This window comes from Embleya sp. NPDC055664 (assembly GCF_053618075.1).
In genome coordinates, this window is sequence record NZ_JBSHGZ010000009.1 from 119,760 (window position 1) to 228,065 (window position 108,306).

The 108,306-nt window shown below is 72.9% G+C and carries 88 protein-coding genes; 26 read left to right on the forward strand and 62 right to left on the reverse strand.

Going from position 1 to position 108,306, the window contains the following annotated elements:
• Positions 1-177: 177 nt before the first annotated feature.
• The 3 genes from ACWGR4_RS18120 (at position 178) to ACWGR4_RS18130 (ending at position 5,861) form a co-directional block, all read left to right on the forward strand.
• Complete coding sequence (locus ACWGR4_RS18120; RefSeq protein WP_452129203.1) at positions 178-2,214, forward strand: alkaline phosphatase family protein; 2,037 nt, start codon at positions 178-180, stop codon at positions 2,212-2,214.
• A 79-nt stretch (positions 2,215-2,293) separates the two neighbouring features.
• Entirely contained in the window at positions 2,294-3,388 is a 1,095-nt protein-coding gene (locus ACWGR4_RS18125) for a WxL protein peptidoglycan domain-containing protein (protein ID WP_452129202.1), read from the forward strand.
• Between the two features lie 40 nt (positions 3,389-3,428).
• The gene (locus tag ACWGR4_RS18130; RefSeq protein ID WP_452129201.1) at positions 3,429-5,861 is read left to right on the forward strand and encodes a hypothetical protein; all 2,433 of its coding nucleotides are present in this window, start codon (positions 3,429-3,431) and stop codon (positions 5,859-5,861) included.
• Here the strand turns inward: ACWGR4_RS18130 and ACWGR4_RS18135 are convergent.
• The 7 genes from ACWGR4_RS18135 to ACWGR4_RS18165 form a co-directional block, all read right to left on the reverse strand.
• Positions 5,845-6,288, reverse strand: coding sequence for a GNAT family N-acetyltransferase (locus ACWGR4_RS18135; RefSeq protein ID WP_452129200.1), 444 nt, complete (start codon positions 6,286-6,288; stop codon positions 5,845-5,847). The genes ACWGR4_RS18130 and ACWGR4_RS18135 overlap by 17 nt on opposite strands.
• A 133-nt stretch (positions 6,289-6,421) precedes the next feature.
• Positions 6,422-8,029, reverse strand: a complete 1,608-nt coding sequence (locus ACWGR4_RS18140; RefSeq protein WP_380002587.1) for a glycoside hydrolase family 13 protein — start codon at positions 8,027-8,029, stop codon at positions 6,422-6,424.
• 56 nt (positions 8,030-8,085) lie between these two features.
• Positions 8,086-8,937 (reverse strand): sugar ABC transporter permease, encoded by an 852-nt coding sequence (locus tag ACWGR4_RS18145; RefSeq protein ID WP_452129199.1) that lies wholly within the window; start codon positions 8,935-8,937, stop codon positions 8,086-8,088.
• A complete protein-coding gene (locus ACWGR4_RS18150) occupies positions 8,937-10,547 on the reverse strand; it encodes an ABC transporter permease subunit (RefSeq protein ID WP_380002589.1) in 1,611 nt (536 codons plus the stop codon). Before ACWGR4_RS18150 ends, ACWGR4_RS18145 begins: the two co-directional genes overlap by 1 nt.
• A gap of 28 nt (positions 10,548-10,575) precedes the next feature.
• Complete coding sequence (locus ACWGR4_RS18155) at positions 10,576-11,841, reverse strand: sugar ABC transporter substrate-binding protein (RefSeq protein WP_380002590.1); 1,266 nt, start codon at positions 11,839-11,841, stop codon at positions 10,576-10,578.
• Entirely contained in the window at positions 11,838-13,247 is a 1,410-nt protein-coding gene (locus tag ACWGR4_RS18160; RefSeq protein WP_452129198.1) for an alpha/beta hydrolase, read from the reverse strand. The genes ACWGR4_RS18155 and ACWGR4_RS18160 overlap by 4 nt, the downstream gene beginning before the upstream one ends.
• Positions 13,248-13,297: 50 nt before the next feature.
• On the reverse strand, positions 13,298-15,070 hold the full coding sequence (locus tag ACWGR4_RS18165; protein WP_452129197.1) for a glycoside hydrolase family 13 protein: 1,773 nt from the start codon (positions 15,068-15,070) through the stop codon (positions 13,298-13,300).
• 214 nt (positions 15,071-15,284) lie between these two features.
• On the opposite strand from ACWGR4_RS18165, the gene ACWGR4_RS18170 reads away from it, so the two are divergent.
• A complete protein-coding gene (locus tag ACWGR4_RS18170; RefSeq protein ID WP_452129196.1) occupies positions 15,285-16,304 on the forward strand; it encodes a LacI family DNA-binding transcriptional regulator in 1,020 nt (339 codons plus the stop codon).
• A gap of 535 nt (positions 16,305-16,839) precedes the next feature.
• Here ACWGR4_RS18170 and ACWGR4_RS18175 read toward each other — a convergent pair.
• Both ACWGR4_RS18175 and ACWGR4_RS18180 read right to left on the reverse strand, forming a co-directional pair.
• The gene (locus tag ACWGR4_RS18175) at positions 16,840-18,831 is read right to left on the reverse strand and encodes a GTP-binding protein (RefSeq protein WP_452129195.1); all 1,992 of its coding nucleotides are present in this window, start codon (positions 18,829-18,831) and stop codon (positions 16,840-16,842) included.
• Positions 18,832-19,015: 184 nt separating this feature from the next.
• The gene (locus ACWGR4_RS18180; RefSeq protein ID WP_452129194.1) at positions 19,016-20,080 is read right to left on the reverse strand and encodes a LuxR C-terminal-related transcriptional regulator; all 1,065 of its coding nucleotides are present in this window, start codon (positions 20,078-20,080) and stop codon (positions 19,016-19,018) included.
• Positions 20,081-20,226: 146 nt separating this feature from the next.
• Here ACWGR4_RS18180 and ACWGR4_RS18185 point away from each other — a divergent pair, with 146 nt between their 5' ends.
• Entirely contained in the window at positions 20,227-20,793 is a 567-nt protein-coding gene (locus tag ACWGR4_RS18185; RefSeq protein ID WP_380002596.1) for a GNAT family N-acetyltransferase, read from the forward strand.
• Positions 20,794-20,830: 37 nt separating this feature from the next.
• Positions 20,831-21,148 carry an NIPSNAP family protein gene (locus tag ACWGR4_RS18190; RefSeq protein WP_380002597.1) on the forward strand — a complete coding sequence of 106 codons (318 nt, stop codon included), beginning with the start codon at positions 20,831-20,833 and terminating at the stop codon, positions 21,146-21,148.
• Positions 21,149-21,534: 386 nt separating this feature from the next.
• Here the strand turns inward: ACWGR4_RS18190 and ACWGR4_RS18195 are convergent, their stop codons facing one another.
• From ACWGR4_RS18195 to dnaK, 29 genes are all read right to left on the reverse strand, one after another.
• Entirely contained in the window at positions 21,535-21,723 is a 189-nt protein-coding gene (locus ACWGR4_RS18195) for a hypothetical protein (RefSeq protein ID WP_452129193.1), read from the reverse strand.
• 83 nt (positions 21,724-21,806) lie between these two features.
• A complete protein-coding gene (locus ACWGR4_RS18200) occupies positions 21,807-22,676 on the reverse strand; it encodes a YwqG family protein (RefSeq protein ID WP_452129192.1) in 870 nt (289 codons plus the stop codon).
• Positions 22,677-23,183: 507 nt separating this feature from the next.
• Positions 23,184-23,594: a peptidase inhibitor family I36 protein gene (locus ACWGR4_RS18205; protein WP_380002599.1), complete on the reverse strand. Its 411-nt coding sequence runs from the start codon at positions 23,592-23,594 to the stop codon at positions 23,184-23,186.
• Between the two features lie 441 nt (positions 23,595-24,035).
• A complete protein-coding gene (gene ppdK, locus ACWGR4_RS18210; protein ID WP_452129191.1) occupies positions 24,036-26,726 on the reverse strand; it encodes a pyruvate, phosphate dikinase in 2,691 nt (896 codons plus the stop codon).
• 410 nt (positions 26,727-27,136) lie between these two features.
• Positions 27,137-28,315, reverse strand: a complete 1,179-nt coding sequence (locus ACWGR4_RS18215) for a hypothetical protein (RefSeq protein ID WP_452129190.1) — start codon at positions 28,313-28,315, stop codon at positions 27,137-27,139.
• A 130-nt stretch (positions 28,316-28,445) separates the two neighbouring features.
• On the reverse strand, positions 28,446-30,383 hold the full coding sequence (locus ACWGR4_RS18220) for a hypothetical protein (RefSeq protein ID WP_452129189.1): 1,938 nt from the start codon (positions 30,381-30,383) through the stop codon (positions 28,446-28,448).
• Entirely contained in the window at positions 30,380-32,329 is a 1,950-nt protein-coding gene (locus tag ACWGR4_RS18225) for a phage tail protein (protein ID WP_452129188.1), read from the reverse strand. Before ACWGR4_RS18225 ends, ACWGR4_RS18220 begins: the two co-directional genes overlap by 4 nt.
• The gene (locus tag ACWGR4_RS18230) at positions 32,326-33,225 is read right to left on the reverse strand and encodes a hypothetical protein (protein WP_452134214.1); all 900 of its coding nucleotides are present in this window, start codon (positions 33,223-33,225) and stop codon (positions 32,326-32,328) included. Before ACWGR4_RS18230 ends, ACWGR4_RS18225 begins: the two co-directional genes overlap by 4 nt.
• Positions 33,226-33,520: 295 nt before the next feature.
• Positions 33,521-34,450: a hypothetical protein gene (locus tag ACWGR4_RS18235; protein ID WP_452129186.1), complete on the reverse strand. Its 930-nt coding sequence runs from the start codon at positions 34,448-34,450 to the stop codon at positions 33,521-33,523.
• The gene (locus ACWGR4_RS18240; RefSeq protein ID WP_452129185.1) at positions 34,447-36,660 is read right to left on the reverse strand and encodes a hypothetical protein; all 2,214 of its coding nucleotides are present in this window, start codon (positions 36,658-36,660) and stop codon (positions 34,447-34,449) included. Before ACWGR4_RS18240 ends, ACWGR4_RS18235 begins: the two co-directional genes overlap by 4 nt.
• 3 nt (positions 36,661-36,663) lie before the next feature.
• A complete protein-coding gene (locus tag ACWGR4_RS18245) occupies positions 36,664-40,911 on the reverse strand; it encodes a hypothetical protein (RefSeq protein WP_452129184.1) in 4,248 nt (1,415 codons plus the stop codon).
• A gap of 406 nt (positions 40,912-41,317) precedes the next feature.
• Positions 41,318-41,770 carry a GPW/gp25 family protein gene (locus tag ACWGR4_RS18250; protein ID WP_380002608.1) on the reverse strand — a complete coding sequence of 151 codons (453 nt, stop codon included), beginning with the start codon at positions 41,768-41,770 and terminating at the stop codon, positions 41,318-41,320.
• A gap of 2 nt (positions 41,771-41,772) precedes the next feature.
• A complete protein-coding gene (locus ACWGR4_RS18255; RefSeq protein WP_126638728.1) occupies positions 41,773-42,051 on the reverse strand; it encodes a PAAR domain-containing protein in 279 nt (92 codons plus the stop codon).
• Positions 42,052-42,140: 89 nt separating this feature from the next.
• Positions 42,141-42,794, reverse strand: coding sequence for a phage baseplate assembly protein V (locus ACWGR4_RS18260; protein ID WP_380002609.1), 654 nt, complete (start codon positions 42,792-42,794; stop codon positions 42,141-42,143).
• Positions 42,795-42,955: 161 nt separating this feature from the next.
• Positions 42,956-44,191: a phage late control D family protein gene (locus ACWGR4_RS18265; protein WP_452129183.1), complete on the reverse strand. Its 1,236-nt coding sequence runs from the start codon at positions 44,189-44,191 to the stop codon at positions 42,956-42,958.
• A complete protein-coding gene (locus ACWGR4_RS18270; RefSeq protein ID WP_380002611.1) occupies positions 44,188-44,886 on the reverse strand; it encodes a CIS tube protein in 699 nt (232 codons plus the stop codon). Before ACWGR4_RS18270 ends, ACWGR4_RS18265 begins: the two co-directional genes overlap by 4 nt.
• Positions 44,883-45,647, reverse strand: a complete 765-nt coding sequence (locus ACWGR4_RS18275; RefSeq protein ID WP_452129182.1) for a hypothetical protein — start codon at positions 45,645-45,647, stop codon at positions 44,883-44,885. The genes ACWGR4_RS18270 and ACWGR4_RS18275 overlap by 4 nt, the downstream gene beginning before the upstream one ends.
• 129 nt (positions 45,648-45,776) lie before the next feature.
• The gene (locus tag ACWGR4_RS18280) at positions 45,777-46,001 is read right to left on the reverse strand and encodes a DUF6760 family protein (protein ID WP_452134217.1); all 225 of its coding nucleotides are present in this window, start codon (positions 45,999-46,001) and stop codon (positions 45,777-45,779) included.
• Complete coding sequence (locus ACWGR4_RS18285; protein ID WP_380002670.1) at positions 45,920-46,312, reverse strand: hypothetical protein; 393 nt, start codon at positions 46,310-46,312, stop codon at positions 45,920-45,922. Before ACWGR4_RS18285 ends, ACWGR4_RS18280 begins: the two co-directional genes overlap by 82 nt.
• A gap of 2 nt (positions 46,313-46,314) precedes the next feature.
• On the reverse strand, positions 46,315-46,752 hold the full coding sequence (locus tag ACWGR4_RS18290) for a phage tail protein (RefSeq protein WP_078981626.1): 438 nt from the start codon (positions 46,750-46,752) through the stop codon (positions 46,315-46,317).
• An 86-nt stretch (positions 46,753-46,838) separates the two neighbouring features.
• On the reverse strand, positions 46,839-48,806 hold the full coding sequence (locus ACWGR4_RS18295) for a phage tail sheath family protein (RefSeq protein WP_380002613.1): 1,968 nt from the start codon (positions 48,804-48,806) through the stop codon (positions 46,839-46,841).
• Between the two features lie 29 nt (positions 48,807-48,835).
• The gene (locus ACWGR4_RS18300) at positions 48,836-49,747 is read right to left on the reverse strand and encodes a Pvc16 family protein (protein ID WP_452129181.1); all 912 of its coding nucleotides are present in this window, start codon (positions 49,745-49,747) and stop codon (positions 48,836-48,838) included.
• Positions 49,744-52,272 (reverse strand): eCIS core domain-containing protein, encoded by a 2,529-nt coding sequence (locus ACWGR4_RS18305; protein ID WP_452129180.1) that lies wholly within the window; start codon positions 52,270-52,272, stop codon positions 49,744-49,746. The genes ACWGR4_RS18300 and ACWGR4_RS18305 overlap by 4 nt, the downstream gene beginning before the upstream one ends.
• Complete coding sequence (locus ACWGR4_RS18310; protein ID WP_452129179.1) at positions 52,272-54,308, reverse strand: AAA family ATPase; 2,037 nt, start codon at positions 54,306-54,308, stop codon at positions 52,272-52,274. The genes ACWGR4_RS18305 and ACWGR4_RS18310 overlap by 1 nt, the downstream gene beginning before the upstream one ends.
• Before the next feature lie 169 nt (positions 54,309-54,477).
• Complete coding sequence (locus ACWGR4_RS18315; RefSeq protein ID WP_452129178.1) at positions 54,478-55,287, reverse strand: LuxR C-terminal-related transcriptional regulator; 810 nt, start codon at positions 55,285-55,287, stop codon at positions 54,478-54,480.
• A gap of 428 nt (positions 55,288-55,715) precedes the next feature.
• A complete protein-coding gene (locus ACWGR4_RS18320) occupies positions 55,716-55,982 on the reverse strand; it encodes a DUF1876 domain-containing protein (RefSeq protein ID WP_380002618.1) in 267 nt (88 codons plus the stop codon).
• Between the two features lie 154 nt (positions 55,983-56,136).
• Complete coding sequence (locus ACWGR4_RS18325) at positions 56,137-56,433, reverse strand: acylphosphatase (RefSeq protein ID WP_452129177.1); 297 nt, start codon at positions 56,431-56,433, stop codon at positions 56,137-56,139.
• The gene (grpE, locus tag ACWGR4_RS18330; protein ID WP_452129176.1) at positions 56,430-56,957 is read right to left on the reverse strand and encodes a nucleotide exchange factor GrpE; all 528 of its coding nucleotides are present in this window, start codon (positions 56,955-56,957) and stop codon (positions 56,430-56,432) included. The genes ACWGR4_RS18325 and grpE overlap by 4 nt, the downstream gene beginning before the upstream one ends.
• Entirely contained in the window at positions 56,954-58,828 is a 1,875-nt protein-coding gene (gene dnaK, locus ACWGR4_RS18335; protein WP_380002621.1) for a molecular chaperone DnaK, read from the reverse strand. The genes grpE and dnaK overlap by 4 nt, the downstream gene beginning before the upstream one ends.
• Positions 58,829-59,153: 325 nt before the next feature.
• Here dnaK and ACWGR4_RS18340 point away from each other — a divergent pair, with 325 nt between their 5' ends.
• The gene (locus ACWGR4_RS18340; RefSeq protein ID WP_452129175.1) at positions 59,154-59,927 is read left to right on the forward strand and encodes an HNH endonuclease; all 774 of its coding nucleotides are present in this window, start codon (positions 59,154-59,156) and stop codon (positions 59,925-59,927) included.
• A 240-nt stretch (positions 59,928-60,167) separates the two neighbouring features.
• On the forward strand, positions 60,168-60,995 hold the full coding sequence (locus ACWGR4_RS18345) for an inositol monophosphatase family protein (protein ID WP_380002622.1): 828 nt from the start codon (positions 60,168-60,170) through the stop codon (positions 60,993-60,995).
• 80 nt (positions 60,996-61,075) lie between these two features.
• Here ACWGR4_RS18345 and iolD read toward each other — a convergent pair whose 3' ends face one another.
• From iolD to ACWGR4_RS18390, 9 genes are all read right to left on the reverse strand, one after another.
• Positions 61,076-62,962, reverse strand: coding sequence for a 3D-(3,5/4)-trihydroxycyclohexane-1,2-dione acylhydrolase (decyclizing) (iolD, locus tag ACWGR4_RS18350; protein ID WP_452129174.1), 1,887 nt, complete (start codon positions 62,960-62,962; stop codon positions 61,076-61,078).
• 14 nt (positions 62,963-62,976) lie between these two features.
• Positions 62,977-63,879: a 5-deoxy-glucuronate isomerase gene (gene iolB, locus ACWGR4_RS18355; RefSeq protein WP_380002624.1), complete on the reverse strand. Its 903-nt coding sequence runs from the start codon at positions 63,877-63,879 to the stop codon at positions 62,977-62,979.
• Positions 63,876-64,793 carry a Cgl0159 family (beta/alpha)8-fold protein gene (locus ACWGR4_RS18360; protein WP_452129173.1) on the reverse strand — a complete coding sequence of 306 codons (918 nt, stop codon included), beginning with the start codon at positions 64,791-64,793 and terminating at the stop codon, positions 63,876-63,878. Before ACWGR4_RS18360 ends, iolB begins: the two co-directional genes overlap by 4 nt.
• The gene (gene iolC / locus ACWGR4_RS18365) at positions 64,790-65,827 is read right to left on the reverse strand and encodes a 5-dehydro-2-deoxygluconokinase (protein WP_380002626.1); all 1,038 of its coding nucleotides are present in this window, start codon (positions 65,825-65,827) and stop codon (positions 64,790-64,792) included. The genes ACWGR4_RS18360 and iolC overlap by 4 nt, the downstream gene beginning before the upstream one ends.
• Before the next feature lie 55 nt (positions 65,828-65,882).
• Positions 65,883-66,758: an ATP-binding cassette domain-containing protein gene (locus ACWGR4_RS18370; RefSeq protein WP_452129172.1), complete on the reverse strand. Its 876-nt coding sequence runs from the start codon at positions 66,756-66,758 to the stop codon at positions 65,883-65,885.
• Positions 66,755-67,873, reverse strand: a complete 1,119-nt coding sequence (locus ACWGR4_RS18375) for an ABC transporter permease (protein ID WP_452129171.1) — start codon at positions 67,871-67,873, stop codon at positions 66,755-66,757. The genes ACWGR4_RS18370 and ACWGR4_RS18375 overlap by 4 nt, the downstream gene beginning before the upstream one ends.
• Entirely contained in the window at positions 67,870-68,865 is a 996-nt protein-coding gene (locus tag ACWGR4_RS18380; RefSeq protein ID WP_452129170.1) for a sugar ABC transporter substrate-binding protein, read from the reverse strand. The genes ACWGR4_RS18375 and ACWGR4_RS18380 overlap by 4 nt, the downstream gene beginning before the upstream one ends.
• 192 nt (positions 68,866-69,057) lie before the next feature.
• Positions 69,058-69,945, reverse strand: coding sequence for a TIM barrel protein (locus tag ACWGR4_RS18385; RefSeq protein ID WP_452129169.1), 888 nt, complete (start codon positions 69,943-69,945; stop codon positions 69,058-69,060).
• Positions 69,942-71,120: a Gfo/Idh/MocA family protein gene (locus ACWGR4_RS18390; protein ID WP_452134218.1), complete on the reverse strand. Its 1,179-nt coding sequence runs from the start codon at positions 71,118-71,120 to the stop codon at positions 69,942-69,944. Before ACWGR4_RS18390 ends, ACWGR4_RS18385 begins: the two co-directional genes overlap by 4 nt.
• A 396-nt stretch (positions 71,121-71,516) precedes the next feature.
• On the opposite strand from ACWGR4_RS18390, the gene ACWGR4_RS18395 reads away from it, so the two are divergent.
• The 4 genes from ACWGR4_RS18395 to ACWGR4_RS18410 all read left to right on the forward strand — a co-directional run bounded on the left by ACWGR4_RS18395 (position 71,517) and on the right by ACWGR4_RS18410 (position 75,205).
• A complete protein-coding gene (locus ACWGR4_RS18395) occupies positions 71,517-72,518 on the forward strand; it encodes a LacI family DNA-binding transcriptional regulator (RefSeq protein ID WP_380002631.1) in 1,002 nt (333 codons plus the stop codon).
• Between the two features lie 117 nt (positions 72,519-72,635).
• Positions 72,636-73,550, forward strand: a complete 915-nt coding sequence (locus ACWGR4_RS18400) for a TolB family protein (protein ID WP_452129168.1) — start codon at positions 72,636-72,638, stop codon at positions 73,548-73,550.
• 197 nt (positions 73,551-73,747) lie between these two features.
• Positions 73,748-74,287, forward strand: coding sequence for an anthrone oxygenase family protein (locus ACWGR4_RS18405; RefSeq protein WP_452129167.1), 540 nt, complete (start codon positions 73,748-73,750; stop codon positions 74,285-74,287).
• Between the two features lie 129 nt (positions 74,288-74,416).
• Positions 74,417-75,205, forward strand: coding sequence for an IclR family transcriptional regulator (locus tag ACWGR4_RS18410; protein ID WP_452129166.1), 789 nt, complete (start codon positions 74,417-74,419; stop codon positions 75,203-75,205).
• 137 nt (positions 75,206-75,342) lie between these two features.
• Here ACWGR4_RS18410 and ACWGR4_RS18415 read toward each other — a convergent pair whose 3' ends face one another.
• The 3 genes from ACWGR4_RS18415 to ACWGR4_RS18425 form a co-directional block, all read right to left on the reverse strand.
• Positions 75,343-76,128, reverse strand: coding sequence for a 3-oxoacyl-ACP reductase (locus tag ACWGR4_RS18415; protein ID WP_078981401.1), 786 nt, complete (start codon positions 76,126-76,128; stop codon positions 75,343-75,345).
• A complete protein-coding gene (locus tag ACWGR4_RS18420; protein WP_452129204.1) occupies positions 76,129-77,481 on the reverse strand; it encodes an aldehyde dehydrogenase family protein in 1,353 nt (450 codons plus the stop codon). It abuts the gene before it with no gap.
• A 71-nt stretch (positions 77,482-77,552) separates the two neighbouring features.
• Positions 77,553-78,920: a glutamine synthetase family protein gene (locus ACWGR4_RS18425; RefSeq protein ID WP_452129165.1), complete on the reverse strand. Its 1,368-nt coding sequence runs from the start codon at positions 78,918-78,920 to the stop codon at positions 77,553-77,555.
• Positions 78,921-79,003: 83 nt separating this feature from the next.
• Here ACWGR4_RS18425 and ACWGR4_RS18430 point away from each other — a divergent pair, with 83 nt between their 5' ends.
• From ACWGR4_RS18430 to ACWGR4_RS18440, 3 genes are all read left to right on the forward strand, one after another.
• Complete coding sequence (locus ACWGR4_RS18430) at positions 79,004-79,747, forward strand: FadR/GntR family transcriptional regulator (RefSeq protein ID WP_452129164.1); 744 nt, start codon at positions 79,004-79,006, stop codon at positions 79,745-79,747.
• Between the two features lie 319 nt (positions 79,748-80,066).
• Positions 80,067-81,530 (forward strand): ethanolamine permease, encoded by a 1,464-nt coding sequence (gene eat / locus ACWGR4_RS18435; RefSeq protein WP_380002673.1) that lies wholly within the window; start codon positions 80,067-80,069, stop codon positions 81,528-81,530.
• A 116-nt stretch (positions 81,531-81,646) separates the two neighbouring features.
• On the forward strand, positions 81,647-82,426 hold the full coding sequence (locus ACWGR4_RS18440; RefSeq protein WP_380002637.1) for a gamma-glutamyl-gamma-aminobutyrate hydrolase family protein: 780 nt from the start codon (positions 81,647-81,649) through the stop codon (positions 82,424-82,426).
• A 3-nt stretch (positions 82,427-82,429) separates the two neighbouring features.
• On the opposite strand, the gene ACWGR4_RS18445 is transcribed toward ACWGR4_RS18440, so the two are convergent.
• The 5 genes from ACWGR4_RS18445 to ACWGR4_RS18465 all read right to left on the reverse strand — a co-directional run bounded on the left by ACWGR4_RS18445 (position 82,430) and on the right by ACWGR4_RS18465 (position 88,235).
• Positions 82,430-83,245, reverse strand: coding sequence for a hypothetical protein (locus ACWGR4_RS18445; RefSeq protein ID WP_452134215.1), 816 nt, complete (start codon positions 83,243-83,245; stop codon positions 82,430-82,432).
• A gap of 84 nt (positions 83,246-83,329) precedes the next feature.
• A complete protein-coding gene (locus ACWGR4_RS18450; protein WP_452129162.1) occupies positions 83,330-84,301 on the reverse strand; it encodes a hypothetical protein in 972 nt (323 codons plus the stop codon).
• Positions 84,294-84,485 (reverse strand): hypothetical protein, encoded by a 192-nt coding sequence (locus ACWGR4_RS18455; protein WP_078981407.1) that lies wholly within the window; start codon positions 84,483-84,485, stop codon positions 84,294-84,296. The genes ACWGR4_RS18450 and ACWGR4_RS18455 overlap by 8 nt, the downstream gene beginning before the upstream one ends.
• Positions 84,486-84,752: 267 nt before the next feature.
• Positions 84,753-86,759, reverse strand: a complete 2,007-nt coding sequence (locus tag ACWGR4_RS18460) for a phosphocholine-specific phospholipase C (protein ID WP_452129161.1) — start codon at positions 86,757-86,759, stop codon at positions 84,753-84,755.
• 39 nt (positions 86,760-86,798) lie between these two features.
• Entirely contained in the window at positions 86,799-88,235 is a 1,437-nt protein-coding gene (locus ACWGR4_RS18465; RefSeq protein WP_452129160.1) for an endonuclease/exonuclease/phosphatase family protein, read from the reverse strand.
• Positions 88,236-89,003: 768 nt separating this feature from the next.
• On the opposite strand from ACWGR4_RS18465, the gene ACWGR4_RS18470 reads away from it, so the two are divergent.
• Both ACWGR4_RS18470 and ACWGR4_RS18475 read left to right on the forward strand, forming a co-directional pair.
• Positions 89,004-89,411, forward strand: a complete 408-nt coding sequence (locus ACWGR4_RS18470; protein WP_380002674.1) for a DUF2267 domain-containing protein — start codon at positions 89,004-89,006, stop codon at positions 89,409-89,411.
• 96 nt (positions 89,412-89,507) lie between these two features.
• A complete protein-coding gene (locus ACWGR4_RS18475) occupies positions 89,508-90,029 on the forward strand; it encodes a cupin domain-containing protein (RefSeq protein ID WP_452129159.1) in 522 nt (173 codons plus the stop codon).
• Positions 90,030-90,059: 30 nt separating this feature from the next.
• On the opposite strand, the gene ACWGR4_RS18480 is transcribed toward ACWGR4_RS18475, so the two are convergent.
• Positions 90,060-90,506 carry a MarR family winged helix-turn-helix transcriptional regulator gene (locus ACWGR4_RS18480; RefSeq protein WP_452129158.1) on the reverse strand — a complete coding sequence of 149 codons (447 nt, stop codon included), beginning with the start codon at positions 90,504-90,506 and terminating at the stop codon, positions 90,060-90,062.
• 194 nt (positions 90,507-90,700) lie between these two features.
• Here ACWGR4_RS18480 and ACWGR4_RS18485 point away from each other — a divergent pair, with 194 nt between their 5' ends.
• Positions 90,701-91,111: a RidA family protein gene (locus ACWGR4_RS18485; protein ID WP_380002644.1), complete on the forward strand. Its 411-nt coding sequence runs from the start codon at positions 90,701-90,703 to the stop codon at positions 91,109-91,111.
• 248 nt (positions 91,112-91,359) lie between these two features.
• Here ACWGR4_RS18485 and ACWGR4_RS18490 read toward each other — a convergent pair whose 3' ends face one another.
• On the reverse strand, positions 91,360-92,799 hold the full coding sequence (locus tag ACWGR4_RS18490) for an amidase (RefSeq protein ID WP_452129157.1): 1,440 nt from the start codon (positions 92,797-92,799) through the stop codon (positions 91,360-91,362).
• Positions 92,800-93,121: 322 nt separating this feature from the next.
• On the opposite strand from ACWGR4_RS18490, the gene ACWGR4_RS18495 reads away from it, so the two are divergent.
• The 4 genes from ACWGR4_RS18495 to ACWGR4_RS18510 all read left to right on the forward strand — a co-directional run bounded on the left by ACWGR4_RS18495 (position 93,122) and on the right by ACWGR4_RS18510 (position 96,701).
• The gene (locus ACWGR4_RS18495) at positions 93,122-94,255 is read left to right on the forward strand and encodes an MBL fold metallo-hydrolase (protein WP_452129156.1); all 1,134 of its coding nucleotides are present in this window, start codon (positions 93,122-93,124) and stop codon (positions 94,253-94,255) included.
• A 37-nt stretch (positions 94,256-94,292) separates the two neighbouring features.
• On the forward strand, positions 94,293-94,973 hold the full coding sequence (locus ACWGR4_RS18500; RefSeq protein WP_452129155.1) for a response regulator transcription factor: 681 nt from the start codon (positions 94,293-94,295) through the stop codon (positions 94,971-94,973).
• On the forward strand, positions 94,970-96,337 hold the full coding sequence (locus ACWGR4_RS18505; RefSeq protein ID WP_452129154.1) for a sensor histidine kinase: 1,368 nt from the start codon (positions 94,970-94,972) through the stop codon (positions 96,335-96,337). The genes ACWGR4_RS18500 and ACWGR4_RS18505 overlap by 4 nt, the downstream gene beginning before the upstream one ends.
• Before the next feature lie 94 nt (positions 96,338-96,431).
• Complete coding sequence (locus ACWGR4_RS18510; RefSeq protein WP_380011486.1) at positions 96,432-96,701, forward strand: hypothetical protein; 270 nt, start codon at positions 96,432-96,434, stop codon at positions 96,699-96,701.
• Positions 96,702-96,822: 121 nt separating this feature from the next.
• Here the strand turns inward: ACWGR4_RS18510 and ACWGR4_RS18515 are convergent, their stop codons facing one another.
• The 5 genes from ACWGR4_RS18515 to ACWGR4_RS18535 form a co-directional block, all read right to left on the reverse strand.
• Positions 96,823-97,842, reverse strand: coding sequence for an ABC transporter ATP-binding protein (locus tag ACWGR4_RS18515; protein WP_380011489.1), 1,020 nt, complete (start codon positions 97,840-97,842; stop codon positions 96,823-96,825).
• Positions 97,839-98,939, reverse strand: coding sequence for an ABC transporter ATP-binding protein (locus ACWGR4_RS18520; protein WP_452133677.1), 1,101 nt, complete (start codon positions 98,937-98,939; stop codon positions 97,839-97,841). The genes ACWGR4_RS18515 and ACWGR4_RS18520 overlap by 4 nt, the downstream gene beginning before the upstream one ends.
• A complete protein-coding gene (locus tag ACWGR4_RS18525) occupies positions 98,939-99,913 on the reverse strand; it encodes an ABC transporter permease (RefSeq protein WP_380011495.1) in 975 nt (324 codons plus the stop codon). Before ACWGR4_RS18525 ends, ACWGR4_RS18520 begins: the two co-directional genes overlap by 1 nt.
• 309 nt (positions 99,914-100,222) lie before the next feature.
• Positions 100,223-101,983 (reverse strand): ABC transporter substrate-binding protein, encoded by a 1,761-nt coding sequence (locus ACWGR4_RS18530; protein WP_380011498.1) that lies wholly within the window; start codon positions 101,981-101,983, stop codon positions 100,223-100,225.
• A gap of 53 nt (positions 101,984-102,036) precedes the next feature.
• The gene (locus ACWGR4_RS18535) at positions 102,037-103,041 is read right to left on the reverse strand and encodes an ABC transporter permease (protein ID WP_380011501.1); all 1,005 of its coding nucleotides are present in this window, start codon (positions 103,039-103,041) and stop codon (positions 102,037-102,039) included.
• A 467-nt stretch (positions 103,042-103,508) separates the two neighbouring features.
• On the opposite strand from ACWGR4_RS18535, the gene ACWGR4_RS18540 reads away from it, so the two are divergent.
• The 4 genes from ACWGR4_RS18540 to ACWGR4_RS18555 all read left to right on the forward strand — a co-directional run bounded on the left by ACWGR4_RS18540 (position 103,509) and on the right by ACWGR4_RS18555 (position 108,181).
• On the forward strand, positions 103,509-104,420 hold the full coding sequence (locus ACWGR4_RS18540) for a dihydrodipicolinate synthase family protein (protein ID WP_452133676.1): 912 nt from the start codon (positions 103,509-103,511) through the stop codon (positions 104,418-104,420).
• A 164-nt stretch (positions 104,421-104,584) separates the two neighbouring features.
• Positions 104,585-105,988 carry an aldehyde dehydrogenase family protein gene (locus ACWGR4_RS18545; RefSeq protein ID WP_452133675.1) on the forward strand — a complete coding sequence of 468 codons (1,404 nt, stop codon included), beginning with the start codon at positions 104,585-104,587 and terminating at the stop codon, positions 105,986-105,988.
• A 167-nt stretch (positions 105,989-106,155) separates the two neighbouring features.
• Complete coding sequence (locus ACWGR4_RS18550; protein WP_380011510.1) at positions 106,156-106,899, forward strand: GntR family transcriptional regulator; 744 nt, start codon at positions 106,156-106,158, stop codon at positions 106,897-106,899.
• A gap of 13 nt (positions 106,900-106,912) precedes the next feature.
• On the forward strand, positions 106,913-108,181 hold the full coding sequence (locus tag ACWGR4_RS18555) for an alpha/beta fold hydrolase (RefSeq protein WP_452133674.1): 1,269 nt from the start codon (positions 106,913-106,915) through the stop codon (positions 108,179-108,181).
• Positions 108,182-108,306 lie beyond the last annotated feature (125 nt).

Below are 108,306 nucleotides of genomic sequence, written 5' to 3' on the forward strand. Positions count from 1 at the left end.
CTTTTTTTTTTTGTTTTTTGTTTGTGTTTTTTTTTCTTTTATTCGGTGCCGGCGCCCCAGACCCACCCACGGGGGGGCCCCCCCCCCCCCCCCGCCCCCGCCCCGGCGGGTCCGCGGCGGATTGCGCCCGCCTCGGACCGACCCCACTCCGGTTCATCCACCGAGGGAGTTATCGCAGTGTACGGATCCATCCGCGCCCGGCGCGGCCTCGCGGCGACCGCGGTCGCCGCGTTCGCCGTCCCGCTCGCCCTGGCCGGCGCCGCACTCGCCGCGTCCCCCGCCGCCGGCGACTCGACGCCGCCGTTGCCCAACGGCACCAAGAAGGCGAAGACGCTGGTCATCGGCATCGACGGACTGCGCTTCGACAAGCTGCAGAGCGGTGACGCGCCCAACCTGAAGGCGCTCATGGCCGGCGGTGTCAGCGCGCCGAGCAACCTGTACGCGCAGCCGTTCGCGCCCACCGTCTCCGGCCCCGGCTGGTCGACCATCGCCACCGGCGTCTGGCCCGACAAGCACGGCGTGCACGACAACACGTTCGCGGGTTCCCGGTACGACAAGTACCCCGACTTCGCGACCCGTCTGGAGACCGCCGACCCGACCGCTTCGACCCTCGTGGTCGGCGCGTGGGGGCCGATCGCGTCCACGATCTTCTCGCCGAAGGTCGACGTGCGCGTGCCCACCGACGAGAACGACGACGTCGCCGCCGACACCACCGCGCGGTACCTGTCCACGGGCAATCCGGACACCACGTTCATGCACCTGGACGCGGTCGACGGCGCCGGCCACAACAACGGCGGCACCAGCCCCGAATACGCCAAGGCCGTCAAGGACGCCGACACGCGCGTGGGCAAGGTGCTGGACGCGCTGCGCGCCCGTCCGACGTACGCCCAGGAGGACTGGCTGGTCCTGGTCACCGCCGACCACGGCCACACCGACTCCGGCGGCCACGGCGGCGCGACGCCGCAGGAGCGGCAGACCTTCGTCATCGCCAACGGCGCCGGGCTGCCCGCCGGCACCGTGCGTTACGACGTGCGCCTGGTCGACATCGCGCCGACCGTGCTCAAGCACGAGGGCGTCCGCATCGACCCCGCGTGGGGCCTGGACGGGCAGCCGATCGACGAGATCGAGCCGGACGCCTTCGACACGTTGCGGCCGACCCTGTCCGAGCGGGTCGACGAGGCCGGCATCCCCACCGGCATCAAGGGCTTCACGCACACCGCGCCCGAGGGCTGGTCCATCGACAACTCCGCGATGCCCACCGGCGGGGTGACCGAGTGGCGCGGCTGGTCGTTCGCCACCGACGAGTTCTTCACCCGCACCGAGGGCGGCCAAGCCCGCGAGGGCAACGTGCGCAGCCGCAACGTGTTCGCCGTCGCCGACTCCGACGAGTGGGACGACAAGGCGCACGCGGCGGGCCGGTTCGACTCGACGCTCGTTTCCCCGGCCTACCCGGTCCAGGGCAAGGCGAAGGTCGACCTGAGCTACGTCACCGACTACCAGGTGGACGGCCCGCAGACGGGCGACGTGTACGTGTCCTGGGACGGCGGCGAGGCCAAGCTCGTCAAGTCCTACCGCACGGACACCAACCAGGTCGAACGCCTCACCCTCGACGTGCCGGACGGCGCCAAGACCGCACAGGTCCGCTTCCGCTACACCGGCACCAACAGCCGCTTCTGGGCCGTCGACCAGGTCGCGCTCACCGCGAGCGGCGGCACCACTCCCGGCGGCGACCCGCTGTCCGGCAGCCAGATCATCACCACCACGGTCGCGAGCACCGGCGCCCTGACCATGACCTCGGCCGGCGGTACGGTAACCCTGCCCGCGCCCGAACTCACCGCCTCCGGCGACCGGCTGGCCACCTCCGGCGCGCTGAACACCGTGCAGGTCACCGACCTGCGCGCGGCGGACCCGGGCTGGAACGTCAGCGGCCAGATCACCGACTTCACCACCGCCCAGGGCGGCCCCGGCTTCGACGGCTCGGCCCTCGGCTGGACTCCGAAGGTGGTCAAGGCCGGCGACGGCCAGCAGGTCACGGCCGGTACCCCGATCGCCCCGGCGACCGACGGCGGCATCAAGACCACCCGCACCCTCGGCAGCGCCGAAGCGGGCCACGGCCGAGGCACCGCGGTCCTGGGCGCCGACCTGAGCCTGAACCTGCCCACCACCACGGCCCCCGGCACCTACAGCGCCACCCTGACGGTCACCGCGATCTGACGGCGAGCCCCGACCACACCACGGGCGGCGCGGGGACACACCGACCCCCGCGCCGCCTGTGGGCCCCGAACGGAACCCCATGCCCCACCCCCCGACCCGCCGCTTCCGCCGAGCCGGCACCACCCTTGCCGGCATCGCCGCGACCCTCGCCTGCCTGTTCAGCGCCTGCCTGTTCACCACCGCCGCCGCCACGACGGCGCCCGCGCCCGCCGACGCCGTACCCCCGCCCGCCACCTGGTCCGTCCAGCCCTCCACCGAGCACGGGCCCGACGACCGGCCGGCGTTCCGGTACGCCCTGGCCCCCGGCGCCCGCCAGGTCGACTACGTCGCCGTCACCAACGTCGGCGACGAACCCCTCACCGTCGACCTCTACGCGCAGGACGCCTTCACCACCGCCTCCGGCGGCTTCGACCTCCTCGCCGCCGGCCGCCCCGCCGCCGACGTCGGCGCGTGGATCCGCCTCAAGGAGAGCCGGATCACCGTGCCGCCGCACGCCCGCAGCGACGTGCCGTTCGAACTCGCCGTCCCCGCCGACGCCTCCCCCGGCGACCACGCGGGCGGCATCGTCGCCTCCCTCGCCGGTCCCGGCCGGGACCGCGCCGGCAACCGGGTCGTGGTCGACCGCCGCGTCGGCACCCGTATGTACCTGCGCGTCGACGGCCCGCTGCGTCCCGCGCTCACCTCCGGCGGCCTCAGCGCGAGCCTGCGCACCTCGCTCGACCCACGCGACGGCGCCCTGAACGTCACCTACACCGTCCGGAACAGCGGCAACATCCGCCTGGGCGCCCGCCCGGACCTAACCGTCCGCGGCCCCTGGGGCCTGACCGGCACCCACCGAAAACTGGACCCGCTCCCGGAGTTGCTGCCCGGCGCCTCGCTCACCCGAACCGTGCGCGTATCCGGCGTCACCCAGGCCTTCCGCCTGGACGTCGACCTCGCCCTGCACCCGACACCCGTCCCGGGCGGCTCCCCCGACACGGGCCCGACCACCCACGCCCACACCACCGTTCGCGCCATCCCCTGGAGCGCGGTGGCCACCGCGGCGGCCCTGCTCGCGCTGATCACCGCCCGGCTCCTGCATCGCCGCCGGCGCCGCGGGTCCACCCGTCCGACCGAAAAGGCCTCCCCACCAGCAACACCCCACCCCCATCCGGAACATCAACCCATCGCGTAATGTCCCCAGGGCCGCACCAGCGCCCCCAGGAGGCCCCCGCATGCACGAGACCGGCACATCCGGAACCGCCGCCGTGGTGGCGCTCCGAAACGTCGGTCGAGGCCAATCCGGCGCACTGCTCCGGCGACTGGGCGGTTCCGGCCTCCTGGCCCTGCGCCGTGCCCGGGCGCTGCCGCGCGCCCTGATCGAGGCCGTGTTCGAGACCGACGACACGGACCTGCTCCGGGCGTTGGCCGCGAACCCCGGCCTGGGCCACGACACCCTGCTGCGCCTGGCCCGACTCGGCCGCCCCGCCCTGGCCCGCACCCTGTACCGGCCCACGAACCCCGAGCGGCACACGGTCGTGCTCCGGCGCGCCGTCCTCGCCGCCGCCGATCCCGCGGATCCCGACTGGCGCGCGCCGCACGGCTTCGTGCCCTGGCTGCTGACGCAGCATCACGAACGGCTGCTCGAACCGGCGTTGTGGGCCCCCTTCGGCGAACTGGTCGCACACGCCCTGCTCGAACTCGGCCCCGACCTACCCCCGGCCGTGGTCGCCGAACGCCACCGTGCGCTGCGCGCCCTCCTCGACGAATCCGCGTTCGCTCGCTTCCGTCGCGCGGCCGGCGACCTCGACCACGGCGACCTGCTCGACCGCCTCGACGACCCGGCCACCGCCGAGGGCCGCCGACTCTCCTTCGCCACGCACCTGTTACTCCTGCGCATCCGCCGCGCCAAGGGTCCCGTCCCGGTCCCGCCCGACTGGTCCGCCGCGCGCGAGGAACACCTGCGCAAACCCTTCCCCTCGTCGGTGACCGCGGTCCTCGCCCGATGGGCCGACTGCCCCGACGAGATCGTCCGGGACGGCGGCCGATCCGCCCGCCCCACCCTGCGCGCCCGCGCCTTCCGCCTCCCCGCGCCCACTCCGGGGCGAGACTGCGATCACGATCTCGACCACGACGAATGGGAATGGACCCCGCTCCTGCGCCGGGGCCTGCGTCGCGGCCGATTCACCGCGTCCGCGCTGCTCACCGAAGCCGGACCGGCCGTGGCGGTGCTCTTGGCCCTGCCCGACGAGGACCCCGCCGTTCACGCCTGCGTACGCGAACTCCTCGCCCCCTTGGGCACCGACGCCGACGCGTGGTCCACCGTCCTCGCCGAACTCCCGCGCTTCCCCGGCACCCCGGCCGCCCTCGTCGCGACGGCCCTCGCCGGCTCCGCCCCGAACCGGGCGCACAGCCGCCCCTCCGGCGGCGACCCGGCCCGCATCCTGCTGTTCCGCTGCGCGAGCAGCGCACAACAACACGCGCTGGTATCCCTGCTCGACCCGCCCGCACTGCGCCCCCTGCTGGCCGCCGCCCCGCCCGACCGCGCGCTGCGCGAACGCCTCCGGGCCGTGCACGGGCCCGCCGCGAACCTGATCCTGGCCGGCGTGGCCGAGCAATCCCCGGAGACGGTCGCCGAGTTACTGGATCTCGACGATCCCGCGGTGAACGCCCTGCTGTTTCGCCGCGCCCACCTGGACGAGGCGGCGGTGACCCGCCTGCTGTCCGGTGTGGACCGCACGGGCCGCCCGGGCACGGTCCCGCTCGCCTCCGCCCTGCTCGGCTGCCTCGAACGCGACGAAGGGCCCAACCGCCGGCCGGCGGTCGACGTCGCCCCCGCCTCGGACGACCCCCGCGTCGCGCGGATCGTGCTGCACCGGCGCGCCCTCTACACCGACGCCGGTCGGCTGCGCGCGCTGCTCGACCGGTGGCGGGACGCCGGCCCCGACGGCGTGCGCGCCCTGATCGACGAGGCCACCCGCCACGGCCTGGAGGACTCGCGCAACCCCTTTCCGGCCGAGACCGTGAAGCTCGCCCGCGCCGCCCTGGACGACGTCGACGGCCCGGCGCTGCTGCACGCCCGACTGGCCGAGGTAACCACGCCGGCGGCGATCGTCATGGCCCTGCGCGGCCCGGCCCATGCCGCCGACCTCGTCCTCGCCGAGTGCGGGCCACCGCCGTGGGACACGCTGATCGAGACCCTGACTCGCGACACCTGGCCGGATCAGGTCCGGGACGCGGTGGTCGCGCACCCCGACTGCCCGCGCGAACTCCTGCTCGCGCGGCTGGCGTTCGTACCCGACCATCCGCAACATGCGCGCACGTGGGTGTGGGCCGCGCTGGATCGCGGCGCGTTGACCGTCGAGGACATCCTCCGTACGTGCCGCCCGGCCCACGTCGCATTCGACCTCCTGGCCGGCTCGGCGATCATCGAGGATCCGACCGCCCGCCGACCCGCGCTCGCCCCCTGGCGGCTGCCCGACGAATTACGACCGCATCGCCTCCGGGCCCGCCTCGGCACGGCCCCGGAAGCCTGGACGGTGGCCGTACGACTCCTGCCCGACTTCTCCGGCACGCTGATCGAACTCCTGGACACCGCGGTGGCCATGGCGGCACCCATCAGCCGAGCGACACCCGCCTGCCGAACGCCGCTCAGCCGAGGCGTTTGACGAAGATGTACTCGACACTGCCCGGCGGGTAGTCCGGCACGGTTCCCGCGAGTTCGTAGCCGTGCCCGCGGTAGAAGTCCGGAGCCTGGAAGTCCCACGTCTCCAGTCGCACGTGCCGACACTCGCGCTCGGTCGATGCGATCTTCTCGGCTCGCTCCAGGAGTTCCGAACCCAACCCGGCGCCGCGCAGGCGCGCGTCGACCCACAGCAGGTGCACGTGCAGCCAGTAGGCCCAGGTATAGCCGGTCAAGCCGCCGACGAGATCACCGTCGTCGTCGCGCACATAGAGCTGGAGGGGTTCCTCGTTCTCGGCGGAAGTCCCGCGCAGGGCTGCCAGATTCGGTGAGACCGCCGTATTGGATTCGGTGAGCATCCGCCCGAGCCAGGCTTCGCGTTCCGGGTCCACGATTACTTCGAACTGCGCCACCCTCCCACTGTAGCCGGACCCCCGGGCCCCACGACAGCGGCCGATCGGCAGCGACTCCCACCCATGGGAAGCCGCCGCCGAACACCCGGGCTCCGCCGAACAGCCGGACTCCGCCGAACTCGAACCGGCCCGCTCAGTCCCCGTCCACCGCATACCACGCCGCCGTGTCGCCCGGCAGCACGCCATCCCCGGGCAGCTCACCGCTCGCGAGCAACACCGGCCCGTACTCGGGCAGCCGCACCGGCTCCGCGCCCAGGTTCACCGCGCACACCGGCCCGTTCCCGCGCCGGAAGACCAACGTGTCCTCCGGTGACGGCAACCACCGCAGTTCCGCGCCGTCTCCGAGGTCCGGGTGCGCCCGACGGATCGCCAACGCCGACCGGTACAGCGACAGCGTGGACGCGGGGTCGTCCCACTGCGCCTCGACGCTCAACCCGGCCCAGTCACCCGGCTGCGGCAGCCAGGTCGGCGCACTGCCCGGCGCGCCGAATCCGTACGGCGCCCGCCCGCCCGACCACGGCAGTGGCACCCGGCAGCCGTCCCGGCCCCGCTCGGTGTGCCCGGACCGCTCCCACCTCGGGTCCTGCAACACCTCGTCCGGCAGGTCCAACACCTCCGGCAGGCCCAGTTCCTCGCCCTGGTACACATAGACCGAGCCGGGCAGCGCCAGCGTCAACAGCGCGGCGGCCCGGGCCCGGCGCAGCCCCGTCTCCCCGTCGCCGTAGCGCGTGACGTGGCGGTGCACGTCGTGGTTGGACAACACCCAGGTCGCCGGGGCGCCGACACCGGCGGCGCCGGCCAACGACGCGTCGATCACCTCGCGCAGCGCGGGCGCGGCCCAATCGGTGCCCAGGTAGTGGAAGTTGAACGCCTGGTGCAGCTCGTCGGGGCGCACATAGCGCGCGGTGCGCTCCGGGCTCGGTGTCCAGGCCTCGGCGACGGCCATCCGGGCGCCGGGGTATCCGTCGAGGATGCGCCGCCAGCCGCGGTATATCTCGTGCACCCCGTCCTGGTCGAAGAACGGCAGTTCGGCGCTGCCGAGCAGTTCGATTCCGGCGCCGCCGCCGATGTCGGGCAGGCCCTCGGCCTTGACCAGGCCGTGTGCGACGTCGATCCGGAAACCGTCCACGCCCAGGTCCAGCCAAAAGCGCAGCACGTCCTCGAACTCGGTGTGCACCTCGGGGTGTTCCCAGTTCAGGTCGGGCTGCTCGGGGGCGAACAGGTGCAGGTACCACTCGCCGTCCGGCACCCGGGTCCAGGCCCGGCCGCCGAACACCGACTCCCAGTCGTTGGGCGGCAGTTCCCCGTCGGCACCGCGACCGGGACGGAAGTGGTACCGCTCGCGGGCGGCCGATCCGGGGCCGCCGGCCAGCGCCTCGACGAACCAGGCGTGCGCCTCGGAGGTGTGGTTGGGCACCAGGTCGACGATCACCCGCAGGCCGTGCGCGTGCGCGTCGCGCAGCAGCGCGTCGGCGTCCTGAAGGGTGCCGAACAGCGGGTCGACGGCCCGGTAGTCGGCCACGTCGTAGCCGTGGTCGGCCTGTGGGGAGGCGTAGAACGGGGTGAGCCAGACGGCGTCCACGCCCAGTTCGCTCAGATAGCGCAGTCGGCTGCGCACACCGGGCAGATCGCCGATCCCGTCGCCGTTGCCGTCCGCGAAGCTGCGCACGTACACCTGATAGATCACCGAGTCGCGCCACCAGCCGGTGGTCGTACGGGTGTTCGTGGTCGTGACGGTCATCCGAGAGCTTCCTTCGAGGGAGAAGTCGAAACACAACATCGAGCGCCCGCGCCGGGTCAGTTCTTCACCGCTCCGGCCGTCAGGCCGCCGACGATGAAACGTTGCAGGAACTGGAACAGCACCAGCACCGGCAGCGCCGCGATCAGCACGCCCGCCGCGAACACGCCCCAGTTGCGGCCCACTCCGTACGAGATGAAGTGGTAGAGCCCGACCGCGAGGGTCTGCTTGTCCGGGTCGTTCAGGACCAGGCTCGCGATCACGAAGTCGTTGAGCGTGGCCACGAAGGACAGCAGCGCGACCACGGCCAACACCGGTGCCACCAGCGGCAGCACGATCCGGAAGAACACCTGGGCGTGCGAGGCCCCGTCGATTCGCGCCGCCTCGTCGAGGTCGCGCGGCACGGTGTCGAAGAAGCCCTTCATCAGGTAGGTGTTCACCCCGAGCGCGCCGCCGAGGTAGATCATCACCAGCCCCAGCCGGCTGCTCAGGCCGATCGCGGGGAAGACGTCGTCGAAGCCGGACAGGAGCAGGAACAGCGCGACGTAGGCAAGCAGTTGCGGGAACATCTGGACCAGGAGCAGTGTGGTCAGCCCGGCCTTGCGCCCCCGGAACCGAAAGCGCGAGAAGGCGTAGCCGGCGCACGCGCCCAGGAACACCGACCCGATCGCGGTGGCCAGCCCGACCGCCATCGAGTTCAGGAACCACTTGCCGAACGGGTGCAGCGGGTCGTCGAACAGTTCCCGGTAGTGCGCGTCGGTGGTGTCCGAGAACAGTTCGTTGGATCCGGTCAGGGTGCCGCTGGGGTTCAGCGACGCGGAGAGCACGAACACCAGGGGGAAGACGGCCACCACGACCGCGAGCACCCCGATCAGGTGCCGCCATCCGGTGCGCGCGAACCAACGGATCATCAGGACTCCTCGAACGCGCGGCTGCGGCGCAGGCCGACGACGGAGATCGCGGCGACCACCACGAAGATCAGGATCGACACGGCGCAGGCCATGCCGTATTGGCGATTGCTGCCGCCGAAGGCGAGTTTGTACACCAGCGAGATCAGCAGGTCGGTGGAGCCGACCTCGATCGGCGCGTCGGGGTCCTTGGGACCGCCGCCGGTGAGCATGTAGATGACGTTGAAGTTGTTGAAGTTGAACGCGAAGGTCGCGATCAGCATCGGGGTGACGGCGGTGAGCAGGAGCGGCAGTTTGATGTGCCGCAGGATCTGTCCGCGTCCCGCGCCGTCGATCCGCGCCGCCTCGGTGACCTCGGCGGGGATCGCCTGGAGCGCGCCGGTACAGATCAGGAACATGTACGGGAAGCTGATCCAGACGTTGACCGCGAGCACGCTGAGCCGGGCCAACCACGGATCGGTGAGCCACGGGATGTGCGCGCCGTCCAGGAGCGAGACGTTGACGTAGCCGTAGTCGGTGTTGAGCAGGCCCTGCCAGACCAGTGCGGCCAGGAACGCCGGGAAGGCGTAGGGCAGCATGATCAGCGAACGGTAGATCCGGTGCCCGCGCAGCCGTTTGCCGTCGAGCACCGCGGCCAGGACCAGTCCGATGGCGAACGGCACCGCGACCGAGATGCCGGCGAAGACGAAGGTCCATACCAGCACGCCGAGGAAGGGTCCGCGGATGTCGCGGTCGGTGAGGATCCTCTCGAAGTTGTCCAGGCCGACGAAGACCTTCCACCCCGGACTGAGCCTGGTGCCGTCGGCGGCGGCGAAGACGCCGTCGGAGGTGGGTCGATAGACCTTGCCGGTGGCCCGGTCGGTGATGGTGTCGGCGTCGCGGTCGTAGTCGAGCGTGGACCGGTAGGCGGCGGCGCTGATCCCGTCGGCGGTGCGCAGGCTGCCGCTGTTCGGATCCTCGCTCGCGGGCACCCGCAGTTCGCTGATCTCCTTCTGCCGGCTCGCGATCTGCGCATAGCTCAGCGGGTGCCAGCCGGGCGCGGCGACCGCGCGGCCGACGGAGTCGTACACCGGGTCCGCGACGGGCTCCAACGGGTGCCCTGACCACCCGAGGCGTACACCCCGGTCGGGCAGGGTCACCAGCAGGCCGACCCGGTCGCCGCGGGCGACGACCGTGGCCGGGCGTACCGGCGAGTCGGGTACGCGGGTCTCGCTGTGCGCGAGGATCGCCGCGACGGCGTCGGGCTTGTCGCTGTTGTGGCCGTCGCCGTAGTTCGTGAAGGCGGCGAACCCGGTGTAGAACACCACGTACACCTGGTACACGAGCAGCAACGCGACGCCGGGGGCGAGGTACTTGGCCGGCACGTGGCGTTTGCCGGCGTAGATCACGTTGACCGCGACCGTGCCCACGAGCAGGGCGCCGAACATCCCCCACTTGTGCTGCGCGGCCAGTGCGAGGAGCCCGTAGACCGCGAGGGCGTCGACGACGGCGAGCAGGACGATCCGCACGGCGAGGCCGACGAGGCCGCGGCGGGCCGGGGGGTGGCCGGGGTGGGCCGTGGGTCGCCGGCCCGGTGGGGTGTGCGGCGGTTGGGTGGACAGGGTCTGGGTCACGATCTCGGTCTCTCCTCGTCGCTCCGGCTCAGCCGGCGGCGATCTTGGCGCGGATGCGTGCGGCCATCGCGCCGGTCAGCTCCCCCGGATCGCCGTGTCCCTGGATGATGGCCAGTTGGGTCAGGCCCCAGTCGGCCCACACGCTGTCCATCGCGGGCAGGTTCGGCGTCGGCATGCCCGCCTGGGCGGCGCGGGCGAAACCGGCCACCACCGGGTCGTTCTCGACCTGGGCGAGCACGGCGGTGGTCGCCGGGACCCGGCCGCCGGTGTCGTACAGGGCTCGCTGCGCCTGCGGGGTGGAGAGGTAGTTGAGCACGAAATCCTGGGCCAGGATCGGGTTTGCCGACTTGGCGCCGACGAAGAAGCCCTGGACGCCGACGAACGGCCGGGCCGGGGAGCCGTCGGCGCTGGGCACCGGGTCGACCGCGAACGGCACGTGCGCGGCGCGGAAGGTCGCCGCGTCCCAGGGGCCGGCGAGCAGGAACGGGGTCTTGCCCTTGAGGAAGGCGTCGGTGGCGATGTCGGCGGTGAGCGAGGTGGAGAGCACGCCGTCCTTGCCCAGGCCGCGCAGCCAGGGGCCGAAGCGCCGGCAACCGGGGCTGTCCAGTTCGAGTTTGGTCTGGTCGTAGGCGCCGTCGGGCTTGGTGCCGAAGACCTGGCAGCCGAACGAGGTCTGCAGCGGGTACAGGTGGTACGGCGATCCGCTCTTGGCGTCGACCGGTACCGCCACCGGCAGTTCGGCCCGGCCCTGTTCGACCAACCGGCGGCCGGTGGCGAGCAGTTCGTCGAAGGAGGCCGGGGCCTGCGGGGCCAGTTCGGTGTTGCGCAGGAGGGCGATGCTGTCGACGGCGTACGGCAGTCCGTACGTGCGGCCCTCGTAGCGCATCGCCTCCAGCGCGACCGGGGAGAACGCGGCGGCGCGGTCGCCGAGTTCGAGCGGTGCGAGCACCCCGTTGTGGACGAGTTTGCCGAGCCAGTCGTGCGGACCGACGACCACGTCGGGGCCCTGGCCGGTGGGGGCCTGGGAGACGAAGTCGTCGCGGATCTCGCCCAGGCCCTTCTGCACGACCTTGACCTTGACGCCCTTGTCCCGGGTGAACGCGGCGGCGATGTCCTGGAGCGGCTTGGCCCGGGCGTCGTCGGCCCAGACGGTCAGCGAGCCGTTGCCGGCCGCCGGGGCCGAGACAGGCGGGGCGGTCTTGTCGTCGCCCTTGTCGCCGCCCCCGCCGGCGCACGCGCTGACGAGCAGCGTGGCGGCGGCGAGCACGGCCGGGAGCAGCAGTCGTGGTCTCACGGGGTCTCCTCGATGGGTGCAATCGCGTCGGTCTCGGGCGCGGGGTCGGCGGCGGGCGCCGCGGGGGTCTGCGCGTTCGGGTCGGTCCACGCGGGAACGTGCACGGTGATCCGGCGGTCGCCGTCGTGGTGGAAGGGGTCGCGGATCGGCGTGCCGTCCTCGGTGAGGCCGTCGCAGCGCCAGCCGCGGCCGACCGCGCCGTTCAGGCCCACCCCGCGCGGCAGCCGCCAGGTGCCGTGGTGGATGCCGGCGGCAACGCGGGTGGTGACCAGGCCGGAGTAGTACACGGTCTCGTCGGCGGGCAGGTCGGCGGCGGTGGTCACGGTGACCTCCAACAGCGCGTCGGCGCCGCCCTCGACCACCTCCAACGTGCCCTCGGCGGTATGGCCGCCGGCCGTCGCGGTCAGCGTGACGGGCCCGGGTCGACCGGGGGTGACCCGGGCCAGGCCGAGCGGGCGCAGCGCGTCGGCGGGGGTCCAGGCGAGCCCGGCGTCCAGCACCGAGTAGGTGCAGCCGTCGGCACGCACGCCCACCGGCGCCACGCTCACGTCGGCCTGTCCGGTGGCCACCGCGGGCCGCTCGGGCATGGTCAGCTCGACCAGCGGCAGGTCGGCGTCGCCGAACAGGTACAGCAGCGCGCTGCCCACCCGCCGGGCCCAGGCGCTCTCGTGGTGCGGCGCCTGCGGATCCTCGTGGAAGCGCACCTCGCGGTCCGGCGCGTAGCCGAGGTCGGTGACGAGGTGGTCGACCAGGTCGCGGGTGTGTTGCACGGTGATCAGGCCCTCCATGCCGCCGATGTCGATCCAGATCCGCTCCGGGCCGCGCGCGCTCTGCCGGTGGTGCACGGGCGTCTCGGCGAGGGTGATCGGGTCGACGAAGACCAGGAACGGCGAGAGCACTCCGGCCAGGCCGAACACGTCGGGGCGGCGAAACGCCAGGTGGTAGCTGACCAGGCCGCCCATCGAGGAGCCGAGTACGGCGGTGTGCGCCGGGTCGTCGGTGATCGGGTACCGGGCCGCGATCAGCGGGCGCAACTCCTCGATCAGGAAACGCTCGTACAGCTCGCCCCGGGACAACGCGCGCGGGTCGCGCGGGTACGGCACGTAGTGGCTGTACTCGGCGCCGCGGTCGTCGCGTCCGTTGTCCACGGCCACCGCGATCAGCGGCGGCAGCAGGCCGGCGGCGATCAGCCGGTCCAGGGTCTCCTCGACCCGCCAGCTGGGTTCGAGGCCGGTGCGGGCGAACACGTGTTGCCCGTCGTGCAGCCACACCACGGGGTACGGTCCGGCCTGCCGGTCGTAGCCGGGCGGCAGGTACACGTGGACGTCGCGCACGTTGTCCAGGTGCGTCGAGCGTACGTTCGACAACGTCTCGATCACGCCGCCGGTGTTCGCGGGCAGGGACATGCGGGGTGACTCTCCCGGGGTGGGTGCGGGGGCGGTGGGCTCGGTGCGGGTCACGCGCGTTCCACCCGCCAGACGTGGAAGGCCGGTCCGTCGGCGGGCATCGGCTCGCCGGGGCGCAGGTCGGGTCCGCCGGTCAGGCTGTGCGCGGCGACCGGCGCGGCGACCGGGGCGTGCGAGGCGCGGTCGACCTGGACGAGCAGCGTCTCCTCGGGCAACCATCGCTCGAACAGCACGGTGTCGGCCTCGCAGCGCAGCCAACGCAGGCCGCCCTCGCGCAGCGCCCGGTGTCCGCGCCGCAGCGCGATCAGGTCGCGGTAGACGCGGTGGGTGTCGTGGTCCCAGCGCGCGGGGTCCCACGGGAACGGCCGGCGGCCGTCCTCCAGGTGCACCCCTTCCACGCCGACCTCGTCGCCGGCGAACACCATCGGCAGGCCCGGCAGGGTGAACAGCAGGGCGGCGCCCAAGTGTTGGCGTTCGCGCCCGGCCATCGAGCGGAACCGCTGGGTGTCGTGCGAGTCGAGCAGGGTCAGGTTGTGGGTGTACGAGCGCCAGGGCAGCAGGGCGGCGAAGTCCCGCATGACGGCCGCCAGTTCGGCGCCGCCGTAGTCCGGGATCGGCCCGGGCACCCCCCAGAACTCGGTGAGCGGCGCGTCGGCGAGCCACCCCCAGACCGGTCGGGTGAAGCCGGCGTAGGCCATCGTGCCCTGCCAGCCGTCGCCGCGCAGGGACACGGACGCGTCGTGCTGGTGCTCGGCCAGGAGCAGCGTGTCCGGCGCGGCGGCGTTCAGCGTGGCGCGGGTGGCGCGGGCCACCTCGGCGTTGCGGTCCTGGGTGCCGTAGCGGCCGGCCGACTGGGCGACGTCGATCCGCCAGCCGTCGAGCCCGAAGTCGCGCGGATACCGCGCCACCACCGAGCCCGCGCCTTCGTACAACCGCGCCCGCAACTCGGCGGAGGCGTGGTCGAACTTCGGCAGCGTGTCCACACCGCAGAACGAGGCGTAGCGGCCTCGATCCGCGCCGTCGAAGTAGTAGAAACCCGCCTCGGCGGAGTCCGGTTCGGCCTGTCCGCGCCGGAACCACTCGTGCCCGTCCCCGGAGTGATTGAGCGTCAGGTCGCCGATCACCCGCATGCCGCGCCGGTGCGCCTCGGCGGTCAGCGCCCGCAGCGCCTCGTCGCCGCCGAGCAGCGGGTCGACCCGGTCGAAGGTGGTCGCGTCGTAGCGGTGGTTGGAGCGGGCCGGGAAGAACGGGGTGAGGTAGAGGACGTTCGCGCCCAGTCCCCGGATGTGGTCGAGCCGGTCGAGCACGCCCCACAGGTCGCCGCCGTAGATCTGCTGCAGCGCGCCCGGGGTGCCCCACGGGACGGGGTCGTCCCAGCCGGCCGGAGTGGCCCAGTCCGGGAGCGTGTCGCTCTGCCGGGCGGAGCGGGCGAAGCGGTCCGGGAAGATCTGGTACACGATCGCGTCGGCGGCCCAGGCGGGCGGCGCCGGGTGGGTGGTGAGGGTGAAGTCGCCGGTGTCGGGCACATCGCGCGAGGCGATGCCGACGCCGGTCAGCCAGCGGTTGCCGGTGGGGGTGTCGAGCAGGAAGCGGTAGCCGAACTCGGTGCTGCCGACCTCGACCTCGACCCGCCACCAGGTCTCGTCGCCGGCCACCCGATCCACCCGCGCCTCGGTGAACACCGGTTCGCCGTCGAGCTTGGTGCGCACGTGTACCCGCTTGGCGCCGGCGTCGGTGCGGGCACGCACGAACAGCTCGACGCGCTCGCCCGGTTGCGGCGACGGGTTGCTCACGTAGCCCGGCGAACCGTCGTGATGTGCCACTGTGTTACAGAGTGTTTCCGGTGGGTGCATGGTGTTTGCGACTCCGAAACATGCCGTTCATCAGGTCGAATGCCGAGGAGCGTAAAAGCTCGGCGTTGACCACTGCAACACCCTGCAACATGTTTCAAAGATTTTGTTGCAACGGAGAAACACGTTTCGCTAGCGTGTGCGTGTCCTCCGTGCGCCGTATCCGCCCAAGAGAGGTGACCATCGCGTGACACCAGACCGCCCATCGGTCCGCAGGATCGCCGACCGGATCGGGGTGAGCGCGGCGACCGTCAGCCGGGTCCTCAACGACAAGCCCGGGGTCGCCGAACACACCAGGACCCGAGTCCTGGCGGCGATCCGCGAGCAGGGCATGGTCGCGCCGGCCCCGGTCGGCCAACCCTTCGTCGGCATCATCGTGCCGGAGCTGGAGAACCCCGCCTTCGCCCTGCTGGCCGGCGCGGTGGAGGCGCGGCTGAGCCAGTACGGGGTGACCGCGCTGATCGGCAGCTCCACGAAGCACGGACCGACCGAGCTGGACTACATCGAAACTCTGTTGAGGCGTGGCATCGAGGGGCTGGTCCTGGTCTCCGGACGACACGCCAACCCCGAGGCCGACCACGGCTTCTACTGGCACCTGCGCGGGAAGCACGTGGCGATGGTGCTGGTCAACGGCGGCGTACCGGGCCTGCCGGTGTCCACGGTCACCACCGACGAGGCGGCCGGCGCCGCGATGGCGGTGGCGCACCTGCACAGCCTCGGGCACACCCGGATCGCGCTGGCCGGCGGCGAGGAGTTCTACCGCCCCTCCCGCCACCGCCTGGCCGGCTACCGCGCGGCGATGACCGCGACGTTCGGCGGCTGCGACGACGCGCTCTACGTGGAGTCCACGTACTCGATCACCGGCGGCCAAGCCGCGGCCCGCCGCCTCCTGGACGCCGGCGCCACGGCGATCATCACCGGCAGCGACCTGATGGCCCTCGGCGCAATCTCCGCCGCCCGCGAATCCGGCCGCCACGTCCCGACCGACATCTCGGTGGTCGGCTACGACGACTCATACCTGGCCGCCCACAGCGACCCCCCACTGAGCACGATCCAACAACCCATAGAACAAATGTCCACAGCAATCGCCACGGCAATGTGGCAACAACTCCAGGGCTACCACGCCCCCCACGTAGACCACCGCTTCACCCCCCGCCTGGTAGCCAGAGCCTCCACAGGAGCACCCCCCACAGACCCCACCCCCTAAAAACCCCACCCCTGGCATCCAACACATGAGCACCCCGAACCGAAGGCCACCAGCAACCCGCAGCCCCCGGCACTGGGAACACCCAAACCAAACCAGCCCGTCCGGCGCCTGAGGACACCCGGCCGGAGGCCAAACCACAGCCCCCGACACCCGGGGCACGCAAACAATCAGCCCGTCCGGCGCTCGAGGACACCCGGCCGGAGGCCAAACCGCAACCCCCGGCACTCGGGGCACCCGAACAATCAGCCCGTCCGGCGCTCGAGGACACCCGGCCGGAGGCCAAACCGCAACCCTCGGCGCTCGGGGCACCCGAACAGTCAGCCCGTCCGGCGCTTGAGGACACCCGGCCGGAGGCCAAACCGCGGCCCCCGGCACTGGGGACACCCAAACCAAACCAGCCCGTCCGGCGCCTGAGGACACCCGGCCGGAGGCCAAACCGCGGCCCCCGGCGCCGGGGCCACCAGACTCCCAGCCCGTCCGGCGCTTGAGGACAACCGAAGCCGGGCCCACCCGCGACCACCGGGTGCGCGCGACCTCAGCCGCCCCGAACCCGGCCCAGCGACTGCAACATGTAGCGCTCCCGGTCATACGGATCCACCCCCACACGCTCCCGCGTCGGAACCGCCTGCCCCCCGAACGGCCGATACCCCTCGAACTCGCTGACCAGGACCCCCTCCCCCCGCGTCAGCCCCGGCAACCGCCCCGTAACCCCATGCACCATCGCCGCCGGAAGGCTCCCCCGCACCAGGAACCGATCCCCCCGCGCGACCTGCTCCTCCGGCACCCCCCGCACCGCGGAGAGCGCCGACAACACCACACCCAGGCAGTCCGCCGGAGTCTCCACCTCGAACCGATGCGTCGGCTCGAACACCCGCGTCCCGGCCCGCCGCAACGCATCGGCCACCACCAGCGGCGTCACACTCCGGAAGTCCCCCGCCGCACTCACCGGACTGAAATACCCCGTACGGGTCAACGTCACCGTGCAGTCCAGCACTTCCCACCCGTACAACCCCTGCCGCAACGTCCGACGCGCACTCTCCTCGATCGCCCGATGGAACGCGAGCGGCAGCGCCCCCAACTCGACCCCCAACCGCAGCGCGATCCCACTCCCCGGCGCCGCCGGCTCGACCCGCACACCGACCGTGGCCCAGAAGTACGCAGGCCCGTCCGCGTCCATCTCCTCCACGGCCTCACCCACCCCCACCGGGCGCTCGAAGTACAGCGGCCGCGACTCGGCGAACGCCACCCGCAGACCGAACTCCTCGGCCAGCGTCGCCCCGATCACCTCCTTCTGCACCTCGCCGTACAGGCGCACCGAGATCGCCCCCGACGACTCGTCGCCCCGCACGTCGATCATCGGGTCCTCCTCGGCCATCCGCTGCAACGCGGCGTACAGCGCGGGCCGTTCGCCCGGATGCCCGGGCGTGACCTCGGATTCCAACGTCGGCGGCGCGAACAGTCCGGTCCGAGGCAGCCCGTCCGCCGACCCGAGTTGATCGCCGACCCGCGCCTGCGCCAGCCCCCGCACCTTGGCGATGGTGCCCGCCGTCGCATCCGCGTCCCGCACCGCCGTACCACGATCGAAGACCTGCACCCCGGAGGCCCGCACGGTCGTCTCGACCACACCGCCCCCGTGTTCGCGCCGGAACAGCGCGACCGAGTCCCGCGCCCGAAGCACCCCGCTCCAGGTCCGCACGTACGCGATCTTCTCCCCCGCGCGCGCCCGCTCGATCTTCAACACGACTGCCCTCAAAGGCTCTTGCCCCGCCGCCGCCTCGACGCGCGGCAACCACGCGGCGATTCCCCGCACCAGGTGCTCGACCCCCTCCCCGTTCAGGGCCGAGCCGAAGAAGACCGGGTACACCCGCGCCTCCCGTACCTGGCGCCGCAGTTCGCGCGTGTAGTCCGCCGCCGTAACCACGACCCGGTCGTCCAGATACGCGTCCACGAACGACTCGCCGTGGTCGGCGAACGCCTCCGCGAGCCGTTCCGCGAACCCCGGGTCGCCCACGTCGAACGGCGCGAATCGCGCGTCCGCGGTACCGATCCCGGCCACCGATCCCATCGCGACGCACCCGGGCCCCAGTTCGGCAGCCAGCGCGTCCAGTACCTCCCGGTAGCACGCGCCCATCCGGTCGATCTTGTTCACGAACACCAGGACCGGGATCCGCAATCGGGCAAGCGAACGCATCAGCACCCGGGTTCGGGCCTGCACGCCCTCCACCGCGGACACCACCAACACGGCGCCGTCGAGTACGCGCAGCGCCCGCTCCACCTCCGCAACGAAGTCGGAGTGGCCGGGGGTGTCGATGACATTGACCTGGAGGTCGTCCACCCGAAACGCCACCACGGCGGAACGGATGGTGATCCCACGCCGACGCTCCAGGTCGAGCGAATCGGTCTGGGTACTGCCGGCATCGACACTGCCGACCCGGGAGATCACTCCCGCGTCGAACAGCAGACGCTCGGTCAGGCTGGTCTTCCCCGCGTCAACATGCGCGAGAATCCCGATGTTCAGATGGTTCATGACGGCCAGAGGCTCCTGCGGCTGCACTGATGGGAAGAATTCCGTAGAGACCGCTGAACCCTCGGCGCATGACGTTCCTCTCCGAACGAACTCATCCCATGTGACACAGTGCGTCTGGCACCCTAACACCGCCCCGACGCACGTCCGCGCTCTTTTCCCGGCGCCCGCCCACCGCCCGCGACCGCTACTCCGGCGGCAGCTCACCCTGCACGATGCGGGCGATCAGCGCCCGGCGACTGGACACCCCGGCCTTGGTGAAAACGGCCTTCAGGTGGTCCTGGACCGTGTACGGGGTCATCGCCAGGACCCGGGCGATCTCCCGCGTGTCACAACCGCGAATCGCCTGCAATGCCACCTCCTGCTCGCGCCCGGTCAACCCGAACGCCGCCAGGTACAGCGGCATCGTCTCGGCCGGTGACGCGGGCGAGGCCACCACCCCGACATGCCCATCGGCGAAACCGTCGACCAGCGAGGCATGCAACACGAACCACCGCCCGTCCCCGGTACGCACCCGAATCGGCACCTGCGCGGCGAGCACCCCGGACGCGGCCCGTCGCGCATGCTCGGACACCATCGCGAAGGCGGTGGGCACGGACAGTGAGGCCGACGAGTCGTCGGCGAGGTCGGCGAGCAGCCGCTGAGCCCGCTGATCCGCCGCGACCAGGCCGTTCGAGGGACCGAGGATCATCATCGCGGGCGCCTGGTCCGCCGGGAGCGCCCACGTCGGGGCGGCATGGCAGGCCCGCAGCGCGTTGCCGATGTGCCGCGCGGCGACATCCGCCAAGTCCCGCTGGCGGCCCAGAAAGGGGCCGTGTTCCCGGCCCCGCATGAACGCGGCACACCCCCACCGGCCGCCCTGCGTGTCGAAGACCATGCGCAATTCGTCACCGAACCCGGACGGGGCGAGCTGTTCGCGAAATCTCATCGCCCGTTCGGGCTGCCCCCGCGTCGCCCGACTCAACGTCTCGGCCCGGACCCCACTGCGCCGGATCGCGGCGAAGGAGGCGATGTCCTCGTGCCACACCTCCATCCGCACCGCCTCGCGAAACCCCGCCATGCTCAGGTCGTTGCTCACCACGGAGGTGACGAGTCCGGTGGTGGGGTCCGCGGTGTGCCAACAGACCGCGTCGTACCCGAGCACATTCCGCAGCAACTCGTCGGCCCGCGCGAACACTTCGGCGGCGGATCCACCCGGTGCGGCCAACTCCCTTAAACCATCGATGACTTGCTTCGCAGTACTCGATGCCATGGCGGGAACGTAACACGCTGGAACCGACCCTGTCCGCAGTGCGACGATCGGGATTGCGGTGGAACCAACCGCCGATCGACGCTTTCGCTCCTGTTCCACGAATCGTGTCGCGTGCGAGGATCGGGGTGATCGGAAAGGGGTCCCCGATGGCACGGGAACACGAGAACGGCACACGTGTGCCGGTACGGGTGCGGACGGTCGACGTGGACACCGGCGCCGTGCCGGTCTTCCTCACCATGCTCGACAGCGCGGTGGCCTGGCTGACCGCCGCCGGCCGCCCCGGCCAATGGGGCACCGAACCGTGGTCCACCCGCCCGGGGGGCGAGGCGCGCGTCGAGTCGGTGATCCGCCACGGGCACGCCCGCCTGGCCGAGATCGACGGTGTCCCGGCGGGTGGTTGTGTCTTCTCCGACACGCCCTCCGCGTACATCGACCCGGTCGACGAACCCGAGTTGTTCATCAACCTCCTCGTCACCGACCGCCGCTTCGTCGGCGCGGGCGTCGGCGCCGCCCTGATCGCGGACGCCCGCCGAGAGGCGGCGAGCCGCGGCGTCGACCTGATCCGCGTCGACTGCTACGGAGGCGACGACGGCGCTCTGGTCCGCCAATACCAAAGCCTGGGCTTCACCCCGGTCACCCCCTTCACCGTCGAGCGCCCCGACCAACCCGAGTGGCCCGGCCAGTTGCTGGCCATGCGACTGAAGTCCGGCTGATCCGCCGCGCCGGCCGGTCACCCGGCATCATGAACGCATGATCACCATTCACCTCAAGTACGAGATCGACGCCGACAAGCTCGCCGACTTCGAGGAGTACGGCCGTCGCTGGATCCACCTGGTCAACCGCTTCGGCGGCACCCACCACGGCTACTTCCTGCCGAGCGAGGGCGACAGCGACATCGCCTACGCCCTCTTCTCGTTCCCCGGGTTCGCCGCCTACGAGCAGTACCGCATCGACAGCGCGACCGACCCGGAATGCCAAGCCGCGATCGAACTCGCCCGCACCACGGGCTGCATCAAGCGCTACGAACGCCGCTTCCTACGCCCCCTGGACACCAACCCGCAGCCGTAGACCCCAGGCCCGCGACCGCCTCCACATGACGCCCCATCGCCCGCCTCGTAGGTCCGTCCCCTGCCGCCCCGGCCCAATCCGTCGTCACCGAGCGGGGTGGCGGGGAGTCCTCGTCGTCGAGCAACGGCAGGCGCCGGACAACGCGGCCGTCCCGGGCGCCCACCGCGGCGAGTTCGCGGGTGTCCTGGACGAACGCGGTGTCCCCGGAGCCGACCACGGCGGCCGTGAACGCCCCGTCCACCGCCCGTGCGGCGGCGATCTCGTGGGCGAATCGTTCCCGGTACCCGGGAAGTTCGGCGCGCGCGGGAACCGAGCATCATGGCCGCCCTGCAGTGCCCCGCAAGCTGCTTTTCGAAGTAGTCGATGAGCGCCGGGTCCACTCGACCTCACACCGTGCTGGGCACCGCGACGCTGGAGAGGGCGACCGCGGTACCGCTATCGACCAAGTCACCGAGCTGCGCGACCGCTTCGACCGGTGGCTGGACAGCGAGGGCATCCTTGCAGCGCTCGCCGACCGCGAGATCGCGCGGCACCTCGAGGCCGGGCGGTCGACCGGTGACCGAGGCGGCGGGCATCGACCGGGCCCGCTCCGGTACACCATGCCGCGATTGCGCCGGTGGCGGCGACCTGCAACCGGTTCACTCGCGGCTCCGGGTGCTCAGCACTGGGCTATCAGGCGGGTTTGGGTGAAGTTTCGGGTGGTGAGGTCTTCGGGGTGGATCAGCCAGTACAGGGTTCCCGCGTCGCCCCATTCCATTTCCGCGTCCTCGTCGCTGTCGAACTGGGCGAGGAGGACCCAGCGTGTGGCCTCCGCATCCAACTGCGCGTCGCCCCAGGGGCGGTCGATGCCGAGTTCCGCGTTGGCGGCCTCGTATTCCACCGGGCCCTGGATCGGCACGGCGTGACCGCCGATCCGGTGGCCGATGCGGCCGTTGAGCTTCGCGAAGGCGCGGCGGAACGGCCGCAGCGCGAGCGGGATTTCGCGAGGTTCGGGCCACGGGTCGCCGGTGCCGAGCAGGGCCTTCCGCGCCTGCGGCAGCCAGAGATCGGGGGCACTTTGCTCGACCTCCGCCGCCAATTCCACCCGCGGGTACGGTGCCGGCCCGCGGGGCACGTCCGCCGGGAGGAGCGGCGTGCCCTCCGGGACGTACAACACTCGGGATCCGGCCCACGTCGCGGGATCGTAAATGGAGACGAACGCCGGCTCGGCATCGCCGGCACTCTCGAATCGGCCGTCGAAGTGGAAGAACAGCAGCGTCCCGTCGGGCGGAAAGCCGGGAGCCCGCCCGGCCGCCGGCAGCGCCGCACACCGCACCGAGGCTATGAACGACAACGGCCCGACCCCCGGCCAGTCGGGCCAATCGACCCCGCTCGGCAACTCCGGCGCGCCGCCGAGGACCGCGACGACCTGCTCGTCGGCACCGGCTCGGCGCAGCCGAACACAGGGACGCAGCAACGCGATCCACCGTTCGGCAAGTTCGGGGGGCAGGTGCTCGGCGGCCGTCCGGGAGTGGCGCTCATCGGTCATGTCGACCATGATCTCGCCCGCCGCCGACATCTCGGCCGCAGGCCGGTTCCGGAGCCAACCGAGCGGCCGCGCCCGGTCCCCTGGATCACCCGTGTCCCAGGCGAGGCGCAGGGGTGACCTGCAGCAGGCCGGCGAGCCCGTGGGAGCCCGGTCGACCGGCCACTCCGGGGCCGGACGGGCCGGTACGCCGGTCGGCGTGTCTGGGGCGGCCCGCGCACCGTCGCATCATCGAGCGCCCGCCCGGCCGCCCACAACGCCCCCCGATCCCCGCCGCGCCGGCGCACCACGAGCCGTGCACGGGCCGGAGATCGGCGGTACCCACGGCTGCTTCGGCCCCCGGTAGTCGTCCCTGCGGTATTCGGCGAGCAGCGCGACGGTCCACGACACCATGGGCGCCCAGGATGGCGACACCGCGTCTGATATGCCATGGCCCGGGGCCGCCATCCCTCGCGGGACGGCGACCCCGGGCGGTCGTACCGAAGTGCCCGAGCCCTGTCGGCCGTGGTCCTACCGGCCGAAGTCCTTGCCGACCACCAGCGGCCGACCGGCCGTGTCGGCGGACGCGAGGTCGCGCCCGGCCTCGACGCGCCCGTCCACGGTGTACTGGTAACAGGGGAACCGAATGCACACCACGGAGCGACTCACGCCGTGGAGCACGTCGAAGCCGGTGCGGTTCGCGATCGACAGAACCGGCTCCTGGATCGTGTATCCGGCGTCACTGCGCTCCTCGATCGCCCGCGCCGAGATGACCGTGCGCGTTCCCGTAAGGCTCTCTCCGCTGTAGACGCAGAGGTTCCCCGTCGGGCAGGAGGTGTCGGGAGCAGCGGCGTCGGCCCGTGCGGTGGGCGCGAAGACGAGCGCGCCCATGAGGGTGCCGGCAACCACGCCGGACGCCACGGTGGCGAGTGAGCGGAACATCGAAGTGTCCTCATTCCTTGTTGTGCGTTCTACCTGGCTGAGTTCGTACCGATCTCGTCGAGCCGCAGCCTCCGCCGCCGCCCCGGGGAGCCGTGCGGTTGGTTGGCCCGGCTTCGACGCAGGCCACATTTCCGTATCGACAGCGGTGCGTGAAACCCCATTTACGGACAGTGGCGGCACGCTCTGTTTCGGCCTCGTTACCGAAAGTGGACAACGCTCTCGACGATCATGTGACCGGTCGACTACACCCGGTGAAACCCCGGAAAACAGCCGAGCGAGCCGAAAGTGAAGAACTCCCTCCTCGGCACACCCCCGGAGGCCCGCACATCCACATCACGCAGAACCCTCCGCCCACTCTCGGACATCACCTCATGGCCGATTCCGAAGGGTCACGCATTCCGATTCCGACGACGCGCGACCGGCGCGGCGTTCCGGCTCCGCTCAGCGCGTGTCCCCCGGGCCGCCGCCCACCACCGTCGCGCGGGCGGTTTCCAGGCGGGTGCTCGGTAGGCGGTAAGGGGAGCAGGAGACGTAGGTGATGGGGAGGCCGGCGAGGTAGTGGATCGACGTCGGGTCGCCCGCGTGTTCCCCGCAGACGCCGATGCGGAGGTCCGGCTCGGCGCGGCGGGCCTCGGTGACGGCGCTCTCGATCAGCCGGCCGACGCCGGCGCGGTCGAGGGTTTCGAACGGGGAGACGGACAGGATGCCGCGCTCCAGGTAGGCGGCCAGGAAGGAGGCTTCGGCGTCGTCGCGGGACAGGCCCCACGTGGTCTGGGTCAGGTCGTTGGTGCCGAACGAGAAGAAGTCCGCCTCACCCGCGAGTTCGGCCGCGGTGAGCGCGGCCCTGGGCAGTTCGATCATCGTGCCCACCGGACACCGCACCGCCATGCCCGCCTCCCGCCCGACCTCGGCGAGGACCCGTTCCACCTCCGCCCGGGCCGGGCGCAGTTCCTCGACGGTGGCCACCAGCGGGATCATGATCTCCGCTTTGGGGTCGCCGCCGGCCCGCAGCCGGGCCACCGTCGCCTCGGCGATCGCGCGCACCTGGGTGGCGATCAGGCCGGGGACGACCAGGGCCAGGCGCACCCCGCGCAGCCCCAGCATCGGGTTGCGCTCACGCAGGCGTTCACCCGCCTCGTACATCCGCGCCTCGCGCGCGTCCGGCTCCCGCCCCGCCGCGCGCTCACGGGCGAGGCGCACCGCCGATTCGGTGTGGTCGGGCAGGAACTCGTGCAGCGGCGGGTCGATCAGCCGGATGGTCACCGGCAGGCCGTCCATGGCCGCCAGGATGTCGGTGAAGTCGCGGCGCTGGAGCGGCAACAGGGCGTCCAGGGCCAGCCGGCGGTCGGCGTCGTCGCGGGCCAGGATCAGGTCCTCGACGAGCCGGCGCCGATCGCCCAGGAACATGTGTTCGGTACGGCACAGGCCGATCCCCCGGGCGCCGAAGCGCCGGGCCCGGGCCGCGTCATCGGCGGTGTCGGCGTTGGCGAGCACGTCCAGGCGGCGGGTCGCGTCGGCCGCGTCCAGGAAGCGGGCGACCGCCTCGACCACGCCGGGCGTACGCTCGCCGGTCTCCAGGTAGTGGGTCACGGGCGAGGCCACCAGCGGCAGTTCGCCGAGGTACACGGCACCGGCCGTGCCGTCGACCGAGATCGTGTCGCCTTCCGCGACCACGGTCCCGTCGGCCGCCGTGGCCCGCCGGCCCTCGATGTCGATGTCCAGGTCGGCCGCGCCGCACACGCAGACCTTGCCCATGCCGCGCGCGACCACCGCCGCGTGGCTGGTCTTGCCGCCCCGGCCGGTGACGACGGCCTCGGCGGCGATCATCCCGGGCAGGTCGTCCGGACTGGTCTCGGGCCGGACCAGCACCACCGGCTCCCCCGCCTCGGCCCGCCGAGTCGCCGCGGCCACGTCGAACACCGCCGCGCCGACCGCCGCCCCGGGCGAGGCCGGCACACCGTGCGCGAGCGGTTCGGTGTCGGCGTGCGCGTCGAAGCGCGGGAAGGTCAGCTGGTCGAGCTGCCCGCCGTCGACCCGCGCCAGCGCCTCCGGCCAGTCGATCACGCCCTCGTCCACCAGCGCGCAGGCGATCCGGAAGGCCGCCTCGGCGCTGCGTTTGCCCACCCGGGTCTGCAGGATCCACAACCTGCCCCGCTCGACGGTGAACTCCACGTCGCACAGGTCGCGATAGTGCGCCTCCAACAATCCCAGGCACCCGATCAGTCGTTCGTACGCGGCGGGATCGAGCCGTTCCAGGTCCTGGAGCGGATGCGCGTCCCGCACCCCGGAGACCACGTCCTCGCCCTGCGCGTCGGGCAGGTAGTCGCCGTACACGCCGGGGCGTCCGGTGCCGGGATCGCGGGTGAACGCGACGCCCGTGCCCGAGTCGGACCCCGAGTTGCCGAACACCATCGCCTGTACGGTCACCGCCGTCCCCAGGTCGTCGGGGATGTGCTCGCGCCGCCGGTAGACCCGGGCCCGCTCGCCGTTCCAGGACCGGAACACCGCGAGCACCGCCCGATCCAACTGCTCGCGCGGATCCTGCGGAAACTCCTCGCCGGTGTCCGCCGCGATCAGCGCCCGGAACTCCCGCACGATCGCCACCAGGTCGGACACACTCAACCCCAGGTCGTCGGCGACGCCCGACTCGGCCCGCCGCCGGCTCAGCACCCCCTCGAACCGCGCCGCGGCCACGCCGAGCACGGTGGTCCCGTACATCTGCACCAGTCGGCGATACGAGTCCCACGCGAAGCGCTCCCGGCCGCTCGTCTCGGCCAGACCGCGCACCGAGGCGTCGTTGAGGCCGACGTCGAGGATCGTGTCCATCATCCCGGGCATGGAGAACCGCGCCCCCGAGCGCACCGACACCAGCAGCGGATCGTCCGGCTGCCCCAGCCGCCGTCCGATCGACTTCTCCAGGTCGGCCAGGTGTTCGTCGATCTCCCGGTCCAGGCCGATCGGCGGCGCGCCGGTGCGCAGGAAGACCCGGCAGGCGTCGGTACTCACCGTGAACCCGGGCGGCACCGGCAGGCCGAGCCGGGTCATCTCGGCGAGGTTCGCGCCCTTGCCACCGAGCAGATCGGCCCGATCGCGGGAGCCTTCGGAGAAGTCGTACACGTATGCGCCGGCCATGGGCGTCCCCTTCCTGCGCGGCGGCCCGCGACGGGCGGGGCCGTACCGGGGCCGGAGGCGACGGCGCCGAGCGTGGTGGGACTCGGGACTCGGGACTCGAATCGGCGCGGCTCCACGCGCGGTCCGCCGCGAAGAGCCCGATCCGCCACGCCCGATCGGCGGCGCCGCCCGGGTCCGGGGGCTGCCCCGGACGCCGTCGTGGCGTCGACACCGGCCGTCTTTCACGATAGCGCCGGGTGGGCCCGGAGACCGGATGCGCGATCCGGTGCCGGCGGCTTCCGGGAGGCCCGGAGGGGATTCGGCGGACATACCTCGATCTCCAGTCGAGGTTCAGGGTCGGCTGCCTTCGGCTCGCCCGACTGCCTCGACTCCCCTCGACTCCGGCTTCAGGGTTCGGCGGCCGTCCGGGATCAGTCCTCGGTCAGCCGCAGCACCAGGTTGGCGCGGTCGATCGCGGTCAGCACCGGGCCGGGCGGGACGGCCGCCGCCTGGGCCCGCTCGATCAGCGTCGCCGCGTCGGTCCGGGCCAGTTCGGCCACCGTGCGCTCGCCCAGTACGTCGGCCAGGTGCGGGGTGTCCGCGACCGCGAGCAGGGCGCGCGCCGGCAGCGCCCGTACCGCCGCCGGGTCGTCGGCCGTCAGCACATCCTCGGCGCGGCTCTCGTCGAAGACCTGTGCCGCGGCCTGCCGGGTGACCTCGCCCCACCGCGTTCCCGCCAGGCTCTGGCCGGGTTGGCCGCAGTAGAAGCCGAACCCGCCGAACGAGGCGGCGAACCGGCGGTTGTACAGCGGGTCGACGGTGAGCCGACCGTCCGCCGCCGCGGTGAAGTCGGCCAGCACCACCCACGGGTCGGTGGGGCACGACGGGCACGGCCGGGTGCCGTTGTTGGTGATCCGGGACGAACAGCCGGTCGTCTCCTGGCGGGTGTCGTCGATCCCCGCGAGGTACGCCGGGGGCAGTGTGTCCAGCACACCGAGCACGAAGCCCTCCCGCACCCGGCTGTACTCGCAGGCGGTGTCCTCGCACCCGCACCCCGCCGCCGCCACGGGCGCGGTGAGGCATTCGTCGTACCGCACCGCCAGGTAGTACGTGCGCCCCGGTTCGCGGCGCCGGCGCACCGGCGCACACCACGGGTCGGTCGGCGGCGGGCAGCCCTCGGTGCCGCCGGGCAGCGCGTCGCGGACGTCCACCCGCACCGGATGCTCGATCACGATCTCGTCGCCGTACGGGCCCAGCACGTAGCCGGCCGAAACGTCGAGCAGCCACGGCAGCCGGCCGCCGTCGCCGAACGGCACCGTGCGTACGGTCGCCCCGCACACCACGCCCCATCCGTGCAGCAGCCGGTTGTGGCGGCGCATGCGCTCCAGCAGCCAGACCCCGGTCTGCGTCAGGTCCTCCGGGCCGACGAGTTGTCCGCCGAACCAGCGGGGGCGCAGCCGCCCGGTCGCGTGCCCCGCCAGGCAGTCCCCGCATCCGCAACCACCGGACCCGGACCCGCCGGTCCCGGCGCCGCCCCCGCCGCACCCACAACCGCACCCGCCCGGCCCGCCCGGCGCCACGGGCCGGATCGTTTGTTCGTACCCGGTCAACGTCCCTCAGCTCCTCGGAATGCGTATCGGTGTGCGTATGGGTGTGCGTATGGGTGTGCGAGTCGGTGCGCGTGCAGATTTACGTCGCGGCATACGCCTCGGTGGGCGTCTCGGTTCACCGCTGCCGCGCTCATCCCGGCGCCACCGTGAACGCGATGTGCAGGAACCCGCCGGGGTTCCCGTCGAACAACCGCTCGCCGACCGTCGACCGGGTGCCGAGCACGCCGACCGGCAGCGGCGGGAGCGGGTGCCGATCGCCGGACCAGATCGAGAAGAGCGTGTGGTTGTCCAGCGCGGTACCGAGGAAGTCCGCGTCCAGCGCCAGGGTCGGCGCGTCCGCGCCCAACGGCGGCACCGGGACGGTGTCCGAGGAGCGCACCTGAAGCAGGAACTCCCCGTCCGGCTCCGCCCCGGTCACCTCGAAGGCGTAGGTGATCGACTCGGCCGGCGCCGGCGACTCGCCCTCGGGCTGCGCGGCCACGCCGCCGCCCAATTCGAGCCGCCGGAAGCCGGCGATCCGGTCACCCTCGCGCACCGCCTGGAACAGCCGTACCCAGCCGCCGGGCTCGGCCAGGGCGGCATCGGTGAGCGCCCGGTCCACGGTGAGCTGGATCCGCGGCCTCCGCGTGAAGCGCGACGCTCCGGCCCGGTTCGGGCGTACGCCGCCCTCGGGCCACACCCGCAGCAGCCGGGGCGCGTGCTCCTCGTCCTGCAGGGTCGGCGGCGGGAACGGGGTGAACACGTGCATCTCGCCGCCCTGGGTGCCGTTGCCGGTGGGGAACGGCGGGACGGCGGTGAGCGGCGCCCGGTCGATCAGCGTGTTCAGGGTGGTGTCCCGGGGCGCGCCCGGGGTCAACGCCCACAGCGTGTTGCGATCGGCTGCGGTCAGCGCCGTGCCGACCAGGTCCGGGTCCAGGGCGAGTCCGTCCGGACCCTGCGCGCGCGGGGGCCCGCCGAGCGCCACCCGGCTGCCCACCACGAACACCGTCGAGGTGAGCAGCCCCTCGCTCTGCAGGCCGACGGTGTACGCCACGCCCTCGCCGCCGACGGGCACCGTGACGCGGGTGAACGCGCCGCCGGCCCGGGTCAGGGTCAGCCGCCGGGCGCCGAGGTGGTCCAGTTGCCACAGGCCCAGCCAGGTGTCGGGGGCGTCGAACGCGGCGTCCACGAGCGGCCGGTCGAAGGCGATCTCCAAGCGCTTCTCGGCGACGAACGCCCGCCAGGTGTCCGGGTTCGCCCCGGTGCCGACCTTGGGCCACAGCCCGGTGATCCGGGGCGGGGCGGTGGTGTCGGCGCAACACCTGTCCACCCGCGCGGCCAGGCACATCAGCAGATCGAACAGCACCCGGTTGGAGTACACGACCGGCCGTGCGGTGACCGCGTCCAGGTCCGGCGCGTGGGGCGGGTCGTAGGTCACCGTCGCCAGCGCCAGGCACTCCTCGACGCACCCGCAGTCGTGTTCGACGGTGTCGGCGATCTTCTCCCGACGGTCGAAGTGCTCGCCGGGCCGGGTCGGGAAGATCGCGGCGCACTGCGCGGCGGTCAGCCCGACCGGATCGGGTTCGCCGGCGGTGATCCGCAGGGAGAACCGTTCCAGGGTGAGCGAGGGCACACACTCCTCGCGCACCTCGCAGTCCACCACGGGCATGCGCGCGTACTCGGCCCCGCACTCGTGCCCGCACAACCGCAGTACCACCGTGCCGGTCTGGATCGAGTCGCCCTTCGGGTGTCCCGCGCAGTCCGTGGGCTGGTTCGGGTGCTCGATCCGTACCCGCTCGTCGACCACGATCAGCCGGCCGTGGCCGTCCACCGCGACGCCGGGGAAGACGGTCAGCGCGCCGTCGGTGCCCAGTTCGACGTCGAGCCCGCACAACACGCCCGGGCCGAGGCCGAGTCGGGCCAGGGTGGCCGCCGTCCGCCGGTGGTAGGACTGTTCGATGTACCAGTGGCGGACGTCCATCGACTTGCCGGGATAGAACCGGTTGCGCACCGGCGGCGCCGGGGCCGCGTCCTCGCCGCCGCAGCCGCATCCCGTGTCCGACGTGTGGTTTTGTCGGTCCTGGCTCACGTGTGCTCAACCCCTTGCAGACGGACGGGGGTCGCACCGCGACCGCCCGGTGTGGGAAGCGTTGTGTCGAGGCGGGTCTCGACCGGGCCGCCGACGTGTGCGGCGGGCGAGCCGGGCAGGCGTACGTCGGCGCCCGACCCGGGACCGGCGCCGGCGGTCCACGCGGGCGGCGGGCCCGCCACGACGGTGTCGATGCCGACCTGTCCCGGGATCACGCCCGGACGGGTGAGCCGCACCTGTGCGAACACGTGTGCCGGTCGCTCGCGCTCGACCACGCGCGCGATCTCGGGCAGTGCGTCGGCCCGCTCCGGCGGGACGTGCACGCACACCCGGTGTGCGTAGGTCGCATACAGCGGCAGGCCACGATCGTGTGCCGCGACGAGGTCGGCGCCGTCGAGGACGGCGGTGGTGTCCAGGGCGGGCGGGCCGGGATCGGCGACGCGGGTACCGGTGTCCCGGCCGAGGCCGCCGGTGCCCAGGCGCCAGACCTGTGCGCGCAGCAGCGGTTCGACGACCCGGACGGCGACCCCGGTCTCGCGTGCGACCGCCTCGATCAGACCGGTGGGGGTGCCGCGCCGGCCGTGCGCGGCGTACGCTCCGGCGACGTTCGCGCGGCGGGCCGCGTCGTCGGCGGCGGTGAGCGGTACCGCGTCGACCCAGCCGGCGAGCCGGTCCAGCCACGGGTCGTCGGGGCGGTCGGGGGCCACGCCGGGGTCGAGCGAGGCGGGCAGGTCGTCAAGGCCGCGCACCGACGCCGCGTGCGCGGAGCCGAACAGGCCGAGCAGTCGGCCGAGCGTGCCGGAGCCGTCGTCGTCGCCCGTGTAGGCGGCGGGCAGCGCGTCGAGGAGGCCGCGCCCCAGGCGTTCCACCCGGATGTCGTCCACGCGAGGGGTGCCGCGGCCGTCACCCAGCAGTTCGATCGTGATCCAGAGCCGGTCGCCGAGGTGGGCCGGGCCGGCGAGGACCCGTACATCCACACCGTCCAGCGGGCCGGCCCGCCAGCGTCCCCGGGCGGTCGGCACGGGTGCGTCGTCGGCGTCGGCGTGCATCGGGTCGGGCGGATCGGGGGTGCCGGCGGCGTCGGTCGCGAGCATCGTCCAGACCCGAACGTGGGTGCCCGCCGGCGCGGGTTCGGCGAGCACGACCCGCACCCGATCCCAGTGCTCGACCCCGACCGGCTCCCGCGGCGCGGGCACCACGGCGACGCCGCGCGCGCCGATCCGCCGGGGGCCGAGGCGGGCGATCCCACCGGGGCCGGCGACGAACACCCGCCCGCAACGATCCACCGCGATGCCGGCCAGGTCCGCTGCGGCCAACAGCACGATGTCGCCACCGCCGTCCGGAACGAACACCACCCCGGCGCCCGGCACCTGCCGCGCCCCGCCCACCACCAGCACCCCGTCGACCACCCGTACCGCCGCGAGCCCGCCGACCCGCTCGCGGGCGGCCCGCAGCGCAGGGTCCTCGGCCGGCGGCGGATCGGTCCACGGCGCGAGGTATTCACCGGTGTCGGCCCGGACGACCATGCCGGCGGGACGACATTCCGCTCGGTGCGAACCGTCGGGGGCGCGAAGGTCTTGCGCCGCGTCGTCCACCACCAACAGCCGTCCGCCGCCGAGCAGCCACAGACCGCGCGGTTCGCGGAGTGCGGCCGGGTCGCCCGTCGCGACGTCGAGGCAGCCGAGGACGCATACCGTGTGGTCGCAGCCGTCCACCTGCAGGACGCGGCCGTGGCCCGGGTCGGTGACCAGGACCGTGCCGTCGGCGAGTACGACCATGCCCAGCGGGCCGTTCGCCGGGTCCAGGTCGGCGACGGCCACCGGTTCGAGCGAGGCGGCGCCCGGGGCCAGCGTCAACCGCTCGCCGTCGGTGCGCACGCCGGCGAACCGCGCGCCGGGCCAGCGGCCGAGGGCGTTGACCCAGCGGTAGTCGCTCACGCCGCTCACGCCCCCTCCACCCCCATCCACGAGATGTGCCAGCCGAGTGCGCTTCGCACCAGGTCCGGCAGGGTGACATCGGCCAGCACCTGCGCCGGGTTCAGCGGCAGCGTCGTGGCGCCGCCGACGACCCCGCCGATCCGGCCGGCGGGCATCGGCACCATCACGGTCATCCGTCCCGGCTCCGGGGCGTCGACGTAGGGCGTACCGTCCAACACGCACGCCTGGCCGCCCGGCGCGCCGGCGGCGGTCAACTCCCGGTCGCCGTCGAGGCGGACCAGATACGCGGGGGTGTCGCCGAAGCCCGCCGCGCTCGTGTCCACCAGCGTGCGCAGCCCGATCACCACACCGGTGGCCGGATCCACGACCCGCGACCACACCGTGCCGAAGGCACCCGTGGAACCGGTGGCCACATACGGCGTCGGCAACACCGGCAGCACCCGCCGCCCGGCCGGATCGGGCGGCGCGGTCAGCGCGCACCCCCGCACCGACACCGTCGCGAGCAACACGTCCAGCCCGTCGCGCAGTTCGGCCGGCGTACACCAGGCCGCGGTCGGCCCGTCCGCCAACCGCACCGCGCCGACCGCCCCGCACTCGCCCGACCGGGTCCGTACCGCCGCCTCGTCGTCCTCGGTCCAGCGCAGCGTCAGGCAGAACACCACGGCACCACCGTCCGGCCCGGCGGCGACGGCCGGTACGTCGACCTCCACCCCCTCGGCCAGGATCAGGTCCCGCCCGAGCGCATCGAGCGCATACCCGGCACCGACCGCCACCCGCTTGCCGCCCCGAGCTCCGGTGACCTCGAGCCCGAGCGCCACCCCCCACCCGTGCAACACCCGGTTGTGCAACCACCGCCGCGAACGCTCCATCGCGACCACATCGTTCAACTCCGCCGCGGCAAGCACCTGCCGAGCAAAGAAGCGCGGCCGATGCGTAGGCGGCAACCCCGCCCCACTCGTCGTCGGGCCCGTCATACGAACTTCCCCCTCGATCCAAGACCCGAGCACCCGCCCGAGCACACACCCGGACGAACATCCGGAGGAACACCCGCCGATGCAGCCACCCGCACACGGCGCGGCAACCGGCACGGCGGCGTGCAACCCGCCCCACCCCGCGCGGCCGAGCGCACCCGCACCTGCCGAGCAAAGAAGCGCGGCCGATGCGTAGACGGCAACCCCGCCCCACTCGTCGTCGGGCCCGTCATACGAACTTCCCCCTCGATCGAGGATCCGGGCGGGTGCCCGGTCGGACGTCGGCCGGTGTGTCGGCTCGGCCGCGGAGGCCGGGCAGGTTCAGGGGTGGGCGGGTGCACGGTGGTGGGCATGGGTCGGTGCGGGGCTCGGGGCGCGCCGGGACCGGCTGGGCGGCCAATACCGCCATCCACCCGAACGCCATCGGCACCGCGGACACCTTCGGCTGCTCGGTCGGCGCGCCGTCGTCCGGAAGCACGTGCCGCACGGTGATCCGGAAACCCGCCGCGTCGACCGCCGAGACCTGCACGGTGGTGGCGCCCGCGGGGGCCGGCGGCGGCCCCTCGGCGGTGACGAACACCTCCGGTACACCCGCAAACGGGCGGGTGAAGTCGATCCGGGCCGACCACTGCATCCGCGACCCCTCGGCGGCCGTCCCGCCTCGCGCCATCCGGCCCGCGACCACCACCGCCGGGCCGGGTCCGTGCGCGTTGCGCCGCGCGCCGTCGCCGACGTCCAGCGTCCGCGTGTCGGGGTGGTACACCGCGAGCGGTACGTCCTCGGCGCCCGCCGGCACCCCGCTCGCCACCCAGCGCGTCCGGGCCCTCGGGCCACCGCATTCGGCCCGCAGTACCAGCGTCAGCGGCCCGGTCGCCTGCGCCGGCACGAACGGCACCTCGTCGGCCCCGAGCACCAGCAACTCGCCACAGCGGGTGTGCGCCACGCCCGGCTCCACGAGCACCCGCCCGTCGCCGAGGTTCCACACCTCCAGGCCCACGCCGACACCCCACGTGCGATGCGCGGCCCGGGTGTGCCGGGCCAGGCTCGACACCTCGTTGCCCGTGAGGTCGCGCAGATCGGCGGCGGCCAGTCGCACACCGGCCTCCTCGACCACCCGATCCGCGGACCCCGTCGCCGCCGCGCCGCCACCGACCCTCATCGACCCGCCTCCGCCCGTACCGCGTTCACCGTGTGCGGACCCGGCACGACCAGCGCGTTCGGCGGTACGCACAACCCGCCGCAACCGGGCGGCCCGCCGTCGGCGCGCAGCGCGAGCGCGCTCACGTGGTCCACCCCGGGGACCTCGTCGATCACCCGCATCACCTCGCTGCGATACACGTCCCGCCCGAACGGCCGGCCCGTACCGCGCGGGCCGCCGGTGACCGGGTGCAGGAACGTGTCCAGCGCGACCCGCACCGCTGCCGCGACCACCACCGGATCGGCGCCCGGGAGCAGGACGACCGTCGTCTCGGCGCGTACCTCGACGTAGCGCGGCCCGGTGACGAAGAACCGGGTGCCGGCCGTTCGCCGCCCGGCCAGGTGCCGGCGGACCGCGCGCAGCAGGCCGGGGGTCGGTTCGGGGCGCTCGCGCGGCAGCGCCGGCACCACCACGACGGTCACGCAGCCCGCCGCGACCAGGCCCGGCAGGCGCGGGTCGGTCTCGGCGAAGGCGCGGGCCCGGGCGATCCGGGTGCCGGGGGTGTCCAGGGCGCACCGCTCGACGCCCGGCAGGGTGACCGCGCGTTCCGGCACGGCCAGGCGCGGCACGGTCGCGCGGGGCAGATCGTCGAGCGATTGCGCGTCGGCCGCGGCGAGCGCGTCGAGCAGGCGTTCGTGGGCCCACAGTGCCCGTTCCGCGCGGGCCGCCGCTGCGGCGGTGTCCTCGGCGTCGGTGCCGCCCTCGGCCGGGCCGACGAGGGTGGCGGCCAGTGCGCCGGGGACGGGTGGTCCGCCCAGCAGGACCCGGGTGCGGGCGTCGTCGGCGACGGCCACGGGTGCGGGCGGGGCGAGTACGCCGCCTCGGGCCCCGGCGGTGCCCCGGTAGCCGGCGAGCACCGTACGGCCCGGCTCGGGCACGCGTCCCGCGCGGCCGTCGCCGAACGTCAACGTCCCGGTGCGGGCGTCGAACACGGCGGACAGGTCGGTCCGGCGGGCCGCGTCCAGATCCGGAACCAACCGCACCGCCTCCACACCGCCCGCCGGATCGGCCAACCACACCCGGGGCGCCTCGGCCGTCGCACCGCCGGGCAGCGCGAAGACCTGCTCCGGCGCGCCGTCCCCGACCCCCACCGCGACGAGTTCGACCACGAGCCGCCCGGGCACCGTCGCGGTCGGCGCGATCCAGCGCAGCACCCGCACGGTCGGCGCGCCCGGGTCGCCGGTATGCACCGTGCGTACCGTCCGCGCGTTGTCCACGGTGATCGTCAGCGCGGTACGGGCCCCCTCCACCGGAGCCCCCGCCCCGCCGACCACCACCCCCGGCGCGACGTCGTAGGCACCGACCGCCGTACTCGCCTGCGTCGCCTCGACCGCGTCCGCGACCACCCGGCGCAACCGCGGCGCCGCGTCGTGCCGGCCCCGCGCAAGGCGGCAGCGCAACCAGGCCCGGGCACCGGCCACGCCCAGCGGCTCGACGGGCAACCCACCGGGCCCGATCCGCAATCGCACGGCGGCGGATCGGGTCAGCGCGCGGGTGTGGTCGTCGACCTCGGCCGGCGCCACCCAGGCACCGCCCGAGCGCACCTCCCAGACGGTTCGCGCGCTGTGATGCGGCTCGGTGTCGAGGTCGTCGGTGCCGTCGGCATCCACCCACAGGGTCAGCGCGGTGCCCGCGGGCAGCGCCCGGTCCAGGCCGAGCAGCAGTGCGGAGCCGACGTGCGGGTCCGGGCCGAGGGCGTCCACGGTGGTGCCGGCGAGGAGGGTGGGGGTGTGATCGGTCCAATTGGACTCATCGGCGGTGTCCGTCGCGGTGCCGGCCGCCGCCACCGTGGCGCCGGTCAGCGGCAGTGCCGCCACGGTCTCCAGGCCGAGCGGCGCGTCCGCCCCGTGTGCGACGAAGCCGAGCCCGGCGGGCAGTTCGGCCGGGGCGCCGGGTCCGGGGCGGATCGCCAACACGACCCGTGCGGCGCTCGGCGCGGTCGGTCGTACACCGAGCAGCGCGAGCAGCTTGCGGCGATGCCGGTCGGTCACCCGGGAGACCCGGTAGACGTCGGTGTCCACCAGCCACGCCAGCATCTCGATCACCGCGATGCCGGGATCCGAGTGGTTGTGGTCGGTCCAGCGCGGGCTCTCCAGCGGCAACAACGCCCGCGCCTCGGCGACGAGGTCGGGCCACCGCCTGGTGTCCGGATTCGGCGGAAACAGGGGCATGGTTCAGTACTCCCTTCCGGGACCCGCGGACCACCCGGCCGTCCCGGCCATCCCGGCTGCCCCGGCTGCCCCGGCTGCCCCGGCTGCCCCGGCCAACCGCACCGCGAGCGGACCCGCGCACACCACCGCGTCCGGGTCGACCGGAACCACGTCCCCGGCCGGCACACCGCCCACGGTCAGCTCCAACGAGGTCACCACGTCCACCCCCGGTACCGCCTCCAGCCGCCGGGCCAGATCGGACAGATACACCCCGCGCCCGAACGGCCACCCGGTCCCGCCCGGCCCGCCGTCCAGCGGATGCAGGAACAGCGCCAGGTCGGCGAGCACCGCACCCCGCACCGGCCCCGCGTCGCCGGCCCGCATCGGCCGCACCGTCGCGGCCACACCGACCGGGAAATAGCGCGCCCCCTCGACCACCAGGCGCGCCGCCGCCGGCATCCGCGCTCCCACCGCGTCCCGGACCCGCCGCAACAACTCCCCGGTCGGCGCGGGCCGTTGCGTACCGTCGCGCGGCACCACCACGAGCCGGACCACGCCCGGAAGCACCCGCCCGTGTCGATCCCGGGCACCGAGCGCGCGGGCCGCCGCGATCGCCGGTACCGTCTCCCGGGCCAGCGCGGCCACGTCCCCCTCGGTCAGCGCGAGCCGCCGATGTCGCAGCAGCGCCGGCCCACGACGCAGCACGTCGGGAAAACGCTCCGCGTCCGTACCGCCGCTCGCGCCACGGGGGTTGCTCACTCCGCCGACCGCGACGGCGCTGATCGCCTGGGTGATCGCCCCGGCCGGTACGTTCCCGATCGCGCCGCCCCCGGAGCGGTAGCTGCGCAGCCGCACGTTGTCCGCGCCCACCGGCGGCACCCGGCCGTGGCCGTCGCCGCCGAACAGCAGGCGCCCGGTGGCGTGGTCGCACACGTACACCCGGTCGGCCGGGCCGGCCAGGCCGAGCGAGGGCAGTTCGTCCCAGCGCACCCACACCTCGGTGGTCCGGCCGGTGCGCGGGTCGCCGACCAGGCGCAGCGCGCCCGCCGCCCGCTCCCCCAACTCCCGTTGCAGCAGCGGGAGATCGACCGCCGCCCGGTCGCCGTCGAGTTCGCGTACCTCGACCACGGCGCCGTCCAGGACCGGGATCCGCAGGGCCTGGAAGACCTGTCCGGCGCTGCCGTCGGCCGAGCCGAGCAGTTCGTCGGTGACCGTCTGCACCTGCCGCACCCGAGCACCGCCCGGGACCAGTGCGGTCAGCGCCGCCTGCGGCGGGTCGGCCTCCGCCGGGAAGCGGGCCCGGATCCAGGTGCGCGGGGTGCCGAATCGGGCCGGCGGCGCGTCGCGGAGTTCGCCGCCGGCGAAGGCGCGGGTGAGCCGGTCGCGCACGGTCAGCGTCTCGCCGTCGGTGGCGGCCACCGTCACCGGCTCGCCGCCGCGCAGGTCGGTGAGCAACAGCCGGTCGCCGGGCGCGAATCGGGCCGCGGCGCCGCGCCCGAGCAGGGTCACCGTGTGGTCGGCGGCGCCCGCGACGGGGGCGCCGGGCGCGCCGGAGGTGCCGGGCCACAGCAGGCCGATCACGCCGGTGCGGGTCAGCCCCTCCGTACCGTCGTCGCCGGCCAGCGTCACCCACGCGGTGCCGTCGTACCCCTCCCAGGTGGGCCGCACCGGTACCGCGTCGGGGTCCTCGTCGGCGGGCTCAACGTAGAGCCCGAGGCGGTCGGCGGGCAATTCGCCGTCGAAGCCGAGGTACAGGCTCGGAGCGGTCTCGGCCATCGGTCGAAACGGCGTGGCGCCGGGTCCGGGGAAGGCGAGACGGGTGGTCAGGTCGGCGAGCGTGTGGTCGTCGAGCGCGAGCGTGTGGGCCGGATCGTCCGGTCCGGCGAGATGGCGGTAGAACACCTCGAACCGGTCCAGGATCGGCGGGCGCGGCTCCACCACGGGCAGGAAGTTGAGCACGCCGGACTTGTCGGTCCAGCTCACCTGTCGCAGGAACGAGAAACTGCCGCGTTCCAACCTCGCGCGCAGCCAACGGCGTTCGTCGCCGGTGACGCTCGCGCTCGCCCAGTCCCGGGGGACGGTGAAGTGCAGCGCCCCGGAGCGTTGCAGGGCGAGTACGGCGGGGGCGCCGGCGGCGGCGATCGGTCGCCAGCGGGTGCCGTCGAAGTATTCCCAGGTCACCTCGGGGGCGGTGAGCTGATTGGGGGTCTGCGCGCCGGCGACGGCCTTGAGCAGGTCCTCGGGGGCCAGGTTCTCCAGGTCGGTGGCGATCGTCCGGGCTCTTTGCACCTGGGTGTCGACGGCCGCCTTGGCCGCGCCGATCCGCGCGGTCACGTCGCCGACGAACGCGACGGGGTCGGCGGCGAGGAAGGACGGCAGCGACGTGTCCGCGAGGTAGGGCGTGGGGGTGGCCAGCACGGTGGCGAGTACGCCGGCCAACGGCCCGTGAGCGGCGACCACTTGGGCATCGCTGCCGCCGGCCAGGGCCTGGGCGAGCGCGGCCCGGGGGGCGGCCAACGCACTGGCCCCGGCGGACAGTTGCGCCGCCACGTCGGCGGTGGCCAGGAGCAGCGCGGCACTTGCGCGCGGCGCGCCGCCGAGGGCGGTCAGCGCGGCGGCGAGGTCGGGGCCGGGGTCGGCCGCGGTCTGCGCGGCCTTGACGTGGTCGCGGGCGCTGCCGACACCCGCGAACAGGCCGGGTTCGGTCTGCGCGGCGGTGCCGAGCGCGGTGAGCGCGTCGCGGATGTGCGTCTTGACCCCGGTGTACCAGCCGACCGGGTCCTCGCCGGACAGCGGCGAGACGACGGCGCGACCGAGGTCGCCGGTGACGGCGGTGAGCGCGGCCAGTTTCGTCGCCACGGCGCGGATGTCGGCGACGGTCTTGTCCCGGAACTCCTTGGCGTTCTGGACCCCGCCGGTCAGTTCGCCGGTGCGCTGGTCGGCCTCCTCCGCCGCGGTGCGCGGTCGGCCCACCACCACGGTCACCCGGGCGCCGGGTTTGCCGAAGGCCGCGTCGCACGCGACGTGGAACGCGCTGCCGCGTACCGGGGCCGGGCCCAGCGGGGTGAACGCCCGGGTGAGATCGACGGCTTGCGCGTCGGCGACCGCCTTGTCCGGGGCCAGCCCGGCGCGCAGGGTCAGGTCCAGGTGCAGCGGCGTGTCCAGGGCGAGCGGCGCGGTGAGGTCGTCGGGGTCGTCGAGCGGGAAGTAGTCGACGCCCGGTTTCGGGGCGGCGGTGCCGGCGGTGAAGGTGTCGGCGGCGGTCGGCGGCACGGTGACGCCGAACCGTACGGTGTGGCCCGCGTGGCCACCCGCCACGGCGAGCGGCTTGTCGGGCTGCCCGGCCACGTCCTCCTTGACGCCGGCGGTGGTGTCCGCGACATGCAGCGTCACGGTCGCCGGCGCGGTCGTCCCGTACGGCGCGCGCACGGTGACGGTGGTTCCGGCGCCCGTCGCGGGACGCGCGAACAGCGCGATCCGGGCATGCGTGCTCTCCGCGGCGAGCCGAATATGCGCGAACTCGGGTACCACAAAACCGGGTTGCGCCGAAAGCGCGGAGTCGAGCCGGGCCCGGATCCAGTAGCCGTCGATCCCGTCGACCGTCGTGGTCACGGCTGTCGCGCAGGGGGCGACCAGCCGCACCGTGCCCGAGCGGGTCAGTCCGGCCGTGCCGTCGCGGGAGGCGTCGTCGCCATCGCCCCAGGGCGCGAACGGCCGCCAGTCGGCGCCGTCCCACCAGGCCCAGCCGACCCGCAGCGCGGTCGAGGCGGGGCGGGTGAGGGCGATCGCCACCTCGACGACGGCCCGCCCCGCGAACGCGAGCAGCGTGTCGTGCGCCAGGTACAACTCCCTTACCGCGGGCCGCAGTCCGGTGAACAGCGTGACCGGGCGGCGGGCCAGGACGTCGGCGGAGTGGTCGGCGGCGGCGTCCGCGCCCGGATCCACGCTCCACACCTCGACCAGCGGCGCGCCGGCCAGGGCCACCGTCTCCTGGGTCTCGAAGACCAGCGGCGCGTCCTGTCCGGGCACGGTGGCGCCGAGCCGCGAGCCGGCGGTGACCCGGGCGTCGGGCACACCCGGCAGCGGTTGCAGCAACACGGTCGTGTCGGCACCCTGAGCGGGCAGTAGCGACACGCCCACCATGTCCAGGAGCGCGGCGAGTTGCCGATCGGGCAACGTGGTCAGCCGCTCCTCGAGCGCGGCCAACAACGCCCCGAAGCCATGCGCAACCCCGATCGAAGCCCCACCCGGCGTCGGATGCCAATCAGGCACCCACCCGTTCCGCACGGCCAACAAAGCCGCCACCACCTCACCCCGCCCACGCACCCCGCTCACGAGCCCACCCCTTCACCCGCACCCACCACACACCGCCCGGACACCGCGCCCACGCCCCCACCCGACCGCGACCGCAGCCCACTCACTCGACCCGGGACCGCCCCACGCGCACGCCCGCCGCCACACCCGCGCACGCACCCACCTGCAGCACCCCCGGTCGGGCCCCTCACGAGGCCGCGCCCTCGCACACACCCGCCCCCGCGCACCACCCCGACACCGCACCCGCACCCGACCGCGACACGCCCCCTCGACGCCCCCACCCGGCCGCTCCCTCGCCCTCGCCCGCAGACCACCCCGCCACCGCCTCGCCCACGCCCAAGCGCCGCACGCCCCCTCGATGCCCTCACCTGGTTGCTCCCTCGTGCAGGTAGAACGGGTAGACCAGGTTGTAAAAGGTGTTCGTGGCGCGGATCCGGTAGTCGATGCTCACGTTCAGCCGGCCCGCCGCCCGGTCGGCCACCGACACCTCGACGCCGAGCACGTCGATCCGCGGTTCCCAGGCGATCAGGCCCTGTTCCACCCGCAGCCGCACCACGGCGGCGGTGGCCGCGGTGACCGGTTCGAACAGCAGGTCCTCCAGGCCCGCGCCGAAGTCGGGGCGCATCACCCGCTCGCCGCGCCTGGTGCCCAGGATCAGCAGCACCGACTGGCGGACCTTCTCCGGCCCGGACGCCTGCGCCGCCTCGCCGAGCGGATCCAGGTGCGCGGGCGCTGCCCAGCCCCGACCCAGCACGGCGGCGTCGTCGGGGGTGCGCTGCGCGGGATCCGGATTCAGCGGCGCGTTCGGCTCGGCCACCGTCAACCTCCGATCAGCACGGTCGGCGCGCCGGCCACCACGGGCGCACCGCAGCCGGCGAGATCGCCCTGCCGCAGCGCGCCGCGACCGCCGACGAGCACCGTCGCCGAGCCCTTGGTGAACGGCGACGGCGGGTGCGCGGCCGGCGGCGGGAACGCGCACGCGTGCATGTCGCCCTGGACGGCGGCGGGCAGGCCACCGATCAGCACGGTGGCCACGCCGGGTCCCGCGACCATGCCGGGATGTCCGGTGGGGTCGGTGACACGCGCTGCAGCAGGCACGGCTGCCTCCTCGGGTGTGGTGGGATCGCATGGGGTGGCCGGGGGTGCGTTCGGATGCGACGTCGTGGGCGCGGACCCGGCCCGGCGGGTCAGTTGATCTTCACGAGCGCGCCCTGGATGCTGCACGTGGCGGCGGCCTGGATGTCCGCCCGAGTCGCGTTCGCCGTCAGGCCGTTGCCGGCCTTGACGCTCACATCCAGGCCGGTCACCTCCACCGAGCGGGTACCGGTGATGGTCACCGCGCCGGACGCGCTCAGCGAGATCTCCGCCGCGCCGCCGGCCACCGACAGGGTGATCCCGTCCGCGGCGATCTCGATCGAGTGGCCCAGGGTGTGGCTCAGGGTGAGCTTCTGCACCAGGTCGTCGATGGCGATTTCGTGGCCCACGGGAGTACGGATCACCCGCTTGGTGATCGAGTCGGTGGGCAGCGCCGCGGGCGGGCGCGAGGTCATCGTCCAGAGCCCGCCGAGCACGTACGGCTCGCGCACGTCGCCGTTGCGGAACGCGACCAGGACCTCGTCGTTCGGCTGCGGCATGAACCACACGCCCGACCCGTTTCCCGCCACCGTCGCGCACACCCGTGCCCACGGCTCGACGCCCGGCAACCACGCGTACCGGATCTGCACGCGCCCGGCCCCCGTCAGGTCGAGGTTGTCCACCACGGTCGCGGGTGCGACGCCGGTCACCCGGGGGCTGTCCGACTCGTGGATGTCGTCGAGGGCGTCGAAGAGCGGTTCGAACATGCCGGTCCTCCCGGGAAGTCGAGCGGTCGGAACATCGGTCCGGTCCGCGCACACGGCGCGGGTGGTGGTCATCGGTGGCGGATTCGGTCGGCGCTTCGGTCGGTGGTCGACAGTCGGCGTTGGGCATTTGGCGTTCGGCGGCAACAACTCACTTAGGCCACCTACGAATTGGGCGCCGGCAGCGACAACAGCCCGCCCTGCACCCGCACCGCACCCTGTGCGGCCGGCGGGATTCCCCCGAACCAGATCTCCTTGCGCAGGTCGAAGGACGTGCGGTAGCCGCCGCCGTCGAGGGTGTGCTGGGCCGAGACCACCCGCCACAGGCCGCCGAACGTCTCCCCCACACCCTCGATCCGCAACACCCGCCCCGCCGTGATCCGGGGATCGCCTACACACGAACCGCTCGCGGTGGTACGCCGGTTCAGCCGAGGCAGCAGCTTGGACACGATCAGTCGCGGCGCGGTCGCGATGGTCACCGGTTCGTCCACGAGCAGCACCTCGCGCGCGGGGCCGCCCTGACCTTCCGGCCCCTGGAACCCGGGCGCCACCTCGATGGTCAGCGCCCGGCGGTCCCAGTCGTAGCCGACCGCGATGGTCAGTTCGAGGCCGATCTCCGACCGCCAGACCCGCACCGAGACCCGCCCCACCTGGCCGACGGTGCTGATCCGGGGGTTGAACTCGATCAGCGAACTCCCGTACCGCAGCGTCACGTCCGGCGACAGATACGCGGCCGGCGACATCAGCCGCAGCACAAAACCCGACGGTTCGCTGTCGTGCTCGACGATCAGCTCCCACGCGTTCTCCGCGGCGATCTTGCGCAGGAAGTCGAGCGTGGTCTCCGAGTGTTGCCGCCGCACCACCCGCTGCCGCATGCTCGGGTCCTCGACCGAGGCCACCACGTCGACCACACCCAGGGCGGCGGACAGGAACGCGCCCAGCGGGTCGAGCAGCGGAATCATCCCGTGTTCGACCGCGAGCAGCGGCGCGACCACCGGGTCCGGCAGCGGCAGTACGCCGAGCTTGGGCACCGGCACCCCGAACCAGCGCGCGGGCGAGGCGGCGGCGAGCCGGGTCCGGCGATCCTGCGCGATCACCCGCAACATCGGCATACCGTCGGCGGGGAACGTCGCCTCGCTGCCCACCACTTCGCCGGTGAACAACCGGCGGGGCTCGTCCGGCGCGTAGCCCAGGGCGATGCTCACCTCGGTGTCGAGCCCGAACAGCGGATCGTCCAGCCAACGCAGCGCCTCGTTGGCGAGCGAGACCTCCAAGCGGTCCGCGTCGCCCATGCCCGTCTGGCAGGTGACCCCGGTGACCGAGCCACGCACCGCGGCCGGCGCGGGTCGCCCGGCGAACCGCAACCGCATCTCCGGTGCGTAGTGCGGGAACACGGTCATGCCGGCACCTCCGGCGGCGGCGCGTCGAAGACCTCGTCGGTACCACGATCCCGGTACGGCAGGCGCGGGATGTGCAGCGTGTCGCCGACGGCCAACACCCGCGGGTCGTCCAGCCCGTTGTGCAGCGCGATCGGCCGCCACGCGGTGGCGGACCCGTACTCGCGCCAGGCGATCGACTGCAACGTCTCGCCGGCCACGACGGTATGCGCCTTGGTGTAGTCGGAGGTCTGCCGCTTGACCTCCTTCGCCTCCATGTCCACGTTGCGGAACTCGCTGAACGTGACGCTCAGTCGGGCCCGCACCGGGGTGCCGTCCGGCTTGAACATCACGAACTTCTGTGCAACCCGGGTCAGTACGCAGGTGAAGGTCAGACTCGACCAGGCGAACACCAGCGGCGGCGGCGCGTGCAGCGTGGGGTCGATGTCCATCAGGTCGACGACGCGGCGCACCAGGACCCGCACGTCGCTGCCCGCGCCCGCCTGGTCGTTCGCCTCCAGGGAGTCGAGGAACAACTCCATCTCCAGGGTCTGCGCGTTGCCGTGCACGAACTGCACGATCGGCGCGGACAGTCCGGGGACCGGGAGTTGGGCGTAGGTGGTCTCCCGGTTGACCGTGTAGTCCTCCGGGTTGAACAACACGCGGGTGAGCTTGCCGGTGACGGAATTGGTGATCGTCGCGCGTTCCATCACGGTCATCGGCTCCACCCCCGACGCTCCTGGCGGGCGAGCACCCGACGGTCGATCTCCCGCACCACGCCGTCCACCAGACGCGGCAGATCCGCCGAGGTGAGCGCGGAGACGGCCGGGGCGGCGCGGGGCGGCTGCGCGGTCCGGTCCCGCGCGATCGGATCGGCGGGATATCCGGGCACGGCGGCGTCGGGGGCGGGTCGGGCAGCGGCGGCAAACGTCAACGCGGTCGGGGGCCGCGCAAAAGACGCTGCCCCGGGCGGGCCGGGCCGAGCACCGCGCGACGTCGCGGTCGGCCGTCCGCCCGGCTCCTCGATCCGCCGACCGTGCCCGGCACCCCGCTCGTACAACTCCCGTGTCACCCGCGCCCGTTCGACCACCGCACAGCCGGCCGCGGCGGACCCGGTACGCAACACCGGTACCGGCAGCCCGCCGACCGCCCCGAGCCCGGCCGCCGCACCCGCGTCGACCCGCTCGACCCGCGTGAGGGCCACCATCGGCGGCAGGCTCACCCGAACGTCGAGCCGCACATGCGCACACCGCCGAATATCCGCGACCCGCCCGGAAATCGCCCGCAGCCTCGGAGGCTTCGGCGCGCGCGGCGCCACCCGCAGCACGAACGCGGCCCCGGACACCCGCCCCTCGACCCGCGTCGCCCGGCCCCGCCCGGCGCCCGGCTCGACCCGGGCCCGAACGGCGGCGAGCATCGAGGAGGCGGCGGCCCGAACCGGCCACCCCGCCGACGGCGGACGTGCTCCCGTGACGATCACGGTCGAACTCCCTTCCCGATACCCACGCTCATGACCGGTGCTCCCCTTCGCGCCCGACGCCCGTAGTGCTCGGACGCACATCCACGCCCGCCGCGCCGGCTTGGACTCGGCACTCTCACATCCGCGACGTCAGCCGCCGCCCGCCGCCTCGTTGAGGCGCTGGTTGATCGCCGACACCCGCTCCACCCACCGGCGGCGCTCGGCGTGGTCGAGGTCCATCAGTTCGGCGTGCGACCAGTGCAGGTGGTAGGCGACGAAGGCGATCTCCTCCCTCAGCCGATCGACCGGATATCCGCGGATCCCCCCAGGCGCTCGTGGCCCGGACGGACCTCCTCGCCGCAGTTCGGGCAGGATCCCTCGGCCGCCGTGTCCGGCTCGTCCACGCTGTTGATCCGGTTGTACAGGCTCTGGAGGTGGGCCAGATCGGCGGCGAACAGCGTCTCGATGGTGCGCGGGGTGACCGTCTCGACCGCGCCCACCCGGGTGACCACCCGGCTGAGCAGGATCACCGACAGATAGGCCGGATTGCGCTGCACGCGCGGGTCGGCGAGCGGCAGGATCTCGTCGGCGGCGGTGGCCAGCCGCATCGTCCCGTCGCGGTGCAACGTGCCGTCGTCGCCGAGGAGTCCGACCGGGAGGGTGAAGTCGTGTTCGATCCGCAACATGGTCACTGCACCCGCTCCAGGCCCTCGTGGACCAGTTCCAGGGTCTCGATCGCGATGTCGTTGGATTCGGCGGTGAGCGGCGGGGCGGTGTACTTGGTGGGCCAGGCGCGGACGAAGTTCCAGCGCGAGGTGACCACGCCGCGCCGGTCCAGGAGCAGCACCGCGCCGTTCTTGCGGACGATGTCGCCCTCGACGATCTGCCGGTGCCAGTCGTACAGTTCGGTGTCGGTGGTCATGCCCCACTTGAGCATGATGTTGGCGAATTTGGCCTGGCCGGGGAACTTGTACGGGGTGATGTTCCAGCCGCCCTCGCGGTGTTCCATCACGTCCACCGTCGCGTCGAGGCCGCTCACCTCGTGGAAGCCGACGCGGATGATCCCGTCGAGTTCGACCTTGAAGTTGAAATTGACAAAGGGATCCTGGATATCGCCCGTGCTCACGGCGCCCTCCGCTGCCTGTCGTTGCCGTTGCCCTGTCGTACCGGTCGGTGTCGTACCGGTCGGTGTCGCGCCGCCGTGCGCGCCCGCTACTGCTCGCTGACCTCCGCGCCGCCGTCCCAGATGCCGATCCGGACCACGATGAACTCGGCCGGGTAGACCGGCTGTACGCCGATCTCGATGTAGAGCAGCCCGAGTTTGCGGGTGCTCGGCGGATTGAGCGCCTCGTCGATGCGGACGAAGAAGGCGTCCTTGGCCTTGGCGCCGAACAGTGCGCCGTCGCGCCAGACCCGGGTGAGGAATTCGGTGAGGGTGTGCTTGAGCTTGCCCCACAGTTCGAGGTCGTTCGGCTCGAACACCGCACCGCGCAGCCCGAGTTGGATCGACTCCTCCAGGTAGAGGAACAACCGTCGTACGTTGACGTACTGCCAGTTGCGATCGCCCGTGGTGGTGCGCGCGCCCCACACCACCGGCGAGCCGCGTCCGGGCAGGATGCGCAGCGCGTTGACCCCGTCGGGGTTGAGCAGGCCCTGATCGGCGTCGCTGAGGCGCCGCTCCAGGCCGAGCGCGCCCGCGATGCCGACGTTGGCCGGGGCCTTGTGTACGCCTCGGGTCGCGTCGGTGTGCGCGTAGATCCCGGCCACGTGGCCGGACGGCGGTTGCAGGACCACCGCCTGCTTGGCGGGGTCGCGGAGTTGGATCCACGGGTAGTAGAGCGCCGCGAATCCCTTGTCCAACGCGCCGGTGAGGTCGGCGCGTTGAGCCTTGACCGTGACCACGTCGACGCCGGGCAGGCTGTCCAGGATCGCGAAGCGGTCGTACAACGACTCGCAGTGCTCGACGATCGCCCGCTGTGCGCCGGTGTCGGTGCAGCCCGGCGCGAGTACGAGGCTGATCTCGTCGATCGGGCGGAGCAGGTTCAGGTGCTGGGGCATCTTGTTCGCCACGTCGGCCCAGGAGGTGGCGGGCACGTCGGCGGCGGCGCCCGCGAGGGCGTACGTTCCGGCCTTGGGGCGCGGATCGCCCGCCGGGATCGGCGCGTCGGCCGCGATCACGATCCGCAGGTAGTCGCTCGCCACCGTCGGCCCACCCCACCAGCGCGGATGCGACGGGGTGGTGGACAGGCCCGGATAGCCGACGGCCCGGCCGTTGCGGTCGGTGACGGTGAGGTCGAACTCGGCGGTGGCCACCCGCGTCGGCGCGGTGAGTTTGTACGCCTTGGCGAGCGGCTTGCGCAGCGTGATCGTGTCGTTGGAGACCGCCGCGACGATGCCCCACTCGGTATTGGTGCCGTCGGAGATCCGCACGGACGAGCCGACCGGGACCAGTGGGCGCAGCGCGATCACGGCGGGCACGGTCAGCCGCAACACGGTGTCCCCGGCGGCGAGATCGTCGCCGGTCACGGTGCCGCCGGCGAAGTCGACGGTGCCCGACAGGCCGCTCGCCAGCACGACCGTGTCCGGCGCCTGGACCGACTTCACCCGCAACGTCTGCCGGTCGGTGCCCTTGGCCACCACCACCCGATCGCCCACCGCCAGGCCGTCGACCGCGTTCACGGTGAGCACCCTCCGGGTGGCGTCGACGGCGGTGATGCTCGCGCCGCCCCGGACCACGGGCAGGTCGGTACCGGCGCCGGCCGCGGTCAACGCGGCGGCCAGCGCGCTGGAGTCGGCGATCTTCACCGAGCCGCCCTCGCCGTCCGGGCCGTCGAGGCGGGCCACCGCCCGGGCTACGGCCGGCGCCCCGGCGGCCCTCCCCGGCAGGTCGACCCCGGCCGGTGTCGCGGTGCCCACGCGCAGCACGAAGCACTGGGTGCCGCCGTTGCGGAAGAAGCCGTCCACGGCGAGCGGCAGGTAGTAGGGCACATCGCCACCGTCGACGGGCGGGCCGAACAGCGCGGTGAACGCGTCCGGGCTGGTCACGAGGGTGGGTTCGGCGATCGGCCCCTGCGCGGTGATCCCGATGAACGCCGCGATGCTGGTCGACACGCCCTGGATGGGCGCGGCGGGCTCGGTCTCTTCGATGTAGACGCCGGGGTACGAGACCTGCACGGCCATGGCGGACGTCCTCTCAGGTGATCGGGTGATCAGGTGAAGCGCAGTTCGATCAGCGCGTCGGGGGAACCGGGGACCTGGACGGGGGTGGGCGCCGGCGGCGGCAGTCCGGCGGCGGTGACCAGCGCGGTGTACGCACCCGGCCGCACGTCGACCACCACGAAGCGTCCGTCGGCGCCGCTGCGGGCGCGCATCGCCTCGCCGCCCGCCGCGTCGAGCAGCACCACGCGGGCGTCGGCCACCGGCACCGGCGGCACACCGGGGCCGGCGGTGGCGTCGAGCACCAGACCGCCCACGTCGGCCAGTTGTTCGGCGGGCCCGTCGGGCGGTGTGCCCGCGTACGAGGTGAGCACGGTGTGCACCACGCCGTCGATGTGCCGATCCGCCTCCGGGACCGGCATCGTGACGATCAGGTACACGGCGGGGCGCCACGAGGTGGCCCGGCCGACCGTGCCCCAGAACTCGGCAAGCTTGCCGAACCCTTCCGGCGGCACCACCTCGACGGGCAGTTCCGCCTCGCGCAACACCTCGGGCACCCCGGCCAGTCGGTCGGGTGTCAGTACGGCGGAGGCGACCAGCGGGTCGGCGTGCAGGAGCACGGCCAGGACCGCGCCGAGCACCATGTGCTCCTGCTCGGTCGCGGGCATCTGCGGGCTGTCCTTGGCCGCGTTCCACGCGGTGATCAGGTAGTGGCAGCGGATCCGCGCCGGCTCGGGCCGCTCCACGGTGACCGTGCCGGTGGTGATCCGCTGCCGGATGTTCTGCCGCATGTGCCGGTCCTCGCGCAGATCGACCAGCGCACAGTTGACCCACACGCCCGGGCTCGTGCCCACCCGCTGCCGCCAGTCGTCGTCGGGCGGCTGGAACCCGATCCGGGCACCGGTCAGGCCGGGCACGCCGGCGATCAGCGTCTCGCGGATGATCAGGTCGAGGATGTCGATCATCGCGCACCGCCGGAGCCGATCGGAAACCAGATGCCTTCGGGTGGCCCGCCGGGCCACCAGTAGTTGATCCGCCCGCCGCTGCGCAGGGCCGCCTCCTGCATCGCGGCGCGGCAGGAACCGCACGGGTCGTACTGACCGGTGATATACATTCGCTGACCGGCCGTCAGGGGGACCCGCGCCACCGCCTTGGCCTCGGTGTGGCTGTCCTGGTTGGCCCGGTTCAGGCCGCGGGCCGCACGCTGTTCGGGGGTGACGCCGCCGCTGCGCAGGGACTCGTTGTGCACGACACGCCCGTCGGGGTCGAGCACGCGGACCGTGGCCTCGTGAGGCGGGCGAAAGTCGCTCGCGTCGATCCTGGCGAGTTCGTCCTTCTGCTGTTGCACCCGGCGGCGGTCCCGGACCTGCGCGGCCACCGGATCGTCGCTCAACGCCCCGAGCACGTGGTCCGGTTGGCCCTCGTACAGCTCGCGCAGGCGGTCGACGGCGGACGGGTCCTTCCGCGCCTCCGCCCGCAGCGCCTTGGCCCGGGCGCGAACGTCCTTGACCAGCTGCCGCCTGTCCTGCCGCGTCGGCTGGACCGGGGTGGCCTCGGTCCGTCCGACCTGGCCGGGAATACTGCCGGCGACGGGCTTGCCGGTGGTCTTCCGCTCGGCCGCGGTCTTCTTGGGGGTCGCCTTCCGCGCGGCGGCCTTCTTCCCGGCCGGCTTCGGTGTGGGCGCCTTTTGTGCGGGGGCCTTCCGGCCGGGAGTCCGGGCCGCCGGGGCCTTTTTCGCGGCCTTCGCACCTGCCTCCTTCGCGGCGCTCTTCGGGGCGCTCGTCCTCGCCTCGGCGGGTGCGGCCGTACCGGGCGCCGGCTCGATCGGAGCCGGCCCGGTGGTCGACGGGGCGGGCTTCGGGTCCGCAGACGCGGTCTTGGGCCTGCTTGGCGACTTCCTGCCGGGCCCCTTGGCACCGGCGGACCCGCCGGCCGATTTCCCACCGGACTTCACGGCCGGCTTCGGCGTCGCCGCCGGCGCGGCGTCGGCGGGTGGCGCGGGTGTCGCCGGGCCGGCCGTGGTCGGCGCGATCGGCGCCGTTCCCGCACCGGCGTGCGCGGGCGCCGGCGGCGGTCCCGCGGCATGCGCGTCGGCGGCCGACTGCGGCAGCTTCACGGGCGGCCCGGCATGCTCTTGGCCGCCGGTGCCCTCCGTACCGCCCGTGCCGCCGCCCGGTGCCTTCGAGCGTCGGTAGCCGGCGGCGTGCAGCAGGATCTGGTGCATCACCGCGATCAGCGCCCGCACCACCTCCTTGAGGTCCTGTTCGACCACCGCGTCGCGATCCGGGCCGTGCGCGCCCTTCCAATCCACCCACAACTTCCGCACGGCCGGAGCGGTCGACAACGTGGCCGGCGCCGCGTCGAGCATCAGCGCCGCCAGCCGCTTGCCCGCCGACGACGCGGCCAGCCCGGCCACGTTGAGCACGGCGCCGACGACTTGGAGCCAGAACCGCGAATCGGACGGCCAGCCCTGCGGATTGGCGTTGATCGCGTTCAGGATCGCCTCGACCGAACTCGCCACGCCCAGCACCTTGAGCGCGAGGAGCACCTCCTCTCCTCCGGTGTAGGCGAGGATGGTCTTCACCCCGAGTTGCACGGCGATCTGGGTCAGCTCGCGGTCGCTGAACAGGCTGCCGTCGTCGGGCGCGTGGCCGCCGCTGACCCGGTCGTAGTACGCCTCGGTCAGGTTGCCCGCCTTCGTAACCCCCGGCGAAAGCGCGGGTACACCGGTGTACGGGTCGACCAGTTCCGCGGTTTTGGCCCGGTCGCGCACGGCGTCCAGGACGAATCCGCCGGAGGTTCCCTCGTACCACGCCTGGACCAGCTTCGTCTGGTCGCCCGACAGGCCGAGCAGCGAGGCCGCCTTGCGCACGCCGAGGCGGCCCGCGTCATGTGCTCCGTAGCCGAGGCCGATCAGGGTGTCCACGGCGCCGGTGACCTCCAGGGCGATGCCCTCGGTGGCGCCCAGCGCGACCATCGCCGCGGCGCGATTCTCCCGCAGTTCGGCGCGTTCGGCCTCCTCTTCCGCCCCGTTCTTCGGCGCCCGGGAGACACCCGGCGCGGTGCCGCCCGCAACCGGGGCGGACAGGCCGGCGGCGGCTCGGGCGCCCGCCGTGTGCGCGGCGCCTTCGGCGGCGGTACCCGACGGGTGCACGCCCTGCGGGCCCGGCCGCGGGCCGCCGCGGCGCTGCTGCACGACGTGCGCGAGTTCGTGGCCGATCAGCGCCCGGCCTGCGGTCGAGTGCGGGTCGTAGCGTCCGGGGCCGAACACGACGTGCCGACCGACGGCGTACGCCTTCGCGTCGAGCCGGTCGGCCGACGCCGCCGCGTCGGCGTCGGTGTGCACGACCACGTCGGCCAGGGACGTGCCGAACGAGCGCTCCATCGAGCCGCGCAGCGCCGCGTCCAGCGGCCGGGCCCGTTCGGCCCGCGCCTCCAACTCGGCCGGCAGGTGCGCGGCGGTGTGCCCCGCCTTCGTCGGCGCCGCCATCACCGCACCCCGATCGTGGCGGGGGCCTGCGGGGACGGGCCGATCTTGTCGTATTCGCGCTCCATGGCCCGGAGCACCGCCGCCCGGTCCACCGCGCGCCCCTCGGCGGCGGCCAGGTGCGCTGCCGCGACCGCGACGTTGTGGATGTGGCCGCCGGAGAGCGGGTAGTGCTCGGCCAGTTCGCCCAGATCGACGTCCACGTCCCGGGGCAGCGCCGCCGGCCAGGCGCCCTGCCAGATCCGCCGCCGCTCGGCGGCCTGCGGGAACGGGAAGTGCACGCAGTAGGTCAGCCGCCGGATGAAGGCGTCGTCCATGTGGTGCAGGAGGTTGGTGGCCAGCACCGCGAGCCCGTCGTGGTCCTCCAACCGCTGGAGCAGATAGGCCACTTCGAGGTTGGCGTAGCGGTCGCGCGCGTCGTGCACCTCGCTGCGCTTGCCGAACAGCGCCTCGCACTCGTCGAACAGCAGCACGGCGTCGGTGCGCGCGGCGGCGGTGAACACGGCGTCCAGGTTCTGTTCGGTCTCGCCGATGTACTTGGACACCACCGACGCCAGGTCCACGCGGTAGAGCGGCAGCCCGAGCCGGCCCGCGACCAGGCGCGCGGCGAACGTCTTGCCGGTGCCGCTGGGTCCGGCGAACAGCACCGACACGCCGCGGCCCAGACCCGGCCGGTCGGCGAAGCCGGATGCGTCGAGCACCGTGCGATGGGCGCTCAGGTGGGCGCACACGTCACGCAGCCGCTCCCCGACGTCGTCGGGGACGATCAGCGCGGACCAGTCGTCGGAGGTGCCCAACCGGGTGGCGAGTCGGCCCAGTTCGCCGCCGGTGACCCGGGCGGCGACGTCGACGACCTCGGCCGCGGTGGTGCGCAGCGGCGTGCCGGGCTCGGCCCGACCGCGAGCCCGGGCGGCGACCGCGTCCAGGGTGTGCCGCAACTCCGGCCCGGCGAGGTGGGTCCAGCCGGCCGGCGGGTCGGCGCCCGGCGTGCTCGCGACCTCGACGCCGTGTGCGGCCAGGGCGGTGGCCAGGCCGCCGGGCACGCCCACCGCACGGCGAACCGACAGCGCGGCCACCCGCTCGGCCGGCACGTCGGGACCGGTGGGCGCGAGGGTGTCGGGGCCGCCGACCACGACGGCGTGGGTGAACCGCTCCCACACCGCGTCGGGCGGGCCGCCGGCGTGCGTGTCCACCACGAGTACGGCCTCGCGCAGCAGTGCCTCGGCGGCCAGTCCGGGCAGCAGGGCCGGATCGGCGAGCGCTTCGGGCCGCGCGGTCAGCACCTGCCGGCCGGCCCGCGCCACGCTCCACCACGCGACGTCCAGGCAGGTCGCGGCGGGCGCGCCGGACAGGTGGGTGAGCGAGGGCGCGTCGCCGACGAGCCGGGCGACCAGCGCGGCGGCGGCGATCGGGTCGGGCGCGTCGACCGGCGCGTAGGTGTCCAGCGTCGCGAACGGGGCGAGTGCGTCGTCGAGTCGGCCGATCGCGAACAACCGGCGCAGCAGCACCGCCGAGGGCCGTACGGCGCCCGCGTAGGAGGGTCCGGAACGCCCGCCGACCGGCTCCACCAGCCCGCACCGGAGCAGCGGACCGGCGGCGGACAGCCGTACCGCGACCGCCGCCCGGTCCTCCCCGGTCTCGCAGCACAGCCGGGCGAGCAGGTCGAGCGTCGGGTACGGCTGCCCGGAGTCGCGTTGCAGCCAGGCGATCGCCCGGCCGTACGCCGGGTCGAGTTCGGGCGCGAGGATCAGCGCGAGCGCGGCGAGGTCGAACGGGTCGAAGCCGCGCCGGGCCAGCGGCAGCGCCAGGTGGGCGGGCAGCGGCGGCCCGGTGATCAGCACCGGCGCGGGCCTCGGCCCACCCGCCAGCGCCGCGCGCACCTCGCCGTGGGAGGGGTACAGGCGTTCCAGCGAACTCTCGGCCGATTCGGGCCCGTTGGCCTGCACCGCCCGGGCCAGCACGTCCGCGATCCACCGCTCCAGGTCGGAGAGGTCGGGGACCACGGGTGCGCTCGAAGCGATCGAGCCGGCAACGGCCATGTCGTGATCGTTGATCATCGGCCCGAAGCGCGTCATCCACCCGCCGGTTCGATCTTTGCCGAGCGCGGGAGTAGACCTCGACCGTCGGTCGGCTCCGCCCGCCTCCACCTCGGATGGAGCGCGTCGTCCACCCGATCGGGTGGGCTCGTCGCGCCCCCCGAAGGCCCGGCTATCCGGTCGTGGGTCCGCCACCGGTGTGTTGTTCGTGGTCCGGTGCCCGCCGGGTACGCGGCGCGCGGGAGCCCCACACGGGTGGCGGCACGGCGCGCGGTGCGCCGAGCGCTCGATCCGGTGCGCCGTCGGCGTCCACCCGGGCGCGGCCGAGGGGTTCGCCGGCGGGTGTCGCCCGCAGCAGGCCGGCTGCGGCCTCGCGGTGCGGGACGCGCAACTTCCGCAGTACGGCGTGCACATGGGTCTTGACCGTGGACAGGCCGATGGACAGGCCCCGGGCGATCTCGTGGTTGGTCCTGCCCTCGGCGATCAGGAACAGGATCTCCCGTTCGCGCGCGGTCAGCGTCTCGGGCAGCGCCGACACGGTGCGCTGCGCGGCGACGGTCGGGGACTGTACGCGTTGCAGCAGCAGAGCGGCGATCCGAGGACTGCACGAGGCCTCGCCGCGCACGACGCCGATGATCGCGGCGGTGGTCTGCGGGAGCGAGTATTCGCGGCCGATGAACCCGGCCACACCCGCCTCGGCGGCGGTGATCACGTCGTCGCGGGACTCGTCCACGCCCAACGCGATCAGCCGGGTCTGCGGCGTCCCGCGTCGGATCGCGCGGATCGCGGGAATGCTGTCCGGCGTGCTCAGGTCCAGCAGGAGTACGGAGGGGCGCAGCCGTCGTGCGCCGGCGACCGCCTCCGAGGCGGAGCCGCCCGACCCGACCAGCCGCAACGCGGGTTCGTCGGCGAGCGCCCGCACGGTGGCGTCGCGATAGATCCGGACCGGGGTGATCACGAGTACCTCGATCGCCACACTCATCGGCTCTGCTCTACCCCCCGCCGTCGCGGCCCACGACAATCAACACGCGAGCACGCAAGGTAATCAATCGATTACACCAAGAGATTCGCGTAATGGATACCCCACCAAATCCTCCGGAACACACCCGACAACCGGCCACCGCCGGTCATCCACCCGCCATCCCGGTCGGGCGGGCGAGCCGGCGTCGAAAGAGTCCTGGACGCACGGAACACACACGGGAGCCACCCGGAATCGGACCTCGTCCCGGCCTGGCGGACGAGTCGATGTCGACCGACGGCTCCCACCCCCCGGCGCCCGGCGCCCGGCCCGCGAACCGCCCACCACCCCCATCCGCCCGCCGTCCCGGCCCGAGCGCGCGGGTACGTGCCGACCGGCGGCGAACCGCCGGTCGGCACCGGCCCCGTCGAGCGCGGTCGGCCCCGCACTGCTCAGGCGAGCGAGTGAACCGGCCGATTCGTCGACGACTCGATCTCGCCCGCCGCCTTGTCCAGCAGCTGCCGGGTCAGGTCGGTCAACGCCCGCGCCGCGGCGATCTCTTCGCCGACCGCCGGCTGATCCGGGTCGTCCGGATACCGGCTGGCGTGCGCGTGCGAGCGCAGCTCCGTACCGTCGCGCAGGCGCAGCAGCGCCGCGGCCTCGGTCCGCTTGCCGTCCTCCTTGAACTCCATCTCTATGTGCCATCCCACGATCTGCATACCTGTCGCCTCCAAGCCCCCGACTCCGTCGGTCCACTCGGTTGCCGCCGCCGCTTTCACCCCCTCCCACCAGGATGGTTCAATCCGCCACGAATCGGTAGTTTTACCGCGATCGCTCACACAGCCGACCCACCCGCTCACGCGGGTGGCCCGTTCATCGTTGCCGCAGAGCCGGTGTCGGGCGGATCTCGAACCCGACCAGCCCCTCCTCCACCGGATCCTCGTCGTACACGTACACCCGGTCGACGATGGCCAACGACGGCCCGCGTCCCATCCACGCCGTCAGCCGCGCGACGTCGTCCGGCGTGCCCTCGAACACCGCCTCGACCGTGCCGTCCGGCAGATTCCGCACCCAGCCGGCGACACCGTGCCGCTCCGCGGTACCGCGGCAGGTGTCCCGGAAGTAGACGCCCTGCACGTCCCCCGACACGACCACCCGGCGGCGACTCATCGCGCACCCGCCGCCGGCGGCCCGGTCACCGTCACCCGGGCCGGGCGCAGCAGCCGCTCGCCCACCCGATACCCCCGCTCGTGCACGGTCGAGCAGATCGGCGGATCGACCCCGGCTGCCACCTGCAGCGCCAGCGCGTCGTGCACGTACGGGTCGAACACGTCGCCCACCGCCCCGAACGCCCGCAGCCCGAGCGCCGCGAGGGCGTCCTCCAACGCGTCGACGACACTCGCCACCCCCGGCGTCAGATCACCGGCGGCCCGCGCCCGGTCGAAGCCGTCCACCACCGGGAGCAGCGGCGTGAGCACATTGGCCAGCGCCGCCTCCCGCACCGCCAGTCGGTCCCGCCGTACGTGCCGCCGATAGCCGTCGTAGTCCGCCCGGAGCCGGCACAATTCGTCCACCCGCTCGCTCACCTGCTCGCGCTGCGCCGCGATCTCGGCCAGCAGCGACGCCAGGACCGGCGACGGTGGCTGCCCGGCCGGAACCGGCAGCAGTCCCGGGCCGGGAGAGATCCGGTTCATGCGGTCCCACCTCCGCGTTTGTCGTCGTCGACGATCTCGGCGTCGACGACCTCGTCCTCGTCGGCGTCGGCCCCGGCCGCGGTGCCGCCCGCGGCGCCGGCCGCGCCTTCCGCGCCCGGCTGGGCGTTCGCGTACATCGCGGTGCCCAGCTTCTGGCTGACCGTGCTCACCCGTTCCGCCGCCTCGCGGATCGCGGCCGTGTCCTCGCCCGCGAGCGCCTCGCGGAGCGCGGTCAGCGCCGTCTCCACCTCGCCCTTGACGTCCGCCGGCACCTTGTCCCCGTTGTCCTTGAGGAACTTCTCGGTGCTGTACACCAGTTGCTCGGCCTGGTTGCGGGTCTCCGCGGTCTCCCGCCGCTGGTGGTCCTCCTCCGCGTGCGCCTCCGCCTCGCGCATCATCCGGTCGATGTCGTCCTTCGGCAGACTGGAGCCGCCGGTGATGGTCATCGACTGCTCCTTGCCCGTGCCCAGGTCCTTCGCGGACACGTGCACGATGCCGTTCGCGTCGATGTCGAACATCACCTCGATCTGCGGCAACCCGCGCGGGGCCGGCGGCAGACCGGTCAGCTCGAACATGCCCAGCCGCTTGTTGTACGCGGCGATCTCGCGCTCACCCTGGAACACCTGGATCTGCACCGACGGCTGATTGTCGTCCGCCGTGGTGAAGATCTCCGAACGCTTGGTCGGGATCGTGGTGTTGCGCTCGATCAGCTTGGTCATGATGCCGCCCTTGGTCTCGATACCGAGGGACAGCGGGGTGACGTCCAACAGCAGGACGTCCTTGACCTCACCCTTCAACACACCCGCCTGGAGCGCGGCGCCGACGGCCACGACCTCGTCCGGGTTGACGCCCTTGTTCGGCTCCTTGCCGCCGGTCAGCTCCCGGACCAGCTCCGTCACGGCCGGCATCCGGGTCGACCCGCCGACCAGGACCACCTGATCGACCTTCTCGACCGAGATCCCCGCGTCGTCGATCGCCGCGTGGAACGGGGCCCGGCAGCGCTGGAGCAGGTCCGCCGTGAGCTGCTGGAACTGGGCCCGGGTCAGCTTCTCGTCCAAGTGCAGCGGGCCCTCGGGCGACGCGGTGATGTAGGGCAGGTTGATCGACGTCTCGGTCGCGCTGGACAACTCGACCTTGGCCTTCTCCGCCGCCTCGCGCAGCCGCTGTACCGCCATCTTGTCCTTGGACAGGTCGATCCCGTGCGCGTTCTTGAACTGCTTGACCAGGTGATCCATCACCCGCTGGTCCCAGTCGTCGCCACCGAGATGCGTGTCGCCGTGCGTGGCCTTGACCTCCACGACCCCCTCGCCGATCTCCAGGAGCGACACGTCGAACGTGCCGCCGCCCAGGTCGAACACCAGGATCATCTGGTCGCGCACCTTGTCCAGCCCGTACGCCAGTGCCGCCGCCGTCGGCTCGTTCACGATCCGCAACACCTGGAGGCCCGCGATCTCCCCGGCCTCCTTGGTGGCCTGCCGCTGGGCGTCGTCGAAATACGCCGGCACGGTCACCACGGCGTCGGTGACCTTCTCGCCCAGATACGCCTCGGCGTCGCGCTTGAGCTTCTGCAACACCCGCGCGGAGATCTCCTGCGCGGTGTACCGCTTGCCGTCGATGTCGCCGGTCTCGGGAAAGTGCCAGGTGTTGTCACCCATGTGCCGCTTGACCGACCGCGCGGTGCGCTCGACGTTGGTCACCGCCTGGCGTTTGGCCACCTCACCGACCAGGACCTCGCCGTTCTTCGCGAAGGCGACCACCGACGGCGTCGTCCGAGCCCCTTCCGCGTTGGCGATGACGGTGGGCTCACCGGCCTCCAGAACCGCGACCACCGAGTTCGTCGTACCGAGGTCGATACCAACAGGACGTGCCATGAGGGGGCTCCTCGACTCTCACGCGCTCCGACGCCCCACCCACCCCAGGCCCATCCGCCGAACGCTCGCACCTTCCGGCCGCACGGATACCACTACCCCCTCATCATGACCCACCACCCCCACCTCAACCCACCGCACGGATTGTCGGCCCGCTTTCGTACGCTCGACCGATGACGTCGACGCTGCTCGACCAATTACGGACCATGCGGACGCACCACATGGCGGCACGCCCACCCGACACAAGCCCATCGCGATCCTGTGGGCCATCGGGCGCGAGCCGACCCCCGAGGACCGGCTGATCCCGTGGCCGGTCTTCCGGGACGGGGTGCGTCCGCTGCTGAAACGCTTCGGGCACACGCCCAACCAGATCACCCCGGAATACCCGTTCTGGTATCTCGCCGGCGAGTTCTGGCAGGTCACCGGCCGCACCGCGGACAACAGGCGGTTCCCCGGGATCCGCGTGCCGGAGGCGACCGGCGCCGTCGCGGGCTTCACCCCGCCGGCGGTCGCCGAACTCGCCGACCGGGCCCGCCGCGCCGAGATCGTCGCGCACCTGCTCGACACCTGGTTCCCCGACGTCGACCACGAGCAGCTTTTGGCCGCCGTCGACATCGGGGAGGGTGACGACCCGCCGCCGCCCGCGGACGGCATCCCGAATCCCACGCCCGACCGGACCGACGACACACCTCCCGCCCGGATCGTCCGGACCACGAGCGGATACGACCGTGATTCGCGAGTCGTGCAGATGCTCAAGGCGATGTACGACGACGAATGCCAGATCTGCTCGACCACCGTGCGCGGCCGGGCCGGCACGCGCAGCAGCGACGGGGCACACGTGCGCCCGCTCGGGGAGGGCGGGCCGGACAACCTGACGAACCTGCTGTGCCTGTGCCCCAACCATCACCGCCGACTCGACCGACAGGGCATCCACATCGGCGCGGGCGGCGTCGTCTACGTCACCGACACGTTCGAGGTCGAGGGCACCCTGACGTTCCGTTCCGACCATCGCCTGAATCCCGCGCACATCCGCCACCACCGGATCGCCTGCGGGGTCGCCCCCGAGCCGGACGAGCAACCGCCCGCAGCCGCCGGGGACTGAGTCCGCCGGTCCGTGGGTCCGCCGACGCGGCCGTGCCGCGGTTGTGGCGCGGGCCAACTTGGTGGTGGTGGGGGGTGGGGGTCGACATAATGCTGGGGCAAGGAGTTGCAGGGCGGCGAGTCGGTGTCGGGGCGGTCTTCGCGTGGGGCGAGGGGCGTGGGTCGGGCGTGGGGGCCGGTGGGTGCTCCGTGGTCGATCGGGCATCGGTTTCATCGAGCGCCGTAGGCAAGGAGCGTCACCGTGGTCTTCCCCCTCCCCCGTACGCTTGCGGCGCTGCGCGTCGCCCGAGAGGCCGCCCAGGTCATCCGCCGGGCCGGGCGACCACGGCGGATCCGGCTCAAGTCGTCGTCCGCCGACCTGGTCACCGCGACCGATCTGCGCGTGGAGAAACTGGTTCGGGCGTGGCTGGGCAGCCACTATCCGCAGGACGCGGTGGTCGGCGAAGAGGGCGGCGGGCTGGCCGAGTTGGACCTCGGTCGCCCGACCTGGTTCGTCGATCCGCTCGACGGCACCACCAATTTTGCGCACGGACTGCCGCACTACGCCTGCGCGATCGCGTTCTGGGACGGCGAACGACTCGCCCTGGGTGTGGTCGCGGACGCGACGCGGCGCCGGACGTACTGGGCCGAGGCCGGGCGCGGGGCGTACGAGGGCCGCAAACGCCTGCACGTCTCGGACACCCGCACCCTGGGCCGCAGCGTGATCGCCACCGGCTTCCCGCCGTCCCGGGCGACCGACCCGGACAACAACCTGGCCGAGTTCCTGTCGGTGGTCAACGACACCCGTGACGTGCGGCGGTTGGGCTGCGCCGGCATCGATCTGTCCTGGGTGGCCGCGAGCCGGCTCGACGCCTATTGGGAACAGCGCTGCGGTCCGTGGGACTGGGCGTCCGGCGCGATCCTGGTCCGCGAGGCGGGCGGTCGGGCCACCACCTTCGAGGGCGACGACTGGAAGCCCGGCGACGGGGAGTTGGTCGCCTCCAACGGCGCAATCCACGACCGTCTGCTCCGCTCGTTCGCCGAGGCGCGAGCGGGCGCGGGCCTGCCGGCACGCCCGATCGCGGCCTGATCGCGAGCTGATCACGGCCTGTTCGCGCGAACGTGGGCTCGGGTGGAACGATCCACCCGAGCCCGGCGGCGCGGGCCCGGTCAGCCCCGGGCCGTACGTTCCGCTCTCGCCTCGTCCATCCGGTGTCGGGCCGCCGTCACTTCCGGGCGGGCGGAGAGTTCGGGGACGCCGACCTCCCACCACGCGCCGGATTCGGTCCAGTGGTTCGGGCTGGTGCGCACCACCACCACGGCCGGCCGCCGCGACGCCCGCGCCGCCGTGTACGCCTTCTCCAGGTCGGCCACCGTGTCGGCGGTGAACACCTCCGCGCCCAACGCGGCGGCGTGCGCGGCGAAGTCGACCCGGTGGTCGGCCGCGGCGCCCGGTCCCCGGCAGTCGGTGATCATGTTGTTGAACGGCGCCGCGCCCTGCCCCTCCTGCAACCGCGCGATCACCGCAAAGCCGCCGTTGTCGCAGACCACCGCGACGAACCGGTGCCCGGACAACACCGCCGAGTACACCTCGGAGTTGAGCATCAGATACGACCCGTCGCCCAGGAGCGTGGTGACCACCCCCTCGGGCCGCGCCATCGCCGCGCCCCACGCGCCCGCGATCTCGTAGCCCATGCAGGAGAACCCGTACTCGACGTCCATCGTCGGCGCCCCGACCGCGCCCATCGACCGCCAGCCGCCCACCAGTTCGCCGGGCAGCCCGCCGCTGGCGGTGAGTACGTAGTCCTGCGGTCCGGCCAACCGGTTGACCACGCCCACGACCTGAGCGTAGGTCGGCGGCGACGCCGGATCGCCCGGCGCGCGCAGTGCGTCGATCACGTCGTCCCAGGCCCGGCGTTCGCCCGCGGCGCGCGCGGTCCAGGCCGGATCCGGGCGCCAATCGCCCAGCAGCGGGGCCAGTTCGCGCAGCGCCTCCCGCGCGTCCCCCGTCACCGGCGCCGCGCCGCGCTTGACCGCGTCGAACCGGGCCGCGTTGATCGACACCAGGCGCGCGTCGGCGGCGAAGACCGTCCAGGACGCGGTGGTGAAGTCCTGGAGGCGGGTGCCCACGGCCAGGATCAGATCCGCGTCCGCCGCGAGCGCGTTCGCCGACGCGGATCCGGTGACGCCCAACGGCCCGGCGTGCAGCGGGTGTTCGTGCGGCAGCAGGGTACGCCCCGCGACCGTCTCGGCGAACGGGACACCGTACGCCTCGGCGAGTGCCAGCACCTCCGCCGCCGCGTCCGCGTACCGCACTCCGCCGCCCACCACCAGCAACGGCCGCGAGGCTGCCCGCACCAGCGCCGCCGCGTCCGCCAGTTCGCCCAGATCCGGACGCGGGCGAACCGGCCGATGCAGCCGGGGCGCGAACATCGCGACCGGGAAGTCGTACGCCTGCCCCTGCACATCCTGCGGCAGCGCCAACGTGACCGGCCCGCAGTCGGCGGGGTCCGTGAGCACCCGGGCCACCTGCGGCAGCGTGGCGATCAGCTGCTCCGGCCGGGTAATCCGGTCCCAGTAGCGACTCACCGAGCGGAACGCGTCGTTGACCGTGCCGCTCGGGTCGTGGAAGTGCTCGACCTGTTGCAGCACGGGATCGGGCGCCCGGCTCGCAAAGGTGTCCCCGACCAGGAGCAGCAGCGGCAGCCGATTGGCGTGCGCCACGCCCGCCGCGGTGACCATGTTCAGCGCGCCGGGCCCGATCGAGGACGTGGCCACCATCACCTGGCGGCGCTGCGTCGCCCGCGCGTAGCCGACCGCCGCGAGCGCCATGCCCTGTTCGTTCTGGCCGCGCCACACCGGCAGTTGCCCACCGGCCTCGTGCAGCGCGTCGCCCAGCCCGAGCACGTTGCCGTGGCCGAAGATGGCGAACACACCCGGGAAGAGCGGCACTCGGCGGCCATCCACGAGTTCGCTCTCTTGGGCGATCAGCCAGCGCACGAGGGCCTGGGCGGTGGTCAGCCGCACGGTGGCACCGGACGTCGGGATCGCAGTCATCGGAGTCATGGAGGTCATCGGCTTCCTCCGTCGGGGACGGGCGGCGAGGTGAGCGGGCAGCGCGGGTCGACCGGCTGTCCGGCCCAACTGTCCCGTACCCAGTGGTGGGCGGGATCGTCGCAGGCGAGCATCGCGCGTTCGGCGGCGGGTCCGGCCATCACGTTCAGGTAGTAGAGGTGGTGTCCGGGAGTGGCCACGCACGGGCCGTGGTAGCCGCGCGGAACCAGGAAGGCGTCCCCGTCGCGCACCGTCACGGTCTCGTCGATCGAGCCGTCGGCGGTGTACGTGCGGTGCAGCCCGAAGCCCTCCCGGTCGGGGGTGCGCCCGTCCCGGCCGGCCACCCGGAAGAAGTAGATCTCCTCGTTGACGACCTCGTGCGCGCTCGCCTCGTCGTGCTTGTGCGGCGGGAACGACGACCAGTTGCCGTCCGGGGTCAGGATCTCGCAGACCACCAGCTTGTCCGCGTCGAACGCGTCGGGCGTCAGCAGGTTGTTCGCCTGCCGGGTCGCCCGACCCGCGCCGCGCACCTCGACCGGCACGCCGGCGGCCGGCCCGTACGCGGGATCCAGCCGTCGGGTCGCCCGCGCCGAGGCCAACGCCACCTCGCACCCGTGCGTCGCGCTCAGCCGCAGTTCCGCGTCACGCGGGACGTACGCGAAGTCCGGCACCGCGGTGAACACCGTCTCGCGCCCGACCAGTTCGAACCGGCGGCCCTCGGTCTCCACGGTCAGCCCACCGGCCAGCGGGATCACCGCCACCTCGTGGTCGCCGGTGTCCAGCACCCGCCGGCCCCCCGGCGGCAGGTGGATCACCCGCAGTCCGCTGTAGCGCCAGCCGGCCAGTTCGGGCGTGATCAGCAGCGGGTCGTCGGCCCCGCCCGCCGTGCCCCAGGGGTGGAACAGTCGCGGGTCGCTCACACGATCACCTCCGCCGCACGCGGGTTGGCCGCGCGCAGGATCCGCGCGGCGGCGTCCACCGCGCCGCGCACGTCCCCGTCGGCCGGATACAGCAGCGCCCGGCCCACCACCAGGCCGCGCACCGCAGGCTGCGCGAGCGCCCGGCCCCACGAGGACAGGTCGGCCCCCGGATCGGCCGACGGCACACCGCCCAGCACCACGGTCGGCAGGGTCGTGGCGCCGGCCACCTTGTCCGGCTCATCGGTCGCGGGCAGCTTCAGCCAGGTGTAGGCCGAGGTCGTCCCCAGCGCGGAGGCGACCGTCACGGCCCGCACGTTGGCCCCGGTCGACCGATCCAGAACCAGCCGCCCGGACGTGTCGCGCCGATAGGGCAGCGGTTCGATCATCGCCCGGATCCCCCGGTCGGCCAGCTCGCTCACCGCCCGCGCGCAACCCTCCAGGGTGGGTATCGTGCCGGCGTCGGCGTCCACGATGCGCAACAACATCTTGCCGCCGTCGAGCCGGTAGCGGTCGATGGCCTCGGCGTCGTACCCGGTGAACCGGTCGTCGATCTCCCAGGACGCGCCGGCCAGGCCGCCCCGGTTCATCGACCCGATCACCACCTTGTCCTCGAGGACACCCAGGAGCAGCAGCTCCTCGATCACATCGGGTGTGCCCAACACCCCGTCCACGTCCGGGTGTTCCAGGGCGGTGACCAATCGGTCGAGGAGGTCGCGCCGGTCGGCCATGGCGAGCGCGTCGCCGCCCACCCCCAGCGAGCCGCGGCCGGGGTGGTCGGCGGCGACCAGGAAGAGGGTGCCGTGCGGGGAGAGCAGGCTCGGTCGGCGACGGCGCTCGTCGTACGCGGCGAGCACCGCGTCGGGCCGATTCGCCCGGGTCGCGAGCAGGGTGTTCCAGTCGTGGTCGCTGATCACGTTCGGGTCTCCAACATCGGGTGGTTCACGATCGGGTGGTTCACATTCGTCGCGTGTGCGCTCAGCAGTTCCGCTATCTCCCCCGGCGTCGGCATCGCGTCCGCACACGCGAGCCGTCCCGCCACCAGCGCCCCGGCGGCGTTGGCGAATTCGGCGATCCGTACCGGATCCCACCCGGACAGCAGGCCGTGCACGAGCGCGCCCCCGAACGCGTCGCCCGCGCCGAGCCCGCACACCACCTCGACCCGGCGCGGCGCCACCGTGTGGCTGCCCTCGGCGGTGGCCACCAGGACACCCTCGGCGCCCTTCTTGACCAGGGCCAGCCGCACCCCCCGAGCCAGCAACCGCCGCGCGGCCTCGTCCGGATCGGCCGTGCCGACCGCGATCTCCACCTCGGCCCGGTTGCCCACCACCACGGTGGCCTCGTCCACGAGCGCGCCGATGTGCCGCGAGGCGGTGTCCCGGTCCGGCCAGAACATCGGCCGATAGTCGAGGTCGAGCACGGTGTGCTCGCGCCGACCGCGCGCGGCCAGCATCCGCAGATGCGTGCCGCGCGAGGTCTCGACACTGGCGCCGGTCCCGGTCACCCACAACACCGGGACCCGACGGACCAGATCCCACGGCACGTCCGCGTCGGTGAGCGTGAGATCGGGCGCGGTCGGCAGTCGGTAGAACAGCAGCGGCGGATCCTCCGGCGGGTCGAGCGCGCAGAACACCACGGGAGTCAACAGCCGTTCGTGCGTGGACACCCAGGCGGGATCGACCCCGAACCCGGTCAGCGCATCTCGGACGAAGGTGCCGAACGGATCCGTGCCGACCTTGGTCAACACCGCCGATCGACGGCCGAGCCGCGCCGCGGCGACCGCCACGTTGGTAGCGGTGCCGCCCAGGAACCGGGCGAAGCTCTCGACCCGGTCGAGCGAGACGCCGCTCTGCTGCGGGTACAGGTCCACTCCGACCCGTCCGACGGTCAGCACCTCGGGCTCGGTGTCGAAAGGCTCGTCGCGCTCCGGCTCCGCCGTGGGCCCGGTCATGCCCGCACCCCCGTCGTGGCCTCCCGCGCCGCCGTCATGCCTTCCGGCGCGCCCGTCATGTCTTGGCCCCCGAATGCAACTCGTGGGCCAGTGCTTCCAGTTCGGCGCCGCCGGCCATCTGCCGGGTGAGTTCGGCCAGGGTGATCTCGTCCTTCGTGTAACTGCCCTGGCTGCGCCCGCGGTTGAGCAGGAGGAACCGGTCCCCGACCGGATGCGCGTGGTGCGGGTTGTGCGTGATGAACACGACGCCCAGACCCCGATCGCGCGCCCGGGCGATGTACCGCAGCACCGTTCCGGCCTGCTTGACGCCCAGCGCGGCGGTGGGCTCGTCCAGGATCAGCACCTTGGCGCCGAAGTGCACGGCCCGGGCGATCGCCACGCACTGCCGTTCGCCGCCGGAGAGCGTACCCACCGGCTGCTCCACGTCCCGCAGGTCGATGCCCATGTCGAGCAGCGCCCGACGCGCGCCGGCACGCGCCTGCGCGATGTCGAGCCGGGCGAACGGCCCGCGCCCCTTGCGGGGTTCGGAGCCGAGGAAGAAATTGCGCCACACGCTCATCAGCGGCACCACGGCCAGGTCCTGGTAGACCGTGGCGATCCCCCGGTCCAGCGCCTGGCGGGGCGAGTGGAAGTGCACCGGCGCACCCTCGACGAGGTATTCGCCGCTGTCGTTGGCGTGCACGCCGGCCAGGATCTTGATGAACGTCGACTTGCCCGCGCCGTTGTCCCCCAGGACACACGTGACTTCGCCGGCGTCGACCGAGGTGGACACGTCGTCGAGCGCGATCACATTGCCGAACCGCTTTCCCACACCGCGCAGTTCGAGCAGGTGCCCGGCCCCGGCGCCGGCTCGGGTGGCACCCGAACCGAGCGGGGCGGGGGCGTCCGGTGCGGCGCCGGTCGGCCGGGGTTCGGGAGTGGTGTTCGTCATCGGCGGGACCTTTCCGCGCGGCGCCGGAAGGAGTTGTTGACCAGCACGGCGGCAAGCAGCATCACCCCGAGGAAGAGCTGGAACCAGTCGCTGTTCCACTTCGCGTAGACGATGCCCTGGCGAGCCATGCCGAAGATGAGCGCACCCAGCGCGGCGCCGATCGCCGACCCGTAGCCGCCGGTGAGCAGACAGCCGCCGATCACCGCCGCGATGATGTACTGGAATTCGAGCCCGATGCCCTGATTGGCCTGGACCGAGGTGTAGCGCAGGATGTTGATCGAGCCGACCAGCCACCCGGCCGCGGCGGTGGTCATGAACAGCACGATCTTGGTCCGGTCCACCGGGACGCCGACGTTGCGCGCGCTCACCGGTGCGCCGCCGACGGCGTAGATCCAGTTGCCGAACCGGGTACGGGCCAGCACCCACGTGGCCAGCGCGGCCAACAGCAGCCACCACAACACGGAGACCTGGATCTCGGTGCCGGCCACGGCCATCGTCGAGGCGAAGAACCGCCCGGCCGACTCGTAGCCGTCGGTGGCCCGCATCCCGCTGACCTGGACGCTGTTCGTCACATGCCGGGTGACCCCGAGGTTGAGGCCCTGGAGGGCCAGGAACGTGCCGAGCGTGATGATGAAGCTGGGCAGTCCGGTACGCACCACCAACCAGCCGTTGAGCGCGCCGACGGCCAGGGCGAAGAGCAGGGACACCGCGAGCGCCGGCCAGACGGACCAGCCCGCGCGGGTGGCGAGCATGGCGGTGATCAGCGCGGTCGAGGCGGTCATCACCCCGGCGGACAGGTCGAATTCGCCGCCGATCATCAGCAGGGCCACGGCGACCGCCATGATGCCCAGGGTGGCCGAGTCGTCCAGCCAGGTCGCGGCACCTGCGGCGGTGAAGAACCCGTCGGCGACGACCGAGAAGAACACCATGACCAGCACGGCGCCGATCAGCGAGCCCAACTCCGGCCGCACGAGCAGTCGGTGGGCCAGGCTCACGGGCGACACCCGCTCGTCGCCGGCGCGCGCGGGCCCGGGCGCCTCGGTGCCGGCGCCGCCGGAGATCTGCACCGACGGCGCGGGGGTGGGCGCGGGCTTCGACGGTGGAGTCGTGGTCATCTCGTCCCCCGCTGCGCGTATCCGGCCACCGCGTCGACGTTGTTCTTGTCGACGAATCCGGGACCGGTCAGGACCGGCTTGCCGCCGCCGACGGTGTTGGCGTTGTCCCGATACAGCTTGATCATCGTCACCGGCAGGTAGCCCTGGAGGTATTGCTGCTGGTCCACCGCGAAGACGATCTTGCCGCCCTTGATCGCGGTGACCACGTCGGGGTTGAGGTCGAACGTGGCGATCTGCGCCTTGGAGTCGGCGTCGCCGACCGCGCCGACGGTGACTGCGGCGACCTGCGGATTGAGCGCGAGCACGGCGTCGATCGAGGAGTCGGACTGGAGCGCGCCGCGGATCCGGGCCTGCGTGTCGGTGGGGTTGCCGATGTCGACCTGGAGGGTCTGCGTCGCGCCGCCGAAGCCGGCCTTGGCGCCGTCGCATCTCTGGTTCAGGCCGATGTTGCCCGCCTCGTGGATGACGCACAACATCTTGGTCCGGCCCGCCTGCTTGAGCTTGGCGCCGGCTGCCTCGCCGGCGATCGACTCGTCCTGGCCGACGTGCGCGATCGCGCCGAACTCGGCGGACCTGCTCTGCCCCGAGTTGATGGTGATCACCGGGATACCCTTGGCGGTGGCCGCCTTGATCGAGTTGGCCAGCGCATCCGGGTTGGCCATCGAGACCACGATCCCGCCCACCCCCTGGGTGACCGCGTTGTCGATCAACCGGGCCTGGCCGGCCGGGTCGCCGTTGCCCTGGTATTGGACGTCGACACCCAGCTTCTTACCGGCGTCCTGCGCGCCGTTTTGTACGACGCTCCAGAACGCGTCACCGGCCGAGCCGTGGGTGATCACGGCCACCGTGTTGTTGCCCTTGGCCGCGACCGTCGGGGCGCTGTTCGCGGTGTTCTTGGCGTCCGGGTCCGAACCGGAGGGACTGCTGCAGGCGGCGAGGACGAGCGCGGACACGCCGAGGGCTGCGGCGAATCCGAGGGAACGTCGGGGCATCGAATACTCCTCGTCAGGACGTTCGGGAGGTTCGGGAGGTTCGGGGGAGGTGATGAGGGTGAGGGTTGGGCGCGGCTCGGGTGCGTGGGCGGCTGGGGGTGCGCGGCGTACCGGGCACCCGGCCCGGTAGGTGTGTCGTACCCCGACCGGGCGAGCGAATCCGCTCGCCGCGCCGCGCCCGACACCCACCGGTCAGTTGCCGCGCAGGTGGGCCAGCCCGCGCGCGGTGTCCCGGCGCGGCAGGTCCGCGTCCGCCGGGTCGTCGCCGAGGCGCATGTCCTGTTCGAGGACGTACCAGTTCCGATAGCCCGCCGCGCGCAGCGTCGCCACTATCTCGGCGACCGGGACGTCGCCCTCGCCGATCGGGCGGTATATGCCGCGTGCGACCGCCTCGGCGTAGGTCAGCGCGCCGGACCGCACCAGCGCGGCGGTGTCCGCGTGGACGTCCTTCAGGTGCACGTGCCCGATCCGGTCGGGGTGGCGGCGGACCAGGTCGAGCGGGTCGGTGCCGCCGATCAGCAGGTGGCCGGTGTCCAGGCACAGCGGCAGGCTGCTGTCCCGGAGGAATCGCTCGACCTCCGCCGCGTTCTCCACGTGGGTGCCCACGTGCGGGTGCAGCGTGGCGCGCAGGCCGAGGTCGGCCGCGATCCGGGCGATCTCCTCCGTGGTGGCGATCAGTTGCCCCCACTCCGCGTCGGACAACTCGGGTCGGGTGTCGTAGCCGTCCAGGCCGGTGGCGGCGGCCAGCACCAATACCTCGCCGCCGGCCGCGGCGATCAGTTCGGCGGTGTGCGCGGCGGCGGTCAGCGTCTGCGCCGGCCGGTGCGGGTCGTGCAGGACGAGGGCGGCGAAGGAGCCGACCAGGGTCAGGCCGTGGCCGGCCAACACGCCCTTGAGCGCGGCGGGGTCGTCCGGCAGGTAGCCGGGCGGGCCCAGTTCGGTGGCGGTCAGGCCGAGAGCGGCCATCTCGCCGAGCACGGTGTCCACCGGGAGCATCGGGCCCCAACCGGGCACCTCGCACACCCCCCACGTGATCGGCGCGCCCGCGAGCCGCAGATCGTCTCCCGCGGGGGCGCTCACGGCGCCACCTCGCCGAGCGCCGACACCGCCGGGTCGACGGCCGGCAGCTCCGGGACCACCGGGCGCCCCTCGCGCCGCGACCGCTCGCAGGCCTCGGCCAGGATCAGGCTGCCCAGCGAGTCGCGCACCGGCGACGGGTTGGCCATCCGCCCGGCGACCACCTCGACGAACACCCGCATCTCGTTGCCGTACGCCCGGGCGAAGCGCTCCGGGAAGCCCGGGTAGGCGTCCGGCCCGGCCTGCGGTCCGCCCTCCTCCAGCGAGGTCAGCGGGGTGCGCGGGTCCAGACCCACCGCGAGCGACTGGGCCGAGCCCAGTACCTCGATGCGGTGGTCGTATCCCGCCGGGTTGTGTCGCCCGCCGGTGAGCACCGCGTGCGCCCCTCCTGCGAAGCGCAGCATGACCACCGCGTTGTCCACGTCGTCGGCGTCCGCGAACGCCTGGTCGACCAGCACCGATCCGCCGGCGTACACCTCGACCACGGGTTCGCCGATCAGCCACGGCACCGCGTCCAGGTCGTGGATCAGCAGGTCGCGGAAGATCCCGCCGGACGCGGGCAGGTAGCCGAAGTCCGGCGGCGCGGCGTCCTGACCGACCGCGCGGACCAGGTAGGGCGTACCCACCTCACCCGCGTCCAGGCGCCGCTTCAGCTCGACCACGGCCGGGTCGAACCGGCGCTGGAAGCCGACCAGCACCGGCACCCCGCTCGCCTCCACCTCGGCGATCAGCGCGCGCATCGCCGGCACGTCCGAGGCGATCGGCTTCTCGCACAACGTCGGGACGCCGGCGGCGACGGTGCGGCGCACCATCTCCGGATGGGTGTCGGTGGGCGTGGCCACCACGACCCCGTCCACCTCGCGGAGCAGGGTGTCGAGGTCGGCGACCGCCTCGGCGCCGATCTCCCGGGCGAGGGCGTCCGCGCGCCCCGGTTGGGGATCGAACAGGACGAGCTTGTCGACCGTCTCCAGGTCGGTGAGGTTGCGCGCGTGCATCGCGCCGATCCGCCCCACGCCTGCGACTCCGATACGCATCAGATTCATTTCTCCAGTGGGCAGGTGGAACTTGGCAGCCGAGCCGATCGAGGAGCCTCCCCGGGTCCGCCCGACAAAGCACTCCGTGCGTTGGCGCGCTCCACTGTTTGGAGCGCTCCAATCCGAGAACGCCCCAAGACTGATACTCGCCGTCCGAGCATGTCAAGGGTCACCCGCCACGTTGGCCGAACGTGGTCGACACACCAGGATCAGTGGGTATTACAGCCATTCGTCGGGTCGGTCGCCGCAGCCCTGGCCCGCCGGAGTGGAGCGCTCCATTCTTTGGAGCGCTCCAAGCGTGTATCTTCTGTTCAGGTTGTCGGTCGGGAACCCGGTGTGACCGGGGTCCGGCCGCATGGGGATCGTGGGGATCACGGCGTCGAGGTTCGGACGCCGGGTGGACGGGGCGCGGTTGTGCGGGTCGCGCTCCCACCGTGACGTCGGCGTCGTGGAGTCGTCGTCGCGAGTCGACGCCACCGACCCGGCCGACGGCGCGCCGTCGGATCGACAACGCCGCATCCGGGAGAAAGGTGAGCATCAGTGTCCGGTCCCACCCTCGAGGACGTCGCCGCCCGCGCCGGGGTCTCCCGCTCCCTCGTGTCGTTGGTGATGCGCGACTCGCCCAAGGTCAGCGAGGGTCGGCGGCAAGCCGTGCTCGCCGCCGCCCGCGAGTTGGGCTACCGCCCCAACCTCAACGCCCGCACGCTGGCCACCGGCAACAGCAGCACGCTCGGCGTGATGATCTCCGACCTGCACAACCCGTACTTCGCCGAGGTGGTCGACGGCGTAGAGGCCGCCGCGCACGACAACGGCATGGAGATCATCCTGGGCACCGGTGGCCGCCGGCCCGCGCACGAGCGCCGCAGCGTCGAGCGCCTGCTCCAGTTCCGTCCGGCCGGCCTGCTCCTGCTCGGCCCGGTGGTGGAGACCGCGGCGATCGAGGAGGCCGCGTCCCAGGTGCCCACCGTCCTGGTCGCCCGCAGCGTGCGGGCGGGGCACGTGGACACGGTCAACGACGACGGCGCCACCGGATCGGCGCTGGCCGTCGAGCACCTGGCCGCGCTCGGCCACCGCGACATCGTGCATGTGGACGGCGGTGGCGGCTCGCAGTCGTCGGTCCGCCGCCGGGGCTACGAACAGGCGATGCGGCGACTGGCGTTGGCCCGCCACCTGCGCGTGGTGCCGAGCGAGTACACCGACATCGGCGGGGCCGCGGCCGCCCGCGCCCTCCTGGCCGGCGACGCGCTCCCGACCGCGATCGTCGCGGCCAACGACTTCAACGCGGTCGGCATCATCGGCGAACTGTCCGAGGCCGGCGTCCGGGTGCCCCAGGATGTGTCGGTGATCGGCTACGACAACACCCATCTGGCCGGGCTTCGGCACATCGGGCTGACCACGATCAACCAACCGAGGGAGGAGATGGGCCGGCTCGCCACCGAGACCCTGCTCCAGCGCCTGCGCGGCGAACGCACCCGGGCCGCCCGCCACCTGCTGCACCCCGAGCTGGTCGTCCGCACCAGCACCGGCGCGCCGAGGAGTTGAGCGCTGACCGACTCTTTGCCGTGCCCGGTCCGCTCTGGTGCCACACTGGCGATCATGCGAAGGGCCGGCGGCGTACACCGGCCGCCGGCAACGGACAGGAAGCGCAGGGGCATCGTGGTGGTTCGTCCTCCCTGGGAATTGACGACGGTCGAGGTACGCGAGCGGGTGATCCGCCGCGCCCGGCTGTTGCTCGTCGTGGGTCACGGGCGCGGCCGGCGCACGGTCGTCCTGGACGCCGACACCGGCGATTTCGTCGGGATACCGGGTCGGCCACGCGGCCCCGAGACCGAAGCGTTGTCGTTGTCGCCCGACGGATCCCACGTCGTCTTCCGCGCCGGCTCGCGGTGGCGGTCGGCCCGCCGGCTGGTCGTGCACACGCTGGCCACCGGCGAACAGCGCACGTTCGACGCCCGCGCCGACGGCCTCGACCGACAGGCCGTGCTCTCCCCGGACGGGTTCTCGCTGGCCACGCTGGGCGACCTCGACGACGACGTACTGGTCTCGATGCTCGACATCCGCACCGGTGCCCGGCGGCGCCTGTGGTCGACCGAGGGCATGAGCATCCTCAGCGGTTGGCTCGGCTGGTCGCCCGACGGTCGCCGGCTGGCCGTCACCTACGACACCCACGACGCGGACGGCCGGACCGTGGTGATCGACGCCCGCGACGGCCGCGTCGTCAGCCGCCACGAGGGCATGGTGGCCCTGCCCGGCGCCAACGGCGGCTGGCTCGGCCCGGACGAACTGCTGCTCACCCCGGACGAGTTCGACACGGACACACCACCCGTGTTCCTGGCCCGCCCGGACACCGGCGAGATCGACCGGCACGACTCGGAACTCGCCTGGCTCGACCGACTGGCCGCCGTCGACGGCCGGGTGATCCAACGCGAGAACATCGACCCCGACGTGGCCGGCGTACGGCTGGTGAGCACCGAACTCGACGGCACCGAGCCCCGCCCGTTCCTGACCATCGGCCCCGGGCCGGGCCTGGCCCTGTTCGACCACGCCCCACGATCGGGAGCATGGTCGGCCTGACCCGGCGCCACCGGCCGCGCGCGCCCCGGCCCCTCGTCGCATCGATAACCCCTGGGTTAACCCCGGTTCCGGGATCGGCCGTTGTTCGAAGCCGGCGCACCCGCGAATCTTGAGGTGTCGGAAAGAACGGCACGGCGGACCACCTGGAAAGCCACCGTTCCAACGCCCAACACCTCATCGCCACAAGGGAGTTCATCATGGCTGCCATCGACAACACGCTCGTCGCCGGCTCGACCGCCAAGGCCCGCACCCGTGACACCGTCGGCCGCTGGCTGACCGCCGGCGCCGTCGCGAACACCCTGATGGCCGGCACCTACGTCGCGTTCTCCGCGGTCGTCATGCCGTGGCTCGGCACCAAGGACGACGCCGGCTTCGTGACCACCATGCAGGACATCAACACCGGCATCGAGAACCCGCTGTTCTTCGCGGTCTTCACCGCCGCCATGGTCGCCCCCGCCGTCGCCGCCTGGAAGCTCCGCAAGCTCGGCGGCGGCACCGCCATGAAGTGGGCCCTCGCCGCCCTGGCCCTCTACACCACCACGGTCCTGACCACTTCCGGCATCAACGTCCCCCTCAACCAGATGCTCGCCCGCGCCGGCAGCGCCGACCCCACCAAGACCCGCACCGACTTCGAGACCACCTGGAACATCTGGAACGGCATCCGCGCCGCCCTCTCCACCATCGCCGCCTACGCCTCGGTCAAGGCTGTCCGCCTGCACCGCCGCAACCGCGTCTGACCTCGGCCCGACCGAAATCGACGGCGAACGCACGAGCGTGGCGCACGAGTGTTCGGATGCCGGCCGGACGGGTCACTGAGTGGCCCCGGTACCCGAGCGGCAGCGCCGAAGCGCGGTCATAGTGGGCCAATGGACGATCACACCGTCACCGGACGTGTCATCGCGGTACTCGACGCGGTCGCGGCCCAGCGCACCCCTGTTTCGCTGGCCGAACTGACCCGCCGCACCACGATCCCCAAACCGACCGTGCGACGCATCGCACACGACCTGGTTCGCCGCAGATTGTTGGACCGTTGCGGCCACCGTTATCGGCTCGGCAGCCGATTACTGGATCTGGGCATGCGTGCCGCGGCGCAGCAGGGCCTGCATCGCATCGGCACCCCGCATGTCCAGGATCTCTTCGCCCGCACCGGGGAGATCGTCTGGATCAATACGTTCACCGACACGGCCCTGACTCTGGTGGGCACCGCATTCGGCGCCAACCGGGCCCAGGACGTGCGGCGCGGCGGCTGGCCGCTGCCGATCGACAGCCCCGCCTTCCCGAACACCGCCGCCGGCCGGGTGCTGATGACCCGTCGGCCGGACCTGGTCGAGCACCTGCGCGCCCGCCCGCCGGCTCCGCTCACCCGCTACGCGGCCGGTTCGTGGGCACGGCTCGACGCCGCGGTCGACGTGGTCCGCGACACCGGGACCGCGATCGAGCAGGAGCAGTGTCTGCTCGGCTACTCCTGTGTGGCCACCGGACTACACGCTCCGGACGGTGAGTTGGTCGGAATGATCGGCATCACCGGCCGCATCGGCTCCTTCGACGCGCTCCGCGCGGCCCGCCCGCTGCGCTCCGCGGCCCTCGACATCGACCGGGCCTTCGCGGCCACGCACGCCGCGCCCTCCGCGGAGATCGCGACGATCGGGCGCTGACGTGCGACATGCGCGACATGCCGCCGCCGACCGGTCGCGTACGGCGCGAACGATCGGCGGCGGCCAACCCGCGGGCGCGTCGGCGTGATCGCGCCCCCGGGTGCTCACCGGCGGGTCGAACCCGCGGATGGGATGGGCTACATCGGGGTGACGTACGCCCCGGCGATGCCGCCGTCGACCAGGAATTCGGCCGCGTTCACGAACGACGCGTCGTCGCTGGCCAGGAACGCGACCGCGGCGGCCAGTTCCTCGGGCTCGGCGAACCGGCCCACCGGGATGTGCACCAGGCGGCGCGCGGCCCGCTCGGGGTCCTTGGCGAACAACTCCTTCAGCAGCGGGGTGTTCACCGGTCCCGGGCAGAGCGCGTTGACCCGGATGCCCTCGCGGGCGAACTGCACGCCCAACTCGCGCGACATGGCGAGCACGCCGCCCTTGGACGCGGTGTAGGAGATCTGCGAGGTCGCCGCGCCCATCACCGCGACGAACGACGCGGTGTTGATGATCGAACCGCGGCCCTGCCGGCGCATGTACGGCAGCGCGGCCTTGCAACACAGGAACACCGAGGTCAGGTTGACCTCCTGGACCCGGCGCCAGGCGTCCAGGCCGGTGGTCAGGATCGAGTCGTCGTCGGGCGGCGAGATGCCGGCGTTGTTGAACGCGACGTCCACCGAGCCGTAGGCGTCGAACGCGGCCTTGAACAGCGCCTCGACCTGTTCCTCGTTCGTCACGTCGACCCGGACGAACAGGCCGCCCACCTCGGCGGCGGCGGCCTTGCCCGACGCCTCGTCGATGTCGGCGCACACCACGTTGGCGCCCTCGGAGGCCAGTCGCCGGGCGGTGGCCAGGCCGATTCCGCTGCCCGCTCCCGTGACGACGGCGGTACGGCCGACCAGGCGGCGGCACACGGGGGTCTGCTCGGTCACTTAGTTCTCCTCGGTGCTGATGAACACGTTCTTCGTCTCGGTGAAGGCGACCAGGGCATCCGGACCCAGTTCGCGGCCCAGGCCCGATTGCCCGAACCCGCCGAAGGGGGTCGAATAGCGGACACTGCTGTGCGAGTTGACCGACAGGTTCCCGGCCCGAACGGCCCGCGAAACGCGCAGCGCGCGCCCGACGTCGCGGGTCCACAGGGATCCGGACAGGCCGTACGCGGTGGCGTTGGCGAGCCGTACCGCGTCGGTCTCGTCGTCGAACGGCAACACGACGGCCACGGGGCCGAAGATCTCCTCGACGGCGGTACGGTCCGCCGCGGACTCCGGGGCGAGCACCGTGGCCGGATACCAAAAGCCCTTGCCGGCCGGCACCTCGCCGCGGATCACGGCCGGCGCGTCCTCGCGCACATACGAGCGCACCCGCTCGCGGTGGGCCGCAGAGATCAGCGGCCCCATGTGCGTGTCGGGGTCGTTCGGATCGCCGACCCGGAAGGCCCGTACCGCCGGTTCGAGCAGTGCCAGGAACCGGTCGTACACCGAACGCTGCACCAGGATCCGGGTGCGCGCACAGCAGTCCTGCCCGGTGTTGTCCAGGAATCCGCCGGGGGCGGCGGCCGCGGCGGCCTCGACGTCCGCGTCGGCGAAGACGATGTTCGGGCTCTTGCCGCCGAGTTCGAGGGTGATCCGCTTCAGCCCGGCGGCGCAGCGGGCCATGATGTCCTTGCCCACGGCCGTGGAGCCGGTGAACACCACCTTGGCCACGCCCGGGTGCTCCACCAGGGCCCGTCCGGTCACTGGGCCCGCGCCCGGCAGCACCTGGAACAGTCCCTCCGGAAGCCCTGCCGTCAGGCCCAGTTCGGCCAGGCGCAGCGCGGTCAGCGGGGTGGTCTCGGCGGGTTTGAGCAGGACGGCGTTGCCGGCCGCGAGCGCCGGGGCCAGGGCCCAACCGGCGATCGGCATCGGGAAGTTCCACGGCGCGATCACCGCGACCACGCCAAGCGGTTCGTGAAAGGTGACGTCGAGGCCGCCGGCCACCGGAATCTGCCGGCCGTTCAGCCGTTCGGCCCCGCCCGCGGCGTAGTCGAGCAGGTCGCGGACGTTGCCCGCCTCCCAACGCGCGTTGCCGATCGGGTGTCCGGCCTCGCGGACCTCCAACCGGGCCAGTTCCTCCAGGTGTTCGTCCACCACTACGGCGAACCGGCGCAATACGCGGGCCCGGTCCCCGGGGGCGCGGGCCGCCCACTGTTCCGCGGCCCGGGCGGCGCGGGCCACTGCCGCGTCCACCTCGGCGGCGGGCGTGGCCGCGACGGTGGCGACGATCTCCTCGGTGGTCGGGTCGATGATGTCGTGCTCGTGCGGCCCGTCCGACGCGAATCGGTCGTCGGGTGCCTGGTGTTCGGACAACGTTCCGATCCTCACATACGTTCGAAGGAGCGGAAGCGCTCCCAGTCGGTGACCGCGGTGTCGTACGCGTCCTGTTCGACGCGCGCCATGTGGAGGTAGTGCTCCACCACCTCCGCGCCGAAGGCGTCCCGGGCGATCGTGGACTGCGCCCACAACTCGGCGGCTTCGCGCAACGTGCCCGGTACGTGCGGCGCGTCGCCCGTGTAGGCGTTGCCCGTGCACGCCTCGCCCGGATCCAGTTCGTGCTCGATGCCGTACAGCCCGGCGGCGATCATCCCCGCGACCGCGAGGTAGGGGTTGACGTCGCCGCCCGGGAGGCGGTTCTCGAAGCGGTGCGCGTGGCCGTGTCCGACCACCCGCAGCGCACACGTGCGGTTGTCCGGGCCCCACGCGACGGCGGTCGGCGCGAACGAGCCGGGACGGAAACGTTTGTACGAGTTGATGTTGGGGGCGTACAGCAGGGTGAACTCGCGCATCGCGGCCAATTGTCCGGCCAGGAAGTGCCGCATCGTCTTCGACATCCCGTAGGCGCCGGCCTCGTCCGCGAGCACGGGCCGGCCGGCCTCGTCGCGCAGGGACAGGTGGATGTGGCACGAGTTGCCCTCGCGCTCGTCGTACTTGGCCATGAAGGTGAGCGACATGCCCTCCTGCGCGGCGATCTCCTTGGCCCCGGTCTTGTAGACGGTGTGCTGGTCGCAGGTGACCAGTGCCTCGTCGTAGCGGAAGGCGATCTCGTGCTGGCCGAGGTTGCATTCGCCCTTGGCCGACTCGACGGTCATCCCGGCCGCGCCCATCTCGTTGCGGATGCGGCGCAGCAGTGGTTCGACCCGGCCGGTGCCCAGGATCGAGTAGTCGACGTTGTATTGGTTGGCCGGCGTCATCCCGCGGTAGGCGCGGTCCCAGCCGGCTTCGTAGGTGTCCTTGAAGACGATGAACTCGAGTTCGGTGCCGGCGTGCGCGGTCCAGCCGCGTTCGGCGAGCCGGTCGAGTTGGCGGCGCAGGATCTGGCGCGGCGAGGCCACGACCGGGGAGCCGTCGTGCCACACGAGGTCCGCGGTCAGTTGGGCGGTGCCGGGGTGCCAGGGGGTGCGGCGCAGGGTGGCGAGGTCGGGGCGCAGCACGAAGTCGCCGTAGCCGCGCTCCCAGGACGACATCGCGTAGCCCGAGACGGTGTTCATGTCGGTGTCCACGGCGAGGAGGTAGTTGCAGCCCTCGGTGCCGTGGGAGAGCGTGTCGTCGAGGAAGAACCGGGCGGCGAAGCGCTTGCCCTGGAGCCTGCCCTGCATGTCGGTGAAGGCCAGGACTACCGTGTCGATTTCCCCGGTGTCGACGAGTGCGCGCAGCTCGTCGACGGACAGCGGGGGCGTTCGGTCTGCCAAGGGAATGCCTCCTGTCGGTCCAACCGGAAGCCATAAGGTATGGCCGTGAACCATTGATTGGGAAGAGCTGGAGGGGAGGGATCGTGGCCGAGGGATCGGGGGCGGACCGCCGGGACCGGTTGTCGCCGCTGCTGCGCCCGGTTCGCGCGGGCAACGGCTTCGAGGAGGCGCTGGAGCAGATTCTCCAGGTGATCCGGCTCGGCCTGGTCGCGGACGGCGGCCGACTGCCGGCCGAGCGCGAACTGGCCGATCGGCTGGGGGTCAGCCGGGTGACCCTGCGCGAGGTGCTGAAGGTACTGGCCGACCAGGGCATCGTGGAGAGCCGCCGGGGACGCTACGGCGGCACCTTCGTGCGTGAGCGCCCGGGGCCGGTGGGCGACGGCTCGGCGGCCGAGCTGCGGCGGCGGATCGCGCGGGTGGACGTGGAGGACACGCTGCGCTTTCGCGAGGTGCTGGAGGTGGGCGCGGCGGGGCTGTGCGCGGCGCAGGGCCTGGACGAGGCGCAGGCCGCGCGGTTGCGGGCGGCGCTCGACCGGACCCGGGACGCGCCGCTGGCGGAGTATCGGCGCTGCGACACGCTGCTGCATCTGACCCTCGCGGAGTTGTGCGGTTCGCCCTCGCTGGCCGCCCAGTACGCGGCGGTTCGGGCCACCGTGAACGATCTGTTGGACTGTATCCCGTTGCTGGTGCGCAATCTGGAGCATTCGCAGCATCAGCACACCGCGCTGGTCGAGGCGATCCTGGAGGGCGACCCGGACGCGGCGGCCGAGGTGATGCGCGAACACTGCGCGGGAACGGCGGCCCTGCTGCGCGGTTTTCTGGCCTGACGGGGGGGCGACGGGGCGGCTTGGTCGATGCCGACCGCGGGGCGCGTGAGGGTCTTCCGCGCCCGGCCGCATCGCCTCGGCGCACACCCCACGCCCCCCTGCCGCCCCCGCGACAGGCTTTCCGGGCATCCCGCGACGGCCCCGTGCCGGCGTCCCGCGACGCCCGCTTTCGGGGCCGTCGGGCGTTTCGTGTGTCGATATCGATTCGCCCCGGGGTCTTGCGCCGCCCCGACTCGACCGGCAAAGGTATGCGCTCGAACCAATAATCACCCCTCCCCCTCACCCTCCCTCCCGTCAGGAGTGGCTCGTGGTCGACGACATGGCAGCGCGCACGAAGCAGGGCGGCGGCACCGACACGACCGCCGCGACCGGCACGGCGGACACCTACCTGGAGAAGCGCACCCTGCGCCGCGGCAGCGCCGGTTGGCTGCTGTTGACCGGCCTGGGTGTGGCCTACGTGGTCTCGGGCGACTTCTCCGGGTGGAACTACGGCCTGGCCGAGGCCGGTTTCGGCGGGCTGGCGATCGCCGCCGCGCTGATGGGCCTGATGTACACGTGCATGGTGTTCTCGCTGGCCGAGCTGGCCTCGATCCTGCCCGCGGCGGGCGGCGGCTACGGCTTCGCGCGCCGCGCCCTCGGGACCTGGGGCGGCTTTTTGACCGGGACCGCGATCCTGATCGAGTACGTCCTGGCCCCGGCCGCGATCGTGATCTTCATCGGCGACTATGTGGAGTCGCTGAACCTGTTCGGCCTGGAGTCGTCGTGGCCGGTCTACCTCGCCTGCTTCGTGATCTTCATCGGCATCCACCTGTGGGGCGTCGGCGAGGCGCTGCGGTTCAGCTTCGTGGTGACCGGCATCGCGGTGGCCGCGCTGCTCATCTTCGCGGTCGGCGCGTTCACCGAGTTCGACGGCGGCGGGCTGAACGACATCCCGGTCGATCACGACGCGCTCGGCGCCAACTCGTGGCTGCCGTTCGGCCTGCTCGGCATCTGGTCGGCGTTCCCGTTCGGGATGTGGTTCTTCCTGGGCGTGGAGGGGGTGCCGCTGGCCGCCGAGGAGACGAAGGATCCGGCCCGTACGCTGCCCAAGGCGATGGGCCTGTCGATCGGCGTGTTGCTGCTGCTGGCCGTGCTCACCTTCCTGGCCGCGACCGGGGCGCACGGGTCGAACGCGGTCCTGGACGCGGGCAACCCACTGGTGACGGCGCTCCAGGGCGACGGTGATCCGACCGCGCTGAGCCGGTTCGTCAACTACGCGGGTCTGGCCGGCTTGGTGGCCTCGTTCTTCTCGCTGATCTACGCCGGGTCGCGGCAGCTGTTCGCCCTGTCCCGAGCCGGTTACCTGCCCCGTTTCCTGTCCCTGACCAGCCGCCGCAAGGCGCCGTGGCTCGGCCTGGTGGTCCCCGGGGCGCTAGGCTTCACGCTGGCCGCCTGGAGCGGGGACGGCGCCCGGATGCTCAACATCGCGGTGTTCGGCGCGACGATCTCGTACGCGCTGATGTCGCTGTCGCACATCGTGCTCCGCCGCCGCGAACCCGATCTGCCCCGGCCGTACCGCACGCCCGGCGGCAGCCTCACCTCGTCGGTGGCCTTCGTACTCGCCTGCTCCGCGCTGGTCGCCACGTTCCTGGTGGACAAGGAGGCCGCGTTCATCGCGCTGGGTGTGTACGCGGTCGCGCTCGCGTACTTCGCGCTGTACAGCCGGCATCGTCTGGTGGCGAACGCGCCGGAGGAGGAGTTCGCGGCGCTGGCCGCCGCCGAGGCCGAACTCGACCGGGACTGACCCCGGCGCCCGCCCCATACCGACCCGTGGACCCCCGAGCCCCGACCCCCGAGCCCCGACCCCACCGAACCCCGGCACCCGTCCGCCGCGCACCGTGAGGAACCGAGCCACCCGCCATGCCCAAGCCCCTGATCGGTATCAGCACCTACCACGAGGAATCCGTCCGCTGGGGCGCGTGGCACCAGCCCGCCGTCCTGGTCCCGCTCGACTACCCGACGTACTTCCGGCGCGCCGGCGGCCTGGCGGTCCTGCTGCCGCCGGACGAGCCCGAGGCGGCGGCCGAGACGGTGGCGCGGGTGGACGCGGTGGTGATCGCGGGCGGGCCGGACGTGCGGCCGCAGCGCTACGGCGCGCAGCCGCATCCGCGGACCGGGCCGACCAACGATGCGCGCGACGTCTGGGAGATCGCGCTGATCGAGGCGGCCCTCGGATCGAACACGCCGCTCCTGGCCATCTGCCGGGGCATGCAGTTGCTCAACGTGGTGCTCGGCGGCACGCTGATCCAGCACCTGCCGGACGTGGTCGGCCACGGCGAGCACTCCGGCCCGCCCGGGACACTGGCCGCGCACGTGGTGGAACCGCTCCCCGGCACGCTGTTCGGATCGCTGGGCGCGGAGCCGTACGAGGTGCCGACCTACCACCACCAGGCGGTGGACCGGCTCGGGGACGGGCTCGTGGTGGGCGCCCGGGCCCGGGACGGCATCGTGGAGGCCGTGGAGCTGCCGGGCGACGGCTTCGTGCTCGGCGTGCAGTGGCACCCCGAGGCGGGCCGGGACACGCGCGTCGCCGACGCCCTGGTCGCCGCCGCGCGCCGGCCGCACCTGGTCTCCGCCCGACGGCCCGAGACGGCGCCGCACACCGCGACGATCACCGATTTCCCCTCGCCGGTGGCCTGAGCCTCACAGGCCCTCGGCGCGCCGGGCCGGGTCGAGGGACATGGTCGCCTCGATCAGCGACTCCAGATCGGGATCCGCCCACGGCCGGGCGTCGACCAGCGGTGTGCGGCGCCGGCCGGTGGCGATGTCCTCCAGGATGTCGGCGGCGCCGACCCCGTCGCCGACCTGCCGGTCGGTGGCGGGCGGGCGACCGGTCCACGCGGCCCGGAAGGAGGCGCCGAGGCTGTACACCTCGGCGGCGTCGCTGAGCTCGATGTGCTCGCCGGGCCCGGTGTCCAGGAGACGCCTGGCTATCTCGGGCGCGGTGGTCAGGTCCATGCCGCCCCGATAGGGCACCGACAGCGGGAGCAGGTCGGGATGCTGGGCGAGGTCGTGGTCGATGAACTCGATCTCGCCGCCCGGGGTGACCAGGATGTTCATCGGCTGGATGTCGCCGTGATGCCAGCCCGCCGCGTGCAGCCGGGCCAGCCCCGCGAACGCCCGGTGCGCCAGGACCGGCAGGTGATGCGCCCGGCCGGGGCCGCCGCGTCGGGCGGAGGCGCACCATCGCCACAGGGTCACCCCCGGCCGCCACTCCACCGCGGTCCACAGCCCGGCGCCCACGTGCCCGTAGGTGCCCGAGACCGGGTACAGCCCCTGCTTGCGCAACAGCGTCAGCGCCCGCGCCTCGTGGCGCAGCGGGACGGCCTCCGCCGGGCTCTCCGCGGTCTTGATCCGCCACTGTCCCGCCCGCCACGCGTTGGTGTGGTGCGCGGTCAGCGGACGCGGACGGTCGGCGATGCCGAGGGCGTCCAGCGCGGCGGCGAGCAGCGGATCCATTCCCCGATCTTCGCAGGCGCCCGGGACACCGTGGACGGCCTGGGGGATGACGGCGGGTCTTCGGGTCACGCGGTGGGCGCGCGCTCAGCCGCAGACGGCGCGGAGGGGGTCGCTCGGTCGGCTGCGGCCGTGCCGCAGGGTGTGTGCGATCCGGGCGGATATCGGCAGCCCGGTCGCGCTCTCGATCCAGCCGAACTCGCCGACGCAGTTGGTCTCCAGGTAGGTCCACCCGGCGGCGGTGACCACGAAGTCCAGGGCGGCGTAGGTGAGTCCGAGATCGCGCACGTGCTCGACGCAGGCCCGCGCCAGGTCCGGCGGCGGGGTGATCACCCGGTGCTCGCACGCGTCGGCGGGCACGGAGCGCCAGTCCAGTTCGCCGTCGGTGCTGATCGCCGCGGCGAAGACCCGGTCGTCGACGACCGTCACCCGCGCGTCGAACAGCCGGTCCTCGACCAGGGCCTGGAGGTAGTGCAGGGTGCCGGCGATCCCGGACAGGTCGTCGGAGAGCCGGATGCGCGTGGTGGGGATGAACGTGGTGTGCCGCTGGGTCAGCGCCTTGACCACGACCTTGTCCCGATGCGCGGCGATGAACGCGCGCGCGGCCCCGGGGTCGCTGGTGAACAGCGTGTCGGGCACGGTGAAGCCGCGCCGCGCGGCGGCCCGTAGCTGGGTGGGTTTGTGACGCGATGCCTCGACCACGGTGGGATCGTCGATCCACACCTTCAGCGGCTGCGCGCGCAACAGGCCCAGCAGCGCGGTGGTGTTCTCGTCCGCCCGCCAGCGCTCCTCGGCGGGGGCAAGCGTGTCGGGGCGGGTGGGCTTGCGCCAGTAGACGGCGCAGCGCTCGTCCAGGGTCACCGTCGCGGTGCCGGAACTCAGCACGGTGCGCCAGCGCCCGCCGCTGAAGTGCCCGGTGACCAGCGGCCGTTCGCGCATTCGCCCCGGGTCCAGACGCAGGACGGCCGCCGGGCCGCCGAGGAGGTGAGCCGCCACCATGTCGGCGGTCAGATCCTCCTCGGTGGCCACGATCACGACGCCCGCGCCGTGATCAGTCATCCTTCTTGTAACCCCGGGGTTCCTGCGTGCCGGTGTACGTGCCGGAGTTCACCGCGTGGATCAGCAGCTTCCCACCCGCGGTGACGTTGACGCACAGATCCGGGTCGTAGTGGTGACGGGGCAGCACGGGCGCCCCACCCATGGGAACCGGGGCCCTGCGGCCGAGGATCAAGGGACCGGTCATGGCCTCTCCTGACTGTGAACGGTGCGACGACCCGAAACGGTGCGTCATGTTCATCAACGCTGAGACTGCCCCGATCAGTTGCACTCACAGCCAAAGAAGCCAACCGGGTTCCCGTTTCCACCCGACACCGCCCCGGCCACGTGCCGGGCCGTTTGCCCTCGATGCCCGAATCGAAAACGGCTCGGAGCCCGACTCGGCGACCGGGAGCCGACCCCGAGCCGCCTCCCCCGGGCCCGGCCCACCCGGGGCCGGGGGAAGGCGGGCCGGTCAGTCGCGCTCGGCGGGGTGGACCGTGCCGGCGTAGCGGCGGGTGAAGCCGTCGGGGGCGGTGATCGTGATGTCGTAGCGGCCGTGTTCGTCGGTGGGCCAGGAGACCGCGTCGTGGGCGCGCGAGCCGATCCAGTGGTCGCGCGCGGTGCCGCCGAAGTCGTTCGGGGTGATGGTGAAGCGGACTTCCGCGTCACCGTCGTTGCCCAGCTGCAGGTCGAGCCGCGCCGAGTCCGGCCGGCGCCCGCGCAGCGTGGCCCGGACCGACGGTACGGGGATGTCGCGCTGCGGCTCGCGCACCACGGTGCCGGCGAAGCGTCGCACGAAGCCGTCCGCCCCGTGCACGCTGAAGTCGTAGGCTCCGTCCGTGCCCGCCGCCTCCCACACGTACGTCGCGTTCTTGCCGGCCGCCACCGTGAACGGCGTCCCGGCGAACGGCAGCGCGATGTTCGGGAACACGGTGAAGTGGTAGCCCACCGTGCCCTCGTTGACCAGCGTGCACACCACCCGACCGGTGCTCCGGTCCACGGTCGCGTCCGCCCACGGCCGATACGGCAGCGGGCGATGCGGCCGGTAGCCGGGTTCCTGGACCGGCACCTGCTGTGCGCCGGGCTCGGGCAAGCGCACACCGGGCAGCGCCTTGGCCGCGTCCGCCTTGGCGATCAGCTCGTTCGTGTCCGGCAGCGCCGGGATCGTGAAGTCGGGCCGGCCGAAGTCGAAGCACGAGGTCAGGTCGCCGCAGACGGTGCGCCGCCACGCGGATATGTTGGGCTCCGCAACGCCCGTCACCGTCTCCAGGAAGCGCAGCACCGACGTGTGGTCGGCCACCTGCGAGTTCACCCGCCCGCCCCGGCTCCACGGCGAGACCACCCACAGCGGCACCCGCGACCCGAGACCGATCGGCCGCCCGCCGACGAACTCCTCGGGCGTGCCCGGCTCCGGCATCGGCGGCACCACGTGGTCGAAGTAGCCGTCGTTCTCGTCGTACATCAGCAGGAACACGGTGTGCTTCCACACCTCGGGGTTGGCGAACGTCGAGCGCAGCGCCGTATTCACCCAGTGCGCCCCGTAGTTCGGCCCGGCGTCGGGGTGTTCGCTGAACAGGTACGGTGCGACCAGCCAGGAGACCGTCGGCAGGGTGCCGTCCTTGCAGTGCGCGTCGAACGCGCTCAGGTCCCACTTGGTCATCGCGTTCACATACCGCGGGTCGTCCTTGGCGAACGTGTGGAACTGCTTGAAGTACGACAGCCCGTTGTCGTCGTAGTCGCCGTAGCGCTCGTCCTTGCTCGGGTTGTGGTACACCCGCCAGCTCACCCCGGCGGCGGAGAGCCGCTCGGCGTAGGTCGTCCAGTCGGCGACCGGGTTGTCCGTCACGGGGGTGTTGTCGATCCACGGCCCCGTGGTGCCGTCCCGACCGGGTCCCGCCGTGCCCGACCACAGGTAGAGCCGGTTCGGGTCGGTGGGCCCGTTGAGCGAGGTGAAGTACGCGTCGCAGACGGTGAACGCGTCGGCGAGGGCGTACTGGTACGGGATGTCCTCCCGGGTGAAGTAGCCCATCGACCGCTCGCCCTTGGCCGCCACCCAGCGGTTCTGCGCGCCGTTGTTGACCGCGGTGTGCCCGGTGGTCCAGTCGTGCGGGAGGCCGCCGGCATTCTGCGCGTTGTACTTGGTGGAGTCCATCCGGTACGGCAGCAGATAGCCGCCGTCGGTGCGGCCCGGGTGCGGCTGGCGGAAGACGTCGCCGCCGCCCGGCAGGACCAGCCCCTGCCGGTCGGCGAAGCCCCGCACGCCCGCGAGGGCGCCGAAGTAGTGGTCGAAGCTGCGGTTCTCCTGCATCAGGATCACCACGTGGCGCACGTCCTTGATGCTGCCCGGCGTGGGCCGGCGGGCGGCGTCCACGGCCGGATCCGGATCCGCCTGCGCGGGCGTCGCGGTGAGACCCACCGCGCCGGCCGCGCCGACGGCCGCGGAGGCCCCCACGAAGGAGCGGCGGCTGAACTCGGTCATGGCGAAGCGACCTTTCGGGAAAGGGGAATTGACGGGCAGTCAGGCGCGGACGCCGAAGGTGGCCACGGCGGCGGCATGGTCGCTGGGCCAGCCGTTCGCGGCCGTGTCCGGGATCGGCTTGGGCCAACCGGTGACCAGGATGTGCGCCTCGTCGGCGGACAGCGGTCCGGCCGTGTACAGCGCGTCGATCCGGTCCTGGGGCTGGGCCGGGTCCACCGGCGACCAGGTGTTGCCGGGCTCGCGGACCGGGTCGCGGTGCGCCGCTCGGAAGACGTCGACGAGGCGGGCCTGGTCGAGCAGTTGGGTGACCGGCCAGCGCACCGGGCCCGTCGTGCCGTGGCTGCCGGCGGTCCGTACGGTCCAGTCCAGGTGCGAGGGCGAGGACAGCGCGGCGGCGAGCAGCACCGGGGTGTCCCGGGACGCGCCCAGGTCCGGGGCCATCGCGGTGACCAGGTTCTGCGCCTGCCGGTAGCGCAGGCTCGCCCACTCGGCCGCCTCCGCCTGCGCGGGGGTGCGCCCCCGCCGGATCCCGAGCGGCCCGTAGTCGCCCTCGTCCAGCCGCGCGTTCCACACCCGCACGGCGCGCACGCCCGGCGCCCGCACCGTGGCGGCGATCGCGGGCAGATCACGATCCTCGGGCCGCGTGTCGGCGAGCGGATACCGGCTGATCAGCGCGAGCCCTCCCGGGTCCTCGTACACCGCCCACCCCAGCGCATCGGCCAGCGAAGTGCCCAGCGTGCCGCCGGTGTCCTGGAGCGCGAGCACGTCCAGGCCCTGGGTGAGCACGAGTCGGAGCAGCTTGGTGAGCGCGCCGTCCACGTGCCGGCCCCCGTCCCAGGCGTCGAGGGTGGCCACCTTCAACACGATGCCGCGCGGGTTGCGCCGCACCGGCACCTGGACGGCGAGCTGCGACGTGGCGCCGGTCACGCCGTCGCGGCCCTCGACGGTCAGTACGCCGGGGTGGTGCGTGCCGGCGCGCGGGGCCTTCGCGATGACGGTGCCGTCGGCGCCGACGCTCAGCCAGTCGTCGCCGCCGCGGGCCCGGAACGTGACGCCCCTGCCGTTCTGTTTCCCGTCGGCCGCGGTCCACAGGCCGGCCAACCGCACCACGGTCGCCTCCCCCGCCGCGACCGCCGAGGTGGTGAGGGTGTCGACGGCGAACCGGGGCCGCGGTGGCACCGGTCGGGCCGCGAAGCCGAACGGCGCGCTCCGCGCGAGGATCGTGTAGCCGTCCTTGGCCAACAGGTAGGCGGTGTACGGCCCGTCGGTGAGCCCCTGGGTCTCCAGGGTCACCTCCCCCTCGGCGGCGGTGACGTACTTCCAGACCAGCGAACCCCCGTTGCCCGGCACGCGGGCGCCGTCGTACACCCCGACCCAGTTCTTCGGGTGCGGCGCGTCGGTGGCGAAGCGGAAGGTCAGTTGATCACCCTCCTTCGGCGCGGTGGGGCGCACAAGGGTGAGCGAGCTCCCAGACATGTCGTCGATTCCTTTCCGGTACGGGGAGGTGGCAGTGGTACGAGGGGCATCCGGGTGGTGCGGCACACCGACTCGGGGAGACTCAGCCGAGAACGTTCCGGCAGGCGGCGCCGCGTAGGACCACCACTCGGCAATCGCACGCCATGCCCGACCCGCGCCCGAGCGCGGCGGCGCGACCGGCCGGGACCGGTATGTCGCGGCCACGGGTGGTGGGCACGGAAGTACTCCAGGCAGAAGTCGAGTTGGCCAAACGGTTCGGCTCAGTAGGCCGGCGACCGATGTCCGGCACATGAACGCCCGCGCACACCCGAACGAGCTTCACGGGAAGACCCGGCGCACCCGAGGACCACCCGAAACCACGAGCGAGGGCAGGCGACCGGTCACGTCCCGACACCGAAGGCCACTCGGCGTGAATCCGCGGCCCGGGAAAACGACACCGGCCCGACACCCGGCGGTGGAATCCGTCCTGAGATGCCGCGAATGTTCGTGCCGGCGCCAGGTGGAGAGTTAAATAGATGGGGTCACCCCATGCGCGTCGGAGACCCGAGGAGGCGCGCGTATACCGACGCGCATCCGCACGCACCCGCTCCGTGAGCGGGAGCCCCGGAGGCGGCCGGCCCCGGGGTTTTCCCGACCCCCGGGCGCACCGCTCCCGCCCCGAAGCCGCGTGCACCGACCCGGGCCGAACGACGGTCCGAGGCATGGCGCCCCGTGCCCGCCGGCGGCCCCGAGCACCGCAGACCGATAGGAAAAGAAGGTCCGATGCACATGCCGATGCGATGGGAAGCATTCCTCGCGGCAGTCCGGGAACGGGGCGAATACTCCTCGCCCGAAGAGGCCGAACGTGCCATCCGGGTCGTACTCGCGCTCCTGGGCGCCCACCTGGTCGGCGCCGAACGCGCCGAACTGGCCCCGCGGTTGCCGGAGACCTGCGCGCTGGTACTGCTCAACCCGCTCCCCGCACACGAACCGCTCAGCGCGGAGCGCTTCGTCCGCGCGACCGGCGCCTGGATCGACGGCGCCACCGACGAGACCGCGCTGTGGGACGTCGGGGCGGTGCTGAGCGTGGTGGCCGACGCCGCCGGCGAAGACCTGATGAACCGCCTGCTCCTGCAACTGCCACCCGGCTACGACCTGCTCTTCGGCCGTCCTCGACCGGGCCGACCGCTCGAATGACCCAGCACGGACAAGACAAACGGACCACAGTCCGCTAAATTAAGCGGACCACGGTCCGAATACCGTTTCGGGCCTGCGCACTCTCGGGGAGTCGTCATGCCACGAACGCGTACATGGGCACGGACCCGGACAGGGACACGTCGTCGGCGGAGCCGGGCCCTCCTGGCCGTCCTGGCCCTCGCCCCGACCCTCGGCGTGGGCAGCGTCGCCTCGGCCTCGCCTTCGGCCTCGGCCGACACCGCGCCCACCGCCGCCGCGTACGACAAGGTCGTCTACCACCACCACCGCCCCGGCGTCGGCACACCGTGCGAGGGCCTGGCCGGCTGCACGTACGTGCAACTCACCGGCGACCCGAAGACCGGCCCGTCCGAGGCGATGTTCACGCTCGAGGCGGGCACTCGCTTCGCCCCCCACTGGCACACCAGCCCGGAACACGTCGTCGGCGTGTCGGGCACCGTGCTCTGGAACGTCGAGGGCCACAAGCGCTACCGCGTCGGCGCCGGCGACTTCCTGTCCTACCCGAGCAAGGCCGTGCACTGGGGCCAATGCGCACCCGGCGCCGACTGCGTCTATTACGTCTACGACGAACTCCCGTACGACTTCCACCCGGCCGACTGACCCGCCACCGCCGACCGCGCCGAACGCCCCTCAGACGCGGGCCAGTTCGGCGTTCGCGTGCTCTGTGATCAGGGCCAGGACGCGGCCTGCGACGGCCAGATCCTCGGGGGCGATGTCGGCGTAGACGCGGGCGGAGATCCCGGCGGTCTCGGCCGTGGTGGTGTCGTACAACGTGCGCCCGGCGCCGGTGAGCCGGAGCCGGGCCGCGTCCGCCGGGTCCGCCTCGACCAGCTTCGCGGCCACCAACTCCTCGACGACGCCGCGCACCACGGACTCGGGCTCCTTCAGCGAACCGGTCACCTCGCCGACGAGTTCGTCGCGACCGACGGCCCCGTCCGCGACGGCGACGACCCGCAGCGTGACGCCCTGGTGGAAGGTGACCCCGTGGCGAGCCAACACCCGCTCCAGCAGGGCCCGCCCGGCGTAGTGCGCCAGCGCGAGGGCGCGTGGGGTGACCGGGGATGCGGTGGTGGTCATGGTTGCTCCGTAAGTTGTCAGGCGGTCCGGGAGGGCCGGGTGTGGCGCTCGTGATCGCCGAGCCGATGACATTTACAGTACATGGCTATCATGTCCATGGCTATTATCTTTCGACGGCCGACCTCCTCAGGAGGGCCACGACCGGCCCGAAAAAGCCGGTGCGCCGCCTCCGCCCGATCGCCAGACTCGCCCTCATGAGCACCGACATCACGCGCATCAACCCCGACGACCTGCACCCGACGCCCGGCTATCACCACATCGCGGTGGTGGAGGCCGGGCGAACGGCTTTCCTGTCCGGCCAGTGCCCGCTCGACCGATCCGGCGCGCTGGTGGGCCCGGACGATCTCGACGCGCAGATCGACCAGGTGGCCGCGAACGCGCTCGCCGCCCTCGGAGCGGTGAACGCCCGGCCGGAGCACGTCGTTCGCTCCGTCATCTACGTGGTCAGCGCCGACCGCGCGGTCCTCGGCGCCGCCTGGGCCCGCCTCACCCGCTCCGACCTCGGACCCGCGTTCACCACGGCGAGTACGCTCCTCGGCGTCGCGCAACTCGGCTTCCCGGGGCAGCTGGTCGAGGTCGAGCTCACGGCGGCGCTGCCCGCCTGAGCACGCTTCGCGGCGGCGCGCTGTCCGGCCAACTCCCGGACACAACCGGCAACTTCGGCGCCGCGCAGACCCCCGCGCCATCCCGCGCGGGGGTCCATCCCGACGCGATGCCGGACCTGCCGACCACGCTCCGGCCCAACCGGCTCTTCCTGCGGCGAAGGCGATCCTGATCGTGCCCGAACGTCCGGGGCTGCGGCGGCGTCGGCATCAAGCGCCGAGCACCGCCACCACGCCCCACGGCGCCGCCGTCACCCCACCGCCGGCGGCCACGGCGCCTGCTTGGGCCACGGCGCGGCCTCCTCCAACTGCGCGGCCAACCGCAGGAGTTGCGCCTCGGCGCCAAGCCGGCCGGTGAGCTGGATCGCCACCGGCAACCCGACCTCGTCGAAGCCGGCCGGCACACTCGCCGACGGCAGTCCGGTCACGTTGAACACCGAGGTGAACCAGGTCATCTTGGCGGCGTGCGCGTACATGCTCGCCGGGTCGCTCGTGTCCAGCACGCCGAGTTCGGGTACCGGCACGCCCAACGTCGGGCTCAGCCACACATCGTACGCCTCGAAGAACGGCGCCACCTCCCGTCCGATCCGCACCACGGTCTGCAACGCCCGCACCAGATCCGGCCCCCGCATCGCCGCCGTGCGCTCGTGGATCACCCGGGTGAACGGCTCGATGTCGTCCTCCCGCAATTCCCGGCCCAGTTCGGCCAACCGGTCCTCGATCTGAGCGTGCGTCGCCGCCGACATCACCTGCCCGAGCGCCTGCCCCGTGGCCGGTCCGTCCCACACCGGCGCGGCCTCCTCGACCCGATGGCCCAGTTCGGCGAGCAGCGCGGCCGTACGCTCCACCGCGCGCACCGCCGCCGGGTGCGCGGCGACCCCGTCCACGTTGGCCGTCGCGAACCCCACCCGCAGCCGGGTGGGCGCGGTGTCGAGTGCGGCCAGGAACGATCCGGCCGCCGGCGCCGGCAGGGCCGCGTACGGGTCGCCCGGCAGCGGTCCGGCGACCACGTCGAGCAGCGCGGCCGAGTCGCGGACGGTCCGGGTGACCGCGTGCGCGATCGACAGCGGGTAGGCCAGGGCGGACAGCCCCTGGTCGTCGGGCACCCGGCCCCGCGACGGCTTGAGCCCGAACAGCCCGCAGCAGGCGGCCGGGATCCGGATCGAGCCGCCGCCGTCGTTGGCGTGCGCGGCCGGCAGGATGCCCCCGGCCACGGCGGCGGCCGAACCGCCGGAGGAGCCCCCGGTGGAGTGCGTGGTCCGCCAGGGGTTGTGCGAGGGGCCGTGCAGGAGCGGTTCGGTACTGGCGTTCTTGCCGAACTCGGGGCTGTTCGTCTTGCCGACCACGACGAGCCCTGCCCGCCGGTACCGCGTGGTCAGCGCACCGTCCCGCGCCGCGACCGCGTCGGCGAACAGCCGCGAGCCCTGACTGCTCACCATGCCGGCCACGTCGCAGCCGAGATCCTTCACCGCGAACGGCACCCCTCGCAGCGGCCCGTCGGACAACTCCCCCGCCGCCTCCGCCCGGGCCGCCGCGACACGTGTCGATACGAATGCCCGCAGCGTCGGATCACGCTCCTCGATCCGCCGCAGCACCGCATCGAGCAACTCCGCCGGCGACACCTCCCGCCGCCGAACAAGATCGGCCAGCCCCACGGCGTCGTGGTCGTCCAACAACTCACCGGTGTCCATCGCGCGCACCCTCGCTTCGCTTGACTCAATCCATCAACTGCATGATGCAATCAAGCAATCCGGAATACAACAGCCACCGCAACGAACCAGCGCGCAGCGCGGGCGCGGTGGACGCAAGGGCGCAGCGGGCGCGGCGGGCTCGGGGGTGCGTGAGGCGGTGGGTGCGGGGTGGCCAGGCACGCGGAGCCGGGGCCGGCCGGCGGTGCGTGGGCCGGGTGATCGCCGTGGGCCACGTGGATGCGTCGGGATTCGTGGTTTGGGGAACGTGTCACACCCGTCGTCGGTTGAAGTGCCTGAGGACGACACGAGGAGAGTGTGATCGATGGCGGGAATCCGATCGGCGGGCCGACTGGTCGCGGGTGGGCTGGCGTTGGCCGCCGCCGGCTGGGCGTTGCGGGACGTCCCGGCGGAGTTCGGCGGCAAGGCCGACGGCGAACGCCTGGCCCGCATGCAACGCTCGCCGCAGTTCCGGGACGGCGCGTTCCACAACCCCGTACCCGCCGCCCTGGTCGCGGCCGGCAGCGCGCCCGGCCTGATCGCGGACCTGCTCCGCGACCGTGACCTGCGCCGACCCGCCGCGCCCGTACCCCTGGTCGCCGCCCCGACCGTGCCGCAGTCCCCGCACGGGGTGAGTGCCGTCTGGTACGGCCACGCGAGCACCCTGGTCGAGATCGAGGGCCGCCGCGTGCTCTTCGACCCGGTGTGGAGCGACCGCGTCTCCCCGTCGCAGCTCGTCGGCCCCCGCCGGATGCATCCACTGCCGGTCCCGCTCGCCGCCCTGCCCACCGTCGACGCGGTGGTCATCTCGCACGACCACTACGACCACCTCGACCGCGCCACCGTACGCGCGCTCACCGCGACCCAGACCGCGCCCTTCCTCGTCCCGCTCGGCATCGGCGCCCACCTGGAGCGCTGGAACGTCCCCGCCGACCGCATCGTCGAACTCGACTGGGAGGAGGACGCCACGGTCGCCGGCCTGCGCTTCACCGCCACCGCGGCCCGCCACTTCTCCGGCCGCACCCTGCGCCGCAACGACACGCTGTGGGGCTCATGGGTGGTCGCGGGCGCCGAGCGCCGGGTGTTCTACGCCGGCGACTCCGGCTACTTCGACGGCTACGCCCGGATCGGCGCCGCGCACGGCCCCTTCGACCTGACCCTGATGCCGATCGGCGCGTACAGCCCGAGTTGGCCCGACATCCACATGAACCCCGAAGAGGCCGTCACCGCCCACTTGGACCTGGGCGGGAAGGTGCTCCTCCCGGTGCACTGGGCGACCTTCGACCTCGCCCTGCATCCGTGGGCCGAACCGGTCGACCGGCTGTGGCAGGAGGCCAAGGCCAAGGACGTACGGCTGGCCATCCCGCGCCCCGGGGATCGGGTCGACACCGACGACGCCGCCCAGGTCAGCCCGTGGTGGGAACTCACCCGCGGCCCGGACCCCGCCCGGACCCGCTGACCCGAGCCCCCGCCGGGCAGGGCCTAAGCTCACGATCATGCGTGTGCTCGTGGTGGAGGACGATCCGGATCTGGGTCGGGCCGTGGTGTCCGGATTGCAAACGGTCGGGTTCGCGGTGGACGCGGCCGGGCGCATCGACGACGCCGACCTCAAGGTCGCGGTCAACACCTACGACTGCCTGGTCGTCGACCGCGGCCTGCCCGACGGCGACGGGCTGGACCTGGTCCGCCGGCTGCGCGCGGCGGGCGCACGTACCCCGGTGCTGATGTTGACCGCGATGGACGCCGTGCCCGACCGGCTCGCGGGCTTCGACGGCGGCGCCGACGACTACCTCGTCAAGCCCTTCGTCTTCGAGGAACTGGCCGCCCGGGTACGTGCGTTGTGCCGCCGCGCCGAGCAGCCCCGGCCGCCGGTCTCGGTGGTCGGCGACGTCGAGATCGACACCGCCCGCCGCCGGGTGCGCCGGGCCGGGGTGCTGCTCACGCTGACCGTGAAGGAGTTCGCGGTCCTGGAACTGCTGACCGCCCGCGCCGGACAGGTGGTGCCGCGCGCCGACCTGATCGAGTGCTGCTGGGACGAGATGGCCGAACCGATGTCCAACGTCGTGGACGCGGTGATCGCCCAACTGCGCCGCAAACTCGGCCCACCGGCCCTGATCGGGACGGTGCGCGGCGTCGGCTTCGTGATCGGCGCGGACGAAGCGGCCGGCACCCCGTGAGATTCCGCGCACGATCGGCGCCCCGGGCACCGAACCCGCCGCCCACCCGTGCCGGCCGGCCCCTCCGCCCCGCCGTCACCCGGCTGCGCCGCCTGCGCTGGACGCTGACCGCGCTGTTCACCCTCACCACGGCGGTCTGCCTGGTCGTTCTCGCCGTGGTCGCCGGGTCCATCGACGGCCAATCCCGGGACCGCGAGCTGGACAACGACCTCGACCGCCGCGTGTCGGGCCTGTCCCGGGCGCTCTACTACGAGGACGGGACGCTGCGCCTGGACTCGCTGCACGAGGACGAACTCGTCGAGGGGGACGTGGCGATCGCCGTGGTCGAATGGGATCCGGCCGGGGTGCCCCGACGCTCCTACGCCGAACCCGCCGACTCGCCGCTGCTGCCGAGCGCGGAGCAACTGACCGAGATCGGCGCGGACGCCCGGGAGGTGCAGTCGGCGGTGGCCTGGGACGCCGAGGGGCGCGACGGCCGCACGGTGCGGGTGGCCGCGGCGCCGGTGTGGGAGGGCGACCGTGTCGACGCGGCGTTGATCGCCGTCGCCGACCCGGGACCCGGGCGGCGCGACCACGACCGGCTCGTGCGCTGGTTGTTCCTGGGCTGCCTCGCCCTGGCCGCGGCGGCGGGCCTGGCCGGGCACCTGCTGTCCGGGCGCAGCATGCGGCCCGCGCTGCACACGCTGGAGCAGCAGGAGCAGTTCCTGTCCGAGGCCGCGCACGAACTGCGCACCCCGTTGGCCACGTTGCGTCTGGTCACCTCCGCGGGCGCGGCGGCGCCGGAGACCGCGCCGAGGGAACTGGCCCGCGCAACGCGCCTGGTGGATCAGCTGGGCCGGTTGGTCACCGGATTGCTGGTGCGGGCCCGGGTCCAGGCCGGGACGCAGGAGGTGGAGCGCGAGGCGCTGCGGCTCGATCAGCTGGTCGAGCAGGTGGTGGACGAACTGCCGCCGTCCGGGGCGCGGTTCGTGGTACGGACCGAGCCGACCGTGGTACGCGGCGATCCGGAGTTGTTGGCCCAGGCGGTGCGCAACCTGGTGGACAACGCGCTCAAGCACGGCGGCGGCGATGCCGCGATCGACGTCGAGGTCGCGGACGGCGCGGTACGAGTGCGCGACCGCGGGCCCGGGGTCGCCGAGGGCGACCGCGAGCGGGTCTTCGAGCGACGCGCGATGGGCCCGACGGGCGGTACCGGAATCGGCCTGGCGATCGTGCGCTGGGTGGCCGACCTGCACGGCGGCACCGCCCGCATCACCGACGCCCCCGGCGGCGGCGCCGTCGCCGAACTCCGCCTGCCGACCGAACCGCCCCCGGAATCCCGCCCCGAACCGCCCCGCGAACCCATCGAGTCCCGCGAGCCCTGACCCGACCCGCCCCGGCGCCGCCGCTCCGGCCATATCAAGGCCACTTCAAGGCCACATCACGAAATCCTCATGAACGCCGCGCCAAACTCTCCCCATGTCCGTCACACCCGGCCACGGCGACTCCCGCCGCTCCGACGCCCGCCGCCCGAAACCTCCGTCCCGCACCGCCCGTCGGGTGCTGGTGCCGATCGTGGTGGCCGTGGTGATCGTGATCGTGGTACCGGCCGCGGTGTTCGGTCCCGACGCCGCCCGGCATGACCAACCGGCGCCGCGTCGGCCCACCGTCGAATCGGTGGGCAACCCCGCCTGGCAGCCGGTCGAGCGGGCCTGGCGGTGGTGGCACCGGAACACCGAACGTCGGTGAAGGGATCGGCCCTTCACCGGCGCCCCCACGGGGCGGGCGGCCCGCCAAAGCCATGACCGGCCGCCCGCCCCGTCCCCCATCCCCCCATCCCCCGTCCGGCCGCCCCCGTCCGGCCGGGGTCCTATCCCCCCACCGACGCCAACGTCTTGGCGGGCGAAGGGAAGTGGCAGGCCACCCGATGCCCGGGATCCCCCGCCAGGGCGGTCAACGGCGGTGCGGTCGTCGCGCACACGTCCTGCGCCTTGTGGCAGCGGGTCCGGAAGTGGCAGCCCGAGGGCGGGTTGATCGGACTGGGCACATCGCCCGTCAACCGGATACGTTCGCGCCGACCCCCGTCCGGCCCGACCGCGCCGGGCACCGCCGACAACAGGGCGTGCGTGTACGGGTGATGCGCGTTCTCGTACAGCGCGCCGCGTTCCGCGCTCTCCACCACCCGGCCCAGGTACATCACCACGACCCGGTCGCAGAAGTGCCGGACCACGGCCAGGTCGTGCGCGATGAACACGAACGCGATGCCCAGATCGCGCCGCAGGTCCGCGAGCAGGTTGATCACCTGCGCCTGGATGGACACGTCCAGCGCGGACACCGGCTCGTCGGCCACGATCAGCTTGGGCCCGGCGGCCAACGCCCGGGCGATCCCGATGCGTTGCCGCTGTCCGCCGGAGAACTCGTGCGGAAAGCGGTTGTAGTGCTCGGGGTTCAGGCCGACGGTGTCGAGAAGTTCCTGAACCCGCTTGCGCCGACCGCCGGGTGGGTCGATGTTGTTGACGTCCAGCGGGGCACGCAGGATGCCGCCGATGGTGTGCCGGGGGTTCAGCGACGAGTACGGGTCCTGGAACACCATCTGGATCTGCGCCCGGATCGGCGCGAGTTCGCGGCGCGAGGCATGGGTGATGTCCTGGCCCCGGTACCGAATCGTGCCCGCGCTCGGTTCGAGCAGGCGGGTGATCAGCCGCCCGGTGGTCGACTTGCCGCAGCCCGACTCGCCTACCAGTCCGATGCTCTCCCCGGCCTCGACCGTGAGGTCGATGCCGTCCACCGCACGGACGGCTCCGACTCGGCGGCGGAGCAGACTGCGCGGCCCGGGGAAGTGTTTGGTCAGTCCCGCCACTTCGAGCAGCGGCGCCTCGGATGTGCTCATATGTTCTTCCCGCCTTCTCGCGCGTCGGGCAACTGCGCCCGCTCCTGCTCCCGTTCCGCGGACCCGACCCCCGCCGCCGCTACCGCCACCGACCCGGCCCCCACCGCTACGGGCACCGCATCCAGGTGACAGGCGGCCGCATGTCCGCTGTCGCCCTCCCCCACGAGCACCGGCGCCTGGGTGCGGCACGGCGATCCGGGCCCCGCGATCACCTGGGCGCAGCGCGGGTGGAAGGCGCAGCCGGGCGGCGGCGCGAGCAGGCTGGGCGGCGCGCCGGGCACCGGTCGCAGCGGGCGGTCCAGCGGGTCGGACAGCCGCGGTACCGACGCGAGCAGACCCCGGGTGTACGGATGCTTGGGGGTCTCCAACACCTCCGCCGCCGGGCCGAGTTCGACCGCCCGGCCGGCGTACATCACCAGCACCTCGTCGGCGACGTCGGCGACCACGCCGAGGTCGTGCGTGACCAGGATGATCGCGGTGCCCAGTTGCGCCTGGAGTTCGCCGAGCAGGTCGAGGATCTGGGCTTGGACGGTGACGTCGAGCGCGGTGGTGGGCTCGTCGGCGATCAGCAGGTCGGGTTCGCACACCAGCGCCATGGCGATCATCGCGCGCTGGCGCATACCCCCGGAGAACAGGTGCGGATACTCCCGGGCCCGTCGGGCGGCCTGGGGGATGCCGACCCGGTCCAGCATCTCGATCGCCCGGTCGAGCGCCTCGCGGCGGCCGGCACCGGTGTGGCGCCGGTAGGTCTCCACGATCTGGGCGCCCACCGTGTAGTAGGGGGAGAGCGCGGTGAGCGGGTCCTGGAAGACCATCGACACACGTTGTCCGCGCAGGTCCCGCAGGGTGCGTTCGGACGCGCCGACCAGTTCGGTGCCGTCCAGGACGGCGCTGCCCTCGACGGTGGTGCGGGCGGGGTTGTGCAGGCCCAGGAGGGTGAGGTTGGTGACGCTCTTGCCCGAGCCGGACTCGCCGACGATGCCGAGGGTACGGCCGCGTTCGACGTCGAAGGAGACACCGTCGACGGCCTTGACCACGCCGCCCTCGGTGGCGAAGCGGACCCGCAGGTCGCGGACCGCAAGCAGCGGAGGGGTCATCACACACGCACCCGGGGGTCGATGACGGCGTACACGGCGTCCACCGCGACGTTGGCGAGCACCATGGCGGTGGCGGCGATCAGCACCACTCCGGTGATCATCGGCAGGTCGGAGTTGGCGACAGCGTTGACCGCGAGCTTGCCGATGCCGGGGATGTTGAAGGTGGTCTCGGTGACCACCGCGCCGCCGAGCAGCACGCCCAGTTCGATGCCGTACACGGTCACCACCGGGGTGATCGCGCCGCGCCACGCGTGTTTCAGGTAGACCTGACGCGACGTCAATCCCTTCGCCCGCACGGTGCGTACGTGGTCCTCGCCGAGCGCGTCGATCATCGACGCGCGGGTCAGTCGGGCGTACACCGCGGCCTGGACGCAGGCCAGCGTCAGCCACGGCAGCAACAACCCGCCCATCCAGCCGCCGGGATCACCGGTGAACGGCAGGTATTCGGGTTTGGGCAACCAGCGCAGTTGGTCGACCAACACGTAGCGGGCGATCACGCCGAGGAACTGGATCGTCACCGAGGCGCCGATCAGCGACAGCGCCATGGTGGACTTGTCCAGCCAGGTGCCGCGCCGCAGCGCCGCGAGCATGCCGATCATGACGCCGACGCCGAGGAAGATCACCGAGGCGCCGAGCGCCAGCGAGAGGGTGGCGGGGAAACGGTCGAGCAGGGTGTCGAGGACCGGCTCGTGGTTGACGAACGAGTAGCCCAGGCACGGCGCGGAGCAGTGCGAGGCGCCGAAGTCGCGGCCGGCGAAGACGCCGACGATGTAGTGCCAGTACTGCATCGGCACGGACTCGTCCAGGCCGAGGTCGCGGCGGATCAGCGCCAGCGTCTCTGGGGTGCAGGTCTTGCCGCAGGACAACCGTGCCGGATCGTCCGGCATCGCGAAGAACAGGAAGAAGGTGACGGTGAAGACGACGAACAGGATCAGCGCCGCGCCGAGCAGTCGCTGCACCAGGAATCGGAACATGGGGATGGGGCCCTCACTGGAGGTCGGACCCAGCGCGTGTCTTCGGACCGCCGTCGGGCTCCGCGGCGTGAGCGCAGCGAGGAGCCCGAAGGGCGGATGCCGTGCATCGGCGTGCCGGAGAAGCAGGTGCACAGTGGTTCTATTCGCCTGTTTCTCCGGGGCGGCGAGGTGCGGCGCCGGGCGTGGTGAAGCTCGGCGGGGGTCCGAAGACACGCGCTGGGAGTGGCCGGGTGGCCCGGCGGCGCGGGTGCCGCGGGCGGGAAGAGGGGAGCCTTCCCGCCCGCGGCGCCGGGGCCGCCTCGCCCGGGGCTACTTGACCCAGACGTCGATCGGGTAGGTCGAGCCGATGAAGCCGACCCGCACGCCGCCCAGGCCGGGGCCGTACAGGGTCAGTTGGCGCCGGTAGACGAACGGCACCACGGGGGCGTCGGCCATGATCTTCTTCTCCAGATTCGACCACTCCTTGCCCGCGGCGACCACGTCCGACATCGCGGTGATCCGGTCCATCTCGGTGCTCATCGCCGGGTTGTTGTACAGGCTGTACACGGAGCCGTCGTCCATGATCTTGCGGCCGTCGAACTTGGCCGGGAGCACGGTCGCCGCGCTCGGCCAGTCGGCGCCCCAACCGGCCCAGTACAGGTCGTACTTGTTGTCCATCCGGCCGATCTCGGTGTAGTAGCTCTTGTCGTTGATCGGCTGCGGGACCACCTTGAAGCCGGCCTGCTGGAGGGCCTGGACGATGGTCACCGAGACCTGCTCCCACATGGGGGTCTGGTTGTACGCGTAGGTGATGGTGGGGTTGGGCGTGCCGGCTTCGGCGAGCAGCTGCTTGGCCTTGTTCACATCACCCGTGGGCGGTACACCCGCCAGGTCGTACGACTCGAAGCCGAGCACCGTCGGGCCCATCAGCGTGGTGGCGAACTCGCCGTAGGCGGGGCCACCGAGGATCTGTCGCACCTGCTCCTTGGGGAACGCCGCGATCAGCGCCTGGCGCACCTTCGGGTTGGTCAGGCGCCGGTTGTTCATCTCGAAGTACTCGGTGTACGGGGTCGCCGCGTCCGCCGTGCGGGCCTTCAACTCCGGTGTGGTGAGCACCTGTTGGGCCACCTCGCGGCCGACCGCGACACGGAACGTCATCGCGCTGCGGTCGTTGCCGTTCGCCGCGATCAGCCGCTCGTTGATCTGCTGGTTGGACGCGCCGAACTCGAACTTCCACTGGTCGGGGTAGGCGTGCCGGACCGCGTCGGTGTTCGGGTCCCAGTGCTCGTTGCGCACCATGGTCATGGACTTGTCGATCTCGCGGCCGGAGATCTTGTAGGGGCCGCTGGAGAACGGGTGCTTGTCGTACTCGAGTTTGGTGTCCTTGGCGCGCGGCACCGGGGTGCTGGTGTGCATCGCCACCGCGAACGGGAAGTCGCCGCGCGGCGCGGGCAGCGCGAAGGTGACGGTGCGCGCGTCGGGGGTCTTGATCGCGTCCAACTCGCGGCCCCCGTACGGGCCGTCGTAGACCGAACGGAAGTCGGTGTTGCCGACCAGCCATTCCTGGATCCAGGTCGGGCCGCCGGTGATCTCCTTGGCGAAGGAGCGCTCGATGCCGTACTTGACGTCCTGCGCGGTGATCGGCGACCCGTCCTCGTACTTGAGCCCGTCCTTGAGGGTGAAGGTCCAGGTCTTGCCGCCGTCGGGGCTGGTGCCGGTGTCGGTGGCCAGGTCGCCGACCAGCGTGGTGTGGTCGCCCTCCTGCTTGTACGTGGTGAGCTGACGCGAGATCAGCAGTTCGGCGGTCTGCTCGTGCGAGACGTAGACGCGCGCCGGGTCGAGGTGGTTGAAGTCGGCGCGCTCCAAAACCGTGGCGGTGCCGCCGGGCTTGGCGCCGGGGAGTTCCTTGGCCGGACCCTTCGACTCGGCGGCGGCGCCGATCGACACCGCGCGGACCTGGGCCTTGGGAGCGGCGCCCTTGCCGGGCCCTCCGCCGTCGGAGCTGCCGCCGCCGCTGGAACACGCGGCCGCGCCGAGGGCGAGGACCAGCGTGACGAGCGTGGCTCTGGTGGTACCGGTGCGCAGGGTCATGGTTCCTTCCGAGGGTTTGCCGTGCTGGTGCGGTATCGCGAGGAGCGCGGTGGTCAGCGGTCGCTCTTCGGGTCGAGCGCGTCGCGGACCGAGTCGCCGAGCAGGTTGAAGGCGACGACGAACACGAGCATCGAGATGCCCGGCACACACATGTAGGTGATGTCGGTCTTGTAGACCTCGGCGCCCTTGAGCAACATCCGCCCCCAGTCGGGGGTGGGCTCGACCATGCCCACGCCGAGGTAGGACAGCGCCGCCTCGGTGGTCACGTAGGACGGCACCGCCATCGAGGCGCTGACCAGGATCGGGGTGACCAGGTTGGGCAGCAGTTCGCGCAGCACCACGCGGCCGGGCGAGGCCCCGATCACCCGGGCGGCCTCGACGTATTCGCGGTTGCGCAGGGACAACACCTGACCGCGCAGCAGGCGGGCCACCGATGCCCAACCGAACGCGGCGAGCACGGCGATGATCACCCCCGCCCGCAGGACCGAGGACATCTGTTCGCCGGGTTCGGTGAGCAGCGAGGTGACCACCGGCGTGAAGGCGATGAAGAACAACGTCGAGGGGAAGCTGAGCATCACGTCGATCACCCGGCCGACGACGAAGTCGGTGCCGCCGCCCAGGTATCCGGCGGTCACCCCGACCAGCACCCCGAGCACGGTGACCACCACGACCACGGCGAGCGAGATGAGCAGCGAGGTGCGGATGCCGTACAGGAGTTGGGTGAGCACGTCCCGGCCGAGGCCGGGTTCGAGACCGAGCCAGAAGTCGCCGGAGATGCCGCCGTTGGGGGCGATCGGGAAGCCGAACTCGTTGAGCAGGCCGGGGCGGTTCTGGCCGTAGGTGGTGTACGGGTCCTTGCCGTAGAGCTTGGCGAACAGCGGTGCGCCGAGGCCCGCGACGACGAAGACGGCGACGACGCAGGCGGCGGCGATCCCGGTGCGGTCGCGCCGGAAGCGTCGCCAGGCGAGTTGCGAGGGGCGCAGCCCGGCGGGGGCCGGTCGGGTGATGGGCGGATCCTCCTCGACCGGCGGATCCGTGGGGGGCGCGAGGGTGGTCATGTTTGGCGAGCCTCTCGGGAGGCGGCGGGGTGGGTGGTGGTGGGGAACTCTGCCCACGGGTGATCCAGGGGTCAAGGTTTAGGCCGTGTCACATTTGAGGTGCGACATTGTATTTACCTTTCCTTTACCTTCCACCTGCGGCTTTACCCTCGCGGCCATTTTTTGGCCACCTCCGACGGAGGGCTGGCGCAACACTGGAGCCATGTGACATTGTACTGAGGTGACCGGAGCGGAGCCCTGCGACAACGACGTCGCACGAGCCGACATGGACCGGCGCCGGCGCCGCACCCCCGGCCCCGGCGCCCGGGTGCCGGTCGTTCGCCTCGCCGACGACCGGCACCCGCCCTCCTCCGTCACCCGCCCCTCGGCTCCCGCCGAGCCCGCGCGAATGCTCGCCGAGGGCGCCCGGGGGCCGCCTCCGCAGTGCGCGCCACCATCCGATTCGCCTCACCCGTCAAGGAGTTCCCATGTCCGCACCGACCACCACCGACCGCACCCTGCACCCCTGGCGCGGCCTCATGGTCGCCACCACGCTGCCGCTGCGGGCCGACCTGAGCATCGACTACGACGCGTTCGCCGAGCACCTGCGCGAGCTGGTCGACGCGGGCTGCGACGGCGTGGTGCCCAACGGATCCCTGGGCGAGTACCAGACCCTCACCCCGGAGGAACGCGCCCGCGTGGTCGAGGTCGCGATCGAGGCCATCGGCGGCGACCGGGTGATGCCCGGAGTCGCCGCGTACGGCTCCACCGAGGCGCGCCGCTGGACCGAACAGGCCGCCGAGGCCGGCGCCCGCGCGGTCATGCTGCTGCCGCCCAACGCCTACCGCGCCGACGACGCCGAGGTGCACGCGCACTACGCCGACGTGGCCGCCGTCGGCCTGCCGATCGTCGCCTACAACAACCCGTTCGACACCCGGGTCGACCTGTCCCCCGAACTGCTCGCCAAGCTGCACGCCGACGGCCACATCGTCGGCGTCAAGGAGTTCAGCGGCGACACCCGACGCGCCTACCGGATCGCCGAACTCGCCCCCGACCTCGACCTGTTGGCCGGTGCCGACGATGTGCTCCTGGAGCTGGCCGTCGGCGGCGCCAAGGGCTGGATCGGCGGCTTCTCCAACGTGTTGCCGACCGCCTGCGCCGAGCTGTACCACGCCACGCGCGCCGGCGACCTGGTCCGCGCCCGCGAGCTGTACGACATCCTGCATCCGCTGCTGCGTTGGGACACCCGCACCGAGTTCGTCCAGGCGATCAAGCTCTCGATGGATGTGGTCGGCAAGCCCGGCGGCCCCTGCCGTCCCCCGCGCCGCCCGCTCTCCGCCGAGGCCCAGGACACCGTGCGCCGAGCCACCGAACGCGCCGTCGCCGCCGGGCTGAGCTGACCGACCCACCGGCCCTCGACGGGCCGGCCCCCACCCGCCTCCGGCCCGCGACGCCACTCTCGCCCACCCCGGGCACCGCTCCGAGCCACACCCGTCGCGGGCCGCCGACCGGCCGCACCGACGCCGACCACCCCCGCCGTTCCCTTCCCGAAGGGCTTGCCATCGTGACCACCACCGCACCGCCCGTCCGCAGCCACGACCCCGCCGCCCCCGACACGCAGGTCGCCGAGGCGCCGGCCGTCGCGCCCGCCGACGTGCGTCGGGCCGCCGAGCGGGCCCGGATCGCCCAGCGGGCCTGGCTCGACGCCGGCGCCGGCGCCCGCTGCACCGCGCTCGACGCCGCCGCCGACCGGATCGCCGCCGCAGCCGGCGACCTCGCCGACCTGATCGTGCGCGAGGTCGGCAAGCCGATCGCCGAGGCCCGCGGCGAGGTCGCCCGCGCCGTCGCCATCCTGCGCCACAACGCCCAGCAGGCCTACGACCCGGTCGGCACGGTGCACGAACCCGCCGCCGGCCCCGGCCTGTTGCTCACCCGCCGCCGCCCGCACGGCGTGGCCGGGCTGATCACGCCGTGGAACTTCCCGCTGGCCATCCCGCTCTGGAAGGCTGCGCCCGCGCTCGCCACGGGCAACGCCGTCCTGCTCAAGCCCGCTCCGCAGGCCCTGGGCTGCGCGCTGCGCCTGGCCGAACTGCTGGCCGAGGTGCTGCCCGCCGACGTGTTCACCGTGCTGCCCGGCGAGGCCGCCACCGGCGCGGCCGTGGTCGAGACCGCCGACGTGGTCTCCTTCACCGGCTCCACCGCCGTGGGGCAGGAGGTGGTCCGCGCCGCCACCGCCCGGGGCATCCCGGTACAGGCCGAGTTGGGCGGCTGCAACGCCGCGCTGGTGCTCCCGGACGCCGACGTGCGCACCACCGCCGGCCAACTGATCGCCGCCGCGTTCGGCTACGCGGGCCAAAAGTGCACCGCCACCGGCCGGATCATCGTGGTCGGCGACCCCGAGCCGCTGCGCGCGGCCCTGACCACTGCCACGCGCGCCCTGACCGTGGGCGACCCCCGCGACGCCGCCACGGTGTGCGGACCGGTGATCGGCGAGGCGGCCCGCGACCGGGTACGCACCGCGATCGACGCCGCGACCGGCGCCGGCGCCCGGGTCCTGGCCACGAGCGAGACCCCCGACGGCCCGGGCTGGTACACCGCCCCGACCATCCTGGAGCGGGTCCCCGCCGGCCACCCGATCCTGCGCGAGGAGGTCTTCGGCCCGGTCGCCGTCCTGCAGACCGCCGCCGACCTCACCGAGGCCCTGGAACTGGCCCGCGACGTGCCGCACGGCCTGGTCACCTCCGTACACACCCGCGACCTCGACGCCGCGCTGACCGTGGTCGACCGGATCGACACCGGCCTGGTCAAGGTCAACGCGCCGACCACGGGCGTCGACTTCCACATGCCCTTCGGCGGCACCAAGGCATCCAGCCACGGCCCCCGCGAACAGGGCCGCGCCGCCGCCGACTTCTACACCTCGGTACGCACCGTGAGCCTGCTCCCGGCGGACCCCACCGGCACGCCGTAGCCGCGCGGTCGACCCACGGCCGGACCCGCCGGGGCGCCCGGTCGGCGCACCGGCGCACAAAGAGATCACGACGGAAAGGAGGCTTCGGGCGCGGTGGCGGCTACGCTGTGCCATTGCACATCGTACAAAGGCCGGATCGTATCCGGTCCCGAGGAGGGACACACCAGATGAGCGCGGACGCCGAAGTATCGAGCGGGCACGTCCTCGGGAACGGCGCCGGGGACACCCCGGGCTCGCTGAACCTGCCGTCCGTGCGGGAACACCGCAGTCTGCGCGATCAGGTCACACACGCGCTGCGTGCCGCCCTGATCGCCGGCGAGCTGCGCCCCGACGTCGTCTACTCGGCACCGAGCCTGGCCGCCCAGTTCCGCGTCTCGGCCACCCCCGTACGCGAGGCGATGCTCGACCTCGTGAAGGAGGGTCTGGTCGAGGTGGTCCGCAACAAGGGCTTCCGGGTGACCGCGCTGTCCGGCCGCGACCTCGACGAATACACCGAGATCCGGGCGCTGATCGAGATCCCGGTGATCGAACGCCTCGCCGAGACCGCCGACCACGCGGCCCTGGAGGCACTGCGCCCGGTGGCCGCCGCCATCGTGGCCGCCGCCGAACGCCGCGACCTGATCGGATACCTCGAATCCGACCGCCAGTTCCACCTCGGCCTGCTCGAACTCGGCGGCAATCGCCGCCTGGTCGAGGTGGTCGGCGACCTGCGCAAGCGCTCGCGCCTGTACGGCCTCACCCAACTCGCCGAACGCGGCGCGCTGGTCGCCTCGGCCCGCGAACACGAGGAGATCCTCGACCTGTTGCTCGCCGGAGACGCGGCCGGCGTACGCCGCGCGATGAGCGAACACCTGGGCCACATCCGCTCGCTCTGGTCCGACCGGGCGCGCGAGTCCACACCGGAAGACTAGGGCGAACTCCCCCATGAACCACCGATACACGATCACCGACCACGTGTTCCCGCTGCCGCTGGACCACCACGATCCGACCGGCCCCCGGATCGACGTCTTCGCCCGCGAGGTCGTCGATCCCGCCCGCGCCCACGAGAAGCTCCCCTGGCTGCTCTACCTCCAGGGCGGCCCGGGCGGCAAGTCGCCGCGGCCGATCTCCGGCTCTCCCGGCTGGCTGCGGCACGCCACCAGGACCCACCGCGTGTTGCTCCTGGACCAGCGCGGCACCGGACGCAGCGCCCCGGTGACCGCCCGGGCCGCCGCCCGGTTCCGCTCCGCCGACGAACTGGCCTCCCACCTCGCGCACTTCCGCGCCGACTCGATCGTCGCCGACGCCGAGGCGATCCGCCGTGCGTTGTGCGACGACGAGCCCTGGGAGACGCTCGGTCAGAGCTACGGCGGGTTCATCACGCTCAGCTACCTGTCGCTGGCCCCGGAGGGACTGCGCCGCTGCCACATCACCGGCGGCCTGCCCGGCCTGTCCGCCACGGCCGACGACGTGTACGCGCTGACCTACCCGCGCATCCGGGACAAGAACGCCGAGTTCCGCGAGCGCTACCCGGACGACGTGGCCCGGCTGCGCCGGATCGCCGACACGGTCGCCGGCGGTGGCGTACGACTGCCCGACGGCGATGTGCTGACGGTGCGTCGACTGCGCACCCTGGGCCAGGTGTTCGGCATGGGGGACGGCTTCGAGCGGGTGCACTGGCTGCTCGACGAGGCCCTGGACCCCACGACCGGCGAACTCTCCGACACCTTCCTGCGCCAGGTGGCCACGCTGACCGGGTTCGTCGACAACCCGCTGTACGCGGTGCTCCAGGAGTCCATCTACGCCCAGGGCGCGGGCGCCACCGGATGGGCCGCCGAGCGGACCCACACCGCGCTGGCGGACTTCGCCGACGACGCGGACCCGCTGCTGCTCACCGGCGAGACCATCCACCCCTGGATGTTCGACGAGATCGCCGGCCTGCGCCCGTTCGCCGAGGCCGCCCACCTGCTCGCCGAACGCGCCGACTGGGCGCCGCTGTACGACCCGGCGCGGCTGGCCGCCAACCGGGTCCCGGTCGCGGCGATCGTCTACCACGACGACATGTACGTCGACGCCGGCCTGTCCCTGCGCACCGCCCGCGAGGTCGGCGCGGTCCGGACCTGGGTCACCAACGAGTGGGAGCACGACGGCGTCACCGCCTCCGGCGACGCGGTCCTGTCCCGCCTGATGGACATGACGGCCGGCGTGGTCTGAGCCCGCCCGCCCCACCCCGAACCCGAGTCGTGGCGCGGGCCCCCCGCCCCCCCCCAAACGGTGCGGGGGCGGGGCCACCCCCCCCCAACGCGCGCGGGGGTGGGGGCGGGGGGGCCCCCACCCGG

Coding starts and splice junctions, on each gene's coding strand:
- ACWGR4_RS18125 (WP_452129202.1), top strand. CDS start 2,294: ATGCCCCACCCCCCGACCCGCCGCTTCCGCCGAGCCGGCACCACCCTT.
- ACWGR4_RS18130 (WP_452129201.1), top strand. CDS start 3,429: ATGCACGAGACCGGCACATCCGGAACCGCCGCCGTGGTGGCGCTCCGA.
- ACWGR4_RS18140 (WP_380002587.1), bottom strand. CDS start 8,029: ATGACCGTCACGACCACGAACACCCGTACGACCACCGGCTGGTGGCGC.
- ACWGR4_RS18145 (WP_452129199.1), bottom strand. CDS start 8,937: ATGATCCGTTGGTTCGCGCGCACCGGATGGCGGCACCTGATCGGGGTG.
- ACWGR4_RS18160 (WP_452129198.1), bottom strand. CDS start 13,247: ATGTCCCTGCCCGCGAACACCGGCGGCGTGATCGAGACGTTGTCGAAC.
- ACWGR4_RS18175 (WP_452129195.1), bottom strand. CDS start 18,831: ATGAACCATCTGAACATCGGGATTCTCGCGCATGTTGACGCGGGGAAG.
- ACWGR4_RS18180 (WP_452129194.1), bottom strand. CDS start 20,080: ATGGCATCGAGTACTGCGAAGCAAGTCATCGATGGTTTAAGGGAGTTG.
- ACWGR4_RS18185 (WP_380002596.1), top strand. CDS start 20,227: ATGGCACGGGAACACGAGAACGGCACACGTGTGCCGGTACGGGTGCGG.
- ACWGR4_RS18190 (WP_380002597.1), top strand. CDS start 20,831: ATGATCACCATTCACCTCAAGTACGAGATCGACGCCGACAAGCTCGCC.
- ACWGR4_RS18195 (WP_452129193.1), bottom strand. CDS start 21,723: ATGCCCGCCGCCTCGGTCACCGGTCGACCGCCCGGCCTCGAGGTGCCG.
- ACWGR4_RS18200 (WP_452129192.1), bottom strand. CDS start 22,676: ATGACCGATGAGCGCCACTCCCGGACGGCCGCCGAGCACCTGCCCCCC.
- ACWGR4_RS18205 (WP_380002599.1), bottom strand. CDS start 23,594: ATGTTCCGCTCACTCGCCACCGTGGCGTCCGGCGTGGTTGCCGGCACC.
- ppdK (WP_452129191.1), bottom strand. CDS start 26,726: ATGGCCGGCGCATACGTGTACGACTTCTCCGAAGGCTCCCGCGATCGG.
- ACWGR4_RS18235 (WP_452129186.1), bottom strand. CDS start 34,450: ATGAGGGTCGGTGGCGGCGCGGCGGCGACGGGGTCCGCGGATCGGGTG.
- ACWGR4_RS18240 (WP_452129185.1), bottom strand. CDS start 36,660: ATGCCCCTGTTTCCGCCGAATCCGGACACCAGGCGGTGGCCCGACCTC.
- ACWGR4_RS18260 (WP_380002609.1), bottom strand. CDS start 42,794: ATGTTCGAACCGCTCTTCGACGCCCTCGACGACATCCACGAGTCGGAC.
- ACWGR4_RS18265 (WP_452129183.1), bottom strand. CDS start 44,191: ATGACCGTGTTCCCGCACTACGCACCGGAGATGCGGTTGCGGTTCGCC.
- ACWGR4_RS18270 (WP_380002611.1), bottom strand. CDS start 44,886: ATGACCGTGATGGAACGCGCGACGATCACCAATTCCGTCACCGGCAAG.
- ACWGR4_RS18285 (WP_380002670.1), bottom strand. CDS start 46,312: ATGTTGCGGATCGAACACGACTTCACCCTCCCGGTCGGACTCCTCGGC.
- ACWGR4_RS18295 (WP_380002613.1), bottom strand. CDS start 48,806: ATGGCCGTGCAGGTCTCGTACCCCGGCGTCTACATCGAAGAGACCGAG.
- ACWGR4_RS18300 (WP_452129181.1), bottom strand. CDS start 49,747: ATGATCGACATCCTCGACCTGATCATCCGCGAGACGCTGATCGCCGGC.
- ACWGR4_RS18305 (WP_452129180.1), bottom strand. CDS start 52,272: ATGGCGGCGCCGACGAAGGCGGGGCACACCGCCGCGCACCTGCCGGCC.
- ACWGR4_RS18310 (WP_452129179.1), bottom strand. CDS start 54,308: ATGGCCGTTGCCGGCTCGATCGCTTCGAGCGCACCCGTGGTCCCCGAC.
- ACWGR4_RS18315 (WP_452129178.1), bottom strand. CDS start 55,287: ATGAGTGTGGCGATCGAGGTACTCGTGATCACCCCGGTCCGGATCTAT.
- ACWGR4_RS18320 (WP_380002618.1), bottom strand. CDS start 55,982: ATGCAGATCGTGGGATGGCACATAGAGATGGAGTTCAAGGAGGACGGC.
- ACWGR4_RS18325 (WP_452129177.1), bottom strand. CDS start 56,433: ATGAGTCGCCGCCGGGTGGTCGTGTCGGGGGACGTGCAGGGCGTCTAC.
- grpE (WP_452129176.1), bottom strand. CDS start 56,957: ATGAACCGGATCTCTCCCGGCCCGGGACTGCTGCCGGTTCCGGCCGGG.
- dnaK (WP_380002621.1), bottom strand. CDS start 58,828: ATGGCACGTCCTGTTGGTATCGACCTCGGTACGACGAACTCGGTGGTC.
- iolD (WP_452129174.1), bottom strand. CDS start 62,962: ATGACTGCGATCCCGACGTCCGGTGCCACCGTGCGGCTGACCACCGCC.
- iolC (WP_380002626.1), bottom strand. CDS start 65,827: ATGACCGGGCCCACGGCGGAGCCGGAGCGCGACGAGCCTTTCGACACC.
- ACWGR4_RS18370 (WP_452129172.1), bottom strand. CDS start 66,758: ATGACGAACACCACTCCCGAACCCCGGCCGACCGGCGCCGCACCGGAC.
- ACWGR4_RS18375 (WP_452129171.1), bottom strand. CDS start 67,873: ATGACCACGACTCCACCGTCGAAGCCCGCGCCCACCCCCGCGCCGTCG.
- ACWGR4_RS18380 (WP_452129170.1), bottom strand. CDS start 68,865: ATGCCCCGACGTTCCCTCGGATTCGCCGCAGCCCTCGGCGTGTCCGCG.
- ACWGR4_RS18405 (WP_452129167.1), top strand. CDS start 73,748: ATGGCTGCCATCGACAACACGCTCGTCGCCGGCTCGACCGCCAAGGCC.
- ACWGR4_RS18410 (WP_452129166.1), top strand. CDS start 74,417: ATGGACGATCACACCGTCACCGGACGTGTCATCGCGGTACTCGACGCG.
- eat (WP_380002673.1), top strand. CDS start 80,067: ATGGCAGCGCGCACGAAGCAGGGCGGCGGCACCGACACGACCGCCGCG.
- ACWGR4_RS18440 (WP_380002637.1), top strand. CDS start 81,647: ATGCCCAAGCCCCTGATCGGTATCAGCACCTACCACGAGGAATCCGTC.
- ACWGR4_RS18445 (WP_452134215.1), bottom strand. CDS start 83,245: ATGGATCCGCTGCTCGCCGCCGCGCTGGACGCCCTCGGCATCGCCGAC.
- ACWGR4_RS18450 (WP_452129162.1), bottom strand. CDS start 84,301: ATGACTGATCACGGCGCGGGCGTCGTGATCGTGGCCACCGAGGAGGAT.
- ACWGR4_RS18455 (WP_078981407.1), bottom strand. CDS start 84,485: ATGACCGGTCCCTTGATCCTCGGCCGCAGGGCCCCGGTTCCCATGGGT.
- ACWGR4_RS18460 (WP_452129161.1), bottom strand. CDS start 86,759: ATGACCGAGTTCAGCCGCCGCTCCTTCGTGGGGGCCTCCGCGGCCGTC.
- ACWGR4_RS18465 (WP_452129160.1), bottom strand. CDS start 88,235: ATGTCTGGGAGCTCGCTCACCCTTGTGCGCCCCACCGCGCCGAAGGAG.
- ACWGR4_RS18470 (WP_380002674.1), top strand. CDS start 89,004: ATGCCGATGCGATGGGAAGCATTCCTCGCGGCAGTCCGGGAACGGGGC.
- ACWGR4_RS18475 (WP_452129159.1), top strand. CDS start 89,508: ATGCCACGAACGCGTACATGGGCACGGACCCGGACAGGGACACGTCGT.
- ACWGR4_RS18480 (WP_452129158.1), bottom strand. CDS start 90,506: ATGACCACCACCGCATCCCCGGTCACCCCACGCGCCCTCGCGCTGGCG.
- ACWGR4_RS18485 (WP_380002644.1), top strand. CDS start 90,701: ATGAGCACCGACATCACGCGCATCAACCCCGACGACCTGCACCCGACG.
- ACWGR4_RS18490 (WP_452129157.1), bottom strand. CDS start 92,799: ATGGACACCGGTGAGTTGTTGGACGACCACGACGCCGTGGGGCTGGCC.
- ACWGR4_RS18495 (WP_452129156.1), top strand. CDS start 93,122: ATGGCGGGAATCCGATCGGCGGGCCGACTGGTCGCGGGTGGGCTGGCG.
- ACWGR4_RS18500 (WP_452129155.1), top strand. CDS start 94,293: ATGCGTGTGCTCGTGGTGGAGGACGATCCGGATCTGGGTCGGGCCGTG.
- ACWGR4_RS18510 (WP_380011486.1), top strand. CDS start 96,432: ATGTCCGTCACACCCGGCCACGGCGACTCCCGCCGCTCCGACGCCCGC.
- ACWGR4_RS18515 (WP_380011489.1), bottom strand. CDS start 97,842: ATGAGCACATCCGAGGCGCCGCTGCTCGAAGTGGCGGGACTGACCAAA.
- ACWGR4_RS18520 (WP_452133677.1), bottom strand. CDS start 98,939: ATGACCCCTCCGCTGCTTGCGGTCCGCGACCTGCGGGTCCGCTTCGCC.
- ACWGR4_RS18525 (WP_380011495.1), bottom strand. CDS start 99,913: ATGTTCCGATTCCTGGTGCAGCGACTGCTCGGCGCGGCGCTGATCCTG.
- ACWGR4_RS18530 (WP_380011498.1), bottom strand. CDS start 101,983: ATGACCCTGCGCACCGGTACCACCAGAGCCACGCTCGTCACGCTGGTC.
- ACWGR4_RS18535 (WP_380011501.1), bottom strand. CDS start 103,041: ATGACCACCCTCGCGCCCCCCACGGATCCGCCGGTCGAGGAGGATCCG.
- ACWGR4_RS18540 (WP_452133676.1), top strand. CDS start 103,509: ATGTCCGCACCGACCACCACCGACCGCACCCTGCACCCCTGGCGCGGC.
- ACWGR4_RS18550 (WP_380011510.1), top strand. CDS start 106,156: ATGAGCGCGGACGCCGAAGTATCGAGCGGGCACGTCCTCGGGAACGGC.
- ACWGR4_RS18555 (WP_452133674.1), top strand. CDS start 106,913: ATGAACCACCGATACACGATCACCGACCACGTGTTCCCGCTGCCGCTG.